The organism is Edwardsiella sp. EA181011 (assembly GCF_000800725.1).
GTDB lineage: Bacteria > Pseudomonadota > Gammaproteobacteria > Enterobacterales > Enterobacteriaceae > Edwardsiella > Edwardsiella anguillarum.
The window spans coordinates 2,929,046-3,044,388 of the sequence record NZ_CP011364.1; the positions used below are offsets into that span (position 1 = coordinate 2,929,046).

Annotated in this window: 95 protein-coding genes, 3 tRNA genes and 7 pseudogenes (2 of these 105 running past the window's edge); 52 read left to right on the forward strand and 53 right to left on the reverse strand. The window is 56.9% G+C overall.

All coding sequences use genetic code 11. The features are described from left to right. Both araG and QY76_RS12865 read right to left on the reverse strand, forming a co-directional pair. Positions 1-683 carry the start of an L-arabinose ABC transporter ATP-binding protein AraG gene (gene araG / locus QY76_RS12860; protein ID WP_034165950.1) on the reverse strand. 817 nt of this gene lie to the left of the window's left edge, so the window shows 683 of its 1,500 coding nt (coding positions 1-683); it begins with the start codon at positions 681-683; its stop codon lies off the left edge, out of view. A 54-nt stretch (positions 684-737) separates the two neighbouring features. Further along, on the reverse strand, positions 738-1,712 hold the full coding sequence (locus QY76_RS12865) for an arabinose ABC transporter substrate-binding protein (protein ID WP_181937499.1): 975 nt from the start codon (positions 1,710-1,712) through the stop codon (positions 738-740). Positions 1,713-2,075: 363 nt separating this feature from the next. Between QY76_RS12865 and QY76_RS12870 the strand changes: the two genes are divergently transcribed. The 7 genes from QY76_RS12870 (at position 2,076) to QY76_RS19080 (ending at position 9,020) form a co-directional block, all read left to right on the forward strand. After that, positions 2,076-3,755, forward strand: a complete 1,680-nt coding sequence (locus QY76_RS12870; protein WP_045426912.1) for a ribulokinase — start codon at positions 2,076-2,078, stop codon at positions 3,753-3,755. Continuing rightward, positions 3,752-4,450 (forward strand): L-ribulose-5-phosphate 4-epimerase, encoded by a 699-nt coding sequence (locus tag QY76_RS12875; protein ID WP_034165955.1) that lies wholly within the window; start codon positions 3,752-3,754, stop codon positions 4,448-4,450. The genes QY76_RS12870 and QY76_RS12875 overlap by 4 nt, the downstream gene beginning before the upstream one ends. 31 nt (positions 4,451-4,481) lie before the next feature. After that, complete coding sequence (gene araA, locus QY76_RS12880) at positions 4,482-5,981, forward strand: L-arabinose isomerase (protein WP_045426909.1); 1,500 nt, start codon at positions 4,482-4,484, stop codon at positions 5,979-5,981. 142 nt (positions 5,982-6,123) lie between these two features. Beyond that, a tRNA-Ser gene (locus tag QY76_RS12885) sits at positions 6,124-6,213 on the forward strand. 139 nt (positions 6,214-6,352) lie between these two features. After that, positions 6,353-6,838, forward strand: coding sequence for a heme-degrading domain-containing protein (locus tag QY76_RS12890; protein ID WP_034165799.1), 486 nt, complete (start codon positions 6,353-6,355; stop codon positions 6,836-6,838). 241 nt (positions 6,839-7,079) lie between these two features. Next, positions 7,080-8,780, forward strand: a complete 1,701-nt coding sequence (gene dauA, locus QY76_RS12895) for a C4-dicarboxylic acid transporter DauA (protein ID WP_045426902.1) — start codon at positions 7,080-7,082, stop codon at positions 8,778-8,780. Between the two features lie 102 nt (positions 8,781-8,882). Continuing rightward, positions 8,883-9,020 carry a hypothetical protein gene (locus QY76_RS19080; RefSeq protein WP_005284782.1) on the forward strand — a complete coding sequence of 46 codons (138 nt, stop codon included), beginning with the start codon at positions 8,883-8,885 and terminating at the stop codon, positions 9,018-9,020. A 55-nt stretch (positions 9,021-9,075) separates the two neighbouring features. On the opposite strand, the gene kdsA is transcribed toward QY76_RS19080, so the two are convergent. The 5 genes from kdsA to hemA all read right to left on the reverse strand — a co-directional run bounded on the left by kdsA (position 9,076) and on the right by hemA (position 14,190). Continuing rightward, positions 9,076-9,930 carry a 3-deoxy-8-phosphooctulonate synthase gene (kdsA, locus tag QY76_RS12900; protein ID WP_034165797.1) on the reverse strand — a complete coding sequence of 285 codons (855 nt, stop codon included), beginning with the start codon at positions 9,928-9,930 and terminating at the stop codon, positions 9,076-9,078. A 155-nt stretch (positions 9,931-10,085) separates the two neighbouring features. Further along, positions 10,086-10,895 (reverse strand): tetratricopeptide repeat protein, encoded by an 810-nt coding sequence (locus QY76_RS12905; RefSeq protein WP_045426901.1) that lies wholly within the window; start codon positions 10,893-10,895, stop codon positions 10,086-10,088. 70 nt (positions 10,896-10,965) lie between these two features. Further along, the gene (gene prmC, locus QY76_RS12910) at positions 10,966-11,805 is read right to left on the reverse strand and encodes a peptide chain release factor N(5)-glutamine methyltransferase (protein WP_045426898.1); all 840 of its coding nucleotides are present in this window, start codon (positions 11,803-11,805) and stop codon (positions 10,966-10,968) included. Next, positions 11,805-12,887, reverse strand: coding sequence for a peptide chain release factor 1 (gene prfA / locus QY76_RS12915; RefSeq protein ID WP_034165794.1), 1,083 nt, complete (start codon positions 12,885-12,887; stop codon positions 11,805-11,807). Before prfA ends, prmC begins: the two co-directional genes overlap by 1 nt. A gap of 40 nt (positions 12,888-12,927) precedes the next feature. Then, positions 12,928-14,190: a glutamyl-tRNA reductase gene (gene hemA, locus QY76_RS12920; RefSeq protein ID WP_045426895.1), complete on the reverse strand. Its 1,263-nt coding sequence runs from the start codon at positions 14,188-14,190 to the stop codon at positions 12,928-12,930. 212 nt (positions 14,191-14,402) lie between these two features. On the opposite strand from hemA, the gene lolB reads away from it, so the two are divergent. The 4 genes from lolB to QY76_RS12940 all read left to right on the forward strand — a co-directional run bounded on the left by lolB (position 14,403) and on the right by QY76_RS12940 (position 18,391). Continuing rightward, on the forward strand, positions 14,403-15,029 hold the full coding sequence (lolB, locus tag QY76_RS12925) for a lipoprotein insertase outer membrane protein LolB (protein ID WP_167549810.1): 627 nt from the start codon (positions 14,403-14,405) through the stop codon (positions 15,027-15,029). Further along, on the forward strand, positions 15,026-15,907 hold the full coding sequence (gene ispE, locus QY76_RS12930) for a 4-(cytidine 5'-diphospho)-2-C-methyl-D-erythritol kinase (RefSeq protein ID WP_045426892.1): 882 nt from the start codon (positions 15,026-15,028) through the stop codon (positions 15,905-15,907). The genes lolB and ispE overlap by 4 nt, the downstream gene beginning before the upstream one ends. A 184-nt stretch (positions 15,908-16,091) precedes the next feature. After that, on the forward strand, positions 16,092-17,039 hold the full coding sequence (gene prs / locus QY76_RS12935; protein WP_005293094.1) for a ribose-phosphate diphosphokinase: 948 nt from the start codon (positions 16,092-16,094) through the stop codon (positions 17,037-17,039). A gap of 215 nt (positions 17,040-17,254) precedes the next feature. After that, a complete protein-coding gene (locus tag QY76_RS12940) occupies positions 17,255-18,391 on the forward strand; it encodes a DUF1214 domain-containing protein (RefSeq protein ID WP_045426888.1) in 1,137 nt (378 codons plus the stop codon). 50 nt (positions 18,392-18,441) lie between these two features. Here QY76_RS12940 and ychH read toward each other — a convergent pair whose 3' ends face one another. Further along, on the reverse strand, positions 18,442-18,720 hold the full coding sequence (gene ychH, locus QY76_RS12945) for a stress-induced protein YchH (RefSeq protein WP_034165789.1): 279 nt from the start codon (positions 18,718-18,720) through the stop codon (positions 18,442-18,444). Between the two features lie 349 nt (positions 18,721-19,069). Between ychH and pth the strand changes: the two genes are divergently transcribed. The 10 genes and pseudogenes from pth (at position 19,070) to QY76_RS12995 (ending at position 30,830) form a co-directional block, all read left to right on the forward strand. Further along, on the forward strand, positions 19,070-19,660 hold the full coding sequence (pth, locus tag QY76_RS12950) for an aminoacyl-tRNA hydrolase (RefSeq protein ID WP_012848253.1): 591 nt from the start codon (positions 19,070-19,072) through the stop codon (positions 19,658-19,660). 149 nt (positions 19,661-19,809) lie between these two features. Continuing rightward, positions 19,810-20,901, forward strand: a complete 1,092-nt coding sequence (gene ychF, locus QY76_RS12955; RefSeq protein WP_012848252.1) for a redox-regulated ATPase YchF — start codon at positions 19,810-19,812, stop codon at positions 20,899-20,901. A gap of 228 nt (positions 20,902-21,129) precedes the next feature. Next, positions 21,130-21,964, forward strand: a pseudogene (locus QY76_RS19395) (DDE-type integrase/transposase/recombinase); the annotation flags it as partial. Positions 21,965-21,989: 25 nt separating this feature from the next. Next, complete coding sequence (locus tag QY76_RS18105) at positions 21,990-22,688, forward strand: FadR/GntR family transcriptional regulator (protein ID WP_071844173.1); 699 nt, start codon at positions 21,990-21,992, stop codon at positions 22,686-22,688. Positions 22,689-24,417: 1,729 nt separating this feature from the next. Further along, complete coding sequence (locus QY76_RS12975) at positions 24,418-25,689, forward strand: MFS transporter (RefSeq protein WP_045426882.1); 1,272 nt, start codon at positions 24,418-24,420, stop codon at positions 25,687-25,689. Between the two features lie 94 nt (positions 25,690-25,783). Continuing rightward, positions 25,784-27,235, forward strand: a complete 1,452-nt coding sequence (locus tag QY76_RS12980; protein ID WP_045426879.1) for a sulfatase-like hydrolase/transferase — start codon at positions 25,784-25,786, stop codon at positions 27,233-27,235. A gap of 558 nt (positions 27,236-27,793) precedes the next feature. Further along, a complete protein-coding gene (locus QY76_RS12985) occupies positions 27,794-28,159 on the forward strand; it encodes a YidH family protein (protein ID WP_045426876.1) in 366 nt (121 codons plus the stop codon). A gap of 9 nt (positions 28,160-28,168) precedes the next feature. Continuing rightward, the gene (locus QY76_RS19725; protein ID WP_071844174.1) at positions 28,169-28,465 is read left to right on the forward strand and encodes a DUF202 domain-containing protein; all 297 of its coding nucleotides are present in this window, start codon (positions 28,169-28,171) and stop codon (positions 28,463-28,465) included. Between the two features lie 362 nt (positions 28,466-28,827). Next, positions 28,828-30,168 (forward strand): NAD(P)/FAD-dependent oxidoreductase, encoded by a 1,341-nt coding sequence (locus QY76_RS12990; protein WP_235439402.1) that lies wholly within the window; start codon positions 28,828-28,830, stop codon positions 30,166-30,168. An 83-nt stretch (positions 30,169-30,251) separates the two neighbouring features. Beyond that, positions 30,252-30,830, forward strand: a complete 579-nt coding sequence (locus QY76_RS12995; protein WP_034164418.1) for a TetR/AcrR family transcriptional regulator — start codon at positions 30,252-30,254, stop codon at positions 30,828-30,830. Positions 30,831-30,878: 48 nt separating this feature from the next. On the opposite strand, the pseudogene nanQ reads toward QY76_RS12995, so the two are convergent. From nanQ to nanR, 5 genes and pseudogenes are all read right to left on the reverse strand, one after another. Next, positions 30,879-31,353 (reverse strand): annotated as a pseudogene (gene nanQ / locus QY76_RS13000) (N-acetylneuraminate anomerase). Then, positions 31,353-32,134: pseudogene (locus QY76_RS13010) on the reverse strand (N-acetylmannosamine kinase). The pseudogenes nanQ and QY76_RS13010 overlap by 1 nt, the downstream one beginning before the upstream one ends. 280 nt (positions 32,135-32,414) lie before the next feature. Further along, positions 32,415-33,905: an MFS transporter gene (locus tag QY76_RS13015; RefSeq protein WP_034164281.1), complete on the reverse strand. Its 1,491-nt coding sequence runs from the start codon at positions 33,903-33,905 to the stop codon at positions 32,415-32,417. A gap of 120 nt (positions 33,906-34,025) precedes the next feature. Beyond that, complete coding sequence (gene nanA / locus QY76_RS13020; protein ID WP_045426867.1) at positions 34,026-34,922, reverse strand: N-acetylneuraminate lyase; 897 nt, start codon at positions 34,920-34,922, stop codon at positions 34,026-34,028. Positions 34,923-35,056: 134 nt separating this feature from the next. Next, positions 35,057-35,848, reverse strand: coding sequence for a transcriptional regulator NanR (gene nanR, locus QY76_RS13025; RefSeq protein ID WP_034164283.1), 792 nt, complete (start codon positions 35,846-35,848; stop codon positions 35,057-35,059). 342 nt (positions 35,849-36,190) lie between these two features. Between nanR and nikA the strand changes: the two genes are divergently transcribed. The 5 genes from nikA to nikE are packed head-to-tail and all read left to right on the forward strand — an operon-like array spanning position 36,191 to position 41,106. After that, entirely contained in the window at positions 36,191-37,759 is a 1,569-nt protein-coding gene (nikA, locus tag QY76_RS13030; RefSeq protein ID WP_034164284.1) for a nickel ABC transporter substrate-binding protein, read from the forward strand. Further along, positions 37,759-38,703 (forward strand): nickel ABC transporter permease subunit NikB, encoded by a 945-nt coding sequence (nikB, locus tag QY76_RS13035; RefSeq protein ID WP_034164285.1) that lies wholly within the window; start codon positions 37,759-37,761, stop codon positions 38,701-38,703. Before nikA ends, nikB begins: the two co-directional genes overlap by 1 nt. Further along, positions 38,700-39,533: a nickel ABC transporter permease subunit NikC gene (gene nikC, locus QY76_RS13040; RefSeq protein ID WP_045426864.1), complete on the forward strand. Its 834-nt coding sequence runs from the start codon at positions 38,700-38,702 to the stop codon at positions 39,531-39,533. The genes nikB and nikC overlap by 4 nt, the downstream gene beginning before the upstream one ends. Then, a complete protein-coding gene (nikD, locus tag QY76_RS13045; RefSeq protein ID WP_045426861.1) occupies positions 39,533-40,297 on the forward strand; it encodes a nickel import ATP-binding protein NikD in 765 nt (254 codons plus the stop codon). The genes nikC and nikD overlap by 1 nt, the downstream gene beginning before the upstream one ends. After that, positions 40,294-41,106 (forward strand): nickel import ATP-binding protein NikE, encoded by an 813-nt coding sequence (gene nikE / locus QY76_RS13050; protein ID WP_045426858.1) that lies wholly within the window; start codon positions 40,294-40,296, stop codon positions 41,104-41,106. The genes nikD and nikE overlap by 4 nt, the downstream gene beginning before the upstream one ends. A gap of 490 nt (positions 41,107-41,596) precedes the next feature. Here the strand turns inward: nikE and QY76_RS13055 are convergent, their stop codons facing one another. From QY76_RS13055 to QY76_RS19400, 8 genes and pseudogenes are all read right to left on the reverse strand, one after another. Further along, entirely contained in the window at positions 41,597-43,150 is a 1,554-nt protein-coding gene (locus QY76_RS13055; RefSeq protein ID WP_045426855.1) for a glycosyltransferase, read from the reverse strand. A gap of 14 nt (positions 43,151-43,164) precedes the next feature. After that, positions 43,165-44,283, reverse strand: a complete 1,119-nt coding sequence (locus tag QY76_RS13060) for an HlyD family type I secretion periplasmic adaptor subunit (protein WP_371201640.1) — start codon at positions 44,281-44,283, stop codon at positions 43,165-43,167. Between the two features lie 97 nt (positions 44,284-44,380). Further along, positions 44,381-46,516, reverse strand: coding sequence for a type I secretion system permease/ATPase (locus QY76_RS13065; RefSeq protein WP_045426852.1), 2,136 nt, complete (start codon positions 46,514-46,516; stop codon positions 44,381-44,383). Continuing rightward, on the reverse strand, positions 46,513-46,872 hold the full coding sequence (locus tag QY76_RS18510) for a TolC family protein (protein ID WP_081854112.1): 360 nt from the start codon (positions 46,870-46,872) through the stop codon (positions 46,513-46,515). Before QY76_RS18510 ends, QY76_RS13065 begins: the two co-directional genes overlap by 4 nt. Continuing rightward, positions 46,869-47,924 (reverse strand): TolC family protein, encoded by a 1,056-nt coding sequence (locus tag QY76_RS18115; RefSeq protein ID WP_081854111.1) that lies wholly within the window; start codon positions 47,922-47,924, stop codon positions 46,869-46,871. The genes QY76_RS18510 and QY76_RS18115 overlap by 4 nt, the downstream gene beginning before the upstream one ends. Positions 47,925-48,004: 80 nt before the next feature. Beyond that, positions 48,005-49,183 (reverse strand): BapA/Bap/LapF family large adhesin, encoded by a 1,179-nt coding sequence (locus QY76_RS17435; protein WP_045426849.1) that lies wholly within the window; start codon positions 49,181-49,183, stop codon positions 48,005-48,007. Then, positions 49,174-50,655 carry a BapA prefix-like domain-containing protein gene (locus QY76_RS13070; protein WP_053111566.1) on the reverse strand — a complete coding sequence of 494 codons (1,482 nt, stop codon included), beginning with the start codon at positions 50,653-50,655 and terminating at the stop codon, positions 49,174-49,176. The genes QY76_RS17435 and QY76_RS13070 overlap by 10 nt, the downstream gene beginning before the upstream one ends. A 544-nt stretch (positions 50,656-51,199) precedes the next feature. Beyond that, a pseudogene (locus QY76_RS19400) lies at positions 51,200-51,373 on the reverse strand (transposase); the annotation flags it as partial. A gap of 300 nt (positions 51,374-51,673) precedes the next feature. On the opposite strand from QY76_RS19400, the gene QY76_RS13075 reads away from it, so the two are divergent. Beyond that, positions 51,674-52,342 carry a cysteine hydrolase family protein gene (locus QY76_RS13075; protein WP_034164290.1) on the forward strand — a complete coding sequence of 223 codons (669 nt, stop codon included), beginning with the start codon at positions 51,674-51,676 and terminating at the stop codon, positions 52,340-52,342. A gap of 71 nt (positions 52,343-52,413) precedes the next feature. Next, the gene (locus QY76_RS13080; RefSeq protein WP_147319173.1) at positions 52,414-52,866 is read left to right on the forward strand and encodes a hypothetical protein; all 453 of its coding nucleotides are present in this window, start codon (positions 52,414-52,416) and stop codon (positions 52,864-52,866) included. A gap of 834 nt (positions 52,867-53,700) precedes the next feature. Here QY76_RS13080 and dbpA read toward each other — a convergent pair. Next, positions 53,701-55,074, reverse strand: coding sequence for an ATP-dependent RNA helicase DbpA (gene dbpA / locus QY76_RS13090; RefSeq protein WP_045424952.1), 1,374 nt, complete (start codon positions 55,072-55,074; stop codon positions 53,701-53,703). Between the two features lie 277 nt (positions 55,075-55,351). On the opposite strand from dbpA, the gene QY76_RS13095 reads away from it, so the two are divergent. The 4 genes from QY76_RS13095 (at position 55,352) to QY76_RS13110 (ending at position 61,562) form a co-directional block, all read left to right on the forward strand. Further along, entirely contained in the window at positions 55,352-55,891 is a 540-nt protein-coding gene (locus QY76_RS13095) for a DUF2058 domain-containing protein (protein ID WP_034164302.1), read from the forward strand. A gap of 818 nt (positions 55,892-56,709) precedes the next feature. After that, positions 56,710-58,257: a catalase gene (locus QY76_RS13100; protein WP_034164303.1), complete on the forward strand. Its 1,548-nt coding sequence runs from the start codon at positions 56,710-56,712 to the stop codon at positions 58,255-58,257. 63 nt (positions 58,258-58,320) lie between these two features. Then, positions 58,321-58,872, forward strand: a complete 552-nt coding sequence (locus QY76_RS13105) for an ankyrin repeat domain-containing protein (RefSeq protein ID WP_034164304.1) — start codon at positions 58,321-58,323, stop codon at positions 58,870-58,872. 527 nt (positions 58,873-59,399) lie between these two features. Continuing rightward, complete coding sequence (locus QY76_RS13110) at positions 59,400-61,562, forward strand: FAD-dependent oxidoreductase (RefSeq protein WP_045424950.1); 2,163 nt, start codon at positions 59,400-59,402, stop codon at positions 61,560-61,562. 33 nt (positions 61,563-61,595) lie between these two features. Here QY76_RS13110 and QY76_RS13115 read toward each other — a convergent pair whose 3' ends face one another. Continuing rightward, positions 61,596-62,495: a LysR family transcriptional regulator gene (locus tag QY76_RS13115; protein WP_034164306.1), complete on the reverse strand. Its 900-nt coding sequence runs from the start codon at positions 62,493-62,495 to the stop codon at positions 61,596-61,598. A 271-nt stretch (positions 62,496-62,766) separates the two neighbouring features. Between QY76_RS13115 and iadA the strand changes: the two genes are divergently transcribed. From iadA to QY76_RS13140, 5 genes are all read left to right on the forward strand, one after another. Continuing rightward, on the forward strand, positions 62,767-63,915 hold the full coding sequence (iadA, locus tag QY76_RS13120) for a beta-aspartyl-peptidase (protein WP_034164307.1): 1,149 nt from the start codon (positions 62,767-62,769) through the stop codon (positions 63,913-63,915). 4 nt (positions 63,916-63,919) lie between these two features. Beyond that, the gene (gene dcuC / locus QY76_RS13125) at positions 63,920-65,389 is read left to right on the forward strand and encodes a C4-dicarboxylate transporter DcuC (RefSeq protein ID WP_034164308.1); all 1,470 of its coding nucleotides are present in this window, start codon (positions 63,920-63,922) and stop codon (positions 65,387-65,389) included. Between the two features lie 289 nt (positions 65,390-65,678). Then, positions 65,679-67,037, forward strand: coding sequence for a 2-hydroxycarboxylate transporter family protein (locus QY76_RS13130; protein WP_045424948.1), 1,359 nt, complete (start codon positions 65,679-65,681; stop codon positions 67,035-67,037). 40 nt (positions 67,038-67,077) lie between these two features. Next, positions 67,078-67,920: a fumarylacetoacetate hydrolase family protein gene (locus QY76_RS13135; protein WP_034164310.1), complete on the forward strand. Its 843-nt coding sequence runs from the start codon at positions 67,078-67,080 to the stop codon at positions 67,918-67,920. A gap of 120 nt (positions 67,921-68,040) precedes the next feature. Beyond that, a complete protein-coding gene (locus tag QY76_RS13140; protein WP_045424946.1) occupies positions 68,041-68,769 on the forward strand; it encodes a phosphatase PAP2 family protein in 729 nt (242 codons plus the stop codon). A 45-nt stretch (positions 68,770-68,814) separates the two neighbouring features. Here the strand turns inward: QY76_RS13140 and QY76_RS13145 are convergent, their stop codons facing one another. Further along, positions 68,815-69,138: a hypothetical protein gene (locus QY76_RS13145; RefSeq protein WP_034164312.1), complete on the reverse strand. Its 324-nt coding sequence runs from the start codon at positions 69,136-69,138 to the stop codon at positions 68,815-68,817. Positions 69,139-69,171: 33 nt separating this feature from the next. Beyond that, positions 69,172-70,098 carry a LysR substrate-binding domain-containing protein gene (locus QY76_RS13150; protein WP_045424944.1) on the reverse strand — a complete coding sequence of 309 codons (927 nt, stop codon included), beginning with the start codon at positions 70,096-70,098 and terminating at the stop codon, positions 69,172-69,174. Positions 70,099-70,237: 139 nt separating this feature from the next. On the opposite strand from QY76_RS13150, the gene dcuC (QY76_RS13155) reads away from it, so the two are divergent. Both dcuC (QY76_RS13155) and QY76_RS13160 read left to right on the forward strand, forming a co-directional pair. Beyond that, positions 70,238-71,515 (forward strand): C4-dicarboxylate transporter DcuC, encoded by a 1,278-nt coding sequence (gene dcuC, locus QY76_RS13155; protein WP_045424942.1) that lies wholly within the window; start codon positions 70,238-70,240, stop codon positions 71,513-71,515. An 18-nt stretch (positions 71,516-71,533) separates the two neighbouring features. Continuing rightward, positions 71,534-72,814, forward strand: coding sequence for a M20 family metallo-hydrolase (locus QY76_RS13160; protein ID WP_045424940.1), 1,281 nt, complete (start codon positions 71,534-71,536; stop codon positions 72,812-72,814). 57 nt (positions 72,815-72,871) lie between these two features. On the opposite strand, the gene QY76_RS13165 is transcribed toward QY76_RS13160, so the two are convergent. Together QY76_RS13165 and QY76_RS13170 are read right to left on the reverse strand one after the other, a co-directional pair. Next, positions 72,872-73,177 (reverse strand): YceK/YidQ family lipoprotein, encoded by a 306-nt coding sequence (locus QY76_RS13165; RefSeq protein WP_034164316.1) that lies wholly within the window; start codon positions 73,175-73,177, stop codon positions 72,872-72,874. A 107-nt stretch (positions 73,178-73,284) separates the two neighbouring features. Beyond that, on the reverse strand, positions 73,285-73,848 hold the full coding sequence (locus QY76_RS13170; protein WP_034164317.1) for a DedA family protein: 564 nt from the start codon (positions 73,846-73,848) through the stop codon (positions 73,285-73,287). A 220-nt stretch (positions 73,849-74,068) separates the two neighbouring features. Here QY76_RS13170 and chaA point away from each other — a divergent pair, with 220 nt between their 5' ends. Further along, the gene (chaA, locus tag QY76_RS13175) at positions 74,069-75,175 is read left to right on the forward strand and encodes a sodium-potassium/proton antiporter ChaA (protein WP_034164318.1); all 1,107 of its coding nucleotides are present in this window, start codon (positions 74,069-74,071) and stop codon (positions 75,173-75,175) included. 5 nt (positions 75,176-75,180) lie between these two features. On the opposite strand, the pseudogene QY76_RS13180 reads toward chaA, so the two are convergent. The 13 genes and pseudogenes from QY76_RS13180 to flhD form a co-directional block, all read right to left on the reverse strand. Further along, positions 75,181-75,993 (reverse strand): annotated as a pseudogene (locus QY76_RS13180) (EamA family transporter). A 179-nt stretch (positions 75,994-76,172) separates the two neighbouring features. Further along, on the reverse strand, positions 76,173-76,808 hold the full coding sequence (cheZ, locus tag QY76_RS13185) for a protein phosphatase CheZ (protein ID WP_012848204.1): 636 nt from the start codon (positions 76,806-76,808) through the stop codon (positions 76,173-76,175). 9 nt (positions 76,809-76,817) lie between these two features. Continuing rightward, positions 76,818-77,207, reverse strand: a complete 390-nt coding sequence (gene cheY, locus QY76_RS13190) for a chemotaxis response regulator CheY (RefSeq protein WP_012848203.1) — start codon at positions 77,205-77,207, stop codon at positions 76,818-76,820. A 95-nt stretch (positions 77,208-77,302) separates the two neighbouring features. After that, positions 77,303-78,355 carry a chemotaxis response regulator protein-glutamate methylesterase gene (locus tag QY76_RS13195; protein ID WP_034164319.1) on the reverse strand — a complete coding sequence of 351 codons (1,053 nt, stop codon included), beginning with the start codon at positions 78,353-78,355 and terminating at the stop codon, positions 77,303-77,305. Then, positions 78,352-79,227, reverse strand: coding sequence for a protein-glutamate O-methyltransferase CheR (gene cheR, locus QY76_RS13200; RefSeq protein ID WP_034164320.1), 876 nt, complete (start codon positions 79,225-79,227; stop codon positions 78,352-78,354). The genes QY76_RS13195 and cheR overlap by 4 nt, the downstream gene beginning before the upstream one ends. Before the next feature lie 56 nt (positions 79,228-79,283). Continuing rightward, positions 79,284-80,876: a methyl-accepting chemotaxis protein gene (locus QY76_RS13205; protein ID WP_034164321.1), complete on the reverse strand. Its 1,593-nt coding sequence runs from the start codon at positions 80,874-80,876 to the stop codon at positions 79,284-79,286. A gap of 147 nt (positions 80,877-81,023) precedes the next feature. Continuing rightward, positions 81,024-82,694, reverse strand: a complete 1,671-nt coding sequence (gene tsr, locus QY76_RS13210) for a methyl-accepting chemotaxis protein (protein WP_045424938.1) — start codon at positions 82,692-82,694, stop codon at positions 81,024-81,026. A gap of 178 nt (positions 82,695-82,872) precedes the next feature. After that, positions 82,873-83,367: a chemotaxis protein CheW gene (cheW, locus tag QY76_RS13215; RefSeq protein WP_034164323.1), complete on the reverse strand. Its 495-nt coding sequence runs from the start codon at positions 83,365-83,367 to the stop codon at positions 82,873-82,875. Between the two features lie 69 nt (positions 83,368-83,436). Next, the gene (gene cheA / locus QY76_RS13220) at positions 83,437-85,509 is read right to left on the reverse strand and encodes a chemotaxis protein CheA (protein WP_045424936.1); all 2,073 of its coding nucleotides are present in this window, start codon (positions 85,507-85,509) and stop codon (positions 83,437-83,439) included. 9 nt (positions 85,510-85,518) lie between these two features. Beyond that, positions 85,519-86,517 (reverse strand): flagellar motor protein MotB, encoded by a 999-nt coding sequence (motB, locus tag QY76_RS13225; RefSeq protein WP_034164325.1) that lies wholly within the window; start codon positions 86,515-86,517, stop codon positions 85,519-85,521. Further along, positions 86,514-87,404 carry a flagellar motor stator protein MotA gene (motA, locus tag QY76_RS13230; RefSeq protein WP_015461304.1) on the reverse strand — a complete coding sequence of 297 codons (891 nt, stop codon included), beginning with the start codon at positions 87,402-87,404 and terminating at the stop codon, positions 86,514-86,516. Before motA ends, motB begins: the two co-directional genes overlap by 4 nt. 153 nt (positions 87,405-87,557) lie before the next feature. Beyond that, positions 87,558-88,139: a flagellar transcriptional regulator FlhC gene (gene flhC, locus QY76_RS13235; RefSeq protein WP_034164326.1), complete on the reverse strand. Its 582-nt coding sequence runs from the start codon at positions 88,137-88,139 to the stop codon at positions 87,558-87,560. Between the two features lies 1 nt (position 88,140). Further along, entirely contained in the window at positions 88,141-88,488 is a 348-nt protein-coding gene (gene flhD, locus QY76_RS13240; protein ID WP_012848192.1) for a flagellar transcriptional regulator FlhD, read from the reverse strand. A gap of 944 nt (positions 88,489-89,432) precedes the next feature. On the opposite strand from flhD, the gene QY76_RS13245 reads away from it, so the two are divergent. Both QY76_RS13245 and QY76_RS13250 read left to right on the forward strand, forming a co-directional pair. Then, complete coding sequence (locus tag QY76_RS13245; protein WP_034164327.1) at positions 89,433-90,587, forward strand: iron-containing alcohol dehydrogenase; 1,155 nt, start codon at positions 89,433-89,435, stop codon at positions 90,585-90,587. 288 nt (positions 90,588-90,875) lie between these two features. Then, positions 90,876-91,295: a universal stress protein gene (locus QY76_RS13250; protein ID WP_034164328.1), complete on the forward strand. Its 420-nt coding sequence runs from the start codon at positions 90,876-90,878 to the stop codon at positions 91,293-91,295. Here QY76_RS13250 and QY76_RS13255 read toward each other — a convergent pair. Further along, positions 91,239-91,970 carry a response regulator transcription factor gene (locus QY76_RS13255; RefSeq protein ID WP_034164329.1) on the reverse strand — a complete coding sequence of 244 codons (732 nt, stop codon included), beginning with the start codon at positions 91,968-91,970 and terminating at the stop codon, positions 91,239-91,241. The genes QY76_RS13250 and QY76_RS13255 overlap by 57 nt on opposite strands. Positions 91,971-92,770: 800 nt before the next feature. Between QY76_RS13255 and QY76_RS13260 the strand changes: the two genes are divergently transcribed. Beyond that, positions 92,771-94,519: a penicillin-binding transpeptidase domain-containing protein gene (locus QY76_RS13260; RefSeq protein ID WP_034164423.1), complete on the forward strand. Its 1,749-nt coding sequence runs from the start codon at positions 92,771-92,773 to the stop codon at positions 94,517-94,519. A gap of 403 nt (positions 94,520-94,922) precedes the next feature. Next, the gene (locus QY76_RS13265; protein ID WP_045424926.1) at positions 94,923-96,527 is read left to right on the forward strand and encodes a phosphoethanolamine transferase; all 1,605 of its coding nucleotides are present in this window, start codon (positions 94,923-94,925) and stop codon (positions 96,525-96,527) included. A 51-nt stretch (positions 96,528-96,578) separates the two neighbouring features. On the opposite strand, the pseudogene QY76_RS13270 reads toward QY76_RS13265, so the two are convergent. Continuing rightward, a pseudogene (locus QY76_RS13270) lies at positions 96,579-97,156 on the reverse strand (hydrolase). Between the two features lie 134 nt (positions 97,157-97,290). Then, entirely contained in the window at positions 97,291-98,619 is a 1,329-nt protein-coding gene (gene rclA, locus QY76_RS13275; protein WP_045424924.1) for a reactive chlorine resistance oxidoreductase RclA, read from the reverse strand. A gap of 121 nt (positions 98,620-98,740) precedes the next feature. Here rclA and QY76_RS13280 point away from each other — a divergent pair, with 121 nt between their 5' ends. Further along, positions 98,741-99,637 carry an AraC family transcriptional regulator gene (locus tag QY76_RS13280; RefSeq protein WP_049648834.1) on the forward strand — a complete coding sequence of 299 codons (897 nt, stop codon included), beginning with the start codon at positions 98,741-98,743 and terminating at the stop codon, positions 99,635-99,637. Between the two features lie 251 nt (positions 99,638-99,888). Here the strand turns inward: QY76_RS13280 and pgtP are convergent, their stop codons facing one another. Further along, positions 99,889-101,283, reverse strand: coding sequence for a phosphoglycerate transporter PgtP (pgtP, locus tag QY76_RS13290; protein ID WP_045424922.1), 1,395 nt, complete (start codon positions 101,281-101,283; stop codon positions 99,889-99,891). A gap of 392 nt (positions 101,284-101,675) precedes the next feature. Between pgtP and QY76_RS13295 the strand changes: the two genes are divergently transcribed. Genes QY76_RS13295 through QY76_RS13305 form a run of 3 tightly spaced genes read left to right on the forward strand, consistent with a single transcriptional unit; the run spans position 101,676 to position 106,148 of the window. Further along, positions 101,676-102,902 (forward strand): ABC transporter substrate-binding protein, encoded by a 1,227-nt coding sequence (locus QY76_RS13295; protein WP_045424920.1) that lies wholly within the window; start codon positions 101,676-101,678, stop codon positions 102,900-102,902. After that, a complete protein-coding gene (locus QY76_RS13300; RefSeq protein ID WP_034164334.1) occupies positions 102,899-104,926 on the forward strand; it encodes an ATP-binding protein in 2,028 nt (675 codons plus the stop codon). The genes QY76_RS13295 and QY76_RS13300 overlap by 4 nt, the downstream gene beginning before the upstream one ends. Further along, positions 104,913-106,148 (forward strand): sigma-54 dependent transcriptional regulator, encoded by a 1,236-nt coding sequence (locus QY76_RS13305; protein ID WP_049648835.1) that lies wholly within the window; start codon positions 104,913-104,915, stop codon positions 106,146-106,148. Before QY76_RS13300 ends, QY76_RS13305 begins: the two co-directional genes overlap by 14 nt. A gap of 117 nt (positions 106,149-106,265) precedes the next feature. Here QY76_RS13305 and ansP read toward each other — a convergent pair. Together ansP and QY76_RS13315 are read right to left on the reverse strand one after the other, a co-directional pair. Next, positions 106,266-107,648: pseudogene (gene ansP / locus QY76_RS13310) on the reverse strand (L-asparagine permease); the annotation flags it as partial. Between the two features lie 286 nt (positions 107,649-107,934). After that, positions 107,935-109,272: an AppA family phytase/histidine-type acid phosphatase gene (locus QY76_RS13315; protein WP_034164337.1), complete on the reverse strand. Its 1,338-nt coding sequence runs from the start codon at positions 109,270-109,272 to the stop codon at positions 107,935-107,937. A gap of 631 nt (positions 109,273-109,903) precedes the next feature. Between QY76_RS13315 and QY76_RS13320 the strand changes: the two genes are divergently transcribed. Both QY76_RS13320 and QY76_RS13325 read left to right on the forward strand, forming a co-directional pair. Further along, a complete protein-coding gene (locus QY76_RS13320; RefSeq protein WP_034164426.1) occupies positions 109,904-110,500 on the forward strand; it encodes a cytochrome b/b6 domain-containing protein in 597 nt (198 codons plus the stop codon). 90 nt (positions 110,501-110,590) lie between these two features. Then, positions 110,591-110,776, forward strand: a complete 186-nt coding sequence (locus QY76_RS13325) for a hypothetical protein (RefSeq protein WP_034164338.1) — start codon at positions 110,591-110,593, stop codon at positions 110,774-110,776. A gap of 75 nt (positions 110,777-110,851) precedes the next feature. Here QY76_RS13325 and QY76_RS13330 read toward each other — a convergent pair whose 3' ends face one another. The 5 genes from QY76_RS13330 to QY76_RS13350 all read right to left on the reverse strand — a co-directional run bounded on the left by QY76_RS13330 (position 110,852) and on the right by QY76_RS13350 (position 113,194). After that, positions 110,852-111,079, reverse strand: coding sequence for a DUF333 domain-containing protein (locus tag QY76_RS13330; RefSeq protein WP_225865165.1), 228 nt, complete (start codon positions 111,077-111,079; stop codon positions 110,852-110,854). A gap of 110 nt (positions 111,080-111,189) precedes the next feature. Then, positions 111,190-112,164 (reverse strand): DUF4396 domain-containing protein, encoded by a 975-nt coding sequence (locus QY76_RS19620; protein WP_045424908.1) that lies wholly within the window; start codon positions 112,162-112,164, stop codon positions 111,190-111,192. Between the two features lie 352 nt (positions 112,165-112,516). Beyond that, complete coding sequence (locus QY76_RS13340) at positions 112,517-112,762, reverse strand: hypothetical protein (protein WP_225865164.1); 246 nt, start codon at positions 112,760-112,762, stop codon at positions 112,517-112,519. 240 nt (positions 112,763-113,002) lie between these two features. Beyond that, positions 113,003-113,076 (reverse strand) — tRNA-Cys (locus QY76_RS13345). Between the two features lie 42 nt (positions 113,077-113,118). Then, a tRNA-Gly gene (locus QY76_RS13350) sits at positions 113,119-113,194 on the reverse strand. A 452-nt stretch (positions 113,195-113,646) separates the two neighbouring features. On the opposite strand from QY76_RS13350, the gene QY76_RS13355 reads away from it, so the two are divergent. Continuing rightward, the gene (locus tag QY76_RS13355) at positions 113,647-113,934 is read left to right on the forward strand and encodes a hypothetical protein (protein WP_034164340.1); all 288 of its coding nucleotides are present in this window, start codon (positions 113,647-113,649) and stop codon (positions 113,932-113,934) included. 66 nt (positions 113,935-114,000) lie between these two features. Here QY76_RS13355 and QY76_RS13360 read toward each other — a convergent pair whose 3' ends face one another. Both QY76_RS13360 and cspF read right to left on the reverse strand, forming a co-directional pair. Next, positions 114,001-114,276 carry a hypothetical protein gene (locus tag QY76_RS13360; RefSeq protein ID WP_034164341.1) on the reverse strand — a complete coding sequence of 92 codons (276 nt, stop codon included), beginning with the start codon at positions 114,274-114,276 and terminating at the stop codon, positions 114,001-114,003. Between the two features lie 543 nt (positions 114,277-114,819). Next, positions 114,820-115,032, reverse strand: a complete 213-nt coding sequence (gene cspF / locus QY76_RS18120; RefSeq protein ID WP_071844175.1) for a cold shock-like protein CspF — start codon at positions 115,030-115,032, stop codon at positions 114,820-114,822. Between the two features lie 296 nt (positions 115,033-115,328). Here cspF and cspA point away from each other — a divergent pair, with 296 nt between their 5' ends. After that, positions 115,329-115,343: the 5' portion of an RNA chaperone/antiterminator CspA gene (cspA, locus tag QY76_RS13370; protein ID WP_045424904.1), read on the forward strand. It continues 201 nt past the right edge of the window; the window shows 15 of its 216 coding nt (coding positions 1-15); its start codon is at positions 115,329-115,331; the stop codon falls past the right edge of the window.

The following is a 115,343-nucleotide window of genomic DNA, read 5'->3' on the forward strand; positions in this document are numbered from 1 at the left end:
AGCGTGGGGAAGGTACGAACATAGCGACCATCCTTGAATACTGTGATGGCATCGCAGAGATCAAAGATTTCATCCATGCGATGCGAAACATAGAGGATAACCTTACCCTCATCACGCAATTGGCGGATCACTCGGAATAGCTGTGCGATCTCACGCGTCGAGAGGCTACTGGTCGGCTCATCGAAAGCAATCACCTTGGCATCACGCGTCAACGCCTTAGCAATCTCCACCATCTGCCATTGCCCTAGAGAAAGGTATTTCAACGGTGTCTGCGGTGCGATATCCATACCGAGACGCGCTAACTGGCGTGCGGCATCGTGCTCAAGGCGGCTCTTATTGATGACACCATGCCGGGTTGGCAATTGACCCAGATAGATATTCTCCGCCACCGTCATCTCCGGCACCAGGTGCAGCTCCTGATAGATGATGGCGATACCGTGATCCAACGCCTCCTGAGTCGTATGAAAGATATGCTCCTCACCTCCTAGCCGTATCCCTCCACTGGTTGGCCGTTGAAAACCGCTCAGAATTTTCAGTAATGTCGACTTACCCGCCCCATTCTCGCCCATTAGGGCATGTACCGACCCTTGATGACAGTCGAACGTAATATCTTGCAAAGCTTGTACTCCGGGAAACGCCTTGCTGATACCACAGAACTGTAAATAGGCTACTGCATGCTCCATAACCGCACTCCCCAGTAACGGCAGGCGATGCCTGCCAGTGGATGCTGACCGCGCTTACAGTCCTTTCTTCTGTAGCTCGCTTTGGAAGTTATCTCGTTTGATCAACACCACATCAGTCACCTCAGTAAACATCGCTGGTAGTGTCTCCTTCGCGACCCAGTCATGTAGCATCTGAATACTCTTGTAACCATGGATATCCGGGCTAGGGAGCAAAGAACCGTAAAAGCCTGTCGCCCCAGATTTGGAGAGTTCATTAACCGCATCGACCCCATTGATACCGATGCCGATCACATTCTCTGCCTTAAAACCCTGCCCTTCGCTGGCGCGGACCCCACCCAATACGGTGTTATCGTTCATACCGACGATCAGCCAATTCTTCACTTCTGGGTGCTGGACTAGCATCGAGTTCGCGGCATCCAGGGCGCCAGGGATGTCATTACTCTTGGTCGGAACGCTATAAATCTGCGTCGCAGGGAAACCGACCGCCTTCAAGGCTGAGAGCGATCCTTCGACTCGACGCCGAGCGGTGTCCAACTCATTCGCCGTGATCGCCAATACCGCACTATGCGCGGGATCCCACTGGCGACGCTGCATCTCCCGATACAGCTCCTCGCCCTGGTGTTCACCGATTTTACTAGCCGCCATCATCACTAACGGAACATCCTGCATCGGTTGTCCCTTGGCATTAACGAACTGATCGTCCACGGTGACGACCTTCAGATCTAAACTACGCGCCTTCGCCATAATGGCCGGCCCCAACTTAGGATCCGGCGTACAAATAACAAATCCCTTGGCACCGTTAGCGGCCAAACTGTCGATAGCATTCAGCGTCTTCTCTCCATCGGGGACGGCAATCTTGATCACCTCAAATCCCAGATCCTTACCGGCCTGATCGGCAAACTTCCACTCGGTCTGGAACCATGGTTCCTCCGGCTGTTTCACCAGATAGCCCAATTTTAATGTCTCCGCCGCGACAGTATTTACCATACCCAATGCTAAGCCTGCAGCGAGAAGCAAACCGTTAACCATTCTGTTCATATATTATCTCCGGGTGTTCTATCCATACGGATATCACGGTGACCGCCGTGTGACGCCTTCATCACCATGACAATTATTTTATTGATTAGATATGAAATTAAATCAGTTAGCTGTTGTAGTCCTAAATATGTAGGCATTTTCTCTCGGCGGTATAGCGAGCTAGATCACGTGATAAAAATGTAGCTATTTTGTCTATATTTTTAGCTGAATAGTCATATGACTATTCTGTTAGGTAAATCACTTTGCCCGCCTAATAGCAGCAATATCCATATTTACAGCGATCCGTGCCTAACCCTTCGGTAACCAACTTGCCTAAGTTCCAGCCTATTCCCCCTTGCTGGTCAGGAGTTCACTATGTCTGGAGAGATCGTCATCGGCCTCGACTTCGGCAGCGACTCAGTTCGTGCGCTCGCCGTCCGCTGCCAAGATGGTGCTGAACTGGCTACACATGTAGCTTATTATCCACGTTGGCAAGCCGGACATTACTGCCTGGCGCAACATAATCAGTTCCGTCATCATCCTCGCGATTACCTAGAGTCGATGGAGCAGGCCATCGTCCAAGTCGTGAGCCAGTTAACCCCGCCTCAACGCGCGGCTATCCGCGCCATCGGTGTCGACAGTACCGGTTCAACGCCTGCCCCGATCGATGAACAAGGACAGGTACTCGCCTTACGTCCCGAGTTCGCCGATAACCCCAATGCGATGTTTATTCTGTGGAAGGATCACACCGCTATCGTCGAAGCTGAGGAGATCACCGACCTCTGCCATGGCGGTCATTTTCCCGACTACTGCCAGCATGTCGGAGGGATCTACTCCAGTGAGTGGTTCTGGGCCAAGATCTTGCACATATCACGTCAGGATGACGCCGTACGCCAAGCCGCCTGTAACTGGGTCGAACTCTGTGACTGGATTCCGGCGATACTCAGTGGTAACACCGCCCCTGCCCTCCTGACTCGTAGCCGCTGCGCCGCGGGACATAAATCATTATGGCATCCCGAATGGGGTGGCCTGCCTGGTAGCGACTTTCTCCACGCACTTGATCCCTTGCTGGTTGAAAAACTCGACCAACCACTGTTTCGCCACAGCCAACTCGCCGATCACCCCGTTGGCACCCTGACTCCCGAGTGGGCGGAACGACTGCATCTTCATGCTGGCATTGTCATCGCTGGCGGTGCCTTCGATTGCCATATGGGCGCCGTGGGAGCTGGCGCATGCGCTAACGTTTTGGTAAAAGTCATCGGTACATCCACCTGCGACATTTTGATCGCCGATCCAACCACCGTCGCAGGGCGCACGCTTAACGGGATCTGTGGGCAGGTTGAGGGAAGCGTATTACCGGGGCAAATCGGGCTAGAAGCGGGTCAATCAGCCTTCGGTGACATCTACGCTTGGTATCAACGCTTACTGAGCTGGCCACTGGAGCGGCTAGCGGTGCAATACCCAGAGCTGAGTAGTGCCGTCCAACAACAGCAACACACCCTCTTGCCGACGCTAGCCGCGACCTGGGATGCTGACCCAAATTTACGCCACTTACCCTTAGTGCTCGACTGGTTCAATGGCCGGCGAACCCCCTATGCCGATCAACGCTTACAAGGCACCATCGGTAATCTCACCTTAGCCAGTGACGCCGTCGACCTGTTCGGCGCATTGATCGTTGCTACCGCTTGTGGCGCCCGCAGCATCATGGAGTGTTTCACCCAACAGCAGATCGCCGTCGAGCAGGTCATCGCGCTAGGCGGTATTGCCCGCAAGTCTCCCACCATCATGCAGGTATGTGCTGATGTAATGAACCGTCCCATTGGCGTCGTGGGCTCCGACCAATGTTGTGCCCTCGGCGCCGCTATCTTTGCGGCTGTCGCCGCCGGTTGCTACCCGACGGTCGCAGCGGCTCAAGGGCAGATGGCCAGCCGTATCGAACGACTACACCAGCCACGTCCCGAACGTGTCGCCGAGTATCAGCATCTCTATCAACGCTATCGCCTTTGGGGGCAGAAGACCGCCCCGCTCTACCACGATGAGGAGACCTTAGCATGAGCCTACGCGCGCTACGTGAGGCGGTACTAGAGGCTAATCTGGCCCTTCCCCGCCACCATTTGGTGACATTCACCTGGGGCAACGTCAGTGGCATTGACCGTCAACGCGAATGGATGGTGATCAAGCCCAGCGGCATCAGCTACACGCAACTCCGTGCGGAGGATCTGGTCGTTCTTGATCTAGACGGCCAGCTGATTGAGGGCAAGTTACGCCCCTCCTCCGACAGCGCGACACACCTGGCGCTGTATCGCCACTATCCCGAATTGGGTGGCATCGTCCACACCCACTCGACACACGCCACAGCCTGGGCGCAGGCACGGCGTGCCATTCCACTGCTCGGTACCACCCAAGCCGACTACTTTAACGGCGCGGTTCCCTGCTCACGCCTACTTACAGAGCAAGAGGTCACCACCGACTACGAGGCTCAAACTGGCCAGGTGATCATCGAAACCCTGGATAAGGCACCTATTCTAACCCTCCCCGGCATTCTGGTTGCCCAACACGGTCCATTTAGCTGGGGCCGGGATACCCGCGAGGCCATACACAACGCCGTGGTGTTAGAGGAGGTGGCTCGCATGGCCTGGATGACGCTACAACTGGCCCCAGGCGTTACCGAGCTACCGGCATACATCCGTCGTAAACATTACCAACGTAAACATGGCAAACATGCCTATTACGGTCAGGCTCACGCCTAATGGCGACGCGGTCACTAATGAGGATCACAAGATGGAATCAATGAAACAGAATGAGGTGTGGTTTATCGTCGGAAGTCAGCATCTTTACGGCCCTGAAGCCCTAAAACAGGTGGCCGATCACGCCCATACGTTAGTCAGCCAGTTAAACACCTTAGCCAGTCTACCATTGAAGATCGTATTACAACCCTGCGCGACCACCCTCGACGAGATCAGCCGCCGAATCTTAGACGCCAATCATGATGCCCGCTGTGTCGGCGTAATGGTTTGGATGCACACCTTCTCACCCGCCAAAATGTGGATCCCGGCGCTATGCCAACTGCAAAAACCACTGTTGCAGTTCCATACCCAATTCAACCGCGATCTGCCTTGGCAAGAGATCGATATGGACTTTATGAATCTCAACCAGACGGCTCACGGTGGGCGCGAGTTCGGCTTTATGGCCGCTCGCTTACGCCTAGCGCGCAGCGTCGTGGTTGGACACTGGCAAGAGCCGGATGTCTGGCGGCGACTCAGCGATTGGATGCGCTTAGCGGCAGCCATCCACGACAGTCGCCAGATGAAGATCGCACGTTTCGGCGACAACATGCGCGACGTAGCGGTGACCGAAGGCGATAAAGTCGAGGCCCAGATCCGCTTCGGTTATCAGGTTAATTACTACCCGCTGGGTGATCTGGTACAGACTATCAACGAAATCGCCAACGGAGACGTTACGGCGCTCATCGATGAGTATGAGCACAGCTATACCCTGACGGATGCGGTCAAGCGTGGAGGAGCATTGCGCGACTCTTTAGTACAGGCCGCCCGCCAGGAGATTGGAATCAAGCGCTTTCTCCAGCAGGGCGGTTTCTCGGCCTTTACCACGACCTTTGAGGATCTGCATGGCCTACATCAACTACCGGGACTCGCCTGCCAACGTTTAATGCAACAAGGCTATGGTTTCGGCGCAGAGGGCGATTGGAAAACAGCGGCCTTACTACGTACCATCAAGGTCATGGGGGAGGGATTACCTGGCGGAACCTCCTTCATGGAGGATTACACCTATCATCTCCAACCGGGACAACAATGGGTTCTCGGTGCTCACATGCTGGAGGTCTGCCCCTCCATCGCCGCTGAGCGCCCCTTACTGGATGCTCAGCCACTAGGTATCGGTGGCAAAGCCGCTCCGGCACGACTCCGTTTCCATGCGCCCGCAGGAGCAGCCTGTAATGCAAGCCTGATCGACATGGGTAACCGCTTCCGCCTGATCGTCAATCGCGTGTCGGTGGTCGATCTACCGCAGGCCATGCCCCGCCTCCCCGTAGCCTGTGCCCTATGGCAACCCTTACCCGACCTGCAAACCAGCACCGAGGCGTGGATACTCGCCGGAGCCGCCCACCATTCAGTGTTTACTCAAGCGGTCGATGCGTCGCAGTTACAGCGTTTCGCCGAGTTGATGGGCATCGAGTTTGTGTTGATCGATCAAGAAACCCAATTGGAGCAGCTAAAACAGCAGTTACGCTGGAACGCGGTGTACTACCACCTCGGCATCTAACGGTAGAGTATGCCGATAAACGCCCCAGATTGGCTACGCATTCGTCAGATGGACAGGGTGTGAAAAAATCTGCTTGACCCTGCGGGGCTCTATCCCTATAGTAGCGCCCCGTTGCAGCGCACAACGCCGCAGCGGAAAATTTGGTGAGGTGTCCGAGTGGTTGAAGGAGCACGCCTGGAAAGTGTGTATACGTGAAAACGTATCAAGGGTTCGAATCCCTTCCTCACCGCCAGATTCTAGAAAGCCCGACCTATGGCCGGGCTTTTTGCATTTCTGTCCCCGGATTTATCACAAAATCCGATCCCCGTCGCGCCCCCTTCCCGATCGATTGCCGATAGTTATGTCATGACACCGCAAGAGAAGGAACGCCTATGAGCAGTGAAGAAGCGCTGGCGCGACTGGCCGCCGAGGAGCAGCAGCTCCAGTTTCCCCTATTCAATCCCGATACCGCCTGGCAGTTAGGCTGCGCACTGCGCCAGGAGGCCGAGCAACGCGGCCTGCACGTCACCATCGATATCCAGTTTGCCGGACAGACCCTCTTTCACTGTGCCATGCCCGGCACCTCGCCGGACAACGCCGAATGGATCCGCCGTAAGCGCAACGTTGTACTGCGCTTCCAGCGCAGCTCCTATGCGATGGGAATGCGCCTGACCCTGCGGAATACCACGCTGGAGGCCTTTTACGGCCTGGATCCGGCAGACTATGCCTCCCAGGGCGGCAGCTTCCCCCTACGTATCGTCAACTGCGGCTGCGTCGGCGCCATCAGCGTGTCCGGCGCGCCCCAGCTGGACGACCATCTGTTGGTCAGTGAGGTTATTGCCCGCTTTCTTGGCATTAGCCAACAAAAATCTGCCTAATGGGTAAAAGTCTTTTACTTCTCCAACGGCGGGGGATCGAGCAACCCAGCTCCCGCCTGCTCTGCGCCGTAAGACGTCAGAATAAAAAACTATTTTTTTAGCACCTACCTAGTTTGCTCATCTGATTTGATATATATCTATATTTCCGCTTAGCTAAAGGCGTATCGTATTGTTCCTCTTCGCGACGGACCGCCTATGGCCCGCCTTTCTTTGATTTTTCTATAGTTGGTTTAATCGCATAATGAAAACCCATAAAATTGGCGGCGTTATGCCGTTCAGCGCGCTGATTGAATCCTGCTGGCGCGATCCTTACTCGCTCCAGCGTTTCACCAAGGATCTCATCGCCGGCATCACCGTTGGCATCATCGCCATTCCGCTGGCCATGGCGCTGGCCATCGGCAGCGGCGTACCGCCGCAGTATGGCCTGTATACCTCGGCCGTGGCCGGTATCGTGATCGCGCTGACCGGGGGATCGCGCTATAGCGTCTCCGGCCCCACCGCCGCCTTTGTCGTCATCCTATATCCTGTCTCGCAGCAGTTCGGCCTCTCCGGACTGCTGGTGGCCACGCTGATGTCGGGGATCTTCCTGCTGCTGATGGGGATGGCGCGCTTTGGCCGCCTGATTGAATACATTCCGCTCTCCGTTACCCTTGGCTTCACCTCCGGGATCGCGATCACCATCGGCACCATGCAAATCAAGGATTTCTTCGGCCTGCATCTGGAGCACGTGCCGGAAAGCTACCTGCTTAAGGAGGCAGCGCTGGCGCAGGCCATGCCGACCATCAACTGGGCAGACACCCTGATCGGTGCCACCACGTTGGCGATATTGATCTTCTGGCCCAAGCTGGGGCTACGCCTGCCCGGGCATCTGCCGGCGCTGCTAGCCGGCAGCGCGGTGATGGGGATCTGTTCACTGTTCGGCCATGACGTGGCCACCATCGGCTCCCGCTTTAGCTATGTGCTGGCCGACGGCAGCCACGGTCAGGGCATCCCGCCGATCCTGCCGCAGTTTGTCCTGCCGTGGAACATCCCCTCCCCGGGGGGAGAGGAGATCCGCCTGAGCTGGCACAGCCTGTCGGCCCTAATGCCCGCGGCGTTCTCCATGGCGATGCTGGGCGCGATCGAGTCTCTGCTGTGCGCCGTCGTGCTGGATGGCATGACCGGTAAAAAGCACCACTCCAACGGCGAGCTGATAGGCCAGGGCCTGGGTAACATTGCCGCCCCCTTCTTCGGCGGTATTACCGCAACCGCAGCGATTGCACGCTCGGCGGCCAACGTCCGCGCCGGCGCTACCTCGCCCGTCTCCGCGGTGATCCACTCCCTGCTGGTGATTCTGGCGCTGCTGGTCCTTGCCCCCTGGCTCTCCTATCTGCCACTGGCGGCCATGGCCTCCCTGCTGCTGATAGTGGCCTGGAACATGAGCGAGGCCCACAAAGTCGTCTACCTGCTGCGCCGGGCTCCCAAGGATGACATCATAGTCATGCTGCTGTGCATGTCGCTGACGGTGCTGTTTGATATGGTGATCGCCATCACCGTTGGTATCGTGCTGGCCTCACTGCTGTTTATGCGCCGCATTGCGCGGATGACCCGCATCAGCGAGGTGAGCCATGACGATACGCGCGGGGTGCTGGTGCTGCGCGTCAGCGGTCCGCTGTTCTTCGCCGCCGCCGAGCGTATCTTTAACGAGATCCTGGCGATGGGGGATAAATACCAGACCGTCGTCATGCAGTGGGACGCCGTACCGGTGCTGGACGCCGGCGGCCTGAACGCGTTCCTGCGCTTCGTCGATTCGCTGCCGCAGGGCAAGCGCCTGATAGTCACGGATATGCCGTTCCAGCCGCTGAAGACCCTGGCGCGCGCGCGCGTGGTGCCGATCGAAGGGCGTATGGCGTTCTTTGCCACCCTGCCGGATGCCCTGCGCACGCTAGAGGAGAAGCGCTAACGCCGTCCGCTCCTGCAATGGCGCCCAAACGGGCGCCATTTTTCCCTGTCTCCCCGCCCCGCGCCCCGCTATGATCGCGCTCCCACACGGAGAGAGAACGCCATGAAAAGAGCCCTAATAGCCCTTGTTGCCCTGTGCGCCGCCTTCTATGCCGGTATCAGAGCCGACCGTTTCCTGATGCAGGATGCCTGCCTGGACGCCGGCGGACGCGTACAGGGGATATTCTGCGAACGCGGATAAAAAACGGGGGAGCCTAGGCTCCCCCGCTGCGTATGCAGAGCGTACGGCCCGCGCCTTAGTTGGCGGTATCCAGCGGCGGGAAGTTCTTCACCAGATCGTCGATGGCCTTCATCTGGGCCAGGAACGGTTCCAGCTTCTCCAGCGGCAGCGCGGAAGGGCCGTCACACATGGCGTGCGCCGGATCCGGATGCGCCTCGATAAACAGCCCGGCCAGGCCGATGGCCATCCCGGAGCGCGCCAGCTCCGTCACCTGGGCTCGACGGCCACCGGAGGCGGCGCCAAACGGATCGCGGCACTGCAGGGAGTGGGTCACGTCAAAAATCACCGGCGCCCCGTGGCTGACGTTCTTCATCACCCCAAAGCCCAGCATGTCGACCACCAGATTATCGTAACCGAAGTTGCTGCCGCGATCGCACAGGATCACCTGTTCGTTGCCGCCCTCCTGGAACTTATCCACGATGTTGCCCATCTGGCCCGGGCTTAAGAACTGCGGCTTCTTCACGTTGATCACCGCACCGGTTTTGGCCATCGCCTCAACCAGGTCGGTCTGGCGCGCCAGGAAGGCAGGCAGCTGAATGACATCCACCACGTCAGCCACCGGCTGCGCCTGCTCCGGCGTATGGACGTCGGTAATGATCTTCACCCCGAAGGTCTGCTTGAGCTCCTGGAAAATCTTCATCCCCTCTTCCAGGCCCGGGCCGCGGTAAGAGTGGATAGAGGAGCGGTTGGCCTTGTCGAAGGAGGCCTTAAAGACATAGGGAATGCCCAGCTTTTGGGTCACGGTGACGTAGTGCTCACAGATGCGCATCGCCAGATCGCGCGACTCCAGCACGTTCATCCCGCCAAACAGAACAAACGGCAGATCGTTTGCGACCTGAATATCACCAATGCTGACAACTTTCTGTTTCATGCTTGCGCCTTAAATTTTGAGAAAAACCCTGCTGACCGAACAGCGAACGCGCAGAGTATGCCATACTCCGCCGCCTGTCGCCGCTCCTGCGCAGGCAAAAGAAAACCCGGGTCACGGCGCCACGCGGCGCCGATGCCCCACAGGGGGGCCCATGGCTAGTGCAGCACCACCTCAAACTGTTCGATGGCATGGATCTGGAGCTTAATCACCTCGGCCACCGGATCCTCCGGGCACTGCTCGATGAAGTAGTTCAGATCGGATAGCGCGATGTGCGGGCACTCCAGGCGGGCGTAGAGCAGCCCGCGATCGCGGATTTCATAGGGGTCCTCCGGCTCAAAGCACAGCAGCGCCTCGCAGGCGTTGAGCGCCAGCTCAACCTGCTGCTCCTCCATCAGCGCCGCCTTCAGCGTCGTCAGCAGACGACGCACCACCTGGCTGTTGTCCGCCGCCTCAATGTCTCCACTGCTCATGCGGGCCTGCATGCCCTGGTGTCCCTTAAGCCATACCGCCAGCAGGGCGTTCTCCAGCGTCTCCCCGTTCAGGGGATTGATCAGCCGGTAGCCACCCTGCGGCCAGTCGGCGCGCAGCAGCAGCTGCGTCGGGAACACCACCGCCTGCAGCGGCAGCGCGAGCGCCTGGGCAATATGCTGCAGGATGATCCCCTGCGAGGCCGGCGTTCCCTGGCGGCGCGCCAGCACGGTGTCCAACCACAGCGCATCGGAGAGCCGGTAGACGCCGCTGACTCCGCCGAATCCCCACTCGCCGAAAAACAGCGTAAGCAGACGCTGCAGACGCGCCTGCTCGTCGCCTATCCCCTGCAGCGCCGCTTGCGCCTGCGTGGCCAGGCCATCCAGCTCGGCGCGCAGACGCACCGGATCCAGTTCGGAGCGGACGGCATGCTGCATCTGCAGCACGCCGTCGCTCAGCAACGCCTCATCAAAGGCAAAATCGGCTATTACACTCATACCCATTCCATCATCAGCGGCAGCCCGTTGATCGTCTGTTTCATCATCACACTCGGCATCTCCCGCCGCCTCAGCGCGGCGGGCGGTACTGTCCTAAGGTCACCCGCTCGTTATCGCCGTAGTCCCGCACGCTCTCCACACCGCAGAAGCCATACTCCGTCAGCAGGGCGCGCACGGCGGCCCCCTGCTGCCAGCCGTGCTCCAGCAGCAGCCATCCCCCCGGCTCCAGATGAGCCGGCGCCTGACGGGCGATCGCCTGCAGATCGGCCAGTCCCTGTTCGGCGGCCACCAGCGCACTGGCCGGCTCAAAACGCACGTCGCCCTGGCTCAGATGGCCATCGGCGGCGTCGATATAGGGCGGGTTAGAGACGATCAGGGTAAAACGCCGTCCGGCCAGCGGCGTAAACCAGCTGCCCTGCAGGATCTCGACCCGCGACAGCCCCAGACGGGCGGCGTTATGCTGCGCCAGCGCCACGGCGTCGGGGTTGAACTCCACCGCGCTTACCCGGCAGTCGGGGCGCTCGCTGGCCAGCGCCAGAGCGATGGCGCCGGTGCCGGTGCCCAGATCGACAATCTGCGCCGGCGTCGCCGGCAGACGCATCAACGCCTGCTCGACCAGGCATTCGGTATCCGGACGCGGGATCAGCGTCGCCGGGGACACCGTCAGCGGCAGCGACCAAAACTCACGCTCGCCGATCAGGTAAGCCACCGGCTCTCCCTGCGCGCGCCGCGCCAGCAGAGACGTCAGCTGCGCCAGCTGCGCCGCCGTCAGCAGCGTCTCGCCAAAGGCCAGCAGAAAGCTGCGCCCCTTGCCGGTCACGTGCTCCAGCAGGATCTCCGCGTCGCGCCGTGGGCTGTCGCCCGGCGTCAGGCGCGCGCAGGCCTGACGCAGCCATTGATCGTAGCGCATCACTCCTGCTCGGCGAGCGCGCTGAGCTGATCGGCCTGGTGCTCCTGCACGATGGGCTCGATCAGGGTGTCCAGCTTACCCTCCATCACCTCATCCAGGCGATACAGGGTCAGGTTAATACGGTGGTCGGTCACCCGCCCCTGCGGGAAGTTATAGGTGCGGACGCGATCGGAGCGATCGCCGCTGCCCAGCAGATTGCGGCGGGTCGATGCCTCCTCCTGCTGGCGCTTGGCGATTTCGGCGGCGCGGATACGCGCGCCCAGCACCGACATGGCCTTGGCCTTGTTCTTATGCTGTGAACGCTCATCCTGGCACTCCACCACGATCCCGGTCGGCAGGTGGGTAATGCGGATGGCGGAGTCGGTGGTGTTAACGTGCTGCCCACCCGCACCGGAGGAGCGGTAGGTATCGATACGCAGATCCGCCGGATTGATCTGCGGCAGCTCGGCCTCCGGCACCGCCGGCATCACCGCTACGGTGCAGGCAGAGGTGTGGATACGCCCCTGAGACTCCGTCGCCGGCACGCGCTGCACGCGGTGGCCGCCGGACTCAAACTTAAGGCGTCCATAGGCGCCGTCGCCGCTCACCCTGGCGATCACCTCTTTGTAGCCGCCGTGCTCGCCCTCGCTGGCGCTCATGATCTCGATGCGCCAGCGGCGCGCCTCGGCGTAGCGGCTGTACATCCGGAAAAGATCGCCGGCAAACAGCGCGGCCTCATCGCCGCCGGTGCCGGCGCGCACCTCAAGGAAACAGTCGCGCTCATCGTCAGGATCTTTGGGCAGCAGCAGGATCTGCAGCTGCTGCTCCAGCTCGCTCAGGCGCCCGCGCGCCTCTTTGATCTCCTCCTGCGCCATCTCACGCATTTCCGGATCGTCCAGCATCATCTCCGCCGTGGCCAGATCGTCCTGCACCTGGCGCCAGGCCAGAAAACAGCGCGATACGTCGGTCAGCTGTGCGTACTCACGCGACAGCGCGCGAAAACGGTCCTGATCGGCAATGACTCCGGCATCACCGAGCAGTGCCTGAACTTCTTCATGGCGCTCCTGTAATGCTTCTAGTTTGGCAACGATAGAAGGCTTCATGCGTGGCTATTTACCTGTAAATATGTAAGAAAGGAGAGAACTAATTATGATCCAGCCCAAGGCTGTCGCGCAGCGTCTGCAGACGCTGGGCATCGCCGCTGCCGGCGGCCTGCTGAAGGGATTTGGTCGGCGCATGGATCAGGCGGTTGGTCAGGCGATGCGCCAGGCGGCGGATCACCGCCTCGGCCTCGACGCCCTGCGACAGCGCCGCCAGCGCTTCGGCTTCGGCTTCGGCCCGCAGCTGCTCCGCCTGGGCCCGGTATTCACGGATGGTGTCGACGGCCCCCTGCGCGCGCAGCCAGGCCATAAAGTTGGCGCACTCCTGCTGCACGATATGCTCGGCCTGCACCGCCGCCGCCTGCCGCTGAGCCATATTACCCTGAATAATGGCGTGCAGATCATCCACGCTGTACAGATAGGCGTTGGCCAGATCCCCGGCCTCCGGCTCAATGTCGCGTGGAACGGCGATATCCACCAGCAGCATCGGCCTGTTGCGCCGCGCCTTCAGCGCGCGCTCAACCATCCCTTTACCGATGATCGGCAGCGGGCTGGCCGTCGAGCTGATAACGATATCGGCATCCGCCAGGCGGGCGTCGATATCCGCCAGCGAAATCACCTCGGCCCCGACCTCATCGGCCAGCGCCTGAGCACGTTCGCGGGTGCGGTTGGCGATCATCATATGCTGCACCTGGTGCTGATGCAAATGACGAGCCACCAGCTCAATGGTCTCGCCCGCCCCGACCAGCAGCACGTTAAGCCGGGTCAGGGACTCAAAGATCTGGCGCGCCAGCGTACAGGCGGCAAACGCCACCGATACCGCGCTGGAACCGATTTCGGTCTCCGTGCGTACCCGCTTGGCTACCGAGAAAGTCTTTTGAAACAGACGCTCCAAGTCAGCAGACAGCGCCTGCTCACGTTGAGATTCCGAAAAGGCTTTCTTCACCTGACCCAAGATCTGCGGCTCGCCCAGCACCAGCGAGTCCAAACCGCTGGCCACCCGCATCAGATGGCTGACCGCCTCGTTATCCTGATGCCAATAGAGACTGTCGCTCACCTCCTCCGGCGTCAGCTGATGGTAGCTGCACAGCCAGTCAACGATCTGCTGACGCAGATCGGCCCGCTGCTCCACGCTCAGATACAGCTCGGTGCGGTTACAGGTCGACAGCACTACCCCGGCCTGCACCGACGGCTGTCGCAGCAGGCTTTCAATAGCCCGATCCAGCGTATCGGGCGAAAACGTTACCCGTTCCCGCAGGGAGACCGGCGCCGTTTTATGATTGATTCCAAGTGCAAGAAGACTCATGAAAAACTGTCAAGTAGTCGCGACTTCATTAGGGTTATCGGTTATCGCTGCATTCTACTTGATGCACCGAAGCAATAAAAGCCACCGCGCCGCCGGAGCGCGTGCGCCAACAGACATTTTTTACCCTTTTCCCCCGGATTAGGCCGCCGCGCCCATTGACGCTCCCCGACAAGCAGGCTAGCGTTAGCCCCAGAGTATACTCACCATGGATTATGAGAATGAAAAAGGTAAATCTCCTGCGTTTACTGCCAGTTAGCTGTCTGTTGCTCGCTGCCTGCGGCACGCTGCCCGATAAAAATAGCGGCGGCAGCGTCAGTTCGCCGCAGTGGCAGGCCCACCAGCAGCAGGTAGAAAATATCACGGTTTATCAGACTCGTGGGGCATTTGCCTATCTTTCCGATAAGCAAAAGGTATATGCGCGTTTCTTCTGGCAACAGACGGCCGCCGGGCACTATCGCCTGCTGCTGACCAATCCCCTCGGCAGCACCGAGCTGGAGCTAAACGTTCAGCCGGGCGTAGCACAGATCACCGACAGCCAGGGGCGCCGCTACGTGAGCGACAACGCCGCCGTCATGCTCGAAAAGCTCACCGGGATGCAGATCCCGCTGGATAACCTGCGTCAGTGGATGCTGGGGCTGCCCGGCCAGGCACAGCAGGTTCGCCTGGATAGCACACAACACCTCAGCCAGTTAACTTACCGCCATGCTGGCCAGAACTGGCAGGTCGATTACCTGCGTTATGACACCCGCGTCACCCCACCCTTACCGGCACAGCTGGAGCTGAGCCAGGGCGACCAGCGGATCAAGCTGAAGATGGACAGCTGGACGCTACGGCCATGATCGACGCGCTGACCCACTGGCCGGCGCCGGCCAAGCTGAATCTGTTTCTTTACATCACCGGGCGGCGGGCCGACGGCTACCATCTGCTGCAGACCCTGTTCCAGTTTGTGGACTACGGCGACACGCTCACAATTCAGGCACGTAGCGATGGCCGGCTGCGTCTGCTGACGCCGGTAGCGGGGGTCGCGGATGAGGATAACCTGATCCTCCGCGCGGCGCGGGCGCTGCGTGCCGCGCTGCCACCCGACTTTGCCGGATGCGGGGCCGACATTGCGCTGCAAAAGATTCTGCCCATGGGGGGCGGTCTCGGCGGTGGCTCGTCGGATGCGGCCACCACCCTGGTCGCCCTGAACACCCTGTGGCAGGCTGGGTTAAGCGACGCGCGTCTGGCTGAGATTGGATTGAGCCTGGGCGCAGATGTACCGGTTTTTGTTAATGGCGTTGCCGCCTTTGCGCAGGGTGTTGGCGAATTGTTACAGCCCGCACATCCTGAAGAAAAATGGTACTTTGTTGCACATCCTGGCGTCAGCATTTCCACGCCGGCGATCTTCGCCGATCCTGCGCTGAAAAGAGACTCTCCGGTAAGAACTTTGGCTGAACTGTTGGCAACAACGTACAGTAATGATTGCGAGCCAATAGCAAGAAAACGTTTTCGTGAGGTTGAACAGGCGCTTTCGTGGCTGCTAGAATACGCGCCGTCGCGTCTGACAGGGACTGGCGCTTGCGTGTTTGCGGAATTCGACACCGAGCAGGCGGCCCGTCAGGTGCTCAGCATTGCCCCCGAGTGGATGCAGGGATTCGTGGCGCGTGGCGTCAATACGTCGCCGTTGCACCGTGTCCGCTCCGAGCTGCTGGCCTCTATGCACGTAACTGGTTAACGTTTAAAGCATTATGCAGTGTTTGACAATCGCTTTACGTGCTGCGCGGCCATTTGTTCGCCGAACGAATGCAGAGTCTGCCGTGACTCAAACAATACCCGTAGGGTAATGCGGCGCGTCAGCCCACTCCTAGTTAGCGCGCCGTACTATCAACTTCTCTGGACGCAAGCCTGAGGTTCTTCTCGTGCCTGATATGAAGCTTTTTGCTGGTAACGCTACCCCGGAACTAGCACAACGTATTGCCAACCGTTTGTACACCAGCCTCGGCGACGCCGCTGTAGGCCGTTTTAGTGACGGCGAAGTGAGCGTGCAAATCAACGAAAATGTACGCGGTGGTGATATTTTCATCATCCAGTCCACCTGTGCCCCGACCAACGATAACCTGATGGAGCTGGTTGTCATGGTTGACGCACTGCGCCGCGCCTCCGCCGGCCGCATCACGGCGGTAATCCCCTACTTCGGCTATGCACGCCAGGATCGCCGCGTGCGCTCCGCCCGTGTGCCGATCACGGCAAAAGTCGTCGCTGACTTCCTGTCCAGCGTAGGGGTTGACCGCGTACTGACCGTGGACCTGCATGCAGAACAGATCCAGGGCTTCTTCGACGTACCGGTAGATAACGTATTCGGCAGCCCGATCCTGCTGGAAGACATGCTGCAGCAGAAGCTGGAAAACCCGATCGTGGTTTCTCCGGACATCGGCGGCGTCGTACGAGCCCGCGCCATCGCCAAACTGCTCAACGATACCGACATGGCCATCATCGATAAGCGTCGTCCGCGCGCCAACGTCTCCCAGGTGATGCACATCATCGGTGACGTCGCCGATCGCGACTGCGTCCTGGTCGACGACATGATCGATACCGGCGGCACCCTGTGCAAAGCGGCCGAAGCGCTGAAAGAGCGCGGCGCCAAGCGCGTATTCGCCTATGCGACCCACCCGATCTTCTCCGGCAACGCCATCGACAACATCAAGAATTCCGTCATCGATGAGTTTGTGGTGTGCGACACCATTCCGCTGGCGCCGGAGATCAAGGCGCTGGACAAGGTGCGCAGCCTGACGCTGTCCGGCATGTTGGCCGAGGCCATCCGCCGCATCAGCAACGAAGAGTCCATCTCTGCGATGTTTGAACACTGATAGCTTGCGCCAGATAACAACGGCGGATTTATCCGCCGTTTTTCGTTTCTGTCGCGCGGTGGGCTGGGTAGGGCCCACCGCACGCCGCCCTTCTTCTAGATGCCCTCGCCAACGTTAAACCATCCCTATACGCCGCGCCGACATTCCCGCCCCGTCCCGCACCCTGTGATAGTCTTCTTTCATCGCCGACGCCACGGCCTGCAACGGACGCCATCATGTACAGCGTATTACGCGCCACCCTGCTTACCCTATCAGCCACGGTGCTTTGCACCTCCCTGTTTGCCAGCCCGCTGCCCCAGGCCGAGATGGCCCGACGGGCCGACCACTTTAACCAGCGTATGCAGCTCGGTCAGCCGTATGACGCCGCCACCCAGCAGTTCTTGCACAGCGCCGCCTCGCTTTCTAGTGCGATCTTTCTACGCCAGGCGGCGGAGGCGACGCCTTACTTTGTCGACTGGATGAGCGGGACTCGTAAGGTCGCCGGTGACAACCCCTGGACAACCTACAACTCCGCCCTGTTTGACAGCCGCAGCGACTATGTCATCAGCGGCAATGTTGGCGCTGCCGACTATGTGGGTTTTCAGGTCTATGCCATGCACGATGGCCGTAACGTCGCCCGGGCAGAGCAGAACCGGTCGACCAAGGATATGCAGATCGACCGGCAGGGCAACTTTAGCCTGCGCCTGACGCCGGCGACACCCCCGCCGGGGCAAGATGCGATCGTCACCACGCCGGATGACTATATGGTCATCGTGCGTGAGTATTATCACAGCGGACAGCAAAAGGCACAGCGCCCCGCCCGCTACCATATTCGCCGCCTGACGGGTCACCCCGCGCCGCCCATCGCCGATGCGCCGCGGCGCAGCGCCCTCGCGGCCAGCTTCTACCGTAGCCTGGTGCTCAGCTCGCTGGATCTTTCCGCCAAGATGAGCCGGGTTCGGAACAGCAGCCAGGAGGTCGAGGTCGATCGCAGCCTGTCCGATGCGCTATATCCGACCACGGATAACCGCTACGACGGCGTTTACGTCTCGCTGCCCCACGACGACAGCGTGATCCGTATCAGCGGTACCCTGCCCCGGGATGCAACCTATATCTCTGTCGTTTTCTATACGCCTTACTATATAACTCCAGACTATCGGATGGCCAAAACCTACCTAACCGGACAAGAGATTGTTCGCCAGGCGGACGGACGCTACCAAATTCACCTATCGCGCCAGCCGCGCGATCTGAGCAACAACCTGACCAGCGCTGGCTATGATCAGGGAATGGTCGTCATCCGCTATCTCGGATCTCAGCAGTACCCCGAGTTTGACGTTCAGCTGCTGCCGCACGGCGCCGACGCGCGCCCATAAAAAACGCCGCCCTCCCGGCGGCGTCTAAACGTTAATGACACGTCGTTGTTTTAAGAATGACGTTCACGCGTTTTACGGGTACAGCGTTTATCGTAGTGGCGTACCCACCAATAGCGGTCGGCGACGCGCTCACGACCGCCAACGCGCGCACCGACCAGCCATAACAGCGCGCCGATAAAGATGCTCATGACGGCGCCGTGAGAAAAATATTGGGGTAAATCCAGTTGGGGTAACTGAGCCAGCACAGAGTAGCCCACACCACCCACCATGGTAATGAGCCCCAGCCCCATTAGAACGTTGCCAAGCAGCTCCGCGCCTTTACGTTTCATTGGTCACCTCCCCTGTATCAGTCAAATCTACTGATGTATAGCCAGCCACTCATCAAGAGCGCTAATCTATCCCATTAGTGACAGTATAGTCCCTTGATATTCATCTGCTTGGTTATAGCTTACATTTTATCTTGACAAATCACACGGATTTTACATTCCCGATGCGATACCCCCGGAGACACCGCGCCGCACGCCGCCGAAAAACGGGAAAGCGCCTCCCCTTCCCCCCTCTGTAGACGCCGGCAGGGTAGTGAGCGACGGCAAATTATGGTCTAATTACGCTTTGGCGCTTTGCCTACTATCTGCCGCGGCACTGCCCGCGCCTATCACATAAAGACTGAATGCACAGATGACGATTAAACTGATTGTCGGCCTGGCTAACCCTGGCGCTGAATACGCCCAGACCCGCCACAACGCCGGCGCCTGGTTCGTTGACGCCCTCGCCGAACGCCACGGCCAGTCCCTGAAAGAAGAGAGCAAATTTTTTGGCTATACCGCCCGCCTCAGCCTGGCAGGCCATGACCTGCGCCTGCTGGTGCCGACCACCTTCATGAACCTGAGCGGCAAAGCCGTTTCCGCCCTGGCCGGTTTTTACCGCATCGCCCCGGATGAAATTCTGGTCGCACACGATGAGCTGGATCTGCCGCCGGGCGTCGCCAAACTGAAGCTCGGCGGCGGTAACGGCGGCCATAACGGCCTGAAGGACATTCAAAGCAAGCTGGGCAACAACCCCAACTTTCATCGCCTGCGCATCGGCATTGGCCATCCCGGCGACAAAAGCAAGGTCGTTGGCTTTGTTCTGGGTAAACCGCTGGCCAGCGAGCAGCCCCTGATCGATGAAGCCATCGACGAGGCGCTGCGCTGCACCGATCTGCTGATGCAGGAGGGCATGGACAGGGCGATGAATCGCCTCAACGGTTTCAAGGCCAGCGTCCGCTAAGCGCGACGCAGCAACGCCGCCTCCCGCACGCCCCCTACGGATAAGTCGAGAAAATGACGCGTTGCGTGTATAATTGGGCAATATTTTCCTGTTTCTTTGGCGGTTAATCTATAAACAGCCAAAAATTCAATGAGTTAAGGTGATTAAACATGGGTTTTAAATGCGGTATCGTCGGGCTTCCCAACGTCGGTAAATCCACGCTGTTCAATGCGCTGACCAAAGCGGGGATCGAAGCAGCCAACTTCCCGTTCTGTACCATTGAGCCGAACACCGGCGTCGTACCGATGCCGGATCCGCGTCTGGATCAGCTGGCCGAGATCGTGAAACCCCAGCGCACCCTGCCGACCACCATGGAGTTTGTCGACATTGCCGGCCTGGTAAAGGGCGCCTCTAAAGGGGAAGGCCTGGGCAACCAGTTCCTGACCAACATCCGTGAAACCGAAGCCATCGGCCACGTGGTCCGCTGCTTTGAAAACGACAATATCGTGCACGTTTCCGGCCGCGTAAATCCGGCGGAAGACATCGAGGTGATCAACACCGAGCTGGCGCTGGCGGATCTGGATACCTGTGAACGTGCGATTCACCGCGTGCAGAAGAAAGCCAAAGGCGGCGACAAAGATGCCAAGCTGGAGCTCTCCGCGCTGGAAAAATGCCTGCCGCACCTGGAGCAGGCCGGCATGCTGCGCGCGCTGGACCTCAGCGATGAAGAAAAAGGGGCCATCAAGTACCTGAGCTTCCTGACCCTAAAACCGACCATGTATATCGCCAATGTCAACGAAGATGGCTTTGAGAACAACCCGTTCCTGGATCAGGTGCGCGCCATCGCCGACGCAGAGGGATCCGTTGTGGTTCCGGTATGCGCCGCCGTTGAGGCCGATATCGCCGAGCTAGACGACGCCGATCGCGACGAGTTCATGGCCGAGCTGGGTCTGGAAGAGCCGGGCCTGAACCGCGTGATCCGCGCCGGCTACACGCTGCTGAACCTGCAGACCTACTTCACCGCCGGGGTAAAAGAGGTGCGCGCCTGGACGATTCCCGTCGGCGCTACCGCCCCGCAGGCCGCCGGTAAAATCCATACCGACTTTGAGAAAGGCTTTATCCGCGCCCAGACCATCGCCTTTGACGACTTCATCACCTATAAGGGTGAACAGGGTGCCAAGGAAGCCGGTAAGATGCGCTCTGAAGGTAAGGACTATATCGTCAAAGATGGCGATATCATGAACTTCCTGTTTAACGTCTAATTCGCTTCTGTTGTCTCATGCGATCTCAGTGAATCGCATGAAGACTGGAAAACCCCATAAAATCCACGCAATTGCGTGGATTTTTCATATCATAATGTCTCAACTCATCTCGTAACAACCCAGTCGAAAATAAGGAGATGGATGAGTACAGCACTCTTCCCTTTGTTCAAGACCAGCGCAAAGTAGAGTTTTCAGTCTTTCTTCTCCTGAAAAAAGAGGTTATCTAGCATGAAAAAAACACGTTATACAGGGAAAGAGGTTGCTTTTGCTCTGAAACAAGCCGAAACCAGCACTCAAGTGGGGGAGGTCTTCAGAAAGATTGGTGTTTCTGAGGCTACTTTTTACAATTGGCAAAAAAGTTTGGCGGCATGATGGCAGATTTAAGTCTGGACAAAGAGATGCTGCAGGAAGTTATCAAAAAAATCCTAAGACCGGCGCAGAAGCGCGAAGCTATCGCCTGGCTGCTGGAGACCTACCATATCGGGTTACATCGAGGTTATCGTCTGATGATGCAAAACAGCACGGTATATAACTATTGTAGCTGCCGTGATGAGCGGGCCATCGCTTTACGGATAAGATAAATAGCAGAAACCCACATTTGCTACGGTATTCAGCATATTCATATTCTTCTACGCCGGGAGGGCTGCTGGTTACTCATAAGAAAACACACCGAATTTATTGTCAGGAAGGTCTGAATTTACGAGCAAAACGCCCTGACGGTATGTGACGAGTCAGGCACAAAAGCGTCCATCCGGAAGTAACGGCAATAGACCAGTGCTGGAGCATGGACTTCATTGCTGATAATCTGTTCAATGGACGCTGTATCTGCGCATTGACTATAGTCGATAATTTTAGTCGTGAGTACCTGGCGATCCTCATGGGTCAGGGGCTGCAGGGAGGATGTTGTCTCGGTGATGGCGCGTCCAAAGGCATTAAAGCAGCGAGTTCTCGAACTGCTGTAGACAGACAAGGATAGTGAATTTATATCTAGAATGCTGGATCTCTGGGCGTATGACAACGGTATAGCAATGGACTTCTCACGGTCTGGAAACCGACGGATAATGAGCTAAATCACATGGAGAAAATCAGTGTCTTTTGAACCTATTGAAAATAAGAAAACTTACCAGTACGTAGCTGAGAGAATTGAAGCAAAGATTGTCTCTGGGGAATTTTCTTTACATCAACGCTTACCAGCAGAAAGAGAGCTAGCGCGCATCCTTCATGTTAGCCGAAACGTTGTGCGTGAAGCTTTGCTTTCTCTTGAGCTAGCTGGTTATGTTGTGATAAAGCATGGGGTTGGTTCAATCGTAGCTTCAAAAACTCCTATTACAAACTCTATTTTATTATTAAATAAAGAAATTAGTCCAACTCATCTCATGAGTGTAAGGCGTGTTGTTGATGCTGAAATTGCAGGACTTGCCGCTCTTAATGCAACGCCAAGTGACATAGAACAGTTAAAGGAGGCTTTAAATGGAATAATGAACAATGATGATTACCCTTCTCCTGATGCAGATTGGGTCCTCTTATTTCATAAGAGGTTGGCTTCAGCAACTGATAATCCAGTCTGGTCGTTAATTAATGATCAAATATGGCAATTAATGAGAACACCGCTACTTGAATCATTTCGTTTAAAAACAAAAATCTACTATCAGCGCAAGGATCGTCAGGCTTATCGCAAACAAATTATAACTTGCATTGAGGAAAGAAACTCTAGCGGAGCTAGAGATGCTATGATTAAACATGTAGAAAGTGTCACCTCATTCTTTTTTGATGAAGTCATAGACTGATGTGCTAGCAGATATATTAGATGGCTTTTATTGTTAGATCTCCCCTTCAATAACGAAGCATGGTAATGTAATGACTCCATGCTTCATTACTTTCAATAGTATTGAGGACACTTAACATCTTTTTAATAAAAATAATTAATGCGAATTTTTTATGATTTTCATCTATGACAATATATAAAACGTATTAATTATTGAAATATCTCCTATTCCGTTCAGAGTAGCTATGCAGAGTATACTGGAAGTAGGGACTCTTCCATCAAGTATTATTTGATGCTCACACATTCTGTTAATTGATGAGGTATTAATTAGTGCACTTATTTCACGTTATGGCGACGATTCAAGTTCAGGGCCCTCCATCAATAACACGGCTGGCTACAGGTAGATATCCTTGACGTTGGACAATAATACAAATAGGTCACTGATTTTTTTAAAATATAAACCAATCTAATTTGATAGAAATTTTTAATCCGAGAGCTCAGGTTGCTATAAAAATGCTTTCGATGGAAATATATTATACTTTTTCAATTTCAACATGTAAGACATTATCAATGTCGTTCCAGCATGGCTGGTTGTTGTATCAACTCTACTAAACTACCCACGTCAGCATCGTCGATTCATTTCTATGCAGTTTTTCCTGCAATCTGTTGGTACTTTCGACCATTACGCTATCATAAGAGCCACTTGTACTGCCTATTAGGAGCAGCACCTCTGCCTTCTACAGTCATTACGTACATGCCCGTAACACGCACTGTGCGCTCTTATCACTATGATGGATAATACCAGTTTATCAACGATTCACGATGCCAGCTCTAATGCTTGTAGAGGGAACATTGCCTACATCGGACGCTGGCCATCCCCTCAACGATAAGCTAGGTGAATATATTAATAATTAACGCCACATACGCGAAGCCATGCCAAGTTCGGCGTTGGATAAGAAAAAGGTGTAGTCGGACGATTTTCTAACCTCTCCTCTACGAATTTGACATGAGTATTTCGACCCGATCTGACTTTCCAGCACCATATTTGCCAATTTAGCAGATCTCTCAAATACATTTGACACGAGTAGCTAAAATACGACTCTATCGAGAGATCTTTCATATGATCAACCACGCTTTATCTTTATATGCAGACTATCTCATACAAGTTAGCTTACATATATAATAAGCATCAAAAGAACAATCAGTTAATCTATCTATTTCACATAACTACATCAGCAATCTGGAAACAATGTCACGATGTAACAACCTACTAAAAACTTGCTTTGGAATGTTGCACGCACAAGGACATGCTCTCCTAAAAATCCAGGGTATCTCAATTAACGGCTCAAAAACATTGGCATCAATAATGAATATCGCCAAGACATAAATATGATAAATAGTTAAATGGTGACTTTGACTATTCCCACAACATAATTTTCTCACAAAAAAGAATAAATAACCACAAAAGAACAAAATGACAAAACAGAATCATTAAAAATAAATAAAAAAAGCACGAATTAATCATATTTCATTGTTAATAGTATTCTATGTGTAAGTTTTACTTTTCTTCAGTTCAGATCACAAAATATTCATTTGGGATGATGATAGTATGTGGTCCTGTGGTTCTACCACTGTTCCACATAGGATTATTAGCGTTTTTTAATTTAAACATCATTATTGTACAAACCATACAATGTTAACATTTTTCAATTATCCAATAACTGGGAAGATCTATAAATTAGAGGTGAAAGATGAAGAAAAAACATATCTTAGGTTTAAGATGGTGGATAATAGGACTCGTGACACTAGCTGTGATACTTAATTATCTTGATAGAAGTGCTTTAGCTGTCGCAATGCCAACAATTAAAGATGATATTGGTCTTACTACACAGGAGTACTCATATATTGTTGCTGCATTTCAAGGCGCTTATATGATAATGCAACCTATTGCAGGATATATACTTGATATACTTGGCAGTAGAATAGGTTACGCAGTTTTTGCTATTTTATGGTCATTATCATGTATGATTCATGCTTTTGCTACGGGTTGGATATCATTAGCTTTTTTTCGCACATTACTTGGTTTATCAGAATCAGCAGTTATCCCTGCATCAATGAAAGTAGTATCTGAATGGTTTCCTGATAAAGAAAAATCCGTCGCAACTGGTTGGTTTAACTCTGGAACATCTATTGGCGCTATGATAGCACCGCCACTAGTGATCTGGTGTATTTTAACTTACTCTTGGCAGGAGGCATTCGTTATCGTAGGTGGACTTGGTTTTATATGGGTAATCATTTGGCTGATGTTTTATAGAGATGTTCAAAAACATACCCGACTTAGCCCTGATGAAAAGCACTATATTATTAGTGGGCAAACATTAGCAGTTGACGAAAAAAACGGAATTAAAACTTCTTGGCGTAATATGCTTAGAAAAAAAAACCTATGGGTATTAATGTCTACTCGTTTCCTTATTGCACCGGCTTGGGCAACATTCACTTTCTGGATCCCTATCTATTTGGCTACAGTAAGAGGCATGAGTCTAAAAGAAATCGCCTTATTTGCCTGGATGCCATTTTTAGCAGCAGATCTCGGTAGTATTATAGGGGGATATTTATGTCCATTTTTTGTTAATCGATTTAAAACCTCAATTATTACTTCACGTAAACTTGTCGTCCTTATAGGGTCTCTATTAATGTTTGCTCCCGCATGTATTGGCCTAGTAACAGATAAGTATATGGCTGTAGCTCTCTTTTGTATCGGTGGTTTTGCGCATCAAGCAATTTCAGGAGCTTTGATTACACTATCATCTGATATTTTTCCTAAAAATGAAGTCGCCACAGCGAGTGGATGGACAGGCTCAGCTGCTTGGCTAAGTCAAGCATGCTTCTCATTGGTTATTGGCGCTGCAGTAACTACAATTGGTTATGACACTTTATTCGTTAGCCTTGCATTCTTTGATGTACTAGCTGCAATAATTTTGTGGAAATATATATCTTCACCGTTCAAACAACAAGAGATATGAGAAGTGAGTTAAATATTTTATATATTTCTTTATGTGGAAAAATTTAGTTAGAGTAATAATAAATAGGAAAACTTATTTCACGCGAGAAAATACTATGACTCAATCTAATGTTTTACTTATCACTGTCGATCATTGGGCTGCATCAATGATGGGATGCGCCGGAAACAGCGCCATCATGACCCCAACTCTAGATCAGCTTGCTCGTGGTGGTATTCGTTTCAAAAACTGTTTCAGTACATGTCCTGTTTGCATTCCAGCCCGACGCTCATTGATGACTGGCAGTTTTCCTCGTACGCATGGTGATCGAGTATTTACTGATGAACTCCCCATGCCACCTATGAAAACACTAGCAGGTTCTTTCGGTGAGGCTGGATATCAAACCTATGCTGTAGGAAAACTTCATGTCTATCCACAGCGTGATCGAATCGGTTTTGATGATATGATTTTATCAGAAGAGGCTCGATACAATTATGGCGTAACTGATGATTATCAAATATGGCTTGGGGATAATGGTTATCTTGGAAAAGAATATACTCATGGTATGTCAAATAATCAGTATTTTACTCGACCATGGCATTTACCAGAAGAAGCACATCAGACAAATTGGACAACGGCTCAGATGGTAAGAATGATTAAACGTAAAGATCCTACTAGACCCGCATTTTTTTATGCATCTTATGTACATCCTCACCCACCATTAGTACCGTTGCAAGCATACTGGGATATGTATGCCGATGTAACGTTTCCTGAGTCGGCTCAGGGTGACTGGGATAATGATGATGTAGATGTTCTTCGTCGTTTGCGTTTACAAGCGACACCGTATAAAACAATGGATATTCAACGCGCTAAAAGGGCTTTTTATGCACTATGCACACATATAGACCATCAAATTAGACTTCTTATCGGAACTCTACGCGAAGAAGGATTGCTGGACAATACGATAATGGTGTTTACATCAGACCATGGTGATACATTTTTCGACCATGGACTAGTGGCAAAAAGAAATTTCTATCGTAACTCTACTAATATTCCACTTATTTTATCAGGCAAACAAATAAGTCATTTTGCCGGAACTATTGATAATAGAGTTGCCTGTTTAGAAGACATTATGCCAACGCTGCTGTCTGCATGCAATATATCGCCTCCAGCTACTGTTGAGGGTATTAATCTACTTAGTGAAGCGAAACGAGACTTCCTATATGGCGAAGTTAATCAAGGAGCTTTAGCCACAAGAATGGTAACAGATGGAAAATATAAATTAATATATTACCCTAATGGAAATTACATACAGCTATTTGATATTGAGAATGATATAGACGAAATCAACAATTTAGCAAAAATATATGAATTTAGAACTATCATAGACCAATTCACTACATTTTTGATCTCAAATCTATATGGTGGAGATGAGAAGTGGGTTCAAGATGGTAAATTAGTCGGTCTACCTAGTGAAAGCTTTGATGAACCAAGCATTGACTTTGGTTTATATAATCAACGAGGTGGGCACTGGCCAGTTCCTAAAGTTGGTGCTGCGCGATTTATATAGGGATTTATATTAAATAAACACTGGCAGATATTCTATACGAATCTAGAATATCTGTCTCTAATCAACATCACTTAAAGAAATATAATTAATACATTCTATGCCAGACTGTTCCATTTATTATAGCTTTAAATTTGAATGATATTTTTTCTTAACAAAGGATTTTTGATATTCTCTATATCTCCATTATCTTATTTAATGTTAAAATAGAATCCACTTGTTACGCTTACAATGTCAATTACAAATATTGTTTTTATTTTGAGAAAGAAACCTCTTGTCCAAACAGGAAAAAATTATATTAATGATTTGTTATTTTATATTCACAAAATGACTGACTATCAAGATAATCCTAAAGTAAATATGATATGAATGAGCTTATTGACCATGACTTTTTCACAATGCTATAAATAACCTATTAATACAATAGTTACACCATCTTAATAAATATTAGCATAGCGTATCACCCTATTATATTTTTATGTTAAAACAATATTATCTAGTCTGATTACTGAACTTTCACAATAAGATTGTATCATTGCTAAATTATCTAGGAAAACAAGAATGAAGTGTCTATTTGAACGCAAATTAAATCCATGGTGGAAAGAGGGAGAACGACCAGACTATCGTTTTTCTCTAGCTAATGAGCGAACTTTTTTAGCTTGGATTCGAACATCATTAGCTTTACTTGCTAGTGCAATTGCTCTTGATCAACTGATATTACACTATAATTTACCATTAAAATGGAGCATTCTGGCACTTTCATTGGCAATGATGGGGGCTGTCATTAGTATATTCTCATGGCTCCGTTGGAGAGATAATGAAATAGCAATGAGGCATTCACGCCCTTTAAAATTAATGAACGGCATGCCAATTCTTTCTATTTATATATCCATCGCATCAGTTTTAATTATTTTTTACATACTATAGGCAATCTCTATGACTCAATCATCTGATAGTGGATTACAATATGAAAGAACTCTTCTATCCTGGCATAGAACATTCCTTTCCTGTATTATCTTAGTTAGTTATTTAGCAAGGTTATTTATTACCACTTATAATTATATATTTGTTTTTATTTTATTCATATTGACAATACATCTACTCAGTAACAGCTATTTGAGTATAAAATTCTCACAATCTTCATTTTGGCGTTTAAATTCAATGCTAGCTTTGGTTACTATTATATCTGTAATTACAATCATGAAAACCATGAAGATTATATTACTGAAATAGAAATTCATGATTACATTATTGCTAAACTCATTAATTACTAAATAGTTTTTACCACTCACAGGTAGTAGTCCTACTCTATAACTTGAGCATGGGGGAACATATGACCTCCCCTGACTTATACCTTAACTTAAAGAAAAACCATCCTTTAAAGATACTGAACAAAGGGAAGAGGCCAGGACACCACGGCCCCCGCGCGAGGCGCTCAGTGGTACAAAGAGCGCACGTTATTACGCCTGGCACACCATCGCACAACGCGTCGCCGCGGAATAACTATACTTAATCGCGCGTGCCCCTTTGGTGTCTCTCACACCGACACGCCGTCGACCGGAATGAATGAGATGAACCGTAGAAAGATGTTACGCATGATGAGTGCCGCCCTGGCGACGCTATGGCTCGGCGCCTTACCGACACACGCCGCCGAACGGCGCCCCACGCGCGATAGGGTGCTGGTGATCGGCGCGGGATTAGCCGGTTTGGCCTGCGCTCGAACGCTGCAGGCGCAGGGATTCGCCGTCCAGGTGGTGGAGGCACGCCAACGGATAGGCGGACGTATCTGGACCAGCCACGCCTGGTCGGAGATGCCGTTGGATCTCGGCGCCACCTGGATCCACGGTACCCGGAAGAATCCCCTGACCGGTATCGCCGAGCAGATCGGTGCTCGCCTGCAGCCAACGCACTACGAGGAGGCGCTGGTCTTCGCCCAAGACGGCCACCCGCTGAGCGCCAGGGAAGAGCGCGTCTTAGACCGCCTCAAGGCGGTATTATTCGAGGCGATCCAGGAGGGCCAGTCGGCGACCCAGGATAAGAGTATCCTGACCACCGTTGCGGAAATCGTCCAGGATGCCAGCCCCGCCGAACGCCTCAACATCTGGTATCTGCTCAATTCGAACCTGGAGCAGGAGCTCTCAGGCGCGCTCGGCGAGATGTCGACCTATTACGTCGATGACGACTGGGCCTTCGGCGGCGAGGACGCCCTCTTCCCGCAAGGATTTAGCCAGATCACCGATCATCTCGCCCAAGGGCTCTCCGTCGCCCTCGGCCAGGTGGTCAGCCAGATCGACTACTCGGCGACGGGCGTCAGCGTGCACACCCTGCAGGGGCGGGTATTCCAGGCCGATCGCGTCGTGATCACGCTGCCGCTCGGGGTGCTGCAGCGCGGTCACGTGGCGTTTTCCCCCGCGCTCCCGGCCGACAAACTGAGTGCCATTCAGCGCCTCGGCATGGGTACGCTGAATAAATGCTACCTACAGTTTCCCCACATCTTCTGGCCCGACGATATCGACTGGTTAGAGTATATTTCCCCGCAGCCCGGCATCTGGAGCGAGTGGGTCAGCTTCGCCCGCGCCGCCCGCTGGCCCGTGTTGCTCGGTTTTAACGCGGCGCGCCAAGGCGTCGCCATGGAGGCGCAGAGCGATCAACAGATCGTCGCGGACGCCATGGGGGTCTTACAGCGCCTCTTCGGCCCGACGATCCCGCAGCCGCTACGCTACCAAATCACCCGCTGGTCCCGCGATCCCTACAGCGCTGGCTCCTACTCCTACTACCGCACCGGCTCGACCCCGCGCGATCGGCGCACCTTAGGTAAGTCGGTGGCGGATCGGCTCTATTTCGCCGGCGAGGCTGCCTCACGCCGATACTATGGCACCGCCCACGGCGCTCTACTCTCCGGCTTACAGGCGGCACAAGAGATAGTAAACCATTAGTTTTCGCAGCCGAACATGTAATAATACGCGCCAACGCCGTGCGGAGCATGGCATTCCATAGCGGTATGACGAACGAGGTTACCATGGCGCGTCCATCCACCGAACAACGCAAAAACATGATTATCGAGACGGTCTTGGCCCTGTTTAAGGAGAAGGGAATGGCGGCGGTATCGACGCGCGACGTCGCCGAAAAAGCGGGGCTGGCGCGCAGCCATGTCTACCACTATTTCAAGGACTGGAACACCCTCTCCATCTGTGCGGTGGAGCATTTCTTTCACCACGAGATCGCCGAGCTGGAGCGTCGTCTGGCGCCCCTGACGCCCAGCGAGGCACTCAGCGTGTTTATTCGCGATAACTTACCCACTCATCAAGACGCCTCCTGGCGTATCTACCTGGATGCCTGGAATGCCTCGCTGTGCGACCCACAGTTTGCCGCCAGCTACAGCCAAATCCTCGTTGACTGGCACCGCACCCTGCAGAACATCCTGCTACGCGGAGCGCAGGTGGGCGAGTTTATCATTGCCGACGCCCCGCGCCGCGCGCGCCAGATCATCGCCCTGATCAATGGCTATGCCGATGAGCTGATCCTGGATCCGACCCCCGAAGGCGTCGCCCTGGCGCAGCAGGAGATCATGGACGTCGTGCAGCGCCTGATCCACTAAGCGCGGCGCGCCAGATCGCAGCAACCGGTCACCTCTCGGCGGCCTAACTTAGGCGGCCAACAGGCTGGCGCGGACCTTGATCACCACCTTGGCGATGGCCTGCGCCTCCCCCACCCGACAGCCCGGCTTATGCGGCTCGCCCGGCATAAAGAGGGCAAATATCCCGGGATGCAGCATGACCCACTGTTCACGGGTGATCTGCTGACACCGCTGATAATCCTCCTCCTCACGCCACGCCTCGCAGGCGCGCGCCGTACCGGCACCCCCGTAGAAGGTGCGCTCCTCCCCGCTCAGCAGCAGCTGAATGTCGATATAGTCCGCATGCAGCTCCGCCGCCTTCTCCTGCGGTACCTGCGTGGTCAGCTACATGACATTCATAAAGATATCGTCGCCGTCCAACGCATAGCGCCCCGGCGCCTTATCCGCCGCCGTCTGGCATCGCCGCCAAGGCACGGCACAACGCCGCGTGTAACCGTGGATGCAGTCCGGCCCCATTCAGCCCCTGTACATCGCCCAGCAGCATCATCCCTCTCCTTGCGCCAGCCATGCCACGCCCAACAGTCCCGTATCGTAGCGATAATACGCCGCCCGTAGCGCCACCTGATAGGGCGCCGGTTCTGCCGCTAAAAACTGGGCCACCTGCTGCAAATACCCCTCGGCCAACCCGACGCTGCCGCCGATCACCACGCACTGGCAATCCGTCACCGCCTTGATGTCGGCGATCAGCCGGCCAACGCCCCGCGTGCCGCCGCCGCGATCCCGCATCCCGAGGCGATCGCCTCGACACAGCCCACCCGGCCACAGCCACAGCGCGGCCCCTGGGGATCGGCCAGGGTATGACCGATGTGGCCCGCCAATCCGCCTTGCCCCTGCACCAGACGCCCATCCCGCACCATACCGCTGCCGACACCGGTGGAGGCGGTAATAAACAGCATGTCGCGCACCTGCACCGCTAGGGGCTGATACTCCGCCCAGGCCGCGGCCTGAGCATCGTTCAGCGCCAAGGTCGGCAACCCGGTCAGCTCGCGAAGGGTCTCGACCAGGGGAAAGCGCAGCAAACCGCCCAAGTTGCTGGGATTGATCGCCAGCAACGTCCCCTGGCGGATGATGCCGGTGGAGGCGATGGCGACGCGTGACGCCTGGCGCTGCAGCGGCGCCACCAGCGTCTGGAGGGCGGTGCGCAGCGCATCCGGCGTCTGGCTGGCCGGCGTCGGCAGCTCTCGCCGCTCACGGATCTGTCGATCCGCCCCGACCAGGGCGCAGGCCAGCTTCGTCCCACCGATATCGATCGCTAACGTACTCATCGTGTTACCCCGCCTACCGCGGCGCGATGTCCGAAATCTGGCTGTGTCAGGCGTAGGAAAGATACCGCGACGCTACGCCTCCCGCCGTGTTGACCTAATGCGGCCCCGCATCGCCGGTACCCCGACCAGGCGCCCGTCAGCGCCGGCACGCAGGGGATGACGGCTCCCCGCGGCGCGCTGGTGCAATGCGCCGCACGCTCAAGACATGACATACGCAATATCCCTCCCGCCCCCTCACAACCGGCCCGGTAAACTGCCGAGCCGATATACCTCTGACCACCTACCCTTTACTCTTCGCTACGTTACCCTTGTAACCACCGAAGGGAACCGCGCCGCTGAAGGGTTTGCCGTCGATCGCATCGTGCGTGCGCAGCGCCTCCGGACGCAGCCAACGCTGTACCCGCGAGGGCATGTCGAGACCGATCAGCAGGATCACCACGAAGGTCAGGCTGAAAGAGAGAGAACACAAGGCGGTACCGAGATCCAGACGTTGGGCGATCAACGCCCCGAGGATCGGCGCCAATGCGCCCCCGAGCGCCCCGACGTTGTAGGTAAAGCCCAAACCGGCCGCCCGTTGATCGGTATCGAAGTAACCGCCGATCAGCTTCGGCAGGATCCCCGAGATGCCTTGCCCCAACATCTGCTGGAAGAACAACAGAATACCCAGTACCCAAACCTGCGTCCCACCGATGGAAAACACCGGGATAATCAGTAATTGAGAGGCCAGCAGGCTGTAGGCATACGCCTTACGGCTACCCAGCCAGTCACCGAGAAAACCGCCGACACAGCAGCCAACCGCCGCGCCGAAGCCACTGAAGAACAGAACCTGCGCCACGATGGCCGGGCTATAGTCCAGCTCGGTTTTCAGATAGGTGGGCAGCAGCGCCTGGATCGGCCAGGAGTAGAGGAAGGCGAACAGCACCACCACCATCAGCATCACCCCGGTGGGCCAACGTTTACCGCTGCTCTGCACCATAAAACTGATGAAGATGGCGGCGCACAGCAGCCCCAGGATCGCCACGATGGCCGCATTCTGTAAGTCACCCGCGAAGCAGAACCACAGGGCGATGGCGGCGACCGCCGTCATCAGCATGTTAATCACCCGATGTTCACCACGATAGAGGATATCTACCATGGTACGAACCGGCGCCTTACCGGCATGCTTCTCTTTCCAGTCATGTGCCTCCGGAATATTTTTACGCAGCCAGAGGGCGAAGATGATCGGCAGGATGCCGATAAAGAACAGGGCGCGCCAGCCCCAGGTGGGCACCACCAGGCTATAGACCTGAGCCGCCACCACCGCGCCGACGGAGAAGCCGGAGATCAGGAAACCGCTGGCCTTGTTACGCAGCTGCCTGGGCCAGCTCTCGATGACATAGGTGGCGCTGGAGCCATACTCCCCCGCCATCCCCATGCCGATCACCAGGCGGGCGATAAACATGGTGGTGTAGCCCGGCGCCAGGCCGCAGGCTAAGGTCCCGACGGAAAAGAGGATAATACTGGATACCATCGCCAGACGACGGCCGTAGCGGTCGCCCATGGCGCCCAGCATCAGCCCGCCGAACCAGCGGGAAATAAAGGCGGCGGAGATCAGGCTAGCCGCCTGTACCGTCGTCAGCCCGAACTCAGCCTGAACATCGGTCAATACCAGGGCAATTAAAACAAAGTCAAAACCATCAAGCAGGTACCCCAACCAGGCGGCGGAAAAGGCTCTCCACTGCGACCGATTGAGATGGCGATACCACGGGATGTTCTGGGTTGTACTACTCATGTCACTCTCCCGATGCTCTGTTTTTCATTGTTATTTGCAGGGAGGCGCGGACAGCCGGCCTAGGTTCCTCGCGTTGTGCGGCCGGAACGGCGTCACGCCTCCCGCATGGAGGTTAGGCCATTAACCCGCCCGCTCGGCCATCAGTTGCTCGGCTAACGCCTTCAGCGCCGGCAAGTAGCACGCCTCAACCGGGATAAACGGCTTGCGACACAGCGGTACGGAGAGGACATCCATATAGTGCAGCACCATCTTCAACCCGCGGAATACCCCGGCCTTGATCAACAGATCGATCACCTGGTTGCATTCGCTCTGCAGCGAGCGCGCCGTCGGCACGTCACCCGCTTGCAGCGCCCGGGCGATCGCCTGATAGTGCCATCCCATAATGTTATAGGTGCTACCGATGCCCCCGTCGGCCCCGGCCAGCAGGCCGCTGGCGAAGATCTCATCGTAGCCGTTGTAGAGCACCAAGTCGGGATGGGCGCGGCGGATCTGCTCCATCTGGTACAGGTCACCGGAGGTTTGCTTCAGCGCCTCGACACCCGGCAGGGTGACCAGGGTGTTGATCTGATCGAGCGTCAGCTTCACGCCGCTCAACGCCGGAATGTTGTACACCACCATCGGTAGGCCATCGGCCGCCTCGATGATGGCGCGGTAGTGGTCGCAGTGTTCGGCGAAGCTAAAGGGGTAGTAGAACGGGGTGACCGCCGAGACGGCGTCAAAACCGTAACGCCGCGCCGCCTGGGCCAACTGCTGGCTCTCCGCCGTGCCGATCGCGCCGACGTGGGCGAGCAGGGTCACCTTCCCCTGCGCCTCATCGGCGACGATCTCCAGCACCTGCTCGCGCTCTTCCCGGCTCTGCATGAAGGCTTCCCCGGTGGAGCCACCGACATACAGCCCATCGATGCCCTGTGCGATGTTAAACCGCACCAGGCGGCGCAGACTCTCGGTGTCCAGCCGCTGTTGATGGTCGAACGGTGTTAACAATGCGGGCATTACGCCTCTTAACTCTCTTGCCATGATGACCTCTGTCGATAGTGTATATTGTCTAACTACATACCTGTATACCTGTTATACCAGACTAAATAATCGACAGCCCACGACCACAGCGTTATTGTGCGATCGAGTTCACTAAATGATCGTTAGGATCGTCACTATTCGTCGGATGACGACTGTGCGCTCAGGGTTTGCCAGCTGGCGAAGACACTGTTGAGATGCGTCTGCAACGCGCGATCGGCCTGGTCGGGATCATGGCGGCGGATGGCGTTGAAGATTTCGATATGTTGTTGATAACTTGTATTATTATGCTCATACAGATCGGCATCAGCGACCGCAGGACGCGCCGCCAACAGCCAATCAAGCAGGGCGACATGGATCGCCATGAAGATCGGATTACCGGGGATCCCGGCCAGTACCCGGTGGAAATCGACGTCGGAGCGAATAAATAGGGCGTTGTCGTCCAGCGACTGGCTATTGATGGCCAGGGTCTGCTCGAGCAATGCGACCTGCGCATCCGTCGCGTGTTCGGCCGCATAGCGCACCAGACTAGACTCAAAGAACAGGCGCAGCTGTTCAAAGTGGGCGATGCCCCCCGGATGGGAGAGAAAGTCCTTGGCCATGCCGGACAGCTCACCGATGATGGTATCGGCGGAGGGGCGCGAGATGCGGGCGCGCTCGCCGTTGTTGATCTGCACCAACCCCTTGCGCTTCAGAGCCGCCAGGGCCTCACGCACCGACGGACGGCCCACGTTGAAGAACGCCATCAGCTCACGCTCGGAGGGCAGCTGCTCTCCCTCGCCAAACTCGCGGCGGCGGATCATCTGCTCTAACTCCTCTTCCACCATCTCCGACAGCTTCTTGCGCACCAACGGACGACGGCGCAGGTTATGGCCGATAGCCGCAGGCGAGGAGAGCGTGGTGGGATCGAAGTCGTTCATAGCGTCCATTCAGGTCAGCAGTCAATCACGGTAAACCCGTTTATCCTAACACAGGATCGAAAACAGGGGGAAACCTCGCTACGCCCCCTAGGTAGGCTACGACACGGTCAGCGAGCAGCGGCCTATTCCCGACCCGCCTCCCCCGGTATCGCCGCCGCCATATCGATTGCCCTCCGGACGATATGAAGCACGCCCCCCCGGCCCGATCACGCCGATCTCATCGGTCCTGCAGGTCACGCCAGCAACATATTTTTACATATTGCCATTTCATTGATCCATCACACATTAATCGTATGCAGAATTTATAAAATCATCATACTCATTACTCATCCCTAACTTGAGGCCACCGCTTTGTCCCGACTCCGCCGCACCCTCTGCGCGTTGCTCAGCTGCGCCACCCTATTCGCCCACGCCGCCGTGGAGCAAATCACCACCGCCTGGCCGACCAATGTCGGACCGCTGAATCCACACCTGTATGCCCCTAATCAGATGTTCGCCCAGAGCATGGTGTATGAACCGCTGGTCAAGTACCAGGCGAATGGTTCAGTGATCCCCTGGTTGGCCGAGCGTTGGCACCACTCCGCCGATGGTAAGGTCTGGACCTTTGTCCTGCGCCAAGGGGTGACCTTCTCCAACGGCGAGCCGTTCGATGCCGAGGCCGCCGCCGCCAACTTCCACGCGGTACTGGCGAATCGCCAGCGCCACGCCTGGCTGGAGTTGGCCAATCAGATCGTCGACGTCCAGGCGACCGCCCCGCAGACGTTGCAGATCACCCTCAAAAGCGCCTACTACCCCTTCCTGCAGGAGCTGGCGCTGCCGCGCCCCTTCCGTTTCATCGCCCCGTCACAGTTCAAGGCGCAGGGCAGCCATCTCGGTATCCAGCAACCGATCGGCACCGGCCCCTGGATGCTAAAAAGTAGCAAACTCAATCAATACGATGTGTTGGTGCGTAACGAACGCTACTGGGGCCACAAACCGGCCTTGCGTCAGATCACCGTCAAGGTGATCCCCGACGCCACCACGCGCGCCGTGGCCTTCGAGACCGGCGAGATCGATCTGCTGTATGGCAATGAGGGGCTGCTGCCCCTCGACACCTTCGCCCGCTTTAGCCAGACCCCCGGCTACCGCACGCAGCTCTCCGCCCCCGTCGAGACGGTCGTGCTGGCGCTCAACTCCGCCCAGGCGCCGACCGACGAGCTGGCGGTGCGTGAGGCGCTGAATCACGCGGTCAATAAGCCCGCGCTGATCGCTCACGCCCTGTATGGCACCCAACGGGTGGCCGATACTCTGTTCGCCCCCAGCGTTCCCTACGCCGACATTGGGCTCGCGCCACGGCAGTATGACCCCCAGCAGGCTCGCGCGCGGTTAGAACAGGCGGGGTGGCTACTGCCCGCAGGCAAAACGATCCGTGAAAAACAGGGCAAGCCGCTACGCATCGAGCTGGCCTTCGTCGGCACCGACGCCCTGAGTAAGTCGATGGCCGAGATCATTCAAGGGGATATGCGCCAGATCGGCGTTGACATCACGCTCGTCGCGGAGGAGGAGAGCAGCATCTTCGCCCGCCAGCGTGATGGCCGCTTCGGCATGATTTTCAACCGGACCTGGGGCGCACCCTACGACCCGCACGCCTTCATGAGCTCGATGCGCGTCCCGTCGCATGCCGACTTCCAGGCGCAACGCGGCCTGCCCGATAAGGCGCAGATCGATCGGCTAATCGGCGACGTCCTCACCACCAGCGACGAGCAACAGCGCCGGGAGCTGTATCGAGACATCCTGACTCGACTACATCGCCAGGCGGTCTATCTGCCCATCAGCTACGTCTCGACGATGGTGGTCGCGAAGCCGGCGCTCGGCCCCATCCCGTATGCGCCCATCGCCTCGGAGATCCCCTTCGAACAGATCACCCCGGAGGCCCCCTGATGTGGCGTTACGTTGTGCGGCGCCTGCTGCTGTTAATCCCGATGATCTTCGCCGCCTCGCTACTCATCTTCCTGATGCTGCGCCTGGGGACCGGCGATCCGGCGCTCGACTACCTGCGCCTCTCCAATCTCCCGCCGACTCCCGAGATGGTCGCCTCCACCCGCGCCATGCTCGGGCTGGATCAGCCGCTATGGATGCAGTACGCCCACTGGCTATGGCGGGCGCTACAGCTAGACTTCGGCCTCTCCTACGCCACCCAGCGCCCGGTGTTGGATGACGTGCTGGGCTTCCTGCCCGCGACGCTGTTACTGGCGGGGGCGGCCCTGCTGCTGATCCTACTCATCTCGATTCCGCTGGGGATCTGGGCGGCGCGCCATCGCGATCGCCTGCCAGACTTCATCGTCCGGCTGATCGCCTTCCTCGGTGTCTCGATGCCGAACTTCTGGTTGGCCTTCCTGCTGGTGATGCTCTTCGCGGTCTACCTGCAATGGCTGCCGGCGATGGGCTACGGCAGCTGGCGTCATCTGATCCTGCCCGCCGCCTCGATCGCCTTCATGTCGCTGGCGATCAACGCCCGCCTACTGCGCGCCAGCATGCTGGAGGTCGCCGGTCAGCGCCACGTCACGTGGGCGCGGCTGCGCGGGCTGGATCGCCGCCAGACCGAGCGGCGTCATATCCTGCGCAACGCCGCGCTGCCCATCGTCACCGCCGTCGGGATGCACATCGGCGAGCTAATCGGCGGCACGATGATCATCGAAAACATCTTTGCCTGGCCCGGCGTCGGCCGCTATGCCGTGTCGGCCATCTTCAATCGTGACTATCCGGTGATCCAGTGTTTCACCCTGATCATGGTGGTGGTCTTCGTGCTCTGTAACCTGGCGGTCGACCTACTGAACGCCGCGCTCGATCCGCGTATTCGCCGTCACGAGGGAGCACAGGCATGAATTTTTACCGCTCTGCCCGCAGGTCGGTGCGCCTGGCCCTGCTGCTCATCGCCCTGTTGACGCTAATCGCCCTCAGCAGCCACTACTGGCTGCCACACGATCCCTACGCCATCGATCTCGCCGCGCGCCTGCGTGCGCCGGATGGCCAACACTGGCTCGGCACCGACCATCTGGGGCGTGACATCCTCTCGCGCCTGCTGGCCGCGACACGCGTCTCGCTGGGATCGGTACTGGCTTGCCTGCTGCTGGTACTGGCGCTGGGCCTGATCATCGGCGGCAGCGCCGGGTTACTCGGCGGGCGCATCGATCAGGCGAGCATGCGCCTCGCCGACATGTTCATGACCTTTCCGACCTCGATCCTCTCCTTCTTCATGGTCGGGGTGCTGGGCACCGGCCTGACCAACGTGATCATCGCCATCGCCCTGTCGCACTGGGCCTGGTATGCGCGCATGGTGCGTAGCCTGGTCATCTCCCTACGCCAGCGCGAGTACATCCTCGCCGCCCGCCTCTCCGGCGCCAGCCATCTCCGGATATTCGTCGACCACCTGTCGGGGGCGGTGATCCCCTCGCTACTGGTCTTGGCGACGCTGGACATCGGTCACATGATGCTACACGTCGCCGGCATGTCCTTCCTCGGCCTCGGCGTGGCGGCGCCGACCGCCGAATGGGGGGTGATGATCAACGACGCCCGCCAGTACATCTGGACTCAGCCGCTACAAATGTTTTGGCCCGGCCTGGCGCTGTTCCTCAGCGTAATGGCCTTTAATCTGGTGGGCGACGCACTGCGTGACCATCTCGATCCCCATCTGGTAACGGAGCACGCACACTGATGCCGCAACGACTCGATTTACACCAGATCTCTCTCCAGGCGGCGCTCCCGCTGGTGCACGAGGTCTCGCTGACCCTACGACGCGGCCGGGTGCTGGCGTTGGTCGGCAGCAGCGGCAGCGGCAAGTCCCTGACCTGCGCCGCCGCGTTGGGCGTCTTGCCCGCCGGGGTACGCCAACTGGCCGGGCAGATCCGGCTGGATGGCGTGCCCATCGCCCCCGCCGCGCTGCGCGGCCGCCATATCGCCACCATCATGCAGAATCCGCGCAGCGCCTTTAATCCCCTGCACACCCTGGCCAGCCATGCCCGAGAAACCTGCCTGGCGTTGGCGACGCCGGCAGACGACGACACGCTGGCGCGCGCCCTGACGGCGGTCGGATTGGATGATCCCCAGCGGGTGCTGCAGAGCTATCCCTTCAAGATGAGCGGCGGCATGCTGCAACGGATGATGATCGCCATGGCGCTGCTGAGCGACGCGCCGTTTCTCATCGCCGACGAGCCGACCACCGATCTCGACGCGGTGGCCCAGGCGCGCGTCCTGGATCTGCTGGCGGCGATCATGCGCCAACGCGCGCCCGGCATACTGCTGATCACCCATGACATGGGGGTCGTCGCCCGCCTGGCGGACGATGTGGCGGTGATGGCCGAGGGGCGGGTGGTGGAGCAGGGCGCCGTCGAGCAGGTGTTTCACGCACCACGCCACGCCGTGACGCGGGCGTTAGTCGCCGCGCATTTGGCCCTGTATGGCCTGGAGATCGCCGGATGAGCCTACTCAGTACGCAGACCCTCTCCCACCACTATCGCCACGCGGCATTGGGACGCCAGGCGCAACCGGTTCTCCAGACGATCTCGCTGCAACTGCATCGCGGCGAGAGTGTCGCCCTGCTAGGGCGCAGCGGCTGCGGCAAGAGCACGTTGGCGCGCCTGTTAGTCGGGCTGGAGTCGCCCACGCAGGGGCGCGTATGCTGGCATGATACCCCCTTGCCACAGCTCGATCGCCGGGCGAAAAAGGCGTTCCGCCGCGACATCCAACTGGTGTTCCAGGATGCGATCGGCGCGGTCGATCCGCGCCAGACGGTACGGGCGATCCTGCGCGAGCCGATGCGCCATCTGCTGTCGCTCTCCTCGGCGGAGCAGCGGGTGCGGGCCGGCGAGATACTGCAGGCGGTGGAGTTGGACGAGGGGGTGCTCGATCAGCGCCCTCCCCAGCTGAGCGGCGGCCAGCTCCAGCGCGTCTGCCTGGCGCGGGCGTTGGTGGTCAACCCCAAATTGCTGATCCTCGACGAGGCCGTCTCAAGTCTCGACCTGGTGTTACAGGCCGAGATCATCGCGTTACTCAAACGGATCCAGCAGCAGCGGGACACCGGCTACCTGTTCATCACCCATGATCTACGCCTGGTCGAACGCTTCTGTCAGCGGGTACTCGTGATGGATCAGGGGCAGATCGTCGAGACGCAGAGCGTCGGTGAACGCCTGACGCTCACCTCCGCCGCCGGGCAGGCACTCCAGCAGGCGGTGCTGCCCGCCTTTCCCCCGCGACGCCGCTCACCGGCGGAAGACGCGGCGTCCCGCTAACCCTGCCTGGCGCCGTTCAGGCGGTGAAAGGGGCGTGTCATACGCCCCGCTCTCCCTTCGGCGCGAGGCCCCTTTCACGGCGATACCCCGTCAGCATCCACGCCCCTCGGCGAGCGATCTGCTGCAGGAGGTTAACCTGATGGATTGACCTTAGCCCCATTCCGTCAGGCGGCGCTGGCCCTTCTTTCTGACGCGCTCTCCCCCTGCGCGCATCGGTGAAATAGGCGGTGACATCACACGCTATCAACTAATTTTTTGAATAAAAAACATTCAGCATCAATTATTTTGATATTTCAATCATATGACACGAATAGAATCAATTGAATGATAATAGATACTAAAAGGAAAAGATAAACTATATCTCAGCATAAGTATTATGTTGTATTCCTCTTCCAGCTGAGGATTGAGAACGCCCTTACTCTCCACGACTACACTAAGGTAATAGACGGCTCATATCCGCGCCACTTTATTTACGACTGATGACACATTCTTAAAATAAGCGTAATTGACAACCTTTAGCTAACTCAATCTGACTCAACAACGTCATCCAACGTTGTGAAAAATTGAACTCTGTATACTCTTTCGCACTACGGATTGCATTATCTTGTAATAATTGTATGCCATCTCGATCCCGCAATGCTGCAATAACCTTTTCGGCAAACACCCTATACTGCTTATCCTCGATCAAGAAACCATTCTCACCGTCTCGGATCATATCAGCAGGGCCATAATTAATGTCAAAAGCAATCACAGGGCAAGCATTAGCTAATGCTTCCATAATCACTAACCCCCATCCCTCTGAAGAGCTAGTAAATAGCATCAAATCTGCAGATTGATATATAGCACTCACTTCTTCAGTATAAGCACACAACTTAACACTATTTTGCAAACCATACGTCTCGATCGCCTGCATGATCTTCTCACTTTCAGACCCATAACCATAGATCTCTAACATTGCCTCTGGAATCGCTTGAACCACATAAGAAAATATTTTAACTAACTCGGGCAATCTTTTAACAGGATCAAAGCGACCGAGTGAAATACATTTATATTTCTTGCGCTCAATAGCTTTTTCTCTGATGAGATTATCTGCCACATGAGGAATATGATGGCATTTTTCGCCGAGCACAAACCTTGCTTGTGCATCAAGCAATTGCCGGCGCGTTAAAAATACAAATGCATCTACCTCCTTCACGTTCTCAAAGTAAAAAACGTAGTTTTTATTTGGCCGTGAATTTATATCGTCAGCGCGTACATAATGTGCCGCATGGATTGCGGCATAATAAGCGTGATTTATTTTCTTTACTCTAGATAAAAGAATTTCACCAAAGTAGATAGCTCGATCTATGATAAAATGATAAAAATAATCAGTGCGTAAAAATAGTTTATCAAAAAAATATAAAAATAAATCCTTCTCACTGGTAAACGTATTTTCGATAAAACCATCATCAGTAAATAATAAACAACTAGTTAATACCTTACCCTCTTTTTTGGCATCGTAGCTATTAATTATTTTAAGTTTACCATCACGCTTAAAGTAATATTCAACGAGAACCTTTCCATCTACTAATGATTGAACACAACTTAGACACTGATGCCCATCATATTTAGCACGTAAAATGACCTGTCCATTCCGCAAGTAATTAACATAAGCAAGCACTCCATTATCTCGGGTCACCTCATAACGTTTTTCTCCCTTTACGTTATCAAAAACAAAATTCCCTGAAGCATCTGGCGCCAGATATCGAGTCACAGGAGGAGGATCAATCTGCTGCTTGTGCGGCGTAAATGGCATACCAAGATAATATGCATACATATTAACAAACCTTACCCGCGGATGTATTAAATTTCTTGCCAACAAATCCTGATAAATAAGCAAAAGGTCAGAATCATACTCCACCGTTAAGATGGTTACACTACATCCAGCCTTTCCCAACGTATTAGCTCGCTTTAACATCGCCATAACTAATCCATTTTTCTTAGCGCCAATTCTAGGATAAAGCATAACGATCTCACGCCCTATATATTCTTGCTGACACTGCATACCAGCCCTCCTGGCTATCTTTCACGTAATGCTTCGCGCATTGTATTAAATGGTTTAATCAGATAATTAAGAATAGTTTTCTCACCTGTTTTTATATCCACCGTTGCCACTATTCCTGGAACAATAGCATACTGCGCACCAGATTTACTTTTCAGATAATCGACATCTGTTTTGATAAATACTCGGTAATAATATATTTCAGGACGAACTTCATCCTGCAGTGTATCTGGTGATATACTCTCGACGACACCCGTCATCCCCCCATAAATGGCATAATCATAGGCAGATATTTTAACCATTGCTTGCTGTCCGGGATAGATAAATGCGATATCACGAGGTGAAATACGCACCTCGATCAATAGATGATCATCTAATGGTACGATCTCCATTAATACACCGTTTGCTGGAATTACCCCTCCAATAGTCATCACCTTAATGTTCTTAACAATACCGCGAACCGGAGAGCGAACGACCAAACGAGCCAACGAATCTGCCCGACCCTTAATGACCTGAGCTAACGAGGCAACCTCAGCGTTACCTTTAGCCAACTCCTCACGTGCCTGAACATAATACTGGGAGATTATTTCCGTCAGTTTTAGTCTCAATTCAGACTGTTGTCTACGTAACCTTAATACTTCAACCTCACTGGCCGCACCGTTCTTAGCAAGCCGTTCAGTAATCAGCAGCTCATTATTAACTAGGGATAAAGACTCATTAATTCTTGCCGTCGCATCATTAAGTTGCTTTCGACGTGAATTAAAAAGTCGCGTCTCGCTAGCAATTAATTCAGGAAATTCCTGCAACTCATCTGGAAAATGTAGAGGCAAATCATTTACCTCAGTATGTAAGCGTGCAGAGGCAGCCAATGCAGCATGGTATCGTGCAAGACTCTCTCCTACATTTGATTCATGACGAGTTGGATCCAGTTTTGCAATAATATCATTCTCATTTACCGTCTCCCCTTCGCGAACATTTAGCTCAAGTAAGACGCCACCATCAATCAATTGAACAATCTGCTCACGAGTGCTCGGAATGACCTTTCCTGCCCCTGATGACACTTCATCCAATACGGCCCCCCAAGCCCAAATCATAAGTGTTAGACATAATAAAAATATTGTTATAATGAGACATATAGACCCAGTGACCTCATCATTTTCGAAGCCCTGGTTCTGTTTTTTTCTCGGTTTTAAAAAGCGCTCAAACATACGCTTCATACCATTCCTCTAATACTTATTTAATGATTTTATCTTTTCTCTCATCGAGCGCTATCATGCCATCTCGTAACACAATGACACGATCAACTAACTCTAATATCGCACGGCGATGAGTTGTAACAATAAGTGTGCGTCCCGCTAGCCATTTATTAAAACGCTTAATAAACTCCCGCTCAGTATTCTCATCCAGTAGCGCGGTGGGCTCATCCAACAGGATGATATTAGGATCACGCAGTAGAGTTCTTGCTAGCAGAAGAGATTGACGTTGGCCACCAGAAAGCCCGCCCCCACCCTCCATTACCATATGTTCTATGCCCAATGGTAAACGACGTACAAAGCTGGCTGCTCCGACTATTTCTAATATTTCAAATAATTTTTCATCATTAACATGGGGAGCGCCTAACATTAAATTCTCACGCAATGTTCCGTGAAACAATCTAGCATTTTGTGTCAAAAATCCCACATTACGCCGTACATCATAAACATCAATATGAGGTAAACTTATATTATCGAGGCGAACCTCCCCAGAAACGAGCGTCATCCCGCCAGACAACGCTCTCAACAAGGCTGATTTCCCGGCTCCATTAGGACCTAACAGCGCTATACGTTCACCAGGCCTAATCTCCAATTTATTAATTTTCAACTGAGCTAATGGATCATGAATAGTGTATTGCATCACGGCATGATTAAATTGATAGTGCCCATACAATACGGGACAATGCACACATTGCTGCTCATTATCTATTTCGATAGGAAGCTGTAGGATACTATCTAACCCTGCCTTAGCCGCCTTCAATTGCTGCCAGCGGGCCAAGATACCACATAATTTGGTCATGGGTGTAATCATCCGCGATGAAAGCAGCGACACTGCAACAATTGCGCCAGTCGTGAGGTCACCATCAATTACCATTGGAGCCCCTACAAAGATCACCGTCGCGTAGACCAGACTTTGGATCGCGCCTCCCCAAGTAGTTAATCCTTGTGTCAATCTACGGAGTCTAATATTTGATTCAGAAATTATACGAACATAACCATTCCATTGCTGTAAAAAACGCTCTTCTGCTTGCAGTTGCTTAATATCATCAAGCCCTTGAACGCTTTCAACTAATACAGCATTACGTAACACAGATTCATGAATGGAATTCTTAGCTAGCTCCCCCATTTTTCTCTGCAAGAAAAAACCTGGCATAATCATGAACAATGCAGCTAATGGTGCAATCCAGGCTAACTGCGGTGATATTAGAAATAGCACAAATATAAAAAATATAAAAAATGGGATATCGACTACAGCCGTTACCGTAGTAGAGGTCACCATTTCTCGAATCTGCTCCAACTCGCGCAGTTGTGCAATAAAACTTCCTGTCGAGCGAGGAGTTGCACTTTCACGCAAACGTAATGTATGGCCGAAAACCCGCTCAGAGACTCGCAAATCTGCTCGTTTACCTAAAATATCTGAAATATGGCCACGACTTAACCCTAATAAAAATGAAAAAGAAACCGCTAATATCACTCCAGCATATAGCACATATAGTGTCGGAAGCGATTGCGCAGGAATCACCCGGTCATATACCTGCATCGAAAACAAGATACCCGATAGAGCTAATATATTAATAATTAATGATGATAAAACCACATATCCATATGTTCTCCAATCATGAGCGAGTAAGCGCTTCAACCAATCTGGTTTAAATGCCGTCACATAAGCGTCCACCCGACTATCTTTACCCTTTGCTAATGGGCGAAAAGAGACCACACTCCGTACTTCACTCAATAGTTCATGGTATGAGACGACATTTTGCTGACTATCATCTGAAAAATTTAGCGTTACCGAATCATCACCATCAAAACGAGTAATCACTGCGATACGCTGATCCGATAACTCAACAACGAGAGGCAAGCGCCATAGTGAAACATCGAGATCCAACTGATCAAGTAAACGTGCAGATAGTCCCGCTTGTCGCGCAAGATTCGTCAGAGCAGACATCAGAGGTAAACCACTCTGCCACTGTGTAATGGAATATAGCACTCCCCGTGAATGAGTAATCCGATAAAATAAGGCAATCTGACTTATCGCATCGGCCCATGCATTCATTTTCTTTTTATTATCAGAAGTTACTTCCTTAGATAGTATTTGTCCATCAAATTCACTCATGATTGAACCTCCACAGACTGGATAATTGTATTATTTAATTTGAATGCTGATCTAATATTTCCAGTACTATAGAGGCAATCGAGTTGAAGTATATTCAATTGATTATTTATTTCAATTTCCGAAAAAGATACCTGATATATTTCCTGCTCAGCGTTTAATAAATCAAGTAATGTTCGCCCACCCAATTGGAGATATTGCTTCTTATATAACCTAAAATTTTCCTCAGCTAACTTTTTTTGTTTACTCAGCGTTATCAAAGTTCGTGATAGCGTAATTTCTTCATTTTTCGATTCATTCAATTGTCTAGAGATGTTTAACTCAGTATTTTTCAACGCTGCACGTGCAGATTGAATCATATATTGCGCGGCATTACGATTGGCTGATAACCCCCCCCTTGGTATAAGGGCATATCTACCTTAACTCTCAAAGCAAACTGTGTTCTATCGTAACCACGTGATACCATGCCACTATCTTTGATATAGTGCGTTACATTTGGAACCAAAGCTATCGTTGGCGTCATTTGAGCCATGGCAGTATCTAGATTAGCTTGTGCATATCTTAATTGTGCAGTAGAGAGTAAAGCCGCAGGAACTATTTTATAATCTAAAGATGCAATCTGGCAGTAATTACTTAAGGCCCAAGGAAGTTCATCTGCCACACTATTAACGTGCCCCCAACCGAGAAAATTTGCTAGCGTAGCCTGCCAGCGCTCTAAGTTAGCCTGATATTGTAACAGGGTAGAACGAGCCCCCTCAATTCTGGTCTGAGTTTGTACAACATCAGAAAATGAACTAGCGCCTTCACGGTAGCGCTGTTGAGCCAACATCATAATACTCTCCAGCGCTATAACTTGATCCCGAGCGATATCAATTAATTTCTTATAGCCCTGAATTTGAACTACACTCTTCGCCGTATCATATGCAACAGTATCAACTCTTAACAATAACTCGGCTTGAGTTTGAGCCACCTTCGCTTTCGCTGCACGTAGCGATGAATCTATCTTACCAAAATCATACAGCACCTGAGTCAAACTCAAGTCAATGGCTGGGTCATAGTTAAACCCTGACGAAGAATTAAGCAATTCATTATTCATACCTAAACTAACCCGAGGATAATACTTTGCCCGCTCGATATTTACTCTTTCACTAGACTCATATATCTTACTTGCAACTTCGGCAATACTGGGATGCCATTGAACCGCCCGCCACACGGCTTTAGTGATATCTAGCGCAACAGGAGACACCACATCCTGTATCGTTGAATTATTACTCAACCGTAAGGATGTATTTGCAGATAATTCCTCTTGCGACAAGATGACATCTGTCTTTTTTATACTATCTATGGCCCAACCACTTCCACTAGATAGCACCCACAACAACAATCCATAATGGAATTTATTCAAAGCCATTTATTCTAACATCCAAATATATATATACTAGCACATCCGTGTGCCACGCTTACTGCGCCATGCCACTAAACACAACTGATTTAAACTTCAGGAGAATCAAAATCAATAATATAGTCAATACTATTAACTGTGCTATCAACAGTATTTGTTAACACAGCAGAAGTCATTGGATAACTGGCTGCTTGAACATTAAGCATCGAAACCTCTTCAGTTCCATCAAATGGTATTGAAGAGATAGAATTTTTATCTCCAGCATCGGATAATAAGTTATTAATTTCTATATCTGCGAGATGTATAGTTTCGCCGTTATCTTCACTAGATAAAACAAAATCAAACGTCTCATGATCGATTGTCTCACTGATATCTAGCAAGATCGTCTCAGCCAATGCTATATCTACTTCCCCATCTAGCACCACATTGTCATCAACTGGCTGTAATAACTCAGCCTCTTCCCCCTTGCCTAAAGTCGACTCTGGCCCGCCCCCACTACCGTCGACCTTAATATCTATCGTTAATTTTGCCTCACTCTTCGAACCATCTGGAGCCGTCACTTCGTAAACGAAAACCTCTGCGTCCTGAATACTCTCTGGCTTGATCCCATCATTAAGGGTGTAACTATAGTTACCTTGCGAATCAATAGTGAGGAAACCATATTTTCCAACAATTGTTGTCTCACCGCTTCCCGACAACTTAATACCATTTACACTGCTAACAACGGTACCCTCAGGGACAATATCCATCCCCGCACCATCTTCACTACCGCTAATGACATTACCGTTGATACTCTCACCAAACACCTCCATCCCTATTGTCACGTCGGTGAGAAAATCCAGAGTTACCCCCGTCGCAACCGCGATACCGGAAGTCTGATCCAATAGGAACACATAGTCCCCCGCGGGTAAGGTAATCTCCACTTCATCACCGACGCCTCCGAGTAAAAGGATCTTAAGGAAATTCTTCTCGACATGATACTTATCGTAATTACCTGTTTCTGGATTAAGTTTATAAATTAATAGGTCAAAAACGGAACCGATACTAACACCACCACCTTTTCCTTGTAGAGTAATCGAACGCGTTGTCCCCTCCTCTACAGAAACCTTAGCTTGTTTTTTAATATCGATCACAGAGAGATCAAGGATATCGCCTAACCCAATTGATACCACCGCGAAACTCGTCTGCGACGACGTTCCGTTATCAACGGTATAAGATTTTGATTCCCCATTTAGTACTGCATTATCATCAGAGAGTTTCAAATCCAATTCTGTATCACTATCCGAGTCCGCCCCCCCTCGGAATCGCTGTCGGAGTCGCTATCGGAGCCTGCGCTCCCCTCGGCGTCGGAGTCACTGTCGGAGCCCGCGCCGCCCTCGGCGTCGGAGTCGCTATCGGATCCTGCGCCGCCCTCGGCGTCGGAGTCGCTATCGGAGCCTGCGCCCCCCTCGGCGTCGGAGTCACTGTCGGAGCCCGCGCCGCCCTCGGCGTCGGAGTCGCTGTCGGAGCCCGCGCCGCCCTCGGCGTCGGAGTCACTGTCGGAGCCCGCGCCGCCCTCGGCGTCGGAGTCACTGTCGGAGCCCGATCCCCCCTCGGAGTCGCTGTCGGAGTCGCTGTCGGAGCCTGCGCCGCCCTCGGAGTCAGAGTCACTATCGGAACCCGAGCCACCCTCGGAGTCGGAGTCGCTGTCAGAGTCCGAGCCACCCTCGGCGTCGGAGTCACTGTCGGAGCCCGCGCCACCCTCGGCGTCGGAGTCACTATCGGAGCCCGCGCCGCCCTCGCTGTCGGAGTCGCTATCGGAGCCCGCGCCACCCTCGCTGTCGGAGTCGCTATCGGAGCCCGCGCCGCCCTCGGCGTCGGAGTCGCTGTCGGAGTCGCTATCGGAGCCCGCGCCACCCTCGCTGTCGGAGTCGCTATCGGAGCCCGCGCCGCCCTCGGCGTCGGAATCGCTGTCGGAGTCGCTATCGGAGCCCGCGCCACCCTCGCTGTCGGAGTCGCTGTCGGAGCCCGCGCCGCCCTCGGCGTCGGAGTCGCTGTCGGAACCCGCGCCACCCTCGGCGTCGGAGTCGCTGTCGGAGCCCGCGCCACCCTCGCTGTCGGAGTCGCTATCGGAGCCCGCGCCGCCCTCGGCGTCGGAGTCACTGTCGGAGCCCGATCCCCCCTCGGAATCGCTGTCGGAGCCCGCGCCGCCCTCGGCGTCGGAGTCGCTGTCGGAACCCGCGCCACCCTCGGCGTCGGAGTCGCTGTCGGAGCCCGCGCCACCCTCGGAACCGGAGTCGCTGTTGTTTGTTAAACGGCTTCCCTCTCCCCGGCTAGCAAGCGCCGCCAGTCCGGCCAATCCTCCCCCCAGTCCGGTAAAACCAACTAATCCAGAAGCTATCGATGAATTATCCTGAGGCAACATCAGACTTTCAATATCAGGCAATAATGTAGTATATTGAAAAGCCGTTCCAGGATGCTCTACCCACCATAAAGCGCCATCTTCATCCTTAATGACGAGTACATTGTCAGAGTCCTCTCCTGTTTCAGGGTAAAAATCGACGAGTATTATCTTACCCCCTGATTTCAACGCAACAACAAGATTCCGACCTTCACGAACAAAGAGAACAACATTCTCTTTCGCTGCAGAGAGCGTAATAATACTCGGGTGTGAGAGTGTTATTACACTCCCATTGACGCTCAGTATTTCACCGCTACTCCTATCGATGGTAGATATATCATCCATTAGCTCTACATCCATATATAAACTTTTATTCTCAATTAGATACAATCTCCATTACGTACTAAGCACATGTGTAAAATATGCCGAGTGGAGTCATCAACTCCGTAATGCAAAAAACAATAATGAAGATCCACAGCTTTATACACTTATTAAACCAAAGCATTCAACCACAAAAAAAATAGGTATTTACCTCTCAGCATCACAGAAAGATGACTAAAAAAACATATCACCATAAAGAAATTAAAAAACAGAACTTTCATCCACAAAATAAATATTTAATAAATTTTTATTATTATAAATAACTATTGCCGCTATATAATAAATAAAATTACTGATATTATTCAGTTAATTGTTAATTACAAAAATGACCATATTTGACATGTGGTTAATAGTTTATTTGAGAAGCACGATAATAATACACATCAGACGTAATCACCTTATTGTAGAAAAACTGAAGATATCAAGTCACTGACTTCAGATTATACCCCCCCTCACACCATTACACATTAGCCAAGATAAAGTAATATAATTCAACCAATACCGTCTTATTAAAATCACGCTATCCCTTCATCTTGTTAATCCACTGATTCAGATACCCATCGCTATTATTCTCGTTACCCATGACAACAGCATGGATACCATGAATAAGAAGAGTGCGCAGATGCTTGCCTCCCCTTTTAGTCATGTTCATCAGCGCCGGCCTGTCGCCATTTGAGTGCTGGCGTAGACTCAGACCACGTCAGGCGGCGCAGGCTCTTCTTTCTGGCATGCTCTCCCCCTGCGCACATCGATGAAATAGGTGGGGGGCATCACACTCCATCAACTAATTTTTTGAATTAAAAAATATTCATCATCGATTATATTGATGCTACGAACCTCGCCATGAGCGCCCTCACACCCTGGCATGCCACCGCCCGCTCGCTGCAAAAATTTTGCCGCTGTGCGGCAAACTATTTTCCTGTCGCAACGCACTATTGTCGGGAATACTCGCCTCCAGAGATAACGGATGGTTAATTCAACGCACAGGAGAAGTACCATGACGCAACAGGCATTCCAGGCTCAACCCTTCGCCCTGCCCTTCGATCCCCAGAGCACCGCGCTGGTGATGATCGACATGCAGCGTGACTTCGTCGAGGCCGGCGGCTTTGGCGAGGCGCTCGGTAATGATGTCTCGCTGGTGCGTAGCGCCATTGCCCCCTGCCAAAAAGTGCTCGCCGCCGCGCGCGCCCATCAGCTGTTGGTGATCCATACCCGCGAAGGGCATCGCGCCGATCTGAGCGACTGCCCCGCCGCCAAGCTCACCCGTGGCGGAAAGACCTTCATCGGCGAGCCGGGCCCGATGGGTCGCATCCTGGTGCGTGGCGAACCAGGCCACGACATCATCCCAGAGCTCTACCCTATCGCCGGGGAGCCGGTGGTCGATAAGCCGGGTAAAGGCGCCTTCTACCAGACCGATCTGCAGCTGATCCTACAAAACCATGGCATCAAGACGCTGATCGTCTGCGGGGTGACCACCGAGGTGTGCGTCAATACCACCGTGCGTGAAGCCAACGATCGCGGTTATCAGTGCATCATCCCGGCCGATTGCGTCGGCTCCTACTTCCCCGAGTTCCAGAAATCCGCGCTGGAGATGATCAAGGCGCAGGGGGCGATCTTCGGCTGGGTCAGCGACGCCGACTCCATCATCGCCGGGTTACAGGGCTAAGTTGTATGAGGCCGCCGCTGCTTCCCGCGCTCTCGTGTGGCTATCTTGCCGCCGAGCGTAGCGCGCAGTCGTTGTCGGTACACAGCAGCTTCGCACACGCGCTCAATCTGCGCGATGCCCAAGGAGCGCTGTTCACGCTACTGTGCGGCCAGCGCTACCCCGATTTACCCGATGCGCTGCGGGTCGCCCTGCCGGTAGGCTGGGAGTGGCGGCATATGGCCGTCCGGCACGCCCCCGTCAGGCTGACGGCGGGCCGCTTATTGGCGGAGCGTTTCGAGATCGATCTGCGTCACGCGCCCGTCTGGCGACCCACGGCGCGCAGCGCGACCCGGCCGCTTACGGCGGCGGCGTTTGCCACGCACTACCCGCGGCTGTGTGCGCAGTTACAGCAATACGGCCTGGCACACACCTGTGTCAGCGATCTCGCGTGGCAGCCACTGACGCGCTCAGGCTGCGAGTCTAACCAAGCACACGCGAGTAATGTGGGCACTATACACACGATTGAGCGTCCGCTCAACACCTAAAGTGAGCAGTCGCTCAAATTGTTCATCGCGATAAAGTTAAAATAAAATCAATGCATTACATATCACACATACAAATATATTGAGGAATATCAGCGGGAAAGAATCAGAAGGTTCACGGCGGCCTTGTGCGCCGACGAGCGCGCGCAGGCCGATCGCCTGAAAGAGAGCTGGCTCATAAAACGCGGCGATCAGTCGGAGGCAGCGGCGCAAGCCATCGCTTGGTTATTCCTCGGACGTCACGGGCCGTTTGATCGATCCGGCAGGGGGAGGAATGAGGCCATAACGGGATACCTCGGTGGGCAGGTCTTTCCGGCTAATCCCTAGAGTCAACGCCGGAGAGACGTATCATGGGCGCGAAGGGGGCAAGCAGGGGGTGGCACCGCGTCACAACGCTGCCTTTGTGAAGGTTCCCGGTCATGAATATGAGTTATGTGAAGCGCCGCTCTTGAACCCCGTAATATGCAAATTGCGAGGTTTAACTTAAACAACGAGTAGTGAATCAGTCGCGCTGGCGTTTAATGGAAAACGCACGGATGTTAGTTACAATACGAAGTCAGCGCGTGTGCCCCGTCAAAGAATCAGGGGAATAGCGCACGCATAGGAATGTATTACACCGCATGCAAAAACTTTAAATTAAATAGAGTAATTCTATTCATGACTTAACGCCAAAATAAAATCTATTGCCGCCCAAGGTGTTTTTAGTCCCTCCTCGGGGCGCAAAATCTAAAATATCCGCGGCGCGGATGCTTTTGACATCGCGGTCAGCGCGGCCGCAAGCGCCCCCTTAAAAACACGCGCCGGAGGGTCACCCACTCCGGCGGCAATCAGGCGGCATCACTTCAGCAGTCGGACCTTCACCGCCTTCCCTTTGATTTTGCCCTGCTGCAGCTGCTTCCAAACCTGGCGGGCCACCGCTCGACGCACGGCGACGTACGCGTGAGTCGGTTGAATATCGATTTTTCCGATATCCGCACCGTCCAGCCCCAGTTCACCGGTTAGCGCCCCCAGGATATCGCCCGGGCGCATTTTGGCTTTTTTACCGCCATCGATGCACAGGGTCGCCATCGCCGCCTCCAGGGCGACGATGCGAACACCGTCCGGCTGAGGCTGCCACTGGAGTCTGACGCCGAGCATCTCCTCCAGCGCGTTGGCGCGCTGCGCCTCCTCCGGTGCACAGAGGCTGACAGCCAGCCCGCTTGCGCCGGCGCGGGCTGTGCGGCCAATTCGGTGCACGTGAACCTCCGGATCCCAGGAGAGCTCGTAGTTGATCACCATCTCCAGGGCCTTAATATCCAGCCCTCGGGCCGCCACATCGGTCGCTACCAGCACCCGGCTGCTGCCGTTAGCGAAACGCACTAGCGTCTGATCGCGATCGCGCTGCTCCATATCGCCGTGCAACGCCAGCACGCTCTGCTCACAACCCTCCAGCGCATCATAAACCGCCTGACAATCTTTCTTGGTATTACAGAACACCACGCAAGAGGCCGGCTGATACTGGCTTAACAGCGTCTGCAGCAGGCCTAGCTTACCACTGCGGGAGACCTCGTAGAAACGCTGCTCCACCGCGGGCAGCTCGCCATCGGTATCGATTTCAATCGTCAGCGGATCGCGCTGAATTCGGCGGCTAATAGCGGCGATCTCCGCAGGCCAGGTCGCGGAAAACAGCAGCGTCTGGCTCGTTTCCGGCGCCCAGGAAATCACTTCGTCCAGCGCATCGGCAAAGCCCATGTCCAGCATCCGATCCGCTTCATCCAGGATGAGCGTCTGCAGCGCCTCCAGGCTGACGGTCTCTTTTTTTAGATGATCGAGCAGCCTTCCCGGTGTTGCCACAATGATGTGCGGCGCATGGGCCAGCGAATCGCGCTGCGCGCCGAAGGGGACTCCGCCGCACAGCGTCAGCACTTTGATATTCGGCATATAGCGCGCCAGCCTGCGCAGCGCGGCCGCCACCTGATCGGCCAGCTCACGGGTCGGACACAGCACCAGCGACTGGGTAATAAACCGGCTGGCATCAATATGCTGCAGCAGGCCAAGGCCAAACGCCGCCGTTTTACCGCTGCCGGTCTTCGCCTGCGCGCGGACATCCTTTCCCGCCAGAATGGCCGGCAGCGTCGCCGCCTGCACCGGCGTCATGGTCTGGTAGCCCAGCTCATTAAGGTTGTTGAGTTGTTCTTCGGGAAGGGCATTTAGTTCAGCAAACGATGTCACAGTGATAGTCTCAGCGGATAAAAAAGGCCGTCCGGGCGTTATTGCCAGGGCGTCGGAGGATAATGATACCATTCAATACCGATGGTGCCGTGTGGATTTTTCATCCGGACATCACCCCTACCCCTTTCCGCCGCCGTACCCCATCCCTGACCGGTTGGATCTTGGGCAAAATGCCCCGGGAACACCCGCCAAAGAGTGGTTTTACCCGGTAACGTGGCACAGCCCCGAGAATTACGGGTATACTCTCCTGGATAACCTGACTGAGCCAGAAACGAAGATGACAAAACTTACCTTACAAGAGCAGATGCTAAAAGCGGGGCTTGTGACCAGTAAAAAGATGGCCAAGGTCCAGAGAACGGCTAAAAAATCACGGGTTCAGGCCCGCGAGGCGCGCGAGGCCGTAGAGGAAAAAAAGCAGGCACAACTCGAACGGGATAAGCAGCTGAGCGAACAGCAGAAGCAGGCGACCATCGCTAAAGAGATCAAAGCCCAGGTTAAGCAGCTGATTGAAATGAACCGAGTCAGCCTGAAAAGAGGCGATATCGATTTTAACTTTACAGATGGCAGCATCATCAAAAAAATGACGGTGGATAAGCTGACGCAAAACCAGTTGGTCAGCGGCCGCCTCGCCATTGCCCGTCTGGCCGTTAACGGCAGCGACAACGATGAGTACGTCATTATCCCGGCCAGCGTTGCCGATAAAATCGCGCAGCGGGATGCCGAGAGCATTGTCCTGAACAGCGCCCTGAGCCAAGAGGCACAGGATGAGGATGATCCGTATGCCGACTTTAAGATCCCTGATGATTTGATGTGGTAAGTCAGTCATCGAGCGCCACGGTGTAATGGTCGGTAATATGCATCCTGGCGAGATGCATACACTTATCAGCATATAGTATGCATACGCCGCGGTGCTCATGAATCACCGTAGCGCGACGTTGACCCTGCCCCAACGGTTGACCACTCGCGTCAGCGGCGCGACGCCCTCTTCCTCACGCACCATCATCATCGCTGTCCGGCATCAGTACGTCTATCACGCTGCGGGTAATGCCAATGCCATTAGAGAGAACCGTATTCCGCCTCTTATGGCATTATCATGCAAACGCGCTCTCCTCCGGTTATCTTAGGCTACGCCTCGCGTCACCCTATTCGTGGCGCGGTACCCACCCAGGTAAAACGATACGCTTGCTCAATCTCAGGTGATCCAGATAAGGAATGCACTCACTTTTATAATGAGGTGAGTTTTCGCAGACTATTCTTCAGTCTCCCCCCTATGCTATCGTATTTCGGATAATTCCCTGTGCATATTTAAACCAGGCTATATTCGTTACCCCCTATCAAATCAATAGATATGATTAGCTAACAAATATGGTAACCGGCCATCTACAATGATAAAAATGATCAAATAGTAAACATCCAGCTGGTTATAAATTATAGCGTTTTATTATAAAGCACATTAGCATCTTGCATAATAAAATAAACATTAAGATATCGATACACTCGTTCTCGTTATCAAAAAAATACAATATAAATGTATAAAATAGTGGTTATCAAACATTCCCTATTTTATTTTCAATTTTAGAAAAAACACAACTCAATAAATAATCACAACGCACCAAAACAACCGAGGAGAGTGCCATGCATACAGTCAATAAAATCAAGATATTAACTTCAAAAAAGAAGGTATTGTTTTTCTTAACCTCCTTAGCGATCAGTCCTTCCGTATTGGCTGATACCTTAACCCGGGATAATGGAGCGCCCGTCGGAGATAATCAAAACTCACAAACTGCCGGCCCTAATGGCCCAGTATTGCTACAGGATGTACAGCTCTTACAAAAATTACAGCGTTTTGATCGTGAGCGTGTTCCAGAACGCGTGGTGCACGCTCGCGGTACTGGCGCTCACGGTGTATTTACGCCAACAGCTGATATTTCAGATTTAACCGTTGCCAAAGTCTTTACTCCCGGGAGCACTACTCCTGTTTTTGTCCGCTTCTCAAGCGTAGTACATGGAACCCACTCGCCGGAAACCCTGCGCGATCCGCGAGGCTTTGCGACAAAATTTTATACTGCCGAGGGCAATTGGGACTTGGTGGGCAATAACTTTCCGACCTTCTTTATCCGTGATGCAATCAAGTTTCCAGATATGGTGCACGCGTTTAAACCCGATCCCCGTACAAATCTTGATAATGATGCACGACGCTTTGACTTTTTCTCGCACCTGCCTGAGTCAACCCGGACCTTAACATTGCTCTACTCTAACGAGGGTACGCCATTATCCTATCGCAATATGGACGGTAACAGTGTACATGCCTATAAGCTGATTAATGACAAAGGTGAAGTCCACTATGTGAAGTTTCACTGGAAAACGCTTCAAGGGATCAAGAACCTGGACCCACAGCAGGTTGAACAGATCCAAGGTAAAGATTATAGCCATATGACTCAGGATCTGGTTACTGCAATCAACCGTGGCGACTATCCAAAGTGGGATCTGTACATCCAGGTTCTCAAGCCTGCAGACCTAAAGAACTTCGATTTCGATCCGCTTGATGCTACGAAGATCTGGCCAGATGTGCCGGAGCGAAAAATTGGCCAAATGGTTCTTAACAAGAACCCCGATAACGTTTTCCAGGAAACCGAGCAGGTGGCGATGGCGCCCTCAAACCTCATCCCGGGCATTGAACCATCGGAAGATAAGCTACTGCAAGGACGCCTGTTCGCCTATGCCGATACACAATTTTACCGTATCGGCGCCAATGGCCTTAGCCTACCGATAAACAAGCCTCATACCGCCGTCAATAATGGCAATCAGGATGGGCAACTCAACAGCGGGCATACGCTAGACAAAGGGGTTAACTACCAGCCGAGCCGTATTTACCCGCGGGAAGAGTTGGTGTCCAGCCGTTATAGCCAAACGCCCCTGTCAGGCACCACGCAGCAAAGTAAAATCCAGCGCGAGCAAAATTTCAAACAGGCGGGAGAGCTTTATCGCTCATACAGTAAAAAAGAGCAAAATGACCTCATCAACAGCCTGGGAACCTCCCTGGCTAGCGCTGACACTGCCAGTAAAAACATTATGTTATCCTATTTTTATAAAGCGGATAAGGACTACGGCACTCGCCTTACCGGCGTCGCTAACGGCGATTTGCCAACGGTAAAAAACTTGGCTGATAAGCTCCAAGATTAAATCTTAATCGACTTAGCCCGCGTCATCACGCGGGCTATTTATATCACTTGATAAGGCCATATAATGAAAATACGCGCTCTGTTTTTTCTCTTATCCAGCCTACTGGCGCTATCCAGTGCGCCAACATTTTCCCAGCCGACCCCCGACTCACTATCGGTTAAGCAACAGCTAAACGATTATCTGTGGAATGCCGCTCGCGATGGCAATATCGCGGTCATCAATGACTTTATTTCCACCGGCTACAACATGAATGTACAAGATAGCCATGGCTATACCGCCGTGATCTTAGCGGCCTACCATGGCCATCAAGAAATTGTAACGCGTTTAATCCATGCTGGGGCAGATCCTTGCCTGCGGGATAATCGCGGAAATACCGCGTTGATGGGAGCCATTTTTAAAGGTGAAATCAGTATTGCCCGGAGGCTGATTGCAGCCAAATGCAGCCCGGATATTCAAAATAAAGCAGGGCAAACGGCAGCGATGTATGCATCACTGTTCCAGCAGCATGAGTTGCTTGCCAAACTCGAGGCCCGTGGGGCGGATATGACTATCACGGACACTCACGGCAACAGCGTTGCTACCCTTTCCACGGGCGAGATTAATACGGGGAAATAATCCCCTGCGTCCTCGCCGTCGCACGGTATCTCACCGACGCCGCCCTATGGAGAGCGCGCAATGCGCCTTGGCCAGAGTTACCCCCTGGGTATCTCACCATGGAAAAGAACCGCCGGTAAAAGGCGCCCGCCAAGCGGGCGCATTATCTAGACTATTTATTATATATAAAAAAGACAAAGCGCCGCCGCACAAGGCTCAGCCCGGCGCTACCCGCGATACGCGGCATCGACGACAGCGCTCAACATAGCCCGTTAAGCGCAGGTAGCCACGACACGGGGTAATCGTTCGCCTTGCCTTCAGTCCCCGTAGCCCGATCGAGAGCGGATGCCATCGTGCTCCGCCCATGGCCAGACTATGCCTGACCAGCTCACGGCTATATTAATTTCAAGTTTATTATCAATATATTACCCATTATTTTGTATCATGTGATACAAAATTAATTGACGCTGCCGAGCCCAAATGTATATTCAATGTTAAAACAGTCGGTCAATCGGCACGTTGCTCCGGCAACCCTCTCCGGAGTCTCCATGAAAAAAACGCTGATCTTGCTCCTCTTGCTGCTGTTAATCCTGGCCTTCTTCATCCTGGATGGTCAGCGCTGGCTGACGTTCGAGACGCTAAAACAGCACCAGGCCGCCATGGAGACGCTGCGTCACCGTGCCCCCTGGCAGAGCGCTGCGGCATTTTTCGCTCTTTATCTTCTGGTTGCCGCGCTCTCTCTCCCCGGCGCCGCGGTCATGACGCTGGCCGCTGGGCTGCTGTTTGGCCTCTGGCAGGGAACCCTGCTGGTCTCCTTTGCCTCCAGCGCCGGCGCAACGCTGGCCTTTTTGGCCTCGCGCTTTCTGCTGCGCGATACGCTGCGACGCCGGCTGGGCGAGCGTCTGGCCACGCTCAACCAGGGGCTGGAGCGCGACGGCGCCTTTTACCTGTTTACCCTGCGCCTGGTGCCGCTGATGCCCTTTTTTCTCATCAATCTGCTGCTGGGGCTCAGCCCCCTTTCCGCGCGACGCTTTTATTGGGTCAGCCAGCTGGGGATGCTGCCGGGCACGCTGATCTACGTCAACGCGGGCACCCGCTTGGCCGACATTGACTCGCTGGCCGCTATCGTCTCACCGACGCTGTTGCTTTCGTTTACCCTGCTCGGCGTGTTTCCCTGGCTGGCCCGTTTTGGGGTTCGTCAGTTTGCGCAGCGACGCTACTATCATCGCTGGCGGCGGCCGCGCCACGTTGAGCGTAATCTGGTGGTCATTGGCGCCGGAGCCGCCGGTCTGGTCAGCGCCTATATCGCCGCGACCGTCCGCGCCAAGGTCACCCTGATAGAGCGCGACGCGATGGGGGGCGACTGCCTAAATACCGGCTGCGTACCCAGCAAGGCGCTCATCCGCAGCGCCACACTGGCACATCAGATGCGCCACGCCGATCGCTACGGACTACCGGCCACGCCGCCGGCGCTGCACTTTACACAGGTGATGGCGCGGGTGCGGGAAACCATCCAAAATATTGCCCCCCATGACAGCGTCGAGCGTTACACGGCGCTGGGGGTCGAAGTGCTAAACGGACGCGCCCGCGTCATATCGCCCTGGCAGGTAGCCGTCGACCAGGCCGACGGCACCCGGCGGATCATCAGCACTCGCGCCATCGTCATCGCCGCCGGCGCGGAACCGATCGTACCAGACATCCCCGGGCTGCAGCCCGATGACTACCTGACCAGCGATACGCTGTGGCAGGCGTTGGCGCAGAGAGACGCGCCGCCGCCGCGCCTGCTGGTGCTGGGCGGCGGCCCCATCGGCTGTGAACTCTCCCAGGCGCTGGCGCGGCTGGGGGCCGGCATCACGCTGGTACAGCGGGGGCCGCGCGTTCTGCCCAAAGAGGATGTGGAGGTCAGTGAACGGGTACAGCGCAGCCTATGCGCTGACGGCATTACGCTATTCACTGACTGCCAGGCGCTACGCATTGAGCGGGACGCCCTAGGCAAACGCCTGATCGTCAGTCGAAACGGTCAAGAGATCGCCCTGGCATTTGATGACCTGCTGCTGGCGCTAGGACGACGCCCCCGCCTGACGGGATATGGACTGGAGCAGCTGGGGATCGAGAGCGCGCAGCAGCTGTGTAGCAACGCCTATCTGCAGAGCCTGTGCCCCACCCTCTATGTCGCCGGTGACGTGGCGGGCGGCGAACAGTTTACCCACCTTGCCGCCCATATGGCCTGGTACGCCAGCGTCAATGCCCTGTTTGGCCGCCTCTGGCGCTGGCGCATCGACGATGCGGTGATCCCACGCTGTACCTTTGTCGATCCCCAGGTCGCCCGGGTGGGGCTAAACGAATCCGAGGCGCGGCGGCGCGGCATTCCCTATGAGGTGACCCGCTTTGCCTTGGCGGATCTCGATCGGGCCATCACCGATGGCGCTACCGAGGGGTTTATCACGGTGTTGACCCCGCCAGGTAAAGATCGCCTGCTGGGCGTCACCATCGTCGGCGAGCAGGCGGGAGAGATGCTGGCGGAGTATACCCTGGCCATGCGCCACGGGATCGGGCTGAATAAGCTGCTGGCGACCGTTCATCCCTACCCGACCTACAGCGAAGCCAATAAATATACGGCCGGCGTCTGGAAAAAGGCCCACGCGCCGCAGCGGGCGTTAGCCTGGTTGGCTCGCTATCATCGCTGGCAGCGGGGGCGACCGCACCCGTAGCGGGACGCGATATGACCGCGTACCCTCCGCGACCTACGGCAGGCGGCACCCCGTGGCCGCCTGCCAGAAGCGCTCCACCGCCGGGCGACTGCTTTCGCGGCGTTTATACAGCAGGATCTGCAGACAGCGGCTCAGACGCGGATGGTCTGGAAAGGCGTTACATAGCACCCCCTGCGCCAGCTCCCGATGCACCATGGAGAGCGGCAGCCAGGCCAGGCCGCGATCGCGCAGCACCATATGCTTTAACCCCTCGCTCATGCTGGTCTCATAGCATTTCACCAGCGGCTGCGGCGCATGACGGCACAGGGGTGCCACGACGCGGCCAATAAAGGAGAAGTCGCTGTAGGCCAGGTAGGGCAGCGGCTGCCCCGGTGGATGGCGCTGCGCCAGCGCGCGTGAGATGACCGGAATGAGCGTTTCATGGGCCAGCAGGTGCGACTGCAGACAGTCCATTTCGGCAGCGCTGGGGCGCGCGCCATCGATGTCATACACCATCAGCAGATCGGCGCTGTTTTCTAACAGCGTATTAAAATGGTTATCAATCCCCTGCAGCCCTGGATTGACGACCACCTTGATCCCCTCCAGCGCCGATCCCATGGCGTCGAGTAGCATCGGTAGCATATTGACGGCAAAGGTGTGCAGGCTGGCAATACGCACCGTCTCGTCGGACTGGATCGCCAGCTGGGCGAAGTCCAGTTTGACATCAAGGATCCGCGCCAGGATATCTTCGGCCGAGGAGAGAAACTTTTCGCCGTAGGGAGTAAGGGCAATAGGGTTACTGCTGCGATCGAACAGCGGCACCCCCAGCCAGATCTCCAGCGCCCGGATCCGGCGGCTAAAGGCAGGCTGAGTAACGTTACGCGCCCGCGCCGCCGCCGAAAAATTACCCAGCCGCTGCAGGCTGATAAAATCCTCCAACCATTTTACATCCATCGTGCGTCCTATGTTGTGACGGCATAGCGCCATGCCCAATAAGCAATGGCGATATAAACTGTGGTGATATTATATTTTATAAAAATAGATTCCTATGGGATGCGCGGCACTAAACCGCCCCTACCGCTGCGCAATCGCCAGAATGTCGGCGGCGATCCGCCGTCGCGCCCGCCCCGCTGCGGGGATCCGCCGATCGTCATATCGACACAGCCATTTACTCGCCCCCGCGGCGGGTCACGCTATCGCCATGTCCAACACAGGAGAGAAGCTCATGTTTACCCTGCTTAAAGATGCCGACGTCTATCAACCACAGCCCCTGGGGCGCCGGGACGTATTGCTGTGCGGCGAGAAGATCGTCGCCATCGAGGAGAACCTGCAGGTCAGCGCACTGCCCGGGCTGCGTGAGGTTATCGACTGTCGCGGTAAAATCCTAGCCCCCGGCCTCATCGATCAGCATGTACACCTGATCGGCGGCGGCGGCGAAGGCGGCTTCGCCAGCCGGACGCCCGCGGCCTCCCTATCACGGCTGATCCGCGCCGCGACCACCACCGTCGTCGGGGTGCTCGGCACCGATGGCATCTCCCGTACGCCTAAGGATCTGTACGCCAAAATGCAGGCGCTGAACGTGGAGGGAATCAGCGCCTATATGCACACCGGATCTTACGAGCTTCCCACCCGGACCATCACCGGCGCCATTCGCGATGACATCGCCTTTATTGAGCGAGTGCTGGGGGTAAAGATAGCGCTAGCCGATCACCGCGGTTCGTTCCCGACGACCCAGGAGCTGCTGCGTATCGTCTCCGATATCCGCGTTGCCGCACTGCTGGCGGGCAAACGCGGGCTGCTGCACATCCACCTGGGCGCGCTGCCCGATGCCTTTGCCCAGATCAATGCGCTGCTGGCGCACGGCCTGCCTATCCAGCATATCTCGCCGACCCACGTGGCGCGCACCGAGGCGCTGTTCAGCGATGCCATCGCCTTTGCCCGCGCCGGCGGCCATATTGATATTACCTCCGGCGGCAGCCGCTTTGTTCCACCGGCCTGCGCCGCCCGGCTGGCGCTGGATGCCGGCGTCAGCCCGGATCGGCTCACCATCAGCTCCGACGGCAACGGCAGCGTGCCGCGCTTTGATGCCCAGGGCAGCATTATCGGACTGGACGCCGCGCCGCTGGACGGCAACCTGCTGCTGCTGCCGCAGCTGATTGACCAGCGCATTCCCCTGCCGCAGGCGCTGGCGATGGTCACCGCCAACGTGGCCGACGCACTGGGGATCGCGAAGGGCAGAATTTTACCCGCAGGGGATGCAGATCTGTGCCTGTTCGATGATAATCTGCGCCCCGAACGCGTATACGCCCGTGGCCGCCTGATGCTGAAGGGAGAAGAGTGTCTGGCCACGGGTAACTTTGAACAAGGAAACTGAAAGAATGAGCCTACTGATCGCGCTGTGCGCCGTGCTGTTTGCCGGACGACTGATCCTGAAAAACTATAATCCCCAGGCGGTGCTGCTGCTGAGCGGCCTGGTGATGATGGCCATCGCCGTCTTCACCAACGACGCCACCTTTATCAACAAGTCGACCGGCTGGGTCGGCTTTGACCTGTTGGAGTACATCAACCAGCTGTTTCAGAAGATGGGCGGTGGCCTTGGACTGCAGATCATGCTGATCGGCGGCTTTGCCATGTATATGTCTGCCATCGGCGCCAGCCAGGCGCTGGTGCGGGTAACGGCACGCCCGCTGCAGCGCCTCAACTCCCCCTATCTGCTGCTGGGGATCGCCTTTATCCTCGGCCAAACGCTGTCGCTATTTATCACCAGCGCCACCGGGCTAAGCCTGCTGTTGATGGCGACCCTGTATCCGGTGCTGACTCGCCTGGGCTGTAGCCGTGCGGCGGCGGCGGCGGTGCTGGCCAGCACCTGCGCCATCGAGTTCGGCCCCGGCTCCGGCAACTCCATCATGGCGGCGCAGACCTCGGGCGTGGACATCACCGAATACTTTATCCACCAGCAGCTGCCGGTCGCCGTGCTGACCATCCTGGCGGTGGCGCTGCTGCATATCCTGGTACAACGCTACTTTGACCGCCGCGATGGCGCCGTGGCCGAGGAGGTGAGCCTGGATCAGGAGAAGCTGCAGGAGACGCAGAGCGATGCACCGCTGCACTATGTGCTGCTGCCGATGCTGCCGCTGTTCTTTATGCTGACCTTCAGCAAACTGGGTGTCGGCACCATCGTCATCAACATGAATACCGCCGTATTGATCAGCGTCGCGCTCTCCATGCTGTGCGAATACCTGCGCTTCCGTGCCGCCAAGCCGGTGATGGCCGGGCTCAGCGTGGTCTTCAGCAATATGGGTAAGGTGTTCGCCACCGTGGTGACGCTGATCGTCGCCGGCCAGACCTTCGCCGAGGGGCTGAAGTCGATCGGGGCGGTGCACGATCTGCTGGATCTGGCCAGCAACGCCGGCTTTGGCAGCGGCGTGGTGGTACTGCTGATGGCGCTGTTAACCTTCACCATCGCCGCCCTGATGGGCTCCGGCAACGCCGCCTTCTTCTCTTTCGCGCCGATGCTGCCGGATATCGCCAAGCGCGTCGGCGGCAGCACGGCAGAGATGATCCTGCCGGTACAGATCTCCGCTGGCATGGGACGCACCATCTCGCCGATCGCCGGGGTGATCATCGCCGTCGCCGGTATCGCCGGTATCTCACAGGTCGACATCGTGCGCCGCACCCTAATCCCGATGCTCGGCGGCTGGTGCTTTATGCTGCTGCTGACCTTCTACCGCTCCGGCCAGCTGCTGTCGGTACTGCCCTTTATCGCGCTGCTGATGGTGATCATGATCGGCGCCGTATACGCCATGGCGCGTAAAAAGCGCGACACGGCGCAGGGCAGCGCCGACTAAACGCCATATCCCCCGCCGGGGATATCCACGCGGCGCCTGCCATCGCAGGGGCCGCGTTCTCCCCTCGCCGACGTCGGCCTCCCCTATCCTGTGCCTCGCCCGTCCCCGCCTGTCGCGATCCCTGACGATTTAACTCAATAAAAAACATATTCCAAAATTTAATTCTATTTAAACAAGTTAAGTCAGAATAACGACATTAAATAACCCCGATGGATCCGGGGACGATCACGTTTTTATCAAAAATTAGCATGCTATATATGTCCCACCAATAAAACAGGTGGGCTGAAATATGACTACATCTAATGAAAAACTGGCAACCCTTGCCAGCCCTGCGCCGTCGCTAAAAACGCTGTGGTGGAATCTGATGGATAACTGGAAGGTGGGGATTATTCCCCTGCCGTTATTTGTCCTGGCCGGTATCTTAATTACCATCGACTGTATCAACGACAACCTGCCCAATAATATTGTAGTTATGGTTGCTACCCTGGCATTCTTTGGCTTTGCCTGTGGCGAATTTGGTAAGCGCCTGCCGATCGTCGGTAAAATGGGCGCCGCCGCGATCTGCGCGACCTTTATCCCCTCTGCGCTGGTCTATTACGGTCTGCTGCCCCAGCCGGTGATTACCTCGACCACCCATTTCTTTAAAAACACCAATATTCTTTATCTCTACATTTGCTGCATTATCGTCGGCAGCATTATGAGCATGAACCGCACCACCCTGATACAGGGCTTTTTACGGATATTTTTCCCCATGCTGTGCGGTGAGATCGCCGGTATGCTGGTCGGGATGGGGGTGGGCTATGCGCTGGGACTGGCGCCATTTCAGACCTTCTTCTTTCTGATCCTGCCGATCATGGCCGGGGGCGTCGGCGAGGGCGCCATTCCGCTCTCCATGGGCTATGCCACCCTGCTGCATATGCAGCAGGGCGTAGCGCTGGGGCGGATTCTCCCCATCGTGATGCTCGGCAGCCTGACGGCGATTATCATCGCCGGCTCCCTGAATATGCTGGGTAAACATTTCCCCCACCTGACCGGCGAAGGCGAACTGATGCCGCGCCGCGACGGCGATGACGGGGAGCCGATGGCCGCCCTGAGCGAGCGCGCCAGCGATAAGCTGGATATCAGCGCCCTGGCCTCCGGCGCGCTGCTGGCCGTACTGCTGTATATGGTCGGTATGCTGGGACACCGTCTTATCGGTCTGCCTGCGCCGGTCGGCATGCTGTTTGTCGCGGTGCTGATCAAGCTGGCGCACGGCGTCTCCCCGCGCATCATGCAGGGGTCGCAGATCGTCTACCATTTCTTCCGCACCTCCGTGACCTACCCGATCCTGTTCGCCGTCGGCGTGGCCATCACGCCGTGGCAGGAGCTGGTCAACGCCTTTACGCTGGCCAACCTGGCGGTGATCGTCTGTACCGTCGCGACGCTGGTCGCCACCGGCTTTATCGTCGGCAGGAAGATTGGCATGTACCCGATCGATGTGGCGATCGTCTCCTGCTGCCAAAGCGGCCAGGGCGGCACCGGCGATGTGGCGATCCTCACCGCGGGCAACCGTATGTCGCTGATGCCGTTTGCCCAGATAGCCACCCGCATCGGCGGCGCGATTAATGTCACGCTGGCCCTGCTATTTTTAGGCAAAGTGCTACTCTGATAGCGCCCACTATTCTATAAACCATTACATTATTCCTATCATGAAACTTGTCAGTTATCTGTACCAAGGGCAGCGCAGCTACGGCATTGCCCGCCCGGATGGCATCATCGATCTCGGGCGCCGTCTCGGTCTCTACTATGCCGATTTAAAGGCCCTGCTGAGCGCCCAGGCGCTGGAGGAGGCACGGATGCTGCAGCACTATCCGGCGGATCTCGACTATGAGCAGATTACCTTCTTACCAGTGATCGACAATCCGGGGAAGATCCTCTGCGTCGGCATGAACTACCCCGATAAGCGGCGGGAGTTCGCCCAGCAGGATCCGGCGCCGACCCTGTTTATCCGCTTTGCCGACTCGCAGGCGGGCCACATGACGCCGCTGCTAAAACCGCTGCAGTCGCAGGAGTTTGACTACGAAGGCGAGCTGGCGGTCATTATTGGCCGCGGCGGGAGCGCGATCCCCCACGCCCGCGCGCTGGATCATATCGCCGGCTACAGCTGCTATATGGACGGCTCGGTGCGGGACTGGCAGCACAGCTGGTTCACCGCCGGGAAAAACTGGAGCCGTACCGGCGCCTTTGGTCCCTGGCTGGTGACCCGCGATGAGATCCCCGATCCCCAGCATCTGCGCATCCGCACCTGGCTTAACGGAAGTATGGTACAAGAGGAGAGCACCGCCGCGATGATCCACCCCATCAGTCGCCTGGTGGAGTACATCAGCACTTTTACCGTCCTGAGCCCCGGCGATGTTATCATCACCGGCTCGCCGGGCGGCGTAGGTAAAAAGCGCACGCCGCCGCTGTTTATGCACCCCGGTGACTGCATTGAGGTCGATATCGAGCGGGTCGGTCATCTGACGAATCGGGTAGCCGAAGGCACGCTCTGAGCACTGCCGGCGTGGGCGAGCGCGAGCCCCTACGCCGACGGCGGGAAAGCGCGCCATCCATGGCGCGTCCATCAGCGGGCGATCCGGTACGGCATACCCGCGTTAGCAAGAGGATCTATCATGTTGTTTACAGGCTATCGGCATCGGCTGCTGCTTATCTCTACCGCGCTACTGCTGGTCGGCCAGGTATTCGCCGCCGGCCATGACGTCTACCTGACGCCACAGAGTGCCCCGAACGCGGTCAAGATACTGCCGCCGCCGCCGGGCTATGACTCTGTCGCCTTTTTGCAGGACAAGGCCATCTACCAGTCTACGGGGGCCGTCTATGATGCCAAACGCGTCGAACAGGCCGCCCGCGACGGTAACTACAAGGCGATCCCTGAGCTGTTCTCCCCGGCCTTTGGCATGCCCATCAGCGAAGCGGCGACGCCGGCGATCTACCGCCTGCTCAGCAATATGATGGCGGACAGCCACAACCCGACCCTGCGCTCCGCCAAGCATCACTATATGCGCCAGCGCCCGTTCGTCTTCTATCACGGGCAGACCTGTACCCCTCAATATGATAAAGAGATGGCCGACTCCGGCTCCTATCCTTCCGGCCATGCCACGCTGGGCTGGGCGGTGGCGCTGGTGCTGGCAGAGATCAATCCAGCCCGGCAGGACGCGCTGCTGCAGCGCGGCTACCAGTTTGGTCAGAGCCGGGTGATCTGCGGCGCGCACTGGCAAAGTGACGTCGATCAGGGACGCCTGCTGGGCTCTGCGTTTGTCGCCAGCCTGCACGCCCAGCCGCAGTTTGAGCGAGACCTGGCCGCCGCGAAGGCCGAGTTCGCACGGCTGCAGCGACGCTAAACGCGCGCGGCGCGATCCTGCGCCGCCGGGGTCGCCGCGCCAAGATCAGAAGATGCGATCGCCCGCCAGATACGCCGTCACCACCCGATTGAGTGCGCTGTAGGGCGCCTCTGCCCCGTTTAAGGCCGCCTCCAGCGTCGCTAGAAACCCCGCCAGCGTACGCTTGGCGTGCTGGGCAAAGTCGGGATCGATCGCCTGATCTTCATACAGCAGCACATACTGACGGGCAAAACGATAGACGGTGTAATACAGGCTAGCGTTCTGCGCATCCTGCGTCATCAGCGCCTGCATATCGCGGCTCAGGGCCACGTAGCTGTCCGTTCCGTCCAAACTCTGCTGAAACCTGTGATATGCGGTGGAAAAATCCATATAGCCTCCTGCAAAAAAGTGCGACAGCGCCCCTCACTGCGGGTGCTGCCAGTCATGGTGCTGGCAGTGCCAGCGAAACTGTTCAATCAGCGCCTGTGAGGCCTGCGTCAGCGGACGCTTTCGCGGGTAGATCAAGCCATAGTGCCCCACCGGCAGAAACTGCAGTCCGATCGGCAGCGCCGTCAGCACGCCGCCGAAGCGGGCCTCGCGCAGCCGCGCGCGCGACAGAATGGTCAGATAGTCACCGTTCATCACTAGATTCATGATGCACACTGTGGAGTCCGTCAGAATGGGGTAGTGCGGATTATCCGGATGGTCAAAAGGAATAATACGCCGGATGTTATGATAATATCCCATATCAGTTTCTGGCATTACCCACTTCGCCTGACGCAACGCCTCCAGCTCAGAACAATTAGCTAATGGGTGCTCTTTTCTGGCAACAATACAAAATGGCGCATCGAACAGGGAAATCGAAATAAAGTCCCCCAACGGCATCTCATCTGTCAATGTCCCGAGTGCAAAATCGAGCCGCCCATCACGTAAACTGGGTAACAATGTAGAAAGTTGCGCTTCCTTAACATTAATTACGGTTGCCGGAAATCCCTGTTTAAAATCATTTAACACTTTATTTAACACAGTTATTCCGAATAAAGATGAAATACCAAAGGCGACGTGTCCATGGCCGTTTTTGGTTATTTGCTCCACCTCCTCCGCCGCCTTTTCCAGCTCTTCCAGGATCAGGTGTGCCCGAATAGCAAAGGATTTTCCGGCGTCGGTCAGCGTCACGCCCTCGTTGCTGCGGATCAGCAGCGTCGCCCCCATATGATGCTCTAACTCTTTGAGTGTACGGGTTAAAGCGGGCTGAGACTGATCCATTTTACGCGCCGCTGCCCGGATACTTCCGCTGCGAATAACCTCATTAAACACCTTCAGCTGTTGTATTTTTGGCAAATAGCGCATCGCCCCACCCTATCAGTTTTTTTTATCATCGTGAAACTAATAGCATATTACCCTGCCATCAATTTTTGCGTTAAATCAATAGCCATGATACTGACTTTATCCACTATAAAACAAACCATAAATCTGGGGGGAGGCATTTATGCTGACGGTAATATTAGGCGTCGTAGTATTAATTGCTACGGTCGTTTTATTGATTAAACGGTACGATACCCGCACTACGCTTATCGGCGCTGGCATTCTATTATGTATTATTTCTCTGGCGCCGATGAATGCCTTTAATGCGTTCAGTACCCGAATGACCACCTCTGGGCTGATCGAATCGATCTGCAGCAGCATGGGCTTTGCCTATGTGATGAAATTTACCGGCTGCGATATGTGTCTAGTGCGCCTGCTGACCCGCGGACTGAGTAAACTCGGCTTTCTGCTGGTGCCGACGGCCGTGGCCGTCACCTTTGTCATCTGTATTGCCATCCCCTCCGCCGCCGGAGTCTCCGCTGCGGTGGGCGCCACGCTGATCCCGTTGTTGATCGCCGCGCGGGTGCATCCGGCCATCGCCGGCGGCGCCGTACTCTCCGGCACGCTGGGGGCCTACCTGAATCCCGGCGTGGCCCACAATGCCTTTATCTCCCATATCTCTAAAACGCCGCTGATGGACTTTGTCTTCTACCATGCGCCGACCACCGTCATCTGCGCCGCTATCTGCGCCGTCTGCCTGACGCTGGTGGCCTTTGCCAGCAACGGCCTTAACTACCGCCCTGAAGGCCCTGTGGCGCAGGATGCCGAGGTGGCACAGGCGGATCCGGTACGCAATCTACGTTTCTATCTGCAGACCCTGGCTCCGTTTCTGCCGGTGCTGCTGCTGGTCTGCTCCAGCCTGGGCTGGCTCGGCAGCAGCAAGATGAGCGTCCCGGCGGCGATGATCATCGGCTCCCTTTACGCGCTGCTGATCACCCGGGTCAGCCCCAGCGCCCTGACCAAAAGCTTTTTTGACGGCATGGGCTCCTCTTACGCCAACATCCTTGGCATCATCATCGCCGCAGCCGTCTTCATCGAAGGGTTAAACGCCGTCGGCCTGATCAAGGTATTTATCCAGCTGCTGACCGACTCGCCGGAGTTCGCCCGCTGGGGCGGCACCTTAGGGCCATTCCTGATGGGGCTGATCACCGGCACCGGTGACGCCACCGCCTTTGCCTTTAATGAGGCCGTCACCCCGCACGCCGGTGACTTTGGATATGAAATCAATAATCTGGGCGCCGGTGTCATGCTCGCATCGGCCCTGGGTCGCAATATGTCACCGCTCGCCGGTGCCGCCATCGTCTGCGCCGGCCTGGCCGGCGTCAGCCCGGTCGAAATCGCCAAGCGCACCGCGCCGGGCGCTATCGTCGCTGTGCTGTACGTGGCGCTGTTTTTCCTTTAATCACACAGGGAGATCATGATGACCGTTTCCGATCAGGAACAGCTGCGCCGCTGGCGCCGTATGTTCCATCAAATTCCTGAAACCGGATGGAGTGAATTCATCACTAGCGCACGGCTGATAGAGATACTGCGCGCCATGGGCTACCGGGTGTTGCCGGGCAGCGCCTTTCTCTCCCGAGAGCATATCCAGGGACGTAACGACGAGGAGGTCGCACAGGGGCTGGCGCGGGCGCGCCGCTATCCGGTCAGCGACGCCCTGCTGGAGGAGATGGGGGATTTAACCGGCTGCGTCGCCCTGCTGGAAACCGGACGGCCGGGCCCCACCGTCGCCCTGCGCTTCGACATTGACTGCGTCGCGGTCACTGAGAGCGACGCGCCGCAGCACCCGCCGCGGGCCGCCGACTTTGCCTCACGCCACCCCGGCTGCATGCACGCCTGCGGCCACGACGGCCACATGGCCATCGGGCTCGGCGTCGCCCAGGCGCTCTGCGCTCTGCGCGATCGACTCTGCGGCACGGTAAAACTGCTGTTTCAACCGGCGGAGGAAGGGGTGCGCGGCGCCAAGCCGGTGGCGGAGGGCGGACTGCTCGACGACGTCGACTACTTCCTCTCTGCCCATATCGGCATGGGGGTTCCCAGCGGGGAGATCGTCGTCGATCCGCGCGACTTCCTCTGCACCACCAAGCTGGACCTGCGCTTTTTCGGCGCGCCGGCCCACGCGGGGATGATGCCCCAGGGCGGCGCCAACGCGCTGGCCGGCGCCTGTCACTGCGTCACGCAGCTGCTGGGGATCCCACGCCACGGCGACGGTATGTCGCGCATCAACGTTGGCACCCTGCGCGCCGGTGAAGGACGTAACGTGATCCCGGCCTACGCCGAGATGCAGCTGGAGGTGCGCGGCGCCAACCGAACCATTAATGACTACATGGCACAGCAGGCCCTGCGCATCGCCGACGGCGCAGCGCAGAGCTTTGGCCTGCGGGTAGAGCATCAGGTGATGGGCAGCGCCGTCGATCTGCACAACGATGCGGCGCTGATGACGCTGGTGGCGGATATCGCTAGCCAGCAGTTGGATCTGCGGATCGGAGAGGCCAGCTTTGGCGGCAGCGAGGATGCCACGCTGCTGGTCGAACGGGTGCAGGCGCACGGCGGCCAGGCGGCCTATGTGGTGCTGGGCGCCGATCTGCGCGCGGGCCATCACCAGTCCGAGTTCGACTTTGACGACGCGGTGCTGTCGCGCGGCTGCGTGCTGTTTACCGCCTGCGTCAGCCGCCTCTGCCGCACGGCGCAGTCGGCCTAATAATGCGAAAGCCATCGCCCAGCGGTGGCTTTGACTCAATAGCTCAGCCGCATGCCCTCAGCGCGGCGTCTCCTGCGCGTCCGCGCGCGCTGGCTGGTCGCGATAGGGGCCGTGGAAATAGTCCACCGGCGCGTACAGCGTATCGGCCAGCAGCGAAAACGGCAGATCGATAAATGCCCGGCTGCGGGTCATAAAATCGTAGTCGTAGTTGCCGCTGCCGCTCACCCGCGCCATATCGTTGTGCACCCCGGCGTAGTAGGTATGCCCCTCCTGCATGGTGGTGCGACCCATGATGCTGCCGCATCCCGCCAGCATCGCCGTCCCCACCAGTACCACGGCCATCGTTAACGGTCGCTGTTTCATCAATATCTCCCTGAATAGTCCGTCCTGGGCCGATAATAATCGGGATCCCCGGCGCAGGATACCCGACGCCGATCCGTCGCTGCATTTTTTTGCAGCGGCTCACGATTTTACCGCCCGCGGCGCGCGCGGTACCAGCGCAGCAGCGCCACCAGCAGCACCGCCACCGCCAGCAGCCCGCCGCCGGCCCACAGGCGCTGCTGCGGGTCGGCAAAGATCCGCAGCAGCACTTCGCTGGCGCCATAGCCAAGGCTGACGATGGTCAGCGCCCACAGGACCGCGCCGAGCAGATTAAACAGGATATATTTTCCCGGTTTAACGCCCGCAGACCCGATAATGATCGGGCCAATAGTGCGAAAGCCATAGGCAAAGCGCATCCCCAGGATCAGCCAGCTTTCATTACGGCGCACCTGGCGCTGTACATAGGCTATCTTCTGTTGCTGACGCGGAAAACGCCGTAAAATAGGCGTGCCAAAGTGGCGCCCGACGAAGTAGAGCGTGGTATCACCCAGCGTCGCACCGACCATCGTCAGCAACACCACCCACGGATAGGCGAGCAGGTGTTTATGGGCGGCGGCCCCGGCCAGAAAGGCGATAGTCTCCCCCTCGAGAATGCTGCCGATTACCACGGCGACATAGCCATATTCACTTATCCAGCGTGCTGCATCGATCATGGTTCATCCTTAGTGCTGCGCAGGGCGCCTATCATACCGAAAAAACATCCGGCGTCACGCCGGCGCATCCGATAGGCCATACTTAAATTCTGGCTGAATAAAAATGCGAATAATCATAAAAACTGTTATTTGATATCGTTTTTTTTGATAATGTCAGCGGGGGCGGTATTACGCCCCCGCGGCCGGTGCGCGCGCAGTCATTCAAAGGAGGGTGCCATCCATGAAGTCTCATATAAAAACCAGCCACCACAATACCCGCCACAGCGAGTATCAGCTGATCCTGCCGCTGATCGCGCTGGGGGTGCTGGCGGTGACGCAGCCCGCCACGCTGGGCGCCCTGGCCGCGATCAACCTGCTGGCGCTGATCGCGATCCTCGCCAGCGCCTTCAGCGTGGTGCGTCACGCCGATGTCCTGGCCCACCGCCTCGGCGAGCCCTATGGCTCGCTGATCCTGACCCTGTCAGTGGTGATCCTGGAGGTCAGCCTGATTTCGGCCCTGATGGTCAGCGGCAAAGCCGCGCCGGAGCTGATGCGCGATACGCTCTACTCCATCGTGATGATCGTCAGCGGCGGGCTGGTCGGATTTTCCTTGCTGCTCGGCGGTCACAAATTCGCCACCCAATATGTCAATCTGGGCGGGATCAAGCAGTATCTGATCGCGCTGATCCCGCTGGCGATCATTGTACTGGTGCTGCCGATGACCCTGCCGGGCGATAACTTTACCCATGGCCAGTCGCTGGTGGTCGCGCTGCTATCGGCCGCCATGTACGGCGTATTTCTGCTGATCCAGACCCGCACGCACCAAAGTCTGTTCGTCTACGAGCATGAGGATGAAGGCGACGACCCCAGCGATCCGCACCACGGTAAGCCCTCATCTCACCGTAATCTGTGGCACGCCGCCTGGCTGGTCGCCTACCTTATCGCCGTCATCGCGGTCACCAAGCTGAACGCCCTGCCGCTGGAGGGGCTGCTCGGCGCTCTGAACGCGCCGCAGCAGATGACCGGCTTTCTGGTCGCGCTGCTGATCCTCTCCCCCGAGGGGCTGGGCGCCCTGAAGGCGGTGCTGGCCAATCAGGTGCAGCGCGCCATGAATCTGTTTTTTGGCTCGGTGCTGGCGACCCTGTCGTTAACGGTGCCGACGGTAACCCTGATCGCCCTACTGACCGATCAGCCGCTGCTGTTCGGGCTGGGTGAGCCGCAGACGGTGGTGATGTTGGCCACCCTGATGCTGTGCCAGGTCTCGTTTAACACCGGCCGCACCAATGTGCTCAACGGCGCGGCGCATCTGGCGCTGTTCGTCGCCTACCTGATGACCCTGTTTCTGTAGCTGACCTACCCCAGGCGGGTCAGCAGCACGCCGCAGAGGATCACCAGCGCGGCCGTCACCCGTGCCCGCCCCAGCGGCTCATGCAGCAGGCGGGCCGACAGCAGGAGCGCAAACAGCACGCTACTCTCACGCAGGGCGGCGACGATGCCGATCGGCGCCTGGGCCATCGCCCAGATGACGATGCCATAGGCCAGCAGCGACATCGCGCCCCTGGCCAGTCCGGTGCCAGGCGCAGCGTATCAGATAGCCGGTGCGCCGCCCCTGACGCTGCCAGAGCCATACCAGCATCACCGCCCCATTGAGCGCAAACAGCCACAGGGTATATCCCAGCACATCCCCCGCCGCCCGGGCGCCGGCGCCGTCGGTCGGGGTATAGCCGGCGGTACACAGCGCGGTGATCAGCGCGTCACGCAGCGCCGCGCAGGGCCATCAGCAACACCCCGCCAATCAGGATCAGCGCGCCGGCGCTCGCCAAAAGCGGGGGTTTCTCCCGCAGCAGCAGCAGGCTGAGCAGCATCACCAACAGGGGGGCGCAGCCCCTGGCCAGCGGATACATCTGTCCCAAGATCGCCATGGCTATAGGCTCGGCTGAGAAACAGGCCGTAGACGGTGTGAAACAGCACCGACAGACCGAGCCAGTACCAGGCCGCCGCCGGCAGCGCGGCGCACAGCGGTAGCAGCGGCAACGCCGTCAGCCCGGCAAACAGCGCCACCAGCGCGACGCTGACAAAGCGATCCGCGCTGCCTTTCACCAGCACATTCCAGCTGGCATGCAGCAGCGCGGCAAACAGAACGGCAATAAACACCGAGATGGTCATCTGCGACGGTATCCCTTCCCTCTATAAACAGTGAATCAGCGCGGCATTGTCACCCGCCCGGGCTGGAGTCTACGCTCTCCCAGCATAATCGGCGCAACACGCGCTGTCATGGCGGTCCCCAAAGAAAACAGGCCACCCTAGGGTGGCCTGACGCTCGCACGACGGTGCCGCTATCGCGCTTAAAATCCCAGGCTGTCCAGCAGGTCATCGACCTGCTCCTGGTTGGCGACCACACCCGGGCCGTTCTGGTTCATCTGCGGGCCATTCAGCAGACTGTCGTTTTCACGCTTCGGCTTGGGCGGCTGCTCCGGCATATTCTCCAGCAGCACCATCAGCAGCTGCTTTTCGATCTCCTGGATCACGTCCATCATGCGCTTGATCACCTGGCCGGTCAGATCCTGGAAATCCTGCGCCATCATGATCTCCAACAGCTGGCTGTGAGTAAAGGCCGTATGCTCCGGCACCTCGCTCAAGAACTGGCGGGTATCCGTTACCAGCGCCCTGGCATCCTCAAGCTCGATCGGATTTTCAAACCAGGCATCCCAACGCTGCTTGAGCTCTTTGGATCCCTTCTCCATCTGCGTCTGGCGCGGCTGAGCCGCTTCAACGCAGCTCAGGGCGCGCTCGGCGGCCTGACGGGTCATCTGCACCACATAGTCCAGACGGTCGCGGGCATCCGGAATGGCTTCGGCTGCCTGAGCGATGGCCTGATCCAGTCCAAGCTCTTTCATGCTGTCACGCAGCATACGCGTCAGTTGGCCAATCCTGGCGATAATATCGCCGGCATCGGCGGCTGGCATCGGATGTTCGTTCATCGTGACTCCTTAGATCCCGAGCTTTTCAAAAATCTTATTCAGTTTTTCTTCCAGCGTTGCGGCGGTAAACGGCTTCACCACGTAGCCGCTGGCCCCGGCCTGCGCGGCGGCGATGATGTTCTCTTTCTTCGCCTCGGCCGTTACCATCAACACCGGCATCTTGTTCAGCGTGCCGTCCGCACGGATCGCCTGCAGCAGCTGCAGACCATCCATGTTGGGCATGTTCCAGTCAGAGACCACAAAGTCGAACCCGCCGGCGCGCAGCTTGCTCAGCGCATCGGCGCCGTCTTCGGCTTCCTCTACGTTGTTGAATCCCAGCTCTTTCAACAGATTGCGTACGATACGACGCATGGTAGAGAAATCATCGACAACCAGAAAACGCAGATTCTTATCCGCCATACTAACTCCTAAAAAAATCCCTTGAGCCGGGAGCAATAACCTGAAAAACAGGCATTCGGTTAATGACCGCGCCCGCGGGCGCGGTCCGGTATCGGTTAAATACGCAGCGCCTGCTTGGCGCTGACCTGCGCCAGCATACGCTGGCTGATTTGGGAGAGATCGACCACCTCGTCGACCCCGCCCATCTGAATCGCCTCGCGCGGCATGCCAAATACCACGCAGCTGGCTTCATTCTGCGCAATGGTATAGGCACCCGCCTGGTGCAGCCGCAGCATCCCTGCGGCACCGTCGTTGCCCATTCCCGTCAGGATCACCCCGACGGCGTTGCGTCCGGCGCAGCGGGCGACGGAGTCAAACAGCACCTCAACCGAGGGGCGATGACGGTTCACCGGCGGCCCCTGATGCAGGCGCACAATATAGTTGGCGCCGCTGCGCGCCAGCTCCAGGTGGTGGGCGCCGGGGGCGATATAGGCGTGCCCCGGCAGAATACGTTCGCCGTCCTCGGCCTCTTTCACCGTGATCTGGCACAGCTTGTTCAGCCGCTCGGCGAAAGAGCGGGTAAAGCCCGGCGGCATATGCTGGGTGATCAGCAGCGCCGGACTGGTCGGCGGCAACGGCTGCAGCACATGGCGAATCGCCTCGGTGCCGCCGGTAGAGGCGCCGATGGCGATCAGCTTTTCGCTGCTGAGCAGCGGGCCGTGGCTGAGGGTCGCCGGCGGCTCGCCCTGCTTCAGCTGGCGCGGCAGGCGCGCGCGCGCGGCGGTGCGGATCTTGTCGGCGATCAGCTCGCTGTAGGCCAGCATCCCCTCGCGGATCCCCAGCTGCGGCTTGGTGACAAAGTCCACCGCGCCCAGCTCCAGCGCCCGCAGGGTGATCTCCGATCCCTTCCCGGTCAGAGAAGAGACCATCACCACCGGCATCGGGCGCAGGCGCATCAGTTTCTCCAAAAAGTCGAGGCCGTCCATGCGCGGCATTTCAACATCCAGTGTAAGCACCTGAGGATTGAATTTTTTGATCAGATCCCGCGCGACCAACGGGTCCTGCGCGGCGGCCACCATCTCCATATCGGGGTGGCTGTTCACGATCTCGGTCATCAGTTGGCGCATCAGCGCGGAGTCATCCACGCACAATACCCGGATCTTGTTCATCGGCTCTCCTTCGTCAGCCCGTAAACGGTCTGCCCGCGCAGATGGAAATCGCGGGAGATCTGGCTGAAGTTCTCCGAGTGACCGGCAAACAGCAGGCCACCCGGCTTTAACAAGGGGATAAAACGACGCAGAATGCGAGCCTGCGTTTCTTTATCGAAATAGATCATCACGTTACGGCAAAAAATCGCATCGAATGGGCCCGGCAGATCCCACTTGGCATCCAGCAGGTTCAGCATCTGGAAATGCACCCGCTGCGCCAGCTCATGGCGAACCCGGATCAGCCCCTGATGAGGCCCGGTACCGCGCAGAAAAAAGCGCTGCAGCTGCGTGGCGTTCAGCAGCTTGGCCTCCTCCTGGCGGTAGATACCGCGCTGCGCCTTCTCCAGTACCTGAGTATCGATGTCGCTGGCCCACACCTGCGGCGCCATCGGTGATGGCCCCAGCGCCTCCGCCAGGGTCATCGCGATCGAGTATGGTTCCTCGCCCGTGGAGGCCGCCGTACTCCAGACACAGTAGTTGTGCCGCCGCGCGCGCGCATGCTCCGCCAGGATCGGGAAGTGATGCGCCTCGCGAAAGAAGGCGGTCAGGTTAGTGGTCAGCGAGTTGACAAATGTTTGCCACTCATCGCTCTCCGGATGACTCTCCAGCAACGCCAGATAGTCACCAAAGTCGCTCAGATTCAACGCCCGTAAGCGACGCACCAGCCGGTTGTAAACCATTTCACGTTTATGGTCGGCAAGTACGATACCGGCCCGTTGGTAAATCAACTGGCTAATCCGCCGAAAATGGGCATCCCCCAACGTCAGACGTTGCATTGCCAGTGAGGAGACGTTGTTTTCCCCCTGTGCTGCCTGTAGTAATAAATTCGTCATCACTCACCAGTTAACTCACCTACTTCAATTTCGCTTTCCGCCGAGCGGAAAGCCCATCAGCTCGTGCCGTTGGCTTGTCCTTGCAGATCGATCTGCGCCACATCGCCGCTCAGACGGAACGTGGCGACGGCGCGCGACAGGACATCAGCCTGCGCCTCCAGAGACTGAGTTGCCGATGCTGCTTCCTCTACCAGTGCGGCGTTCTGCTGCGTCACCTGATCCATTTGCGTTACCGCCTGGGCGACCTGCTCAATGCCCCGGCTCTGCTCCTCCGATGCGGAGCTGATTTCGCCCATGATATCGGTCACCCGCACCACCGAACGCACCACGTTATCCATGGTGTTTCCGGCGCTCTCTACCAGGGTCGACCCCTGTTTTACCCGGCTGACCGATTCCTCGATCAGCCCTTTGATCTCTTTCGCCGCCTGGGCGCTGCGCTGGGCCAGATTGCGCACCTCACCCGCGACCACCGCAAAGCCACGCCCCTGCTCTCCGGCGCGCGCCGCCTCTACCGCCGCGTTCAGCGCCAGAATATTGGTCTGGAAGGCGATACCATCGATAACCCCGGTAATGTCTCCGATTTTTTGCGAACTTTGCGTAATATCATGCATGGTCCGCACCACCTGACTGACGATCTCACCGCCCTCACCGGCGGTATGGGAGGCCTCCTGCGCCAGCTGTGACGCCTGGCGGGCGTTGTCGGCGTTCTGTTTCACCGTGGCGGTCAGCTGTTCCATGCTGGCGGCCGTCTCTTCCAACGAGGCCGCCTGCTGCTCGGTGCGCGAAGAGAGGTCGTTGTTACCGGCGCCGATCTCCTGCAGCCCGGTATAGATGGCGTCCGTCCCCTGGCGTACCGACAGCACCGTCCCGGCCAGCGCCTGCTGCATGTTACGCAGGCTGGCGTACAGCTGGCTGATCTCATTACGGCCATACACCTTGATCTCCGCCGATAGATCGCCGCGCGCGATGCGCTCAAAATGGGCGCGCATGACGGTCAGCGGCGCCAGCAGCATATTGCGCAGCCACCAGATAGCGATCAGCATCACCAGCGCCAGCAGCACCACGGCCGCCAGATTCAGCGCCATGGAGAGATGATAGGAGCTGCGATTGATCTCGGCGCCCTGCTTCAGTTCGCCCTCAACGTGCTGAGTCAGCTTCGCCACGCTGGCTTCAAACTGATCCTGGATCCGCTGGGTCGGCTGATCCATAAACCCCTGCAGATCCCCCTTCTCCAGCAGACTGACCAGCTGCAACAGCGCCGTGCGCAGCGCCTGATAATGCTGCAGCGCCTCCTGAGACAGCGCGCGATCCTCCTCATCGCTGTCTGAGCAAGCCATATACTGCTGCATGGAGTCATCGGCCTTTTTCAGCATGGCGCGCACCCGGTGCATCAGCGCGTCGATCTGATCCTGAGGGATATGCAGCGCCGCGCGGGTACCGGCGCGGTTCAACGTGTTGCGCGCCTGCAGCAGGGCAACCCAGGTTTGTCCCAGCGTTTCGCGCTGATCGTTGGATATCTGTACCCGGGCATAGTTATCACTGTCAGAACGGATGGCCATAAACGACACTCCGTTGGATGACAGCTGCAAAAAGCAGAATGCCAGCACCAACGCAAACAGACTGGTCGATATGCGGATTCGGTTAAACACGATAGGCTTCCTCGTTGGCCGGCAGCGTGTAGGGTACCGGCTCGGTTGTCATTTTTATTTTGGCTCCCCATATGCCTGTGGCGCCTCGCGGCGCCCGGCACTGGCAGTCAGCTCCCCGCCGTTAGAGGCGGAGAGCCGGTCGGGTTGTCAGAACGTCTCCCAGTTATCGCTGCTGCTATCGTCCGACGCTTTGGCTTTCGCCGGCGCGGCGGCGGCGCTGCTGCGCGGCGCGGCGCGAACCACCGGCTCCGCCTCGCCCTGCGGCTCAATGCGGAATACCGCGACGGCCTGATTCAGATGGCTGGCCTGATCTTCCAGCGACGCGGCGGCAGAGGCGGACTCTTCCACCAGCGCGGCGTTCTGCTGCGTCACCCGATCCATCTCGGAAACGGCCTGACCCACCTGCTCGATGCCGCGGCTCTGTTCGTCAGAGGCCGAGGCAATCTCACCCATGATGTCGGTGACCCGGGTCACCGCGTTAACGATGTCGCCCATGGTATCGCCGGCGCTTTCGACCAATACCGAGCCGGTATCGACCTTGCTGACGGAATCCTCAATCAGCCCTTTAATCTCTTTCGCTGCCTGGGCGCTGCGCTGGGCCAGGTTACGCACCTCGCCCGCCACCACGGCAAAGCCACGCCCCTGCTCACCGGCACGCGCCGCCTCTACCGCCGCGTTCAGCGCCAGGATATTGGTCTGGAAGGCGATACCGTCGATAACCCCAGTAATGTCGGCGATCTTCTGCGAGCTGCTGGCGATGTCATGCATGGTCTGCACGACGTTGGCGACAACCTTACCGCCGCGCTGGGCCGTTTCGGAGGCGCTCAGCGCTAGCTGACTGGCCTGCCGGGCGTTTTCGGCGTTCTGTTTCACGGTCGCCGTCAGCTGTTCCATGCTGGCCGCGGTTTCTTCCAGTGAGGCCGCCTGCTGTTCGGTACGCGAGGAGAGATCGTTATTTCCGGCAGAGATTTCGCTGGCGCCGCTGTAGATGGCATTGGTCCCCTGACGGACGTCGCTGACGGTGCGGACAAACTCGGTCTGCATATGGCGCAGGCTGTCGGCCAGCTGCCCCATTTCGTTGCTGCCGTGTACCTCGATACGCCCGGAGAGATCGCCGACGGCGAACTGACGGATATTGCCCATTAGGCTGTTGAGCGGGCGGATCAGCGTGTGGTGGATCCCCATCCACACCAGCACAATCACCGCGGCCACGACCACCATCACGGCCAGTAGGATCCACAGCGCCATATGGTAGGAGTCGTTATTCGATGTCACGGCCTGATGGTATAGGCGGTCGTTCTGCGCCAGATAGGCCTCATAGGCTTTTTCAAAGCTGTCCTGATAGCTTTGCGTCGGCTGTTCGAAGAAGTCGTTAATCCGGCCGGCGGAGAGCATCTGGATCAGCTCCCCCAGCGCGCTGTGCAGCGTATCGTAGCTTTGGTTCATGGCCTGCGCGGCCTCATCGCTCTGATTCGGATCGCGCGGTAGGCCCTGATAGCGCTCCCACTCGCGCTCCGCCTCTTTCAGCTCGGCGCCGGCCAGCTGCATCAGATCGGGTACGGTGGCACCGGAACCGGTTTTATTCAGATCGGCCATATAGCGGATCCCGGCACGGTTTAAGGTATTGCGTGTCTGGAGCAAAGCTACCCAGCTGGCGTTAAGCGCGGCCTGCTGTTGGCGAATGGTTTGCAAAACGGTAATACTTTCCTTGTCGCTTTTCAGGGCGTCAAAGAACACTCCTCCGGAAGTCATCTGCAAAATGCCAAATAACCCCAGCACCAGTAGCAAACTGGTAACTACTTTTATGCGGTTTAACATGGGCGTCTCATTTTTGCTGCATCAGATGTCAGAGATATCGGCGCGCGGCGATAAAACTTTATGGCGAGGAGGACAGTCAAATCATCTTTTTTGTCCACTATAGCAGCATATTGTACTAATCATGAGTCCCGTGAATCGCGCGGGGCACCGGCCCGCCGCCGCCGCGGCGGGCCTGATATCAGGCGGTGACGCTGTCGACCAGCGCCATCTCCTCGCTGCTGAGCAGCTTTTCGATATCCACCAGGATCAGCATTCGCTCGCCGAGCGCGCCGAGGCCGGTCAGGTACTCGGTCGACAGCGTTACCGCAAACTCCGGCGCCGGACGGATCTGATCCGCGCTCAGGGATAGCACATCGGAGACACCGTCCACCACAATCCCTACGACGCGCTGGCTGAAGTTCAGCACGATAACCACGGTATTCTCGTTATAGCTGACGTCCTGCTGAGAAAACTTCACCCGCAGATCGATGATCGGGACGATCACACCGCGCAGGTTGGTCACCCCTTTAATAAAGGAGGGCGTGTTGGCAATACGGGTAACCTGGTCGTAGCCACGGATCTCCTGCACCTTGAGGATATCGATACCGTACTCCTCATCCCCCAGCGTAAATACCAGGAATTCCTGGCCTACGGTTTCACCCGCCAGTTTGCTTACGGAAGCCAGTCCAGTCATGTCAGTTCACCTTTATTTATTCATCGTCATCAGCGCCGCCTGCGGCGGCGCCGGTTGCATGGTTAAGAGTCAGGCGGCCGCGCCGGCGACCCGTTTTTCCCGGTTAATGCTCTGCAGCGCCGCGACGTCGACGATCAGCGCCACGCTGCCGTCGCCGAGGATCGTCGCCGCGGAAATGCCCGGCACCTTGCGGTAGTTAGTTTCCAGGTTTTTCACCACCACCTGATGCTGGCCGATCAGCTGATCGACCAACAGCGCATAGCGGCGTCCGGCGCTTTGCAGGATCACCACAATGCCCTGAGTAGCGTCGGTCTTGGCATCGGCGACGTCAAAGACGCGGTGCAGCTCTACCAGCGGCAGGTATTCGCCGCGCACCTGCAGCACGCGCTCGCCGCCGGCCAGCGGGTAGATATCCTCATCGTTCGGCTGCAGCGACTCCATCACGGCGTTCAGCGGCAGAATGAAAACCTCGTTGCTGACTTTGACCGACATGCCGTCCAGAATCGCCAGGGTCAGCGGCAGGACGATACGGATCGTCGTGCCTTTCCCCTCACGCGACGCGATCTCAACGTGGCCGCCCATCTCCTGGATATTTCGCTTCACCACATCCATCCCGACGCCGCGCCCGGAGACATCGGTGACCTTCTCGGCGGTGGAGAAGCCCGGCGCAAAGATCAGCAGGCCGATCTCTTCGTCGGTCATGTTGTCGTGTACCGCCATCCCCTGGGAGCGCGCTTTATCCAGGATCTTCTGGTGGTTCAGCCCGGCGCCGTCGTCGATGACCTCAATATAGATATTGCCCCCCTGGTGCTCCGCAGAGAGGGTCAGATTGCCGACGCTGCTCTTGCCCGCCGCCTGGCGTACCTGCGGCGATTCGATGCCGTGATCCAGGCTGTTGCGCACCAGGTGGGTCAGCGGATCGATAATGCGCTCGATCAGGCTCTTATCCAGTTCGGTAGAGCTGCCCAGCAGCGTCAGCTCTACCTGCTTGTCGAGCTTGCTGGCCAGGTCACGCACCAGGCGCGGGAAGCGGCTAAAGACGTACTCCATCGGCATCATGCGGATCGACATGACCGACTCCTGCAGATCCCGGGCGTTGCGCTCAAGCTGGCCCAGGCTGTTGAGCAGATCGCCATGATCGACCGGATCCAGCATATTGGAGCGCTGCGCCAGCATCGACTGGGTGATCACCAGCTCGCCGACCAGGTTGATCAGCTGATCGACTTTCTCCACGGCGACGCGGATGCTGGTGCTGTTCTCTGCCCCTTTAGCCGCGCGCGGGTTGTGGCGCGGGACATGGGGCGCGGCGGCGGTCGTCGCATCCGCCGGCGTCGCTGGCGCGGGCGCGGGCTCAGAGGCCGGCTCAGGAATCGGTGCGTCCGCCGGCGCCTCGCTGACGACCTCGGCGGGCGGCAGGGCCGACTCCTCTAGGCTGACCTGCGGCGCGACCTCCGCCGTCGGGCGGATAAAGTGGATCTGCTCCGGCTCCAGCACAAAGCACAGCACCGCCGTAATATCATCCTCACTGACCGTGGTATCCAGCACCACATCCAGCGAGCTGTCGCTTTCCTGATGCTGCTGTACCGTGCCCAGATTGCCCAGCTCTTCCAGCATCAGCGGGATTTCCGCCGCCTTGAGCCCGGTTAACGAGATGGTCAGTCCGCCCTGCGGCGCGGCGCTCGCCGCCGCGACAGGCGTAGCCGGCTCTGCGGCCGGCGCAGGTGCAGGCGCGGCCACGGCGGCAGGCGCCTCCCCTTTAGCCTCTAGCGCCAGCTGTCTTAGCGCTTGGCAAATATATTCGAAGCTATCGGCATCGGGGTCCTGAGCGGACTTATAGGCATCGAGCTGATCCTGCATAATATCTTTGGTTTCCAGAAACAGGTTGATGATCTCGGTACTCAGCCGCATTTCACCACGGCGGGCACCGTCGAGCAGGTTCTCCAGCAGATGCGTGGTCTCCTGCAGTACGGTAAAACCGAAAGTGGCCGCCCCCCTCTTGATCGAGTGGGCAGCGCGAAAGATGGCGTTCAGTTGTTCGTTATCCGGCTCCTGAGGATCCAGCGCCAACAGGTGCTGTTCCATATCAGCCAACAGTTCATCCGCTTCATCAAAGAACGTTTGATAAAACGCGCTAATATCCATGCTCACAGGTCACCTCTTGTCTATCGCGCTCGGTATTTTGACGTGGTCGTTCATTGGCGCCATCGGCGTCGGAATAAAGGGCGTTACCGCCGGTTGGCCGCTGGCGGCGCCGATGCGCTGCCACTGATCCGAGGCCGTCGGCTGACGCATATCAACGGCGTCTCCCCCTTCCGCATCCTCGTGTTCAATCCGATTCTGTGCGGCTTTATTCAGCACCAGAATACTGATCCGGCGGTTGACCGCCGCATTGCCGGCCAGATTGCGCAGATTCATGGTATCGGCCATGCCGACCACGCGTAGGATCTTGTCGCCCGCCAGCCCGCCGGCGATCAGCTCGCGCCGCGAGGCATTGGCGCGGTCGGCCGAGAGCTCCCAGTTGCTGTATCCACGCTCACCGTTGGCGTAGGGCAGATCGTCCGTATGCCCGGACAGGCTAATCTTGTTCGGCAGCTCATTCAGGATCGGGGCGATAGCGCGCAGAATATTGCGCATATAGGGCTCAACCTGGGCGCTGCCGTTCTGGAACATGGGGCGGTTCTGGCTGTCAATAATTTGAATCCGCAGCCCTTCATCCATCATGTTGATCATCAGGTGTGGTCGCAGCGCCTTCAGGCGCGGATCGTTGATGATCACCTGCTCCAAACGCTCGCGCAGTCGCTTCAGGCGCATCTGCTCGGCGCGCGTCTGCGGATCGGGATCTTCGGCAAACTTACGCACCTCGCCCTCTTTCTGCGTCACATCATCGCCGCCGCCGGGGATCGGGCTAAAGCTATCGCTGGAGCGCTGTCCCCCGCTCAGGGCAACCTTCAGCGGGGTACGAAAATATTCGGCGATGCGGGTCAGCTCCTGCGGGCTGGCGATCGCCAGCAGCCACATCACCAGAAAGAACGCCATCATGGCGGTCATAAAATCGGCATAGGCTATCTTCCAAGCGCCGCCATGGCTGGCCTGACCGTGGCCGCCGCGTTTCTTTTTGACCAGAATGACCGGGTGTTTACCGCCCTTCATACTTCTTCTTCCGTTGCCGCCTGTTTCGCCGGGGTTTTCACCTGACGCACGTGCTCTTCCAGCTCAATGAACGACGGCCGCTCGGTGGAGTACAGCGTCTTACGGCCAAACTCCACCGCGATCTGCGGGGCATAGCCGTTCAGACTGGAGAGCAGCGTCGTCTTGATGCAGTGCATCATTTTGGTGGTTTCGGCGCTCTTCTGACGCATCAGCGAAGCCAGCGGGGAGATAAACCCATAGGCCAGCAGGATACCCAGAAACGTCCCGACCATGGCGTGGGCGATCAGCGCGCCCAGCTCCGCCGCGGGGCGATCGGCCGAAGCCAGCGCATGAACAACCCCCATCACCGCCGCCACGATACCGAACGCGGGCAGGGAGTCGCCCACCGCAGCCAGGCTGCCTGCCGGCACCTCAGCTTCCTGTTCGAAGGTCTCGATCTCTTCGTCCATCAGGGACTCGATCTCAAAGGCGTTCATGTTGCCGCTGATAATCAACCGCATATAGTCGGTAATAAACTCAATGAGTGTGTTATCGGCAATCAGGCGGGGATAATTAGAAAAAATTTCGCTCGCCTTAGGATCTTCGATATCCCGCTCCAGGGAGAGCATGCCCTGCTGGCGCGATTTGGCCAGGAGCTGATACATCAGCCCCATCACATCCATATACAACGCCTTGTTGTACTTAGAGCCGCGGGCAAGCTTGGGCAGGGTACGCAGCGTCGACTTAATCGCCTTGCCATTGTTGCCTACGATGAAAGCGCCGATGCCCGCTCCCCCGATAATCAATAACTCAGATGGCTGATACAACGCTCCCAGATGGCCCCCAACAAGCGTGTAACCGCCAAAAACCGCGATTAGCACAACGGCATATCCCAGTAGAATCAGCACGTGAATTCCTTACATGATCGGAGTGAACAGTCGGATGTAATCTGCCGGCGCAAAGCCGGAAAGAGGAAGGTCGATGACAGAATGCTGCCCGAAGACAGCGTGCGGCAGCACTACCGCTGCACCGCACGCTATTGGACTGATTGCCTCAATCAGTTACACCACACGTTTCTCTTGCTCACCGAGCAAGTGTGGAAAGATATCGGCAGGATTCTCAGAAAGTTTACGTCTTTTTATCGCTCGCGACGGCGGTTGGCACAAACTGCAGACAAAACTGTGCACCGGCTGATGAGCGTGGGCAACAAAGCTGCCACCGCAGCTGTTGCAGTGGGCAGGCTCCAGCATGCCGCTCTCGACGAAGCGCACCAACGTCCAGGCGCGCGTCAGCGCCAACACGGGCAGATCGCTATCCGCCGGCGGACACTGCTCCAGGTAGAGTTTGTAGGCGCGGATCACCGCCTCTACCCCGTGGCAGGCGCCGCTGGTCAACATAAACGCATAAATATTATAGAACATGGAAGAGTGAATATTCTGCTCCCATGTCATAAACCAGTCGGTGGAGAATGGCAGCATCCCCTTCGGCGGCGGACTGCCGCGCAGCTCCTTGTACAGCTTGATCAGGCGTCCCCGGCTCAGCTGGGTTTCGCTCTCCAACATCTGCAGACGCGCCCCCAGAGAGATAAGTTCCATCGCCAGCTGTATGTCGCGTGCTTCCTGAATGATGCTTTTTTCGCTCATGTCAGCCCCGTTTCCCCGAATCATTTCCGTCCGCCGACAGCTGCTGAAGCAGATGGCTGGACAAAAGAATTCCGGTATGAATCTGTTGCAGATCGTCCACGCGCGACTCTTGGGTCAGGCGTTGGATCGTCTGATGATCTTCAAAGCGAAACTGGCATACTAACTGATTGGTTTCAGCCAGTTTTACCATCTGCGGCAGCGTCAGCTGAACCAACGTTTCCGCCATTTCAGCGTCAATCCCCAGCCGGAACATGGCGGAGGCTTTGTCGTCATGAATTAATCGCTGTGCTAATAACAAATATGACAAGTTAATGTCATAAATATGCTTGAGTATTTCCGAGGTACTCATTATCTCACCCTGCTTGACTCAATCGGCCAACACAATGAAACGTACCTTTACTATAACTGCGCGAAGCGCAGGAGAACGAGGTACCTGATAACCGCTCAACTAATGTGAATTGGAGCATAACGGCCATGTTTACTGCGTGTTATATGACCCGACGTTGTACTTTTGATATACAAATGGAGGTTAGGCACCCTGAGGGTGAATAACAGACGCCATTAAGACTATTCTTAAAACGCTGCAACTCTACCCCTGAATGACCGAAATGTACAACGCGGCAAAGCGTCAAATTTGAGAAAAGTGTGATCCATATCACAAAAAACAGCAGGAAAAGTATGACTTTTGCTGTATTGGCTCACATTTTAACCTGGCGCGCAATCTGCACGAGCTATCCGTTTAACTTTTTGAATAGCAAGCAAAATTTTTGTGGAAAAAATAAACTGATTTTTGCATTTTCAGTTTTTAATATTGCAGTAATGTATATTATCAGATTTAAACTCTGAATAATAATTCAACGGTCACATAAAAAACTAAACGATGAGCAAAACCATAGAATAAAAATAGATAGCCTTGATAGGTGAAGTGGCGCCATAGAATACTTCCTGAGCTAAATTCTGATATATCTCAATTAATGCGGGTATATCCATCCCGTCGTCGAGTCCCTATTTCTCTTTATTCAGTAATATCGATATAACTATTCAACGAGGTTATTCTCGGTATTCATCATTTAACAGAATAAATTGCGCTACCCGTAGACATTACGCGCGTGGTTAATGGTTTTTATGACCAAAAGTGCGCATTGCCACATTTCACGCCTGTGGGCCCAAGAGGGGGCATGGTAGGCTGTGTGCTATCACGCCCGGCTACGCCGGCGTTCGTCGCACATCACGGACACGACCGATCCGTCAGGGAAAACCGTATTCCCCTGCCACGACTGAGGAGCCCCGCACATGTTCAACTTTGACTACTACAATCCCACCCGCATTCTGTTTGGCGGCGAACGCATCGCAGATATCCCGCAGCATATTCCCGCCGAGGCGCGCATTCTGCTCACCTACGGTGGCAACAGCGCCCGCCAGTTTGGCTACCTGGACGAAGTCCGGCGCGTACTGGGGCCCCGCATCGTCGGCGAGTTTGGCGGCATCGAAGCCAACCCCCAGCTGGAGACGCTGCTCAGGGCGGTACAGCAGGTGCGCGAGCAGCGCATCGATTTTCTGCTGGCCATCGGCGGCGGCTCGGCGATCGACGGCAGCAAGTTTATCGCCGCCGCAGCGCACTATCCGGGCGATCCCTGGGAGATGTGGTGCCAAAAGCTGCCGCCGCAGCGGGTGTTGCCGCTGGGCTGCATTCTGACCCTGCCCGGCACCGGGTCAGAAATGAACCCGACCGCCGTCGTCAGTCATCGCCGCCTCGGCGCCAAGGTTGGCTACTCCCATCCCGCGCTGTTCCCGCGCTTCTCCGTGCTGGATCCCCACAAATCCTATACCCTGCCCGCGCGCCAGGTTGCCAACGGCGTCGTGGATGCCTTCGTCCATGTCATGGAGCAATACCTTACCTATCCGGTCTACGCCCGAGTTCAGGATCGCCTGGCCGAAGGGCTGCTACTGACGCTGCTGGAGGAGGGACCGCGAGCGCTCAGCGAGCCCCATAACTACGACGTCCGCGCCAGCGTCATGTGGGGCGCCAGTATGGCGCTGAATGGCATGGCCGGCGCCGGGGTGCCGCAGGACTGGTCAAGCCATCGTATCGGCCACCAGCTGACCGCGCTGTACGGAATGGATCATGCCCTGACGCTGGCCATTCTGCTGCCGGCCGTCATGCGGGTGCAGCAGCAGGATAAACGCCTGAAGCTGCTGCAGTATGCCGAGCGGGTATGGGGACTGTGCAGCGGCAGCGAAGAGGAGCGAATCGCCTCGGCCATCGAGCATACCGAGCGCTTCTTCAGCGATATGGGGATGCAGACCCGGCTCAGCGCCTGTGGTCTTGAGGAGAGCTGCATCGATGCCGTTATCGATAACCTGCGGCGTTTTCAACTGCTGCCGCTAGGCGAGCGGCAGAACATCGATGAGACGGTGGCCCGTCGTATTCTGAGCCTAAGCTACTGAGTCCGTCCGGCGCGGGAGACGCTGTGATAGACGCCACATCGCCCGCGCCGCGCATTTTATACTATAGAAAGCGCGCTAACGCAGAAAGGCTAACGCCGACCGTCATACGCCGTCGCCGTCAAAAACCGCCTGACGCGGATGCGGCCTCTTTCGATTGGCGCGGCGCAACGCGGCGCCAAGACCCGCGCGACGGGGATGCCGCACGGCAACTAACCGGATACCCCCGCCGATCCGGCCGCGCTGGCCATTCGCCCCATCGGAGGCCAGCCCATCACGAGGAGGAACCCCATGAGCTACCATACGATTCTGGTCGCCGTTGCCCCGGATCCGGACAGCCATATTCTGCTGGATAAAGCCATTGCCATCGCCCGCCCGTCGGGTGCGAGCATCAGCCTGCTGACGCTGTGCAATGAGCCCGATCTGTGCGGCAGCTACGCAGGCCCCCTGCTCGCACAGACGCGTCACCTGCTGCACGAGGAGACCGCCCTGTTTCTGGAGCAGCTCTGCCGCCGGGCCGATTACCCTATCGCCCACACCCACATCGGCCACGGGGAGCTGATCGACTGCATCATCGACACCTGTCGCCGCCAGCGCGTCGATCTGCTGATCTGCGGCAACCACTGCGCAGGCTTCATCAAGCGCCTGCTCAGCTCAGCAGGGGCTCTGATCGATCGCACCCACACCGATGTGCTGCTGGTGCCGCTGTAAGCGGGGAGCATGCACCGGGTTATCGCTCATTGCGCTGAGAAAGCGCAAAAACTCCGGCTTACTGGCAAATGCCAGCTTCTGCATGATGCAGCGCTGGCGATAGTTAACGCTCTTATGGTGGATCCCAAGGTAGCTGGCGACCTGATAGTTATCGCCGCCGCGGCTGCGAATGGCCACCACCTTCCACTCGGGAAACGACATGCCGGCCATCTCAGGCTGTGCCTGCATCTTGCGTTTCATCCGCGGGCTGAGATACGCCTGACGCAACGAGTGCCGGTAGGCCTCGGCGAGACGGGGCAGCGGCTCCCGTTTGGAGATCAGGCTCACCTGACCCAGGCTGTGAACCGCCGCCAGCACCGTCGGATGGGTGATATCCGTCATCACCGTAATCCGCAGCGCTGGGCGATAGGCGCGAACGCGCATCAGCGCCAGCAGCGCATCGATGGGCGTATCATCATGGGTATACAGCTCGGCGATCACGTGATCGACCCGTCGCGTGGCGATCGCATCTGCCAGGTGGGCATAGCACGTTTCATGTAATATCCGATCGTCAGAAATAATATGCTGCGCCAGGCCGTCATAAAAAAAACGATCGCAGTCCATCACCAGGGTAACCTGGCGATCGGTATCCGCAGGCGGAAACTGGTGAGCGAAACGATCCTGTACTGCTGTCATTGCCTGGCACCCCCTCCCACGCGTTGGCCCTATCTCTGTCCGACTATCACCGTATCGCGATGATGACAATCCTGCGCGAGTAATTATCCTCTATTAAAGGCACAGATTGCTATTTGGGGAATTCGAACAACTTGATAAATATTTTCAGTTATCTCTGCGATGATTTTCCTGTTACGCTAATTTTTAGGCTGGATTATCGTATTCGGATTTTTCTAAGCCAATATATCCCGTAAAGTGAGCAATTATTCCGCATAAGCCGGTATGGCAAAGCGACGCTCCCCGATGAGTTCTCCGGTAGATGCTCCCGCCACGGTGACGACGGCGGTGTGAAACGCGATTTGACTATCCTGACGACAGAAACACACTCAGCTGATTGCAGCGATTGTCGCCGTGGGCATCCTAGGCGCCATCCTTTAGCGAGGAGGCATTCTCATGAGCCGCATCGTCTTGGTGGATGGCCATGCAGTGATACGCACCGGATTTGCGCAGCGCCTGCTCCAGATTAACGCCACCCGCCTGTAGCCAGAGTCAGCGAGCGCTATTACCTGAAGATCCCCCTAGGGCATGTTTGTTCTGACAGACCCCGCGTAGGCAATGGGGCTTTGCGACGCGCCCAAGGCGCGCGACCTCCCCCCGATGACGCGCACCACGACGACGCGCAAATGTTGTTTTTTACGGCGATTTATTTCAATTTTGTCTTTATTACGTATAAATGTTTCCCCGCGCAGATCCAGGGCGTCAGCTAATTTATAGTGCTATGAATTATCATCATTTTGTTGTTCTTCGTTGCAGACTACTTTATGCGCAAAAAAAGCCCTCAAACAGGCAAAGTCAACTATTTTGCAGGCCGTTTTGTGCTGATTTACATTGGCATTGGCGTTTTTCTGTTATTACTGCTGCTGCGCGTGGGCTATCTGCAGTTAATGAAGCAGCCCCAGTTGGAAAAAGAGGCCGATCAGCGCTCGCTGCGCGAGCTGGTCACCCACCCGCTGCGCGGCACCATTACCGATCGCAACGGGCAGCCGCTGGCGGTCAGCGTCGCCTCTAACGATGTGATCGCCGACCCGGTGCGGATACTGGAGCACGACCCCCAGCTCAGCAGCCCACAGTGGCGCTATCTGGCCAACGCGCTGTCGCAGCCGTTGGAGAGCATCCGCGACAAGATCCTGCAAAACGGTCAGCGACGCTTTATCTATCTGGGGCGCCAGATCGAGTCCGAGATCGCGGGCTATATCACCAAGCTGCACATCCCCGGCGTCTCTACTCCGGACGATGCCAGCCGCTACTACCCGATGGGCGAGGCGGCAGCGCCGCTGATCGGCATCGTGGGGCTCGATCAGCAGGGGCTGAACGGTATTGAGCACGGCTTTAACAGCCTGCTGCAGGGCAAGCCGGGCTACCGCCTTTACCGTAAGGATCGCTATGGCCACGTGGTCGGCCTGATGGAGGACGATCCGGCCCAGCAGGCGCCGACGCTTCCCCTGAGCATCGATCGCTATATGCAGTACGCGCTCTACTCCCACCTGCGCGACGGGGTGCTGCGCAACCAGGCTGACTCCGGCGCCGCCGTGCTGGTGGATGTGAATACCGGCGAGATCCTCGGCATGGCCAGCTATCCCTCCTTCAACCCCAACAACTACCAGGGGGTAGCCCAGCAGGATATGCGTAACGTCGCTATCTCCGATAGCTTTGAGCCAGGGTCGACGGTGAAGCCGCTGGTGGTGATGGCGGGCCTGCAGCGCCACCTGATCCGCCCCGACTCCGTCATCGATACCATGCCGTATCCGGTTAACGGCCACCTGATCCGCGACGTCGGCCACTGGTCACGCCTGACCATTACCGGCATTCTGCAAAAATCCAGCGATATCGGGGTATCCCATATCGCGCTGGCCATGCCCGCCGATGTGCTGGTCAATCTCTACCACAGCTTTGGGCTCGGGGTCTCCACTGCACTGGGCATCAGCGGCGAAAGCGGCGGCTATTTCCCCCTGCACCGCCAGCGCTGGTCGGACATTGAGCGCGCGACGTTCTCCTTCGGCTACGGCCTGCGGATCACCCCCCTGCAAATGGCGCGAGAATACGCCACCATCGGCTCCTTTGGCCTGTTCCGCCCACTCTCGATCACCAAGGTTACCCCGCCGGTGATCGGCACCCGAGTGATCGACGCCAACATCGTCCGGACCGTGGTGCACATGATGGAGAGCGACGCCCTGCCGGGCGGCAGCGGCGTGGCGGCGGCGGTCCCCGGCTATCGCCTGGCGATCAAGACCGGCACTGCAGAAAAAATGGGCAGCGACGGGAAATACGACGGCGGCTACATTAACTACACCGCCGGCGTCGCGCCGGCGAGCAATCCGCGCGTCGCCCTGGTGGTGATGGTTAACCACCCGACCGCCGGTAAGCACTTTGGCGGATCGGTGGCCGGGCCTATTTTTGGCCAGATCATGGGCGATATACTGCGCCATATGAATATCGCGCCCGACGCGCTGACCGATCAGGCGATTACCCTCAACCGCAATCCGATCGGCGTGCAACAGCCTGGTACATAAGATTTTTTTATCTTATAATTGGCATATGACAGGTGAAATGGCACCTGTCATCGTCTCTGCGCGCCGCTGCGTCCGGCGCGATACCGACGGACGCCCCCGCGGGAGACGGTGGGCCCGACGATCCCTGCTACCCTACGCACGCGCTCCCCGGCGGTAAGGGCGCGCATGTTTATCGGACTCAGCCTAATGTATTTGTTCGGTTTATCACATATTGTATGCCGGATATCTGTTGCTATTCGCTCCAGCTCAGATTATCTTCAAGCTGCCAGTTCGGACCGAATCCGACACTCCGGATCCCCCTTCCAGCGGCAGCTCTGTCGTACACTATGTCCTCCTGCCGGAGCGTGGGGGGATTCATCACGGTGAACCGGGATCACCAGCGCATCTTGTTCAGAAAAAAACCATGAAGCCAAAAGAATTACTGTTACGCGCAAAAGGCGGCTGCGGCGAATTGTTGACGCCCTATCCGCTGCTTTACGTTATCCTCGCCGCCCTGATCAACCTGGGGCTGGGCTACCGCTTTAGCTTTATCTATGCGCTGGGACTGGCCGGTATTTTCCTGCTGCTGGCACACTACCTGCCGCGAACGCAGCGGGTGCTGCTGCTGATCTGTACCCTGGTCGCCGGGCTCTACTACCCGTTTGGCCGGGTCTTTGGCCCGCCCAACTTCAACTCGGTGTTGGCGCTCTACTCCACCAACCCGGAAGAGGCCGGCGAGATGGCGCAGATCTTTCCCTTCTGGGACTATCTGATCGCCCTGTTTATTCTGCTGCTCGGCGGCGTCCTGGCGTGGCGGCCGGTGCCGCGTGAAAAATCCTGGGGATTGCCCAAGACGCTCTACCTGCTGCTCGCCCTGTGCGGCCTACTGTTGACGCCGGTCACCAACCTGAGCGCCGGCGGCGAGTTTCGCCTGAACGACACCGGCTATCCGGTCGTGCGCTTTATTGAGGACACCGCCAACGGCAAGCTGGAGGTCGATCGCGAGATGGCCCGTATGCAGACGCTCTCCTCCGTCGCCGACAGCTGGCACGTCACCTCGGTCAAGCCCAGACATCAGATCTACGTGCTGGTGATTGGCGAAAGCGCGCGCCGCGATGCGCTCGGCGCCTTCGGCGGCAAGTGGCCCACGACCCCCTTCGCCAGCCAGGTCAACGGCGTCTTCTTCAACGACTATCTCTCCGCGGCCCCCTCGACCCAGAAATCCCTGGGCCAGACGCTGAACCTGGTACGCAACGGACAGGCCGAATATCAAAACAGTATTATCACGCTGGCGCAGAAGGCCGGCTTCCGCACCTTCTGGTTCTCCAATCAGGGGCAGCTGGGCAAATATGACACCATCGTCGCCAAGCGGGCCGACGAAGTTCGCTTTCTCAAACAGGGCGACTTTGAGGACGGCAAGTCCACCTCCGACATGGATCTGCTGAACTTTACCCAGCAGGCGCTGGACGCCCCCGCGGAGGGGCCTAAGCTGATCGTCTACCATCTGATAGGCTCCCACCCCAAGGCCTGCGATCGCACCAATAACCACTTCACGACCTTCGTCCATACGAAGGAGACCTCCTGCTATCTGTACAGCATCACCCAGACCGACCAGTTCCTGAGCGAGCTGTATGGCCAGTTGAGCAAGAGCGGGCAGAACTTCTCCATGATCTACTTCTCCGATCACGGTCTGGCCTTCCATGAAAAGGGCACCCGCAGTGAGTTCCTGGCGCACCACGATCGTTACCGTCAGGACTATCAGGTGCCGCTGATGATCCTCTCCGCAGATGACGAACGGCGTACCGTGATCAAGGCGCGCCGTTCAGCCCATGATTTCCTGCACCTGTTCTCTGACTGGACCGGGATCAAGAGCGAGGAGATCGTCGACCGCTATCGCTTTATCTCTGGCCAAAAAGCTATTCCGTCGAAGGTGATGGTGCAGAACTTCGCCCTGAAACAGGTTCCCTACGATAGGCTGGAGGACGATCCGTTTATCGTCCAAGACTCTGCGGCCCAGCGCCGTCAGTAAACGTCAGACCGCGCTGCGCACGCTCCCGGCGCAGCGCGTAGCCTACGCGGTTTATGCCGCGTCGCACAGCGCGGCCAATAGCGCCGCGCTGTGCGACACCCGAGCAATGCGCGGAAAAATATAGCGGAAGCTGTGGCGGTGCTGAACCTCATCCGCCGCCGCGCAGAGATCCTCCGCAATCCAGAGCCCATAGCCATGCTCCCAGGCGCTGCGCGCCGTCGATTCGACCCCGATATTGGTCGAGATCCCCCCAGCACCAGCGTATCGATGCCGCGACGGCGCAGCTGCAGATCCAGCTCGGTGCCGTAAAACGCCCCCCACTGATGCTTAACGATCTGAATATCCTGCGCCGTTGGCGTAAGCGCCGCCGGATAATCCCACCAGTTATCCGCCAGCGCCCCTCCCGGCGCCGGGGCATCGACCGGCTGGCGCAGGGCATCGGCGCCAGAGGCGCACCAGCCAACGCGCACCAGCACAACCGGCATCGCGCGGACGCGGAACGCCGCCGCCAGCGCGGCGGCGCGGGCCACCACCTCATCGCCGGTATAGGGCGCGGCGGCGACGGGCAAGATCCCCTGCTGTAGGTCGATCAGTACCAGGGCTGTTTTAGCCGGGTCAAGCTGCTGCATCATTGCGCTCCTTGTCACTCTGTTCGGTGCGACGCCCCCGCATGGGCCGCCGTCAGGATCACAGTCTAGCGAAGCGCGCGCAGGGATGCGCATCTTCCCCATGCCATTGTGTTAGCAAATATGAGCCGCAGGCCCTATGCATCCACCAGCGCGAACAGATCGTTAAACGCCTCACTCATCGTCGGATGGGTATAAATCTGATCGCGCAGGACGCTGTAGGGCACGCCGGCGTCCATCGCGGTTTTCAACAGGTTGATCATTTCATGAGAGTCGCGACACAGCAGCGCCGCCCCCAGGATCCGCCCACTCTCGCGCTGAACCACGGCTTTCAGCACCCCGCGGGGATCTTTCAGGGTACGCGCGCGCGGAATGACGCCCACCGGCAGCGTCACCACCGTTACCGCTTCTCCCTGCGCGCGCGCCTGCGCCTCACTCAGCCCAATGCGTGACAGCGTCGGCGTCATAAACACGGAATAAGGGAGCGCGCCGCGATCGCCCGTATGGCGTAGCCCCTTTCCGTACAGGCTGTCACGGACAATGCGGAAATCATCCAGCGAGATAAAGGTAAACTGCGGCCCGCCGTTAACATCCCCCAGCGCCCAGATATGCGGCTGCGTGGTCTGTAGCTGCCCATTCACCTTGATCGCCCCGCGCGCATCCACTTCAACACCGGCCTGCTCCAGCGCCAGCCCGTCGCTATTGGGCAATCTGCCGGAGGCAACCAGCACCGCATCCGCCTGCACACGCCCCGCCTCCAGCTCAACCGTGACGCCCGCTGCATCGTCCTCTATCCGACGCACCCTGCCCCCCAAACGCAGATCGATCCCCTCGTCGCGCAGGATCGTCTCCACTGCCTGCGCAATATCGCGATCCTCACGCGGCAGAAAATCTGCGGCGGCCTCCAGCACCGTGACCTCCGCCCCAAAGCGGCGCAGCAGCGAGGCAAACTCTACGCCAATATAACCGGCGCCCAGGATAACCAACCGCTGCGGCAGCGTCGCCAACTGCAGAAATGATGTGCTGTCATAGACGTGGGATGACGCCGCCAACCCCTCAATAGCGGGCATCGCCGAGCGGGCGCCCGTGTTAATGAAAATGCGCTCCGCGGTGATCCGCTGCTCTCCCTGGATACCCTGCACCGCCAGCGTATGGGCATCCACAAACCGGGCATGGCCATTTATCAGCGTCACCTTTGCCAAATCTTCCAGTGCGTGGCGATTATTCTCCCGCAGCATCTCCACCAGCTGCCGCTGACGCAGCACGGCCTCGGCAAAGGGGATACCGGTATCGGCATCGTGTACCCAGCTTTTGGTCGGGATACAGCCCACATTGATGCAGGTGCCGCCGTACTGTTGCGCGGATCGCTCAATCAATGCGACCTGCTCCCCGCGCCGTGCCAAAAAGGCGGCCAACGTTTTTCCCGCCTTGCCAAAGCCAATCACTACGTTCTGAAAATGCGTCATGGGTTTCTCCTGCGTCCAATAACGTGAATAATGGACAGCGTGTCCGATTGGCTTACATTACGCCATTATCGTCCTAGCCCCGCTGTGTCGGAAGCGCAGGATACTGCTCAGGAGTCTCATTATGGATATATTAAGCGCCTTGCTTACGCTACATGAGTTGCGCAGCAGTATTGATGTGCGCTGTCATTTGCAGGGGGAGTGGCAGCGGCCTCACGCCGCTGGTGAACTGAACGCGATCCATTGGCATGGTCTGCTGGACGGCAGCGCCAGGATAGAGCTGGCCAACGGACAGCGTCATACCCTTCAGCCCGGTAGCCTGACTATGCTGCCGCAAAGCGCTGCGCATCGCCTGTGCAACAGCGACGGCGACGTACGCCTGATCTGTGGCACCCTGTATATCGATCCCACGCAGCGCCACCTGCTGGCGGCGCTGCCGGAAACCCTCATCTATCACGAGGAGGGCACCTGGCTGACCGCAACGCTGCAGCGCCTGTTTCAGGAGTCCGCCGCCGCCCTGCCCGGCGGGCAGTTCCTTTGCCAGCGCCTGTCTACCGTACTGCTGACGCTGGCGCTGCGTCACTGGCTGACGCAGACGCCAACCCAGGGCGGGCTGCTGCACGCCCTGATGCATCCACGCCTGGGCAATGCTATCGGCGCCATGTTGCATCAGCCGGAGCAGCCGTGGAGCGTTGCCCGTCTCGCGGAAATCAGCCACCTGTCACGCGCAAGCTTTGCCCGCCAGTTCCGCATGGTTACCGGCAGTACACCGCTGCTGTTGCTTACCCGTATCCGTATGGCACACGGCGCCGCCCTGCTGGGACGCGAAGCCTTTACGCTCGCGGACATCGCCGAGCGGGCCGGCTACGCCAGCGAGTCCGCCTTTCATCATGCCTTTGTCCGCCACATGGGGCTGACGCCCGGAGACTACCGGCGCCGTTCCCATCAGTTGGCCATGAGTGCGGATACCGCGACGCTATCCTCTCCGACCGGCGCCCAAAATACAGCGCCCGTCGAATGACGGGCGCAAAGAGGCGTTGTTAACAATCTGCGGTCAGCGGTTGATCCTGGTAGCCGTGTATCCTAGCATCGGCCAGGCAGTCCCGGCGCCGGGGGAAGAAAACCGCCGAGTGATGCACGATATACCCGGTGGACGCTACGACGCACCACCCCCACTGGCCACATGCGTTGGCGTAAAAGCGCCAGAAATTGTCCTCTGTTGCAAAGTACATATCGACCTCCCGGTTCGCCCGTACGGCGTCGCCCGCGTCGTTACTCCGCGGCGGGCTGCAGCGTCATCTCCGGCGCGGCGTGATTCAGCGCCTGCTGACGCTGACGCTCCAGCTCCAGCGCCCCGCGATGAGACAGGATGCAGAACAGGATGCAGCAGACCACCCCGCCCATCAGCAGATAGAAACCGCCGTGCCAGCCGAAACGGTCTACCATCACACCAAACAGGCTGGTTCCCAGCGATGCACCGAAGATGTAGCTCATGAAACCGCGCAGCCCAACGGCGGAACCAACGGCAAAGCTGGGGACGATCTCCATGGTCTGCACTGATGCCAGAAACTGCGGTACATAGATCAGGCAGCCAACGATGGCGGCAAAGACGGTGACAACGGCCAGCGAGTTGCTCTGCCAGTAACCGATCAGACAGACAAAGATCATCGCCATGCAGATGATGGCCAACGGCATACGGCGACCGTAGAACAGCTTGTCGGTCAGCCACCCGGCCAGCAGGGTTGACGGGATCGCCGCCCACTCAAAGAACAGGAACGCGATGCTCATCTGCTCCTTGCTAAAGTTTTTCTCCGTCAGCAGATAGATCGGCAGCCAGCTGATCATGCCGAAGCGCACCATATAGACGAAAACATCGACCATAGAGATATACCAGGCATTTTTATTCTTCAGCACGTAGGTACAGAAGATCTGGAACGCTGTCATATTTTCCGGAGCACGGGCCTGGGCATGCCCCTTCAGCACCACCTTCTCCTCGGGCATCATCTCATCCAGCGCCGGCAGCCCCTCTTTCTTCGGCGAGCGCTTACCCAATAGCAGCACTACGCCGGCAAAGAGTACGGCGATAGCGGCCGGAACCATATAGCTGGCGCTCTGCCAGTGCTCATTCCCCAGCATGGCGAAGGCGACGCCGATGATCGGTGCCACGATGCCCCCACCCACGTTGTGGGAGATATTCCAGAAGGCGCCGACGCGGCCTCGCTCACAGCGCGGGAACCAGTTGGCAATGGTGATGAAGGAGGGACCGACCCCCATCCCCTGGAACAGGCCGTTACAGACCACCAGCGCGACAAACAGCCAGAAGGCGCTGCTAAATCCCAGCCCCACGTTAACCAGCGCACACATCACCAGGCCGCAGGCCATAAAGATTTTCGGGTTGGCTTTATCCGCCAGGCTGCTCATAACCCCTTTGCTAATGCCATAGGCAATCAGCATACAGCTACTTAATAAGCCAATTTGGGTTGCACTTAAATCCAACTGTTCTTTCAGATAAGGCGTAGAAAGCGTAAAGTTATTACGCACAATATAATACGCCATATACCCCAGGAACACGCTCATTAACGCCTGGACTCTATAGCGTTGATAGGTCGCGGCGACCTTCTCCGGCGGCACCCGCTTTGCCGCGCTGTGGCTGTTCAATGATTGCATATTATCACCCGTTATTTAGTCGTCTGTCAGAGAGGTATTGCTATTTGTGCTGGTAATAATGCGCAGATAAAGACAAGGCGGCAAGCCAGACAAAATGAGTCAGTTTTGACACAAAATAAAATATTCAGGTGCCATTTTGACTCAAACCAAATAACATTGACGGTTATCAGCTGACTTATTTCCACGCAGCAGTTAGGATTGCCGCTATTATTTGAGTCGATTAACAGTATCGACGATGTCCTGCGGATAATATAGCGCCATGTTACGCCGCTTTATTCACCAGCCAGCGCATTGGTTCATTCAGGCAAGTTTGCCCCAAATGCCTCAGCACACGCCCGGCGGCTTTATTTTAAAACCATGAATATGATCACACTTGTCCGTAGGAGTGCGCCATGTACCGCGCCTGTCTAACCCTGATAATCCTGCTGTCGCTGCCCCTGACGCTGCAGGCCAAACGCAGCGAGCTGGTCATGGCGACCACCTTCTCGCCCCAGGCAACGGCCTACATTATCAGCCGTTGGCAGCATCAGCCGGGCGCGGTGCCCATCCGCACCATCAACCGCACCAGTGCATCGCTGGAGCAGCTGCTGGATAACCTTAACGATGGCCATATCGATCTGGTGCTCACCTCATCGCCGATGCTGCTACAGCACCTGCAGGATCACCATCGTCTGGCGCCCATCGACGCCCAGCCGGCCGAGCTGCAGCGCCAAATTCCCGAATCAATCCGCGCGACCTCGGTGGCGGTGGCGCTCTCCGGCTTTGGTCTCTTGATCAACCGCAGCAATCTGGCGGCCCAGCACCTGCCGCCGCCGAAGGACTGGGAAGATCTCACCCTGCCCCAGTACCGCGATATGCTGTTAATGAGCAGCCCGTCGCGATCCGATACCAACCACCTGATGATCGAATCCCTGCTACAGCAGTACGGCTGGCAGCGTGGGTGGCAGATCCTGTTGATGGCCGCCGGCAACCTCAGCACCATCTCCTCGCGCAGCTTTGGCGTCGCCGATAAGATCCAGACCGGTCTCGGCACCCTCGGCCCAGTCATCGACAACTATGCCCAGATGCTCAGTACCGATCCCCATCTGACATTCCACTACTTTCCGCACAGCGTCGCCGCCCCGACCTATGTGGCGGTCGCCCGCGACGCGCTCTACCCCGGGGAGGCTCGGCGCTTTATCCGCTTTCTGCTCAGCCCCGACGGCCAGCGTGCGCTGGCCGACACCAACACCGGAAAGTATCCGATTGTCGCCCTGCCGGGCAACTCCGCCCGCGCTCAGCAGCAGCGGCGGCTGCTGGCGCAGATGGACTACCGCCTGATCCTACTGCGTCAGCGCCTGGTTCAGGCGCTGTTTGATACCGCCATCAGCTTCCGGCTGCCGCAGCTAAAGGATGCCTGGCGCGCCCTGAACGCCGCGGAGAGCCGGCAGAAACATCCATTGCCCCACATTCGCGCGCTGCTGACGGCCATGCCGATCAGCGCCGCGCAGAGCGAAGATCCGAAGCTGCTGGCACAGTGCAGCAGCCGGGCAGGATGCGAACAGCTGATGATGGAGTGGCAGCAGTTTTTCCATCAAAAGCAGCGCCAGGCGATTAATCAGCTGGAAAACCTGAAATGAAGCGGTTGCTGCGTCAGGCCCGCCGTCTCAGCATCAGCGCCAGCCTGCAGATCGCCTTTCTGGCCAGCGCGCTGCTGACCCTATTTGTCAGCGCCGTCAGCCTCTACTCTTGGCACGCGCAGAGCTCCCAGGTGCGCTACACCCTGGACGACTATTTTCCGCGCATTCAATCCTCGCTGGTGATCGAAAACGCCCTGAATACCCTGGTTGACCAGCTCAATGAATTTGTTCTGGCGCCCGATACCAGCGTACGCCTGCAGTTCCGTCAGCAGATCGTCAGCCACCTGACGCAGATAGAGCAGCTTAGCCACCGCCTGGAGCCGGGAGAGCGCCATCAGCTCGCCGGGATCCTGCAGCAGAGCCGCCAGCTCCTCAGCACGCTGGACAATGCGCTCTACACGCTGTTTTTGGCGCGGGAAAAGACCAACGAGGTCGCCGGGCGCATTACCTGGCTGCACGATGACTTCACCACCGAGCTGAACTCCCTAATGCAGGACTTCAGCTGGCAGCAGGGCGCACTGATCGATCAGATGGAGGGGCGCGATGCTGCCACGATGCACCGGCTACAGCAGCGCCTGCGGGCGGTGCAGCAGGAACAGCAGCAGGTGTATGCCCTGGCCCGCCTGGAGAATCAGATAACCAACGATCTGCGCGATCGGATAGGCGAGCTGAACAACAGCGACAACGGCGCTATCAACATGGACGGCCACCGGCGCTACCTGGAGTATCTACGCAACAGCGCCGCCGAAATCATGCAGCCTCTGACGGCGCTGCCCAGTACGGTGACCCTGCGCCAGACCATCGATGAGCTGCTGGATATTGGCCTCGGCGCAGGAAAACTTCCGGCGACCCTGGCCGACTATCAGCAGGCGCGTAATGCGCTGCTGCTGGCGACCCAGCAGAAAGAGCGCACCCTCAGCCGGTTTCGCGCCGTGCTGGAGCAGCAGCTGGATACCAGCCACCGTCGGATGCAGACGTTTAACCAGCGGCTGGAGCATATCATTCGCGTCAGCGGCCGGCTGATCCTCATCGCGACCCTGCTCTCCCTGCTGTTGGCGCTGCTGCTGAGCTACGGCTTTATCCGCTCACGGCTGGTGAAGCGCTTTACGGCGCTGAGCCAGGCCGTGGCGCGTATTGGCACCGGCGATCGCACCACGCGGATCCCGGTGTACGGGGTCGATGAGCTGGGGCGTATCGCCCGCCTGCTGCGCCGCACGCTGAGCCAGCAGCACCGCCAGCAGCGCCGCCTCGAGCGAGAAGTCGCCGAGCGTAAAGCGATAGAACACCATCTACGCACCACCCAGGACGAGCTGATCCAGGCCGCCAAGCTGGCGGTGGTCGGCCAGACCATGACCACGCTGGCCCATGAGATCAACCAGCCGCTGAATGCCCTGTCGATGTATCTGTTCTCCGCCCGCCGGGCGCTGGAGAGCGGCCAGCAGGCGCAGGCCGAAGCCACGCTGCAAAAGTGCGATGGTCTGATCGGCCGTATGGATGCCATTATCCGCTCGCTGCGCCAGTTTGCCCGCCGCGCCGACGACAGCCCCCTGCACCCGCTCGCGCTGCGCCAGGCCTGGCTCAGCGCGTGGGAGCTGCTGGCGCCGCGCCACCGGCGTCTGCAGGCACGGCTGACGCTGCCGGCCGATGACGTCTGGATCCGCGCCGACGACGTCCGCCTGCAGCAGGTGTTAGTCAACCTGTTAACCAACGCGCTGGACGCCGCCGAACAGCCGATGCACATCGCGGTCAACTGGCGCCGGCACGCGGGACACCTTGAGGTCACCCTGTGCGATGACGGCCCCGGCTGGCCGCTGGCGCTGGCGCACCGACTGCTCAAACCCTTTACCACCAGTAAACAGGTGGGGCTGGGGATCGGCCTATCCATCAGCCAGTCGCTGATGGAGCAGCTGGGCGGCGAGCTGCGTATCGCCTCCGCCCTGCCGCACGGCGCCTGTATCCTGCTCTGTTTTACCCTGGCGGACGCCCCGCCGCATCTGACGGAAACCCTGAATGCTGACCAGTGAACACGCCATTTTATTGATTGATGACGATCCCGATGTACTGGACGCCTATACCCTGCTGCTGACGCAAAGCGGCTATACCGTTCACGCCTGCGCCGATCCGCTGCAGGCGCTGGCCATGATCCCCGATGACTGGCCCGGGGTTATCCTTAGCGACGTCTGTATGCCGGGCTGCTCCGGCATTGCTCTCATGGAGCGCCTGCGCATCCGCGACAGCCAGCTGCCGGTCCTGCTCATCACCGGCCACGGCGACGTCCCGATGGCCGTCGAGGCCGTCAAAAAAGGCGCGCGTGATTTTCTACAGAAACCGGTCGATCCGGCGCAGTTGTTGGCGCTGACGCAGGCGGCACTCAGCGAGCGGCGATCGGTGGTAGCCCGCCGCAAATGGCAGCGTCACCAGCTGCAGACCGAGCTGGTCGGGCGCAGCGAATGGCTGCGCCAGATGCGTACCCGTCTGCAGCAGCTGGCGGAGACCGATCTGGCCGTCTACTTTTACGGCGAGCCCGGCAGCGGCCGGACCCTGTGCGCCCGCCACCTACATCGCCTGAGCGCGCGCAGCGAAGGCGCCTTTATCGTCCATCAGGCCGGTGACGACGATCTCCAGCGCAGCATCGACCAGGCACAGGGCGGAACGCTGCTGATCCCGCACCCGGATCGCCTGGACGAAGGCGCGCAGTACAGCCTGGTGCGCAGCCAAAGCCACGATCCGCACGCCTTTCGTCTGCTGGCCATCGGCGAAGGACCGCTGGTAGAGCACGCCGCGGCGCAGCGTATTCTGCCGGATCTCTACTACTGCTTCGCGATGACCCAGCTGGCCTGCCCACCGCTCTCCCAGCGGCCGGACGATATCGAACCGCTGTTTGAGCACTACCTGCAGCAGGCCTGCCTCCGGCTCAACCATCCCCGCCCCACTCTGCCAGCCAGCCTACGCAAAAGCTTGCTACAGCGTCACTGGGCCAACAACGTCCGCGAGCTGGCCAACGCCGCCCAGCTGTTTGCCGTCGGCGTGCAGCCGCTGGCTGACGTCGCCTGCCCCCAGGTGCACGAAGCCAGCCCCACCCCCCTTGACCGGCGCGTAGAGGAGTATGAGCGTCAGATCATCACCGAAGCCCTCAACCTGCATCAGGGACGGATCAATGAGGTGGCGGAATATCTGCAGATCCCGCGCAAGAAACTGTATCTGCGGATGAAAAAATACCACCTCGATAAGACCCACTACCGCTGAGGGTTTCAGTCCGCGGGCGACGCCGGCATCACTCCTCGCCGCCGACGGGCAGGAGCGGTGCATCGCCCTGCCGCTCCCGGCGGCGCAGCCCGCGCCAGCCCAGGGCCAGCAGCAGCGCCAGCCCAGGGCCAGCAGCAGCGCCAGCAGCGGCAGCGTGGCGACTGTCCAAGTCCCGTTCGGATAGTCACAGGCCATCAGCGCCACGACTCCCAGCAGAAACGCCAGCGTCAGCCAACCGGTCACGGGGGCACCGGGCATACGAAAGGCCACCGGCTCGGCGCGCCCGGTGCGGATCGCCTGACGCAGCTTCATCTGGCAGACGATGATGAATGCCCAGGAGGCGATGATCCCCAGCGAGGCCACGTTGAGCACGATCTCGAATACCCGGGTCGGCAGCAGATAGTTAAGCACCACGCCCACCACATACAGAGCGACGGTGGCCAAGATACCGGCATAGGGCACCGCCTGGGCGCTCATCCGGGCCATAAAGCGCGGCGCCGAACCGCCCATCGCCAGCGAGCGCAGGATCCGTCCGGTGCAGTACAGTCCGGAGTTCAGGCTGGAAAGCGCCGCCGTCAGCACGACCAGGTTCATCAGGCTACCGACGTAGGGTACGCCCAGGCGGGAGAAGAAGGTGACAAACGGACTTTGGCCGGCCTGATAGGCATTCCACGGCAGCAGGCAGACCAGCAGCAGGACGGAGCCGACGTAAAACAGGCCGATACGCCAGATGACGCTGTTGATCGCCCGGGGCACCAGACGCTGCGGATCGCGACACTCGCCGGCGGCGGTACCGACCAGCTCGATCGAGGCGAAGGCAAAGACCACCCCCTGGATCAATACCAGCGCCGGCAGCACCCCGTGCGGAAACAGGCCGCCGTTATCGGTGATCAGATGCAGCCCGGTGGGACTCCCCGCCAGCGGGCGGCCGCTGCCCAGATACAGGGTACCCACCAGCAGAAACAGAACGATAGCCACCACCTTAATCAGGGCAAACCAGAACTCCATCTCGGCAAACCACTTCACGCCGATCATATTCATGGTCGCGACCAGCGTCAGCGCCATCAGGGCAAAGAGCCACTGAGGCACCTCGGCAAAGGCGCCCCAGTAGTGCATATACAGCGCTACCGCGGTGATATCGACGATGCCGGTCATCGCCCAGTTGAGAAAATACATCCATCCGGCCACATAGGCCGCCTTCTCCCCCAAAAACTCCCGTGCATAGGAGACAAAGCTACCGCTGGCCGGGCGGTGCAGTACCAGCTCACCCAGCGCGCGCAGAATAAAAAACGAAAACAGCCCGCAGATCAGGTACACCAGCGCCAGTGAGGGCCCCGCCGCCTGTAGGCGCCCGCCGGTGCCCAGAAACAGCCCGGTGCCGATGGCGATCATCTGGATCTGCCGCTTTCCCATCCCCTTCTGGTAACCCGCCTCCTGGGCGTCCAGCGCACGCCGCTGCTGATCTGCCTGCGCCTCAGCACCCTTACCCGGTAAATCCATTCTTCAATAACCTATTTTTGATCTGTCTGCCATACCCGCACCGAGATCGTCCCGCTGCGCGACACACCGCGTCCCGGGCCGCTCTGTACCCGTGTATCCACATGATTTACGTTAAAAAATCAGAAGGAGCGACAGCCTACCCTGTCGGCTCGCATTAGGCAAAAAAGCCAGATTCAATCGATTGAAAAAGCGGCACGGCAGGCAATTCGCCGCGGCAGGGCGCCCGCTAAACCAGCGCGGGAGGGAGACACGGACGCCGCCGACGATGCCGGACGGCGCGGTGGGCTTACTGCATTGCGCCTGTCACGTCGGCGGACGCCGGCAGACACGCCGGGATCAGGCGGGAGGACAGCCACCGGCTGAAGACATCCAGCGGACAAAAGCCATCGGCCGTTCCGCCCCGGCATCCCGGTAACGTCAGGATCACCTGATGCGGCGGCGCCTGCAGCGTCAGGCGGGTCTGCTGGCGCAGCTGCGCCAGCGACTGATAGACCACGCTCACCCGCACCCAGGCGCGCCCCGCGCTGTCGCCCCAGCGCTCAAAGCGCAGTTCACCGCCGGGCGGCGTATTATCCGGCTGCTCGGGCAGGCTCCACGGCGTTTGCAGCATACCGGACAGATTGGCCAGGTTGGTATCATGACCGACCAGCAGCAACAGGCGGTTCTGCGCCGTGAGCCCCGGCAGGCGCGGCGTCTGTCCATTCAACGCCTGCAGCACGGTATACATCAGCGGCGTCCCGCGATGACGGGCGATATCGTCGGTGCGCGACAGCAGGTCAAACTGAAGGTTGTGCAGCTGGAGCAACGACCGCCACTGCGCCGTGGTGGCGATACGTCCCCATGCCGGCTGCGCCATTCCCTGCGCCTGCTGCAGCAGAAACATCTCCGCCAGCGTCGCCGAGAGCCCTACTGCGCCGCGCAGCGCGATGGCGCCGTGAGTGCCGATGTGCAGCCGGGTTGGCATGGTCTGGGCGAGGGTACACGCCCCATCCCCGCGGCGCCGCTGGCAATAGGGCGACGACGCGAAGCGCAGCGTCTCATCCATCTGCGCCAGCGCGGCGCCATAGCGGCGGTTGAGCACGGCCAGCGACATGCCGGCCTGCGCTTCTATCGCCCGGCGCGCCCGTGCCTTATCCAGCCGGCAGACGCCCGCCTTCACCGGATGAAACAGGGGATCGCGCGGGGACACATCGGGCCGGTGATGAATGGCGATAGCGCAGCGCGGCGCCAATCCCTGCAGGAAAGCCGCGCCGGTTTTACGCGTACGCTGATCCACATCGGTCCAGGCATAGACCCATCCTGCCGGAGGACATCCCTGCGCAGGCAGCAGCCCTTCTTGACTCAGCTGCTGTCGATAATAGGCGCCAAGCAGGCTCACCAGGGACTCTCCGCGCGGCGTAATATCCCCCAGCGGCACCGGCCATGCCGGCCACGCATCCGGCGTGACCTCACGGATCAGCGCCGGCATTTTGGTCGGCGCCCGTACGCCGTGGCGACTGACGATCACCACCCGCTCCAGATGGCGCGCGGAATGCTCCACCGTCGACGCCGCCATCAGCGGCAGCGGAAACAGCAGCGCAGGGAACAGAAAAGATAACCAACGGCTCAGCTCTCGCCAGCGCATTTTTGCCTCCAAGGCAGAGTTTCGACAAGGTTTGACCACACCGGCTTATTTCATTCAGTGTAAATCGTACCGTCCGATTATTCAGCCCGCGCGCCAGAAAATCCCACCACCAATCTCCCGCGTAAAAAACAAAAATACAATTGGTTATTATTCCTATCGCCATTTTTATTAAGACCCGATGAATCCAGGAATCAGGGGAGCGCTCCCGCGATCTGCTGGGGATAGCCCAGACCGCGATACAGACCGTGCGGAAAATACGACCTATGCCACCGCTAACGATAAATAAAGCCGTGGCTTAATCGACCAAAAACACTATGTAACATAGGAGTAAATAAATCTGCTGGTTAACATTATTCATGCTGACTATAGTAGAAAGGTCGGTATGATCAGGCGCTCCCGTGGCGGATAGCATCGCGCGACGACGCGTGTGCGCAGCTACGGCACAGGGATCGGTATTGCGGTTCCCGGCCGGCGTTGCGCTGCTACAAATAGCGATACTCTTGGTGCGTCGGCATTTTCACCCGCGCAGTTCGGCAGGTGAAAAGCGGCGTCCCATGGGATAACGCCTTGCCACCGCGGCGGCGCGCCAGCATGATACCCGGATAAAAACATAAAACAGAAGGTAACCATGATGTCTCGTCTCTCCACCTTATTCCCACTATTCTGGCGTTATCTCGGCACCTACCAGAAACCCTTTCTGCGCGTGCTGCACTTCGTTATTATGCTGTTCGTTATCGTGCAAATACTCAACAGCAATGGAATGGGATTCAATCAGGAGCAGCAGATTCGCCCCGGGCTGAGCTACGATATTTTTACCTGGATGCATATTGGTATCGGTCTGTTAATGGTGCTGCTGACGCTAGTATTGACCCTCTATAGTCTCTCTACGCGCGGCCTGCGTTACTTTTTTCCCTATCTGTTCGGCGACCTCGGCCAGCTCAAAACCGACATCGGCGATATGTTTAAAATGCGCTTGCCGGGCACCGATCCGAAAGGGATCGCGACCTGCGTTCAAGGGCTGGGACTCGGTGCCCTGCTGCTGGTGGTGATCTCTGGACTGGTGTGGTTCGTCCTGTGGCGCAGCGGCTCTGCATGGACCGGCGATGCCAAGTCCATTCATAAGACCCTGACGGGGCTGATCGAAGTCTATCTGGCCGGCCATGGCTTTATGGCACTGCTGCACTTTATCCTGTGGCTACGCGAACCAGCCCAGCGTCAGCGCAGCTAACGCGCAGCCGGTGGCCGCGGCGGCGAATGGATTGAAAAGCCGCGGCCCTTATGCCATGCTCACCGTTCCAAATTCAGGGTAATTAACGTGATGAATACAAAACAGTTAACGCCACAAGAGAAAGCCTTGGCCGATGAGCTGGCGCTGGAGCGGGTCTACGCCATGAACAATGATGAGTACCTGCTGCAGCGTGTGGATGAGAAAATCCACCGTCTGGAGGCTCATGTCAAAGCCTACGTTGAGCAGCGCTTCGCCTTCCACCGCGGACAGGCCTGATCCCACATCGTCGCAGGAATGCGCTATCGCCGGGCCGCGAGCGCGGCCCGTCTTTCTTCTATCAATAACATCGCATCATGCCTGAGGATGGCTACGGCGATACAGCGCCCAGGCCTCGACACGCTCGCCGCTCGGTAGCGTACAGTAGCTAAACTGCCCCTGCTCCGCCGTCGCCGACGTTAAGATTCCGCCCTGCTCCACACAATAGCGCGCGGCGGGGTTGGCCATACCGATCGCCGGCGGCGTCCTAATATCTTTGGCCGTACATCCCGCCACCGCAATTACGCCTAACAACGCTAACATTATCCTCATGATACACACTCTATGTCGCTCATCTGAAACACCATGATCGCGCGTACGGTGGCACGTTGTACATAGGATAATGTTTAAAATGCCACCGGCGTGCACCTGCGCTACATCGCGTGCTTAATCCCTTTGCTGACCAACCACCTGTTCATCGGATACGCGCTGCAGAAGCCAACGATCATGGCAATCTGCATCATAAACCAGTACAGCGCACTGGCGCGCGGCATCTCCGGCGTGAACAGGAGGAACAGCGCGATCGCCATCCAGACATACATACCCAGCTGCCAACAGATCAGCGAAAGCACATCCGCCTTAATCGCGCTCTTCAGCGCGACCCAGCGCGGCTGCCCCATCTGACGCGCGGGCCAATACTGAAAGAAGATCCCCAGACACAGTGCCAGCACAAAATCCAGCGTCCACGATCCCAGCAGCGAGCTGCCTAGCAGCGTCACCGGTACCACCAGGGCGATCCCCTCGCCGAGGATATCGGCCAGGGTACACCCCGTGCCGCAGTGGGTACTGGTCTTAAAGATACTCTTCCACCCTGCAGGACCCCGTTTCATCGCCATCGGCATATCCCCGTGGCCCGCCATCGGCATATCCATCGCCATCGGCGTCGCTCCGTGGCCCGCCGCCGTCATATCCATCGCCATCGGCGTCGCTCCGTGGCCCGCCGCCGGCATATCCATCGCCATCGGCGCCGCTCCATGGCCCGCCGCCGGCATATCCATCGCCATCGGCGTCGCTCCGTGGCCCGCCGCCGGCATATCCATCGCCATCGGCGTCTCTCCGTGGCCCGCCGCCGGCATATCCATCGCCATCGGCGTCGCTCCGTGGCCCGCCGCCGGCATATCCATCGCCATCATGCCGCAGCGATCGCCGGGATGCCCCCGACCAAACCAGAAATAGGCCCCCAGCCCCAATACACCAAAATAAAGCGCATTAATCGGCCAGGCCACCGTCATGATCGCCATGGGCTGCGGATGTCCACGGCGAATATCCCAAACAATGATTACGGCACAAATCAGCGCGCTAATTAACCAGCTCCAGGCTAATAGATGCAGCCACTCAGGATAAGACATGATTTACTCCTCAATATACAGCGTATTAATCCGGCACATTGCGTCGCTGCCGCATCCGCGACAGAATACCGCCGCTGCGCTACCGCCTATCCAAACGGCCACAGCACTGCCACTGGTTTAGAACAAATAACAAATTTATTCACGCTTTTGAGGATAAAAAATTTAGTGAGGCGGCATAAATACCATACACTTTGAGCGAAATATCCCTCATGGCTCAAACCTATTCTGATTGGCCAGGTGACAGGATACCCGCGGCGATTGCGTTCCCCGCCTTCCGTGACAGATACCGCCTGAAAGAGACGCTGATTAGCGGCGATGAATCAGCGCCGGCAGGAGGCCGCAGTCTGCCGTGTCAGATACGGATAAAGTTGGCCGTTTTATTGGTGCTGAACTCATGGCGAATAGCCCGCTTCACCACGGCATACAGCGCGTCACGCCCCTGCACGGTGAGCTCTTGAGGATGAAACCCCTGCTCCGTTATCCGATAAGACTGACTCATCGGCATATTCACCACGCTAATCCACCGATCGCGCTTATAGGTAGAAAAGGTCACCTTCTTAAACTGACCTGACTCTACGCAGCGTATAAGATAACTCATTATATTTTCACTGGAAATTCGCATAGGGCTACCTTTAGGTTACGCCGATTGACGGCGTCGCTGTCATCACAGAGACGCGCTCACGGTAGCGTAACGCGATAGGGGCCGTGTGGACATGATCTGCGCCCCAGGGGAGACAAAAACGACAAGCGCAGACGCACCACGCGCCTGATCCCGGAGAAAGCCGGAGAGGATATGGCATAAAAAAACCCCGCGGACACACGGTCCGCGGGGTAAAAATGGAGGCGCGTTCCGGAGTCGAACCGGACTAGACGGATTTGCAATCCGCTACATAACCGCTTTGTTAACGCGCCATTTTTATCTGTCCGTTCGCCGGAGCGTCACGAACATAAATTTGGAGCGGGAAACGAGACTCGAACTCGCGACCCCAACCTTGGCAAGGTTGTGCTCTACCAACTGAGCTATTCCCGCAGCTATCAACCAAGGTCGCAGCCGAACGCTGCACACCGTGGGATGTCGCGTATTCTACGTATTTCCCGCGCCGCGTCACCTAAAATCTTCACCCACCCGGATCGAATGCTGTTTTTTAATCCACTTCGCGCAGACAACCGGCAATCGTGCCGATAAAACCAACGCGCGGATCGGCGCATTGCGCGCGCGGCGGGATCCGCGCGCTAAACCGTGCAAGCCGTAATAAAATTCCGATGAGCAGTTCAGCCGCAGCGCGCTACACCACAGCCGAGAGTCTGTGTCCATCGCTCAGACTTTTCATCAAAAAAACATTAAAACTCGCTGTTATTTAACGCAATGATCAGTTGATGCCTCAGCGCTGGCGTTATAAATAAACAGACCTATACTTAACCGTGTTGGTGATATAACGCACTGTGTCTCTGTGTCATATTTAACGGAATAAAGGATAAAGTATGAAGCCATTAAAATCAGTCGTTGCCCTCTGTGCTCTGCTTGCCGCCCCGGCGTTCGCCGCGACGCAGATCAATACGCTGGATACCACTGGCTATACCAAAGTTGCCGCACTCAGCCTAGAGCAGATGGGGCTTCCCAACATCGGCGATAGTAAGGTTATAAAAGCCGTAGACAGCAAGTGTGCATCCCACGGTGTTGCGGCGGAACAATGCTATTTCCGCGTACTGAGTATCGTTGGCGACGCCAGCAATCACAAAAATATCTTCATTGAGATTTATAAAAAATAGTTAGCCATACGGCTCTCCGTCTGCGTTTCGGCGAAGACGGAGAGCACGCCTTCGGCGCTGCGCGACTCACCGCTCGCTGAAAGCGCGGCTACCCTGACAGGAGAGCTGCGCCAGCCAACGCGCCACCTGCTCACGATAAACATACATGGCCCGCGGAGAGTCGGTATGGGGGGAGCCCGGGATCATCATAGCAAGACACGGGTAGCGCTGTGGCGCCATGGTATCAGCCAAGCGGCGCATCTCGCTCTCGGAGACCCATACGCCCAGCATAGTTTTACTGTCGAATAAAAACGCCTGATTGAACCATGAATAAAAGCTATCCTGATCCAGGATTACCTGCATTGTACTCACTTTATTACCGTCCAGATTGAAATCAGTTATTCTCGCGCCGATCCACCGGGCGAGTCCCTTCGCGCTGCCGGAAAATATTCATAGCATGAATTATTCAAGCAATAAAAACCACACCAAGGCGGGTATTTATTCTGCCACTGCAAGCGCGCTGCGCATTCTATTCAGCGGGAAGGACAAAATCCACTCAATATAACAAATTTCATACCATTGCCGAAAAATCATATTTAAACACCAATTCAAACGCAAAAAGCAGCCATAATACTTGCTTTGCATTAATCTATTGGGATTTAATTTTGATTCAGAAAAATTATTAATTGCAGTTAATATAGATCTATTACTTATTAATAAGCGTACTGCCCCGCGGATACACCTGCGCATATTCCCTACGTCAGAAGCGGCGACGCAGCGATAGCCGCCAGGACGCCGCTCAGCCACCGAGCCAGGCTCCCAGGCGCTTTACAATGTCCCCGGAGATAAGGCTATCCCGGCCGACGATAGGCTTGAATATGTCAGACAGAAAAGAGATCAACACTATTATGACAGGTAAACGTTGGCCGCCGTTGGGCCCTGCCGGCCATGCATTCTGCAAAACTCAACCCGCAGACCCGCTGAGAGCGTTTCTTCATCTTTTAAATGGAGGGCGGAGATATGTACCTGAACGTCTTTACGACCATCGGATGGAGAGATAACGCCTTTACCGCTGCGGTAATCAAAAAACCGGACAATTCCGGTCATTTTATCAGACAAACTAATTCCTTACTGTTACGCAATATTTTCAGTATACCGATCTCCCTACGCATTGCCAGCGTCATAACTAAGGCATCTGGATGGCTAAAAAAGATCTTGCCAAAGTATTCGCCGCATGCGTTAATGCGTCACCGGTTTGAAGTACAGAACCTGACGTCGTTTTTTTAGCAGTACTCAGTTCAAGTGTTATCCCCTCGATATCCCTTTATCCGTGAGTCTTCTTTCTAAGCTTCTCATTAAAATCTGTAAAGCAGACCTCATCGACCAGCAATGGTAATAAAATAAAGGAAATATCTATGTCTAATAAAATG

Coding starts and splice junctions, on each gene's coding strand:
- QY76_RS12865 (WP_181937499.1), bottom strand. CDS start 1,712: ATGGTTAACGGTTTGCTTCTCGCTGCAGGCTTAGCATTGGGTATGGTA.
- QY76_RS12870 (WP_045426912.1), top strand. CDS start 2,076: ATGTCTGGAGAGATCGTCATCGGCCTCGACTTCGGCAGCGACTCAGTT.
- QY76_RS12875 (WP_034165955.1), top strand. CDS start 3,752: ATGAGCCTACGCGCGCTACGTGAGGCGGTACTAGAGGCTAATCTGGCC.
- araA (WP_045426909.1), top strand. CDS start 4,482: ATGGAATCAATGAAACAGAATGAGGTGTGGTTTATCGTCGGAAGTCAG.
- QY76_RS12890 (WP_034165799.1), top strand. CDS start 6,353: ATGAGCAGTGAAGAAGCGCTGGCGCGACTGGCCGCCGAGGAGCAGCAG.
- dauA (WP_045426902.1), top strand. CDS start 7,080: ATGAAAACCCATAAAATTGGCGGCGTTATGCCGTTCAGCGCGCTGATT.
- QY76_RS19080 (WP_005284782.1), top strand. CDS start 8,883: ATGAAAAGAGCCCTAATAGCCCTTGTTGCCCTGTGCGCCGCCTTCTAT.
- kdsA (WP_034165797.1), bottom strand. CDS start 9,930: ATGAAACAGAAAGTTGTCAGCATTGGTGATATTCAGGTCGCAAACGAT.
- QY76_RS12905 (WP_045426901.1), bottom strand. CDS start 10,895: ATGAGTGTAATAGCCGATTTTGCCTTTGATGAGGCGTTGCTGAGCGAC.
- prmC (WP_045426898.1), bottom strand. CDS start 11,805: ATGCGCTACGATCAATGGCTGCGTCAGGCCTGCGCGCGCCTGACGCCG.
- prfA (WP_034165794.1), bottom strand. CDS start 12,887: ATGAAGCCTTCTATCGTTGCCAAACTAGAAGCATTACAGGAGCGCCAT.
- hemA (WP_045426895.1), bottom strand. CDS start 14,190: ATGAGTCTTCTTGCACTTGGAATCAATCATAAAACGGCGCCGGTCTCC.
- lolB (WP_167549810.1), top strand. CDS start 14,403: ATGAGAATGAAAAAGGTAAATCTCCTGCGTTTACTGCCAGTTAGCTGT.
- ispE (WP_045426892.1), top strand. CDS start 15,026: ATGATCGACGCGCTGACCCACTGGCCGGCGCCGGCCAAGCTGAATCTG.
- QY76_RS12940 (WP_045426888.1), top strand. CDS start 17,255: ATGTACAGCGTATTACGCGCCACCCTGCTTACCCTATCAGCCACGGTG.
- ychH (WP_034165789.1), bottom strand. CDS start 18,720: ATGAAACGTAAAGGCGCGGAGCTGCTTGGCAACGTTCTAATGGGGCTG.
- pth (WP_012848253.1), top strand. CDS start 19,070: ATGACGATTAAACTGATTGTCGGCCTGGCTAACCCTGGCGCTGAATAC.
- ychF (WP_012848252.1), top strand. CDS start 19,810: ATGGGTTTTAAATGCGGTATCGTCGGGCTTCCCAACGTCGGTAAATCC.
- QY76_RS12975 (WP_045426882.1), top strand. CDS start 24,418: ATGAAGAAAAAACATATCTTAGGTTTAAGATGGTGGATAATAGGACTC.
- QY76_RS12980 (WP_045426879.1), top strand. CDS start 25,784: ATGACTCAATCTAATGTTTTACTTATCACTGTCGATCATTGGGCTGCA.
- QY76_RS12985 (WP_045426876.1), top strand. CDS start 27,794: ATGAAGTGTCTATTTGAACGCAAATTAAATCCATGGTGGAAAGAGGGA.
- QY76_RS19725 (WP_071844174.1), top strand. CDS start 28,169: ATGACTCAATCATCTGATAGTGGATTACAATATGAAAGAACTCTTCTA.
- QY76_RS12990 (WP_235439402.1), top strand. CDS start 28,828: ATGATGAGTGCCGCCCTGGCGACGCTATGGCTCGGCGCCTTACCGACA.
- QY76_RS12995 (WP_034164418.1), top strand. CDS start 30,252: ATGGCGCGTCCATCCACCGAACAACGCAAAAACATGATTATCGAGACG.
- QY76_RS13015 (WP_034164281.1), bottom strand. CDS start 33,905: ATGAGTAGTACAACCCAGAACATCCCGTGGTATCGCCATCTCAATCGG.
- nanA (WP_045426867.1), bottom strand. CDS start 34,922: ATGGCAAGAGAGTTAAGAGGCGTAATGCCCGCATTGTTAACACCGTTC.
- nanR (WP_034164283.1), bottom strand. CDS start 35,848: ATGGACGCTATGAACGACTTCGATCCCACCACGCTCTCCTCGCCTGCG.
- nikB (WP_034164285.1), top strand. CDS start 37,759: ATGTGGCGTTACGTTGTGCGGCGCCTGCTGCTGTTAATCCCGATGATC.
- nikC (WP_045426864.1), top strand. CDS start 38,700: ATGAATTTTTACCGCTCTGCCCGCAGGTCGGTGCGCCTGGCCCTGCTG.
- nikD (WP_045426861.1), top strand. CDS start 39,533: ATGCCGCAACGACTCGATTTACACCAGATCTCTCTCCAGGCGGCGCTC.
- nikE (WP_045426858.1), top strand. CDS start 40,294: ATGAGCCTACTCAGTACGCAGACCCTCTCCCACCACTATCGCCACGCG.
- QY76_RS13055 (WP_045426855.1), bottom strand. CDS start 43,150: ATGCAGTGTCAGCAAGAATATATAGGGCGTGAGATCGTTATGCTTTAT.
- QY76_RS13065 (WP_045426852.1), bottom strand. CDS start 46,516: ATGAGTGAATTTGATGGACAAATACTATCTAAGGAAGTAACTTCTGAT.
- QY76_RS18510 (WP_081854112.1), bottom strand. CDS start 46,872: ATGATTCAATCTGCACGTGCAGCGTTGAAAAATACTGAGTTAAACATC.
- QY76_RS18115 (WP_081854111.1), bottom strand. CDS start 47,924: ATGGCTTTGAATAAATTCCATTATGGATTGTTGTTGTGGGTGCTATCT.
- QY76_RS13070 (WP_053111566.1), bottom strand. CDS start 50,655: ATGGATGTAGAGCTAATGGATGATATATCTACCATCGATAGGAGTAGC.
- QY76_RS13075 (WP_034164290.1), top strand. CDS start 51,674: ATGACGCAACAGGCATTCCAGGCTCAACCCTTCGCCCTGCCCTTCGAT.
- QY76_RS13095 (WP_034164302.1), top strand. CDS start 55,352: ATGACAAAACTTACCTTACAAGAGCAGATGCTAAAAGCGGGGCTTGTG.
- QY76_RS13100 (WP_034164303.1), top strand. CDS start 56,710: ATGCATACAGTCAATAAAATCAAGATATTAACTTCAAAAAAGAAGGTA.
- QY76_RS13105 (WP_034164304.1), top strand. CDS start 58,321: ATGAAAATACGCGCTCTGTTTTTTCTCTTATCCAGCCTACTGGCGCTA.
- QY76_RS13110 (WP_045424950.1), top strand. CDS start 59,400: ATGAAAAAAACGCTGATCTTGCTCCTCTTGCTGCTGTTAATCCTGGCC.
- QY76_RS13115 (WP_034164306.1), bottom strand. CDS start 62,495: ATGGATGTAAAATGGTTGGAGGATTTTATCAGCCTGCAGCGGCTGGGT.
- iadA (WP_034164307.1), top strand. CDS start 62,767: ATGTTTACCCTGCTTAAAGATGCCGACGTCTATCAACCACAGCCCCTG.
- dcuC (WP_034164308.1), top strand. CDS start 63,920: ATGAGCCTACTGATCGCGCTGTGCGCCGTGCTGTTTGCCGGACGACTG.
- QY76_RS13130 (WP_045424948.1), top strand. CDS start 65,679: ATGACTACATCTAATGAAAAACTGGCAACCCTTGCCAGCCCTGCGCCG.
- QY76_RS13135 (WP_034164310.1), top strand. CDS start 67,078: ATGAAACTTGTCAGTTATCTGTACCAAGGGCAGCGCAGCTACGGCATT.
- QY76_RS13140 (WP_045424946.1), top strand. CDS start 68,041: ATGTTGTTTACAGGCTATCGGCATCGGCTGCTGCTTATCTCTACCGCG.
- QY76_RS13145 (WP_034164312.1), bottom strand. CDS start 69,138: ATGGATTTTTCCACCGCATATCACAGGTTTCAGCAGAGTTTGGACGGA.
- QY76_RS13150 (WP_045424944.1), bottom strand. CDS start 70,098: ATGCGCTATTTGCCAAAAATACAACAGCTGAAGGTGTTTAATGAGGTT.
- dcuC (WP_045424942.1), top strand. CDS start 70,238: ATGCTGACGGTAATATTAGGCGTCGTAGTATTAATTGCTACGGTCGTT.
- QY76_RS13160 (WP_045424940.1), top strand. CDS start 71,534: ATGACCGTTTCCGATCAGGAACAGCTGCGCCGCTGGCGCCGTATGTTC.
- QY76_RS13165 (WP_034164316.1), bottom strand. CDS start 73,177: ATGAAACAGCGACCGTTAACGATGGCCGTGGTACTGGTGGGGACGGCG.
- QY76_RS13170 (WP_034164317.1), bottom strand. CDS start 73,848: ATGATCGATGCAGCACGCTGGATAAGTGAATATGGCTATGTCGCCGTG.
- chaA (WP_034164318.1), top strand. CDS start 74,069: ATGAAGTCTCATATAAAAACCAGCCACCACAATACCCGCCACAGCGAG.
- cheZ (WP_012848204.1), bottom strand. CDS start 76,808: ATGAACGAACATCCGATGCCAGCCGCCGATGCCGGCGATATTATCGCC.
- cheY (WP_012848203.1), bottom strand. CDS start 77,207: ATGGCGGATAAGAATCTGCGTTTTCTGGTTGTCGATGATTTCTCTACC.
- QY76_RS13195 (WP_034164319.1), bottom strand. CDS start 78,355: ATGAACAAGATCCGGGTATTGTGCGTGGATGACTCCGCGCTGATGCGC.
- cheR (WP_034164320.1), bottom strand. CDS start 79,227: ATGACGAATTTATTACTACAGGCAGCACAGGGGGAAAACAACGTCTCC.
- tsr (WP_045424938.1), bottom strand. CDS start 82,694: ATGTTAAACCGCATAAAAGTAGTTACCAGTTTGCTACTGGTGCTGGGG.
- cheW (WP_034164323.1), bottom strand. CDS start 83,367: ATGACTGGACTGGCTTCCGTAAGCAAACTGGCGGGTGAAACCGTAGGC.
- cheA (WP_045424936.1), bottom strand. CDS start 85,509: ATGGATATTAGCGCGTTTTATCAAACGTTCTTTGATGAAGCGGATGAA.
- motB (WP_034164325.1), bottom strand. CDS start 86,517: ATGAAGGGCGGTAAACACCCGGTCATTCTGGTCAAAAAGAAACGCGGC.
- flhC (WP_034164326.1), bottom strand. CDS start 88,139: ATGAGCGAAAAAAGCATCATTCAGGAAGCACGCGACATACAGCTGGCG.
- flhD (WP_012848192.1), bottom strand. CDS start 88,488: ATGAGTACCTCGGAAATACTCAAGCATATTTATGACATTAACTTGTCA.
- QY76_RS13245 (WP_034164327.1), top strand. CDS start 89,433: ATGTTCAACTTTGACTACTACAATCCCACCCGCATTCTGTTTGGCGGC.
- QY76_RS13250 (WP_034164328.1), top strand. CDS start 90,876: ATGAGCTACCATACGATTCTGGTCGCCGTTGCCCCGGATCCGGACAGC.
- QY76_RS13255 (WP_034164329.1), bottom strand. CDS start 91,970: ATGACAGCAGTACAGGATCGTTTCGCTCACCAGTTTCCGCCTGCGGAT.
- QY76_RS13260 (WP_034164423.1), top strand. CDS start 92,771: ATGCGCAAAAAAAGCCCTCAAACAGGCAAAGTCAACTATTTTGCAGGC.
- QY76_RS13265 (WP_045424926.1), top strand. CDS start 94,923: ATGAAGCCAAAAGAATTACTGTTACGCGCAAAAGGCGGCTGCGGCGAA.
- rclA (WP_045424924.1), bottom strand. CDS start 98,619: ATGACGCATTTTCAGAACGTAGTGATTGGCTTTGGCAAGGCGGGAAAA.
- QY76_RS13280 (WP_049648834.1), top strand. CDS start 98,741: ATGGATATATTAAGCGCCTTGCTTACGCTACATGAGTTGCGCAGCAGT.
- pgtP (WP_045424922.1), bottom strand. CDS start 101,283: ATGCAATCATTGAACAGCCACAGCGCGGCAAAGCGGGTGCCGCCGGAG.
- QY76_RS13295 (WP_045424920.1), top strand. CDS start 101,676: ATGTACCGCGCCTGTCTAACCCTGATAATCCTGCTGTCGCTGCCCCTG.
- QY76_RS13300 (WP_034164334.1), top strand. CDS start 102,899: ATGAAGCGGTTGCTGCGTCAGGCCCGCCGTCTCAGCATCAGCGCCAGC.
- QY76_RS13305 (WP_049648835.1), top strand. CDS start 104,913: ATGCTGACCAGTGAACACGCCATTTTATTGATTGATGACGATCCCGAT.
- QY76_RS13315 (WP_034164337.1), bottom strand. CDS start 109,272: ATGCGCTGGCGAGAGCTGAGCCGTTGGTTATCTTTTCTGTTCCCTGCG.
- QY76_RS13320 (WP_034164426.1), top strand. CDS start 109,904: ATGTCTCGTCTCTCCACCTTATTCCCACTATTCTGGCGTTATCTCGGC.
- QY76_RS13325 (WP_034164338.1), top strand. CDS start 110,591: ATGAATACAAAACAGTTAACGCCACAAGAGAAAGCCTTGGCCGATGAG.
- QY76_RS13330 (WP_225865165.1), bottom strand. CDS start 111,079: ATGTTAGCGTTGTTAGGCGTAATTGCGGTGGCGGGATGTACGGCCAAA.
- QY76_RS19620 (WP_045424908.1), bottom strand. CDS start 112,164: ATGTCTTATCCTGAGTGGCTGCATCTATTAGCCTGGAGCTGGTTAATT.
- QY76_RS13340 (WP_225865164.1), bottom strand. CDS start 112,762: ATGAGTTATCTTATACGCTGCGTAGAGTCAGGTCAGTTTAAGAAGGTG.
- QY76_RS13355 (WP_034164340.1), top strand. CDS start 113,647: ATGAAGCCATTAAAATCAGTCGTTGCCCTCTGTGCTCTGCTTGCCGCC.
- QY76_RS13360 (WP_034164341.1), bottom strand. CDS start 114,276: ATGCAGGTAATCCTGGATCAGGATAGCTTTTATTCATGGTTCAATCAG.